Source organism: Methylophilus sp. DMC18, from assembly GCF_056314005.1.
This window is the reverse complement of record NZ_JBQUZE010000002.1, coordinates 518,133-627,805: the sequence shown is the minus strand read 5'-3', so window position 1 is coordinate 627,805 and position 109,673 is coordinate 518,133. Positions and strand designations below refer to the sequence as shown.

General features: G+C 50.4%; 91 protein-coding genes and 5 tRNA genes (1 of these 96 only partly in view). 30 read left to right on the top strand and 66 right to left on the bottom strand.

The window, feature by feature from the left end:
- The 14 genes from ACT53G_RS06880 to flhD all read right to left on the bottom strand — a co-directional run.
- Positions 1–1,646: MCP four helix bundle domain-containing protein (locus ACT53G_RS06880; RefSeq protein WP_476169008.1), on the bottom strand; the 1,646-nt coding region annotated here is incomplete at its 3' end.
- Between the two features lie 209 nt (positions 1,647–1,855).
- Positions 1,856–2,080: a hypothetical protein gene (locus ACT53G_RS06875; RefSeq protein ID WP_194747579.1), complete on the bottom strand. Its 225-nt coding sequence runs from the start codon at positions 2,078–2,080 to the stop codon at positions 1,856–1,858.
- A 118-nt stretch (positions 2,081–2,198) separates the two neighbouring features.
- A complete protein-coding gene (locus ACT53G_RS06870) occupies positions 2,199–4,844 on the bottom strand; it encodes a methyl-accepting chemotaxis protein (protein ID WP_476169007.1) in 2,646 nt (881 codons plus the stop codon).
- A gap of 216 nt (positions 4,845–5,060) precedes the next feature.
- Positions 5,061–7,565, bottom strand: coding sequence for a methyl-accepting chemotaxis protein (locus ACT53G_RS06865; protein WP_476169006.1), 2,505 nt, complete (start codon positions 7,563–7,565; stop codon positions 5,061–5,063).
- 174 nt (positions 7,566–7,739) lie between these two features.
- Positions 7,740–10,349, bottom strand: a complete 2,610-nt coding sequence (locus ACT53G_RS06860; protein WP_194747585.1) for a methyl-accepting chemotaxis protein — start codon at positions 10,347–10,349, stop codon at positions 7,740–7,742.
- 90 nt (positions 10,350–10,439) lie between these two features.
- Entirely contained in the window at positions 10,440–10,955 is a 516-nt protein-coding gene (locus ACT53G_RS06855; RefSeq protein WP_194747587.1) for a chemotaxis protein CheW, read from the bottom strand.
- Between the two features lie 12 nt (positions 10,956–10,967).
- Positions 10,968–13,382, bottom strand: coding sequence for a chemotaxis protein CheA (gene cheA, locus ACT53G_RS06850; RefSeq protein WP_476169005.1), 2,415 nt, complete (start codon positions 13,380–13,382; stop codon positions 10,968–10,970).
- Between the two features lie 30 nt (positions 13,383–13,412).
- Positions 13,413–13,781: a response regulator gene (locus tag ACT53G_RS06845; RefSeq protein WP_018985223.1), complete on the bottom strand. Its 369-nt coding sequence runs from the start codon at positions 13,779–13,781 to the stop codon at positions 13,413–13,415.
- A gap of 44 nt (positions 13,782–13,825) precedes the next feature.
- Entirely contained in the window at positions 13,826–14,368 is a 543-nt protein-coding gene (locus tag ACT53G_RS06840) for a chemotaxis protein (RefSeq protein WP_194747591.1), read from the bottom strand.
- A gap of 96 nt (positions 14,369–14,464) precedes the next feature.
- Complete coding sequence (gene motB / locus ACT53G_RS06835; protein ID WP_194747593.1) at positions 14,465–15,409, bottom strand: flagellar motor protein MotB; 945 nt, start codon at positions 15,407–15,409, stop codon at positions 14,465–14,467.
- A gap of 59 nt (positions 15,410–15,468) precedes the next feature.
- Positions 15,469–16,326, bottom strand: a complete 858-nt coding sequence (gene motA, locus ACT53G_RS06830; RefSeq protein ID WP_194747595.1) for a flagellar motor stator protein MotA — start codon at positions 16,324–16,326, stop codon at positions 15,469–15,471.
- Between the two features lie 182 nt (positions 16,327–16,508).
- Positions 16,509–17,357 carry a class I SAM-dependent methyltransferase gene (locus tag ACT53G_RS06825; RefSeq protein ID WP_275355219.1) on the bottom strand — a complete coding sequence of 283 codons (849 nt, stop codon included), beginning with the start codon at positions 17,355–17,357 and terminating at the stop codon, positions 16,509–16,511.
- A 46-nt stretch (positions 17,358–17,403) separates the two neighbouring features.
- Positions 17,404–17,970, bottom strand: coding sequence for a flagellar transcriptional regulator FlhC (gene flhC, locus ACT53G_RS06820; RefSeq protein WP_194747597.1), 567 nt, complete (start codon positions 17,968–17,970; stop codon positions 17,404–17,406).
- A gap of 49 nt (positions 17,971–18,019) precedes the next feature.
- Positions 18,020–18,340 (bottom strand): flagellar transcriptional regulator FlhD, encoded by a 321-nt coding sequence (gene flhD, locus ACT53G_RS06815; protein WP_194747599.1) that lies wholly within the window; start codon positions 18,338–18,340, stop codon positions 18,020–18,022.
- Positions 18,341–18,949: 609 nt separating this feature from the next.
- Here flhD and flhB point away from each other — a divergent pair.
- From flhB to ACT53G_RS06780, 7 genes are read left to right on the top strand one after another with little or no spacing between them, the layout of a single operon-like run.
- On the top strand, positions 18,950–20,122 hold the full coding sequence (gene flhB, locus ACT53G_RS06810) for a flagellar biosynthesis protein FlhB (RefSeq protein WP_313989305.1): 1,173 nt from the start codon (positions 18,950–18,952) through the stop codon (positions 20,120–20,122).
- Positions 20,123–20,143: 21 nt separating this feature from the next.
- Positions 20,144–22,231, top strand: coding sequence for a flagellar biosynthesis protein FlhA (gene flhA, locus ACT53G_RS06805; protein ID WP_476169004.1), 2,088 nt, complete (start codon positions 20,144–20,146; stop codon positions 22,229–22,231).
- 1 nt (position 22,232) lies between these two features.
- Complete coding sequence (gene flhF / locus ACT53G_RS06800) at positions 22,233–23,582, top strand: flagellar biosynthesis protein FlhF (RefSeq protein ID WP_476169003.1); 1,350 nt, start codon at positions 22,233–22,235, stop codon at positions 23,580–23,582.
- Positions 23,575–24,366, top strand: coding sequence for a MinD/ParA family ATP-binding protein (locus ACT53G_RS06795; protein ID WP_194747603.1), 792 nt, complete (start codon positions 23,575–23,577; stop codon positions 24,364–24,366). Before flhF ends, ACT53G_RS06795 begins: the two co-directional genes overlap by 8 nt.
- A gap of 17 nt (positions 24,367–24,383) precedes the next feature.
- Positions 24,384–25,118 (top strand): RNA polymerase sigma factor FliA, encoded by a 735-nt coding sequence (locus ACT53G_RS06790; protein ID WP_275355227.1) that lies wholly within the window; start codon positions 24,384–24,386, stop codon positions 25,116–25,118.
- Positions 25,118–25,870 carry a flagellar motor protein gene (locus ACT53G_RS06785; protein WP_194747605.1) on the top strand — a complete coding sequence of 251 codons (753 nt, stop codon included), beginning with the start codon at positions 25,118–25,120 and terminating at the stop codon, positions 25,868–25,870. The genes ACT53G_RS06790 and ACT53G_RS06785 overlap by 1 nt, the downstream gene beginning before the upstream one ends.
- Positions 25,870–26,805, top strand: coding sequence for a flagellar motor protein MotB (locus ACT53G_RS06780; protein WP_476169018.1), 936 nt, complete (start codon positions 25,870–25,872; stop codon positions 26,803–26,805). Before ACT53G_RS06785 ends, ACT53G_RS06780 begins: the two co-directional genes overlap by 1 nt.
- Positions 26,806–26,864: 59 nt before the next feature.
- Here ACT53G_RS06780 and ACT53G_RS06775 read toward each other — a convergent pair whose 3' ends face one another.
- From ACT53G_RS06775 to smc, 7 genes are all read right to left on the bottom strand, one after another.
- Entirely contained in the window at positions 26,865–29,126 is a 2,262-nt protein-coding gene (locus ACT53G_RS06775; protein WP_476169002.1) for a putative bifunctional diguanylate cyclase/phosphodiesterase, read from the bottom strand.
- A gap of 331 nt (positions 29,127–29,457) precedes the next feature.
- The gene (locus ACT53G_RS06770) at positions 29,458–30,072 is read right to left on the bottom strand and encodes a protein-methionine-sulfoxide reductase heme-binding subunit MsrQ (protein ID WP_476169001.1); all 615 of its coding nucleotides are present in this window, start codon (positions 30,070–30,072) and stop codon (positions 29,458–29,460) included.
- Position 30,073: 1 nt separating this feature from the next.
- Complete coding sequence (gene msrP, locus ACT53G_RS06765; protein WP_476169000.1) at positions 30,074–31,021, bottom strand: protein-methionine-sulfoxide reductase catalytic subunit MsrP; 948 nt, start codon at positions 31,019–31,021, stop codon at positions 30,074–30,076.
- A gap of 176 nt (positions 31,022–31,197) precedes the next feature.
- On the bottom strand, positions 31,198–32,019 hold the full coding sequence (locus ACT53G_RS06760; protein WP_338654122.1) for a tetratricopeptide repeat protein: 822 nt from the start codon (positions 32,017–32,019) through the stop codon (positions 31,198–31,200).
- Positions 32,020–32,078: 59 nt separating this feature from the next.
- The gene (ligA, locus tag ACT53G_RS06755; RefSeq protein WP_476169017.1) at positions 32,079–34,163 is read right to left on the bottom strand and encodes an NAD-dependent DNA ligase LigA; all 2,085 of its coding nucleotides are present in this window, start codon (positions 34,161–34,163) and stop codon (positions 32,079–32,081) included.
- Between the two features lie 2 nt (positions 34,164–34,165).
- A complete protein-coding gene (locus ACT53G_RS06750; RefSeq protein ID WP_476168999.1) occupies positions 34,166–35,599 on the bottom strand; it encodes a cell division protein ZipA C-terminal FtsZ-binding domain-containing protein in 1,434 nt (477 codons plus the stop codon).
- A gap of 52 nt (positions 35,600–35,651) precedes the next feature.
- The gene (gene smc / locus ACT53G_RS06745) at positions 35,652–39,161 is read right to left on the bottom strand and encodes a chromosome segregation protein SMC (RefSeq protein ID WP_476168998.1); all 3,510 of its coding nucleotides are present in this window, start codon (positions 39,159–39,161) and stop codon (positions 35,652–35,654) included.
- Between the two features lie 79 nt (positions 39,162–39,240).
- Here smc and queF point away from each other — a divergent pair, with 79 nt between their 5' ends.
- The gene (gene queF, locus ACT53G_RS06740) at positions 39,241–39,687 is read left to right on the top strand and encodes a preQ(1) synthase (protein ID WP_194747615.1); all 447 of its coding nucleotides are present in this window, start codon (positions 39,241–39,243) and stop codon (positions 39,685–39,687) included.
- A 174-nt stretch (positions 39,688–39,861) separates the two neighbouring features.
- On the opposite strand, the gene ACT53G_RS06735 is transcribed toward queF, so the two are convergent.
- The 3 genes from ACT53G_RS06735 to ACT53G_RS06725 all read right to left on the bottom strand — a co-directional run bounded on the left by ACT53G_RS06735 (position 39,862) and on the right by ACT53G_RS06725 (position 40,814).
- Positions 39,862–39,937 (bottom strand) — tRNA-Glu (locus ACT53G_RS06735).
- Positions 39,938–40,025: 88 nt separating this feature from the next.
- Positions 40,026–40,101: transfer RNA gene (locus ACT53G_RS06730), tRNA-Ala, on the bottom strand.
- Between the two features lie 182 nt (positions 40,102–40,283).
- On the bottom strand, positions 40,284–40,814 hold the full coding sequence (locus ACT53G_RS06725) for a glutathione peroxidase (protein WP_228518728.1): 531 nt from the start codon (positions 40,812–40,814) through the stop codon (positions 40,284–40,286).
- 221 nt (positions 40,815–41,035) lie between these two features.
- Here ACT53G_RS06725 and ACT53G_RS06720 point away from each other — a divergent pair, with 221 nt between their 5' ends.
- Positions 41,036–41,209, top strand: coding sequence for a hypothetical protein (locus ACT53G_RS06720; protein ID WP_194747616.1), 174 nt, complete (start codon positions 41,036–41,038; stop codon positions 41,207–41,209).
- Between the two features lie 70 nt (positions 41,210–41,279).
- Positions 41,280–41,726, top strand: a complete 447-nt coding sequence (gene queD / locus ACT53G_RS06715) for a 6-carboxytetrahydropterin synthase QueD (protein WP_194747617.1) — start codon at positions 41,280–41,282, stop codon at positions 41,724–41,726.
- A gap of 13 nt (positions 41,727–41,739) precedes the next feature.
- Here the strand turns inward: queD and rfbD are convergent, their stop codons facing one another.
- The 7 genes from rfbD to ACT53G_RS06680 form a co-directional block, all read right to left on the bottom strand.
- Positions 41,740–42,657 carry a dTDP-4-dehydrorhamnose reductase gene (gene rfbD / locus ACT53G_RS06710; RefSeq protein WP_476168997.1) on the bottom strand — a complete coding sequence of 306 codons (918 nt, stop codon included), beginning with the start codon at positions 42,655–42,657 and terminating at the stop codon, positions 41,740–41,742.
- 39 nt (positions 42,658–42,696) lie between these two features.
- The gene (gene rfbC, locus ACT53G_RS06705) at positions 42,697–43,242 is read right to left on the bottom strand and encodes a dTDP-4-dehydrorhamnose 3,5-epimerase (RefSeq protein ID WP_275355271.1); all 546 of its coding nucleotides are present in this window, start codon (positions 43,240–43,242) and stop codon (positions 42,697–42,699) included.
- A complete protein-coding gene (gene rfbA / locus ACT53G_RS06700) occupies positions 43,242–44,123 on the bottom strand; it encodes a glucose-1-phosphate thymidylyltransferase RfbA (protein WP_275355273.1) in 882 nt (293 codons plus the stop codon). Before rfbA ends, rfbC begins: the two co-directional genes overlap by 1 nt.
- The gene (gene rfbB, locus ACT53G_RS06695) at positions 44,123–45,208 is read right to left on the bottom strand and encodes a dTDP-glucose 4,6-dehydratase (RefSeq protein WP_313987573.1); all 1,086 of its coding nucleotides are present in this window, start codon (positions 45,206–45,208) and stop codon (positions 44,123–44,125) included. Before rfbB ends, rfbA begins: the two co-directional genes overlap by 1 nt.
- A gap of 122 nt (positions 45,209–45,330) precedes the next feature.
- Positions 45,331–46,011 (bottom strand): DNA polymerase III subunit epsilon, encoded by a 681-nt coding sequence (dnaQ, locus tag ACT53G_RS06690; RefSeq protein ID WP_476168996.1) that lies wholly within the window; start codon positions 46,009–46,011, stop codon positions 45,331–45,333.
- 13 nt (positions 46,012–46,024) lie between these two features.
- The gene (gene rnhA / locus ACT53G_RS06685; protein ID WP_409934496.1) at positions 46,025–46,450 is read right to left on the bottom strand and encodes a ribonuclease HI; all 426 of its coding nucleotides are present in this window, start codon (positions 46,448–46,450) and stop codon (positions 46,025–46,027) included.
- Positions 46,440–47,219 (bottom strand): class I SAM-dependent methyltransferase, encoded by a 780-nt coding sequence (locus ACT53G_RS06680; RefSeq protein ID WP_275355281.1) that lies wholly within the window; start codon positions 47,217–47,219, stop codon positions 46,440–46,442. The genes rnhA and ACT53G_RS06680 overlap by 11 nt, the downstream gene beginning before the upstream one ends.
- Positions 47,220–47,309: 90 nt before the next feature.
- Between ACT53G_RS06680 and gloB the strand changes: the two genes are divergently transcribed.
- The 9 genes from gloB (at position 47,310) to ACT53G_RS06635 (ending at position 56,586) form a co-directional block, all read left to right on the top strand.
- Positions 47,310–48,089: a hydroxyacylglutathione hydrolase gene (gloB, locus tag ACT53G_RS06675; protein WP_313987579.1), complete on the top strand. Its 780-nt coding sequence runs from the start codon at positions 47,310–47,312 to the stop codon at positions 48,087–48,089.
- A gap of 210 nt (positions 48,090–48,299) precedes the next feature.
- The gene (locus ACT53G_RS06670; RefSeq protein ID WP_476154576.1) at positions 48,300–49,868 is read left to right on the top strand and encodes a transglycosylase SLT domain-containing protein; all 1,569 of its coding nucleotides are present in this window, start codon (positions 48,300–48,302) and stop codon (positions 49,866–49,868) included.
- A gap of 125 nt (positions 49,869–49,993) precedes the next feature.
- Positions 49,994–51,601, top strand: coding sequence for a peptide-binding protein (locus tag ACT53G_RS06665; protein ID WP_476169016.1), 1,608 nt, complete (start codon positions 49,994–49,996; stop codon positions 51,599–51,601).
- 3 nt (positions 51,602–51,604) lie between these two features.
- Positions 51,605–52,630, top strand: coding sequence for an ABC transporter permease (locus ACT53G_RS06660; RefSeq protein WP_338654154.1), 1,026 nt, complete (start codon positions 51,605–51,607; stop codon positions 52,628–52,630).
- A gap of 11 nt (positions 52,631–52,641) precedes the next feature.
- Positions 52,642–53,466 (top strand): ABC transporter permease, encoded by an 825-nt coding sequence (locus tag ACT53G_RS06655; RefSeq protein ID WP_194747631.1) that lies wholly within the window; start codon positions 52,642–52,644, stop codon positions 53,464–53,466.
- A gap of 48 nt (positions 53,467–53,514) precedes the next feature.
- Entirely contained in the window at positions 53,515–54,300 is a 786-nt protein-coding gene (locus ACT53G_RS06650) for an enoyl-ACP reductase FabI (RefSeq protein ID WP_194747633.1), read from the top strand.
- A 299-nt stretch (positions 54,301–54,599) separates the two neighbouring features.
- Entirely contained in the window at positions 54,600–54,977 is a 378-nt protein-coding gene (locus tag ACT53G_RS06645) for a hypothetical protein (protein ID WP_476168995.1), read from the top strand.
- 262 nt (positions 54,978–55,239) lie between these two features.
- Positions 55,240–55,452: a hypothetical protein gene (locus ACT53G_RS06640; RefSeq protein ID WP_476168994.1), complete on the top strand. Its 213-nt coding sequence runs from the start codon at positions 55,240–55,242 to the stop codon at positions 55,450–55,452.
- A gap of 516 nt (positions 55,453–55,968) precedes the next feature.
- Entirely contained in the window at positions 55,969–56,586 is a 618-nt protein-coding gene (locus ACT53G_RS06635) for a DUF1294 domain-containing protein (RefSeq protein ID WP_476168993.1), read from the top strand.
- 78 nt (positions 56,587–56,664) lie between these two features.
- Here the strand turns inward: ACT53G_RS06635 and ACT53G_RS06630 are convergent, their stop codons facing one another.
- The 10 genes from ACT53G_RS06630 to ACT53G_RS06585 all read right to left on the bottom strand — a co-directional run bounded on the left by ACT53G_RS06630 (position 56,665) and on the right by ACT53G_RS06585 (position 66,466).
- Complete coding sequence (locus tag ACT53G_RS06630; RefSeq protein ID WP_476146509.1) at positions 56,665–58,563, bottom strand: SurA N-terminal domain-containing protein; 1,899 nt, start codon at positions 58,561–58,563, stop codon at positions 56,665–56,667.
- A gap of 332 nt (positions 58,564–58,895) precedes the next feature.
- Positions 58,896–58,972 (bottom strand) — tRNA-Asp (locus ACT53G_RS06625).
- A gap of 163 nt (positions 58,973–59,135) precedes the next feature.
- A tRNA-Val gene (locus ACT53G_RS06620) sits at positions 59,136–59,211 on the bottom strand.
- Positions 59,212–59,271: 60 nt separating this feature from the next.
- Entirely contained in the window at positions 59,272–59,544 is a 273-nt protein-coding gene (locus tag ACT53G_RS06615) for an HU family DNA-binding protein (RefSeq protein ID WP_018985281.1), read from the bottom strand.
- Positions 59,545–59,664: 120 nt separating this feature from the next.
- A complete protein-coding gene (lon, locus tag ACT53G_RS06610; RefSeq protein ID WP_194747641.1) occupies positions 59,665–62,097 on the bottom strand; it encodes an endopeptidase La in 2,433 nt (810 codons plus the stop codon).
- A gap of 136 nt (positions 62,098–62,233) precedes the next feature.
- Complete coding sequence (gene clpX, locus ACT53G_RS06605; protein WP_194747643.1) at positions 62,234–63,523, bottom strand: ATP-dependent Clp protease ATP-binding subunit ClpX; 1,290 nt, start codon at positions 63,521–63,523, stop codon at positions 62,234–62,236.
- A 27-nt stretch (positions 63,524–63,550) separates the two neighbouring features.
- Positions 63,551–64,198, bottom strand: a complete 648-nt coding sequence (gene clpP / locus ACT53G_RS06600; protein ID WP_275355305.1) for an ATP-dependent Clp endopeptidase proteolytic subunit ClpP — start codon at positions 64,196–64,198, stop codon at positions 63,551–63,553.
- 3 nt (positions 64,199–64,201) lie between these two features.
- On the bottom strand, positions 64,202–65,512 hold the full coding sequence (tig, locus tag ACT53G_RS06595) for a trigger factor (protein ID WP_194747645.1): 1,311 nt from the start codon (positions 65,510–65,512) through the stop codon (positions 64,202–64,204).
- A 335-nt stretch (positions 65,513–65,847) separates the two neighbouring features.
- Entirely contained in the window at positions 65,848–66,222 is a 375-nt protein-coding gene (locus ACT53G_RS06590) for a RidA family protein (RefSeq protein WP_338654183.1), read from the bottom strand.
- Positions 66,223–66,381: 159 nt separating this feature from the next.
- Positions 66,382–66,466: transfer RNA gene (locus ACT53G_RS06585), tRNA-Leu, on the bottom strand.
- Positions 66,467–66,611: 145 nt separating this feature from the next.
- On the opposite strand from ACT53G_RS06585, the gene ACT53G_RS06580 reads away from it, so the two are divergent.
- The 4 genes from ACT53G_RS06580 to ACT53G_RS06565 are packed head-to-tail and all read left to right on the top strand — an operon-like array spanning position 66,612 to position 72,538.
- Positions 66,612–66,848, top strand: a complete 237-nt coding sequence (locus ACT53G_RS06580; protein WP_194747649.1) for a hypothetical protein — start codon at positions 66,612–66,614, stop codon at positions 66,846–66,848.
- Between the two features lie 42 nt (positions 66,849–66,890).
- Positions 66,891–68,309, top strand: coding sequence for a TolC family protein (locus tag ACT53G_RS06575; RefSeq protein ID WP_476168992.1), 1,419 nt, complete (start codon positions 66,891–66,893; stop codon positions 68,307–68,309).
- On the top strand, positions 68,306–69,370 hold the full coding sequence (locus tag ACT53G_RS06570; protein WP_476168991.1) for an efflux RND transporter periplasmic adaptor subunit: 1,065 nt from the start codon (positions 68,306–68,308) through the stop codon (positions 69,368–69,370). Before ACT53G_RS06575 ends, ACT53G_RS06570 begins: the two co-directional genes overlap by 4 nt.
- Positions 69,371–69,406: 36 nt before the next feature.
- Complete coding sequence (locus ACT53G_RS06565) at positions 69,407–72,538, top strand: efflux RND transporter permease subunit (protein WP_476168990.1); 3,132 nt, start codon at positions 69,407–69,409, stop codon at positions 72,536–72,538.
- A 20-nt stretch (positions 72,539–72,558) separates the two neighbouring features.
- Here ACT53G_RS06565 and ACT53G_RS06560 read toward each other — a convergent pair whose 3' ends face one another.
- From ACT53G_RS06560 to ACT53G_RS06545, 4 genes are read right to left on the bottom strand one after another with little or no spacing between them, the layout of a single operon-like run.
- Entirely contained in the window at positions 72,559–73,224 is a 666-nt protein-coding gene (locus ACT53G_RS06560) for an amino acid kinase family protein (RefSeq protein ID WP_194747655.1), read from the bottom strand.
- A 16-nt stretch (positions 73,225–73,240) separates the two neighbouring features.
- Entirely contained in the window at positions 73,241–74,686 is a 1,446-nt protein-coding gene (pabB, locus tag ACT53G_RS06555; protein ID WP_476169015.1) for an aminodeoxychorismate synthase component I, read from the bottom strand.
- On the bottom strand, positions 74,683–75,735 hold the full coding sequence (locus tag ACT53G_RS06550; protein WP_476146497.1) for a hydantoinase/oxoprolinase family protein: 1,053 nt from the start codon (positions 75,733–75,735) through the stop codon (positions 74,683–74,685). The genes pabB and ACT53G_RS06550 overlap by 4 nt, the downstream gene beginning before the upstream one ends.
- Positions 75,722–76,798 (bottom strand): ATP-grasp domain-containing protein, encoded by a 1,077-nt coding sequence (locus tag ACT53G_RS06545; RefSeq protein ID WP_313987623.1) that lies wholly within the window; start codon positions 76,796–76,798, stop codon positions 75,722–75,724. Before ACT53G_RS06545 ends, ACT53G_RS06550 begins: the two co-directional genes overlap by 14 nt.
- Between ACT53G_RS06545 and ACT53G_RS06540 the strand changes: the two genes are divergently transcribed.
- Entirely contained in the window at positions 76,793–77,500 is a 708-nt protein-coding gene (locus ACT53G_RS06540; protein WP_275355324.1) for a HisA/HisF-related TIM barrel protein, read from the top strand. The genes ACT53G_RS06545 and ACT53G_RS06540 overlap by 6 nt on opposite strands.
- 46 nt (positions 77,501–77,546) lie before the next feature.
- On the opposite strand, the gene hxlB is transcribed toward ACT53G_RS06540, so the two are convergent.
- The 3 genes from hxlB to tal all read right to left on the bottom strand — a co-directional run bounded on the left by hxlB (position 77,547) and on the right by tal (position 79,947).
- Entirely contained in the window at positions 77,547–78,083 is a 537-nt protein-coding gene (hxlB, locus tag ACT53G_RS06535; RefSeq protein WP_091470596.1) for a 6-phospho-3-hexuloisomerase, read from the bottom strand.
- A gap of 105 nt (positions 78,084–78,188) precedes the next feature.
- Complete coding sequence (gene hxlA / locus ACT53G_RS06530; protein ID WP_194747659.1) at positions 78,189–78,821, bottom strand: 3-hexulose-6-phosphate synthase; 633 nt, start codon at positions 78,819–78,821, stop codon at positions 78,189–78,191.
- Between the two features lie 172 nt (positions 78,822–78,993).
- On the bottom strand, positions 78,994–79,947 hold the full coding sequence (tal, locus tag ACT53G_RS06525; protein WP_194747660.1) for a transaldolase: 954 nt from the start codon (positions 79,945–79,947) through the stop codon (positions 78,994–78,996).
- Positions 79,948–80,221: 274 nt separating this feature from the next.
- Here tal and ACT53G_RS06520 point away from each other — a divergent pair, with 274 nt between their 5' ends.
- Entirely contained in the window at positions 80,222–81,373 is a 1,152-nt protein-coding gene (locus ACT53G_RS06520) for an aromatic ring-hydroxylating oxygenase subunit alpha (protein ID WP_194747662.1), read from the top strand.
- Positions 81,374–81,462: 89 nt separating this feature from the next.
- Positions 81,463–82,299 carry a DMT family transporter gene (locus tag ACT53G_RS06515; RefSeq protein WP_476169014.1) on the top strand — a complete coding sequence of 279 codons (837 nt, stop codon included), beginning with the start codon at positions 81,463–81,465 and terminating at the stop codon, positions 82,297–82,299.
- Between the two features lie 106 nt (positions 82,300–82,405).
- Here the strand turns inward: ACT53G_RS06515 and ACT53G_RS06510 are convergent, their stop codons facing one another.
- The 5 genes from ACT53G_RS06510 to typA form a co-directional block, all read right to left on the bottom strand.
- Positions 82,406–83,026: a response regulator gene (locus ACT53G_RS06510; RefSeq protein ID WP_194748431.1), complete on the bottom strand. Its 621-nt coding sequence runs from the start codon at positions 83,024–83,026 to the stop codon at positions 82,406–82,408.
- A gap of 29 nt (positions 83,027–83,055) precedes the next feature.
- Positions 83,056–84,357 carry an ATP-binding protein gene (locus ACT53G_RS06505; RefSeq protein ID WP_194748432.1) on the bottom strand — a complete coding sequence of 434 codons (1,302 nt, stop codon included), beginning with the start codon at positions 84,355–84,357 and terminating at the stop codon, positions 83,056–83,058.
- Between the two features lie 127 nt (positions 84,358–84,484).
- Entirely contained in the window at positions 84,485–85,297 is an 813-nt protein-coding gene (locus ACT53G_RS06500; RefSeq protein ID WP_476168989.1) for a polyphosphate kinase 2 family protein, read from the bottom strand.
- Between the two features lie 174 nt (positions 85,298–85,471).
- A complete protein-coding gene (locus ACT53G_RS06495; protein WP_476168988.1) occupies positions 85,472–86,044 on the bottom strand; it encodes a hypothetical protein in 573 nt (190 codons plus the stop codon).
- 368 nt (positions 86,045–86,412) lie between these two features.
- Positions 86,413–88,221: a translational GTPase TypA gene (gene typA / locus ACT53G_RS06490; protein ID WP_194747666.1), complete on the bottom strand. Its 1,809-nt coding sequence runs from the start codon at positions 88,219–88,221 to the stop codon at positions 86,413–86,415.
- A 377-nt stretch (positions 88,222–88,598) separates the two neighbouring features.
- Between typA and ACT53G_RS06485 the strand changes: the two genes are divergently transcribed.
- The gene (locus tag ACT53G_RS06485; RefSeq protein ID WP_194747667.1) at positions 88,599–90,149 is read left to right on the top strand and encodes a DEAD/DEAH box helicase; all 1,551 of its coding nucleotides are present in this window, start codon (positions 88,599–88,601) and stop codon (positions 90,147–90,149) included.
- Between the two features lie 9 nt (positions 90,150–90,158).
- Positions 90,159–91,610, top strand: coding sequence for a DEAD/DEAH box helicase (locus tag ACT53G_RS06480; protein ID WP_476168987.1), 1,452 nt, complete (start codon positions 90,159–90,161; stop codon positions 91,608–91,610).
- 128 nt (positions 91,611–91,738) lie between these two features.
- Here the strand turns inward: ACT53G_RS06480 and ACT53G_RS06475 are convergent, their stop codons facing one another.
- The 7 genes from ACT53G_RS06475 to dnaE all read right to left on the bottom strand — a co-directional run bounded on the left by ACT53G_RS06475 (position 91,739) and on the right by dnaE (position 103,507).
- Positions 91,739–92,161 (bottom strand): group II truncated hemoglobin, encoded by a 423-nt coding sequence (locus tag ACT53G_RS06475; RefSeq protein ID WP_338654243.1) that lies wholly within the window; start codon positions 92,159–92,161, stop codon positions 91,739–91,741.
- Positions 92,162–92,172: 11 nt separating this feature from the next.
- Entirely contained in the window at positions 92,173–93,369 is a 1,197-nt protein-coding gene (gene purT, locus ACT53G_RS06470) for a formate-dependent phosphoribosylglycinamide formyltransferase (protein WP_313987652.1), read from the bottom strand.
- A 155-nt stretch (positions 93,370–93,524) separates the two neighbouring features.
- Positions 93,525–94,940, bottom strand: a complete 1,416-nt coding sequence (locus ACT53G_RS06465; protein WP_194747671.1) for a sigma-54-dependent transcriptional regulator — start codon at positions 94,938–94,940, stop codon at positions 93,525–93,527.
- Positions 94,941–94,957: 17 nt separating this feature from the next.
- Positions 94,958–97,318: a TonB-dependent receptor gene (locus ACT53G_RS06460; protein WP_476168986.1), complete on the bottom strand. Its 2,361-nt coding sequence runs from the start codon at positions 97,316–97,318 to the stop codon at positions 94,958–94,960.
- A 218-nt stretch (positions 97,319–97,536) separates the two neighbouring features.
- Complete coding sequence (gene tilS / locus ACT53G_RS06455) at positions 97,537–98,988, bottom strand: tRNA lysidine(34) synthetase TilS (protein WP_476168985.1); 1,452 nt, start codon at positions 98,986–98,988, stop codon at positions 97,537–97,539.
- A 10-nt stretch (positions 98,989–98,998) separates the two neighbouring features.
- Positions 98,999–99,994 carry an acetyl-CoA carboxylase carboxyltransferase subunit alpha gene (locus tag ACT53G_RS06450; RefSeq protein WP_194747675.1) on the bottom strand — a complete coding sequence of 332 codons (996 nt, stop codon included), beginning with the start codon at positions 99,992–99,994 and terminating at the stop codon, positions 98,999–99,001.
- Positions 99,995–100,027: 33 nt separating this feature from the next.
- Positions 100,028–103,507 carry a DNA polymerase III subunit alpha gene (gene dnaE, locus ACT53G_RS06445; RefSeq protein WP_379076128.1) on the bottom strand — a complete coding sequence of 1,160 codons (3,480 nt, stop codon included), beginning with the start codon at positions 103,505–103,507 and terminating at the stop codon, positions 100,028–100,030.
- 184 nt (positions 103,508–103,691) lie between these two features.
- Here dnaE and tpx (ACT53G_RS06440) point away from each other — a divergent pair, with 184 nt between their 5' ends.
- Both tpx (ACT53G_RS06440) and tpx (ACT53G_RS06435) read left to right on the top strand, forming a co-directional pair.
- The gene (tpx, locus tag ACT53G_RS06440; protein ID WP_194747677.1) at positions 103,692–104,198 is read left to right on the top strand and encodes a thiol peroxidase; all 507 of its coding nucleotides are present in this window, start codon (positions 103,692–103,694) and stop codon (positions 104,196–104,198) included.
- A gap of 88 nt (positions 104,199–104,286) precedes the next feature.
- Positions 104,287–104,790 carry a thiol peroxidase gene (gene tpx, locus ACT53G_RS06435; protein WP_194747678.1) on the top strand — a complete coding sequence of 168 codons (504 nt, stop codon included), beginning with the start codon at positions 104,287–104,289 and terminating at the stop codon, positions 104,788–104,790.
- Positions 104,791–104,879: 89 nt separating this feature from the next.
- On the opposite strand, the gene fabF is transcribed toward tpx (ACT53G_RS06435), so the two are convergent.
- The 6 genes from fabF to plsX form a co-directional block, all read right to left on the bottom strand.
- Positions 104,880–106,112, bottom strand: a complete 1,233-nt coding sequence (gene fabF / locus ACT53G_RS06430; protein WP_476168984.1) for a beta-ketoacyl-ACP synthase II — start codon at positions 106,110–106,112, stop codon at positions 104,880–104,882.
- A gap of 52 nt (positions 106,113–106,164) precedes the next feature.
- A complete protein-coding gene (gene acpP / locus ACT53G_RS06425; protein ID WP_018985321.1) occupies positions 106,165–106,401 on the bottom strand; it encodes an acyl carrier protein in 237 nt (78 codons plus the stop codon).
- A gap of 86 nt (positions 106,402–106,487) precedes the next feature.
- Complete coding sequence (gene fabG, locus ACT53G_RS06420) at positions 106,488–107,228, bottom strand: 3-oxoacyl-ACP reductase FabG (RefSeq protein WP_476168983.1); 741 nt, start codon at positions 107,226–107,228, stop codon at positions 106,488–106,490.
- Positions 107,229–107,238: 10 nt separating this feature from the next.
- Positions 107,239–108,162 (bottom strand): ACP S-malonyltransferase, encoded by a 924-nt coding sequence (gene fabD / locus ACT53G_RS06415; protein ID WP_476154538.1) that lies wholly within the window; start codon positions 108,160–108,162, stop codon positions 107,239–107,241.
- Between the two features lie 83 nt (positions 108,163–108,245).
- Complete coding sequence (locus ACT53G_RS06410; RefSeq protein WP_476168982.1) at positions 108,246–109,187, bottom strand: beta-ketoacyl-ACP synthase III; 942 nt, start codon at positions 109,185–109,187, stop codon at positions 108,246–108,248.
- Positions 109,188–109,235: 48 nt separating this feature from the next.
- Positions 109,236–109,673: the 3' end of a phosphate acyltransferase PlsX gene (plsX, locus tag ACT53G_RS06405; protein ID WP_194747684.1), read on the bottom strand. 615 nt of this gene lie beyond the right edge of the window; only the last 438 of its 1,053 coding nucleotides appear in the window; the start codon falls outside the window, past its right edge — the gene reads right to left on this strand; it ends in the stop codon at positions 109,236–109,238.

The following is a 109,673-nucleotide window of genomic DNA, read 5'->3' as shown; positions in this document are numbered from 1 at the left end:
ACGGTGATGCGTCCTTCTTTTGCGGCTTCGGCCAGTTGGTTGGCGTCGTTGACGAGCAGGTTGACCGCTTCAATACAGGTATTGAGGTTGTTCTTGAGCTCGTTAAAGTCGCCATTGTAATGGTCGGTAATACGCTCAGGGATATCGCCTTTGGAAATGCGGTCTACGTAGTTCGCAGCCACATTCAATGGTCCAATCACGGAATCCAGGGTGTTGTTGACGCCTTCGACGATCTTGCGGAAGTCTCCATTATGTTTGCTGGCATCGGCACGGGTGGTGAGTCTGCCATCGACCGCGGCTTGTGACAGCATGTCGGCATCGCTAATCAGCGCATTGACGGCGTCTATACACTGGTTGAGGTTGTCTTTAATGGTGTTGAAGTCACCATTGTAGTGGTCGGTAATCTTGGCCGGGATATTGCCCTTGGAGATATCGGACACATATTGGGCCGCCACGTTGAGGGGGTCAATCACCGCATCCAGCGTCTCGTTCACGCCCTGGACAATCTTGCGGAAGTCACCTTGATGCTTGCTGGCATCCGCACGGGTGGACAAGCGCCCTTCTACGGCAGCATGCACCAGCTCGTCAGTATCATTGACCAGACGCTTGATATTGGTACGCACTTGCTCAATGGCTTCGTTCACAAAGGCTTTCTTGCCTGGGAATTGCTCCAACGGCATATCCAGATTGCCATCGCCAAACGCTTTCACCACTTCAATCGCACTGCGGTTCATGGCAATATGCCCAGCCACCATTTTATTGATCCCGGCGGCCATTTCTGCGTAGCCGCCTTTAAAGCGGTTTTGATCAACAGTGCAATCAATATCGCCTTCATCATGCTGCTGGCTGACATAGTTCAATGACTGTACCAGGCCATCCAAGGTACGTTGCAGTACACGGATAGAATAAGCAACACTGGTTTTGTCATCTTCAGGCAACACAATCTTCTGGGTCAGATTGCCCTCTACAAAGTTGCGTGCAATGACAGTTAAATCGGCAGGCTCCATACCCAATTGCTTAAACAGGCTGCGTTTGATATAGAAACCAATCGAAACCACGACAGCCAAGGAGAGGCCGGCAATCGCAATCAGCATCAACAATGCATTTTGCTTAACCTTCACCGCTGCAGCAGCCCCTTGTTTAGCAATCTCATTGTTGTAGGCCCGATGTTCACGAATCGCTTTCTGAACATGCTCAATCACCGCCTGATTAGCCAGCAACACATCCCTGGCCTCTGTTTTCTTGTTAGAGAGCGAAAGCGTCAGCGCGCTGCTACCTAGCTCATCATAAGACTTGATCGCCTCATAGTCTTTTTGCAGTAACTGCTTGTCTTTATCATCGCTGATCAGACTGTCGTATTTTTTAAGTGCAGCCATCAGATCACCATGCACCTCAGCAACCTGCTTTTCAATCTGCTGCATTTTGACGTTGTCTGTATTCAGCATATGCTGCCAGATCAAGCTATTTAATAGCTCAAACTCAGCGAGCGTGTCATCCAATGCCTCAATGCTGGGTGCCGCATTTTCATTGGCAACGTTGGTGTATTTAAATACACGATCAGTCTGAAAGTAGCTGAGCGTCGCTAGCGTAAATAGCCCCAGCGCTGCAACTGCAATCAGAATATACATTCTCTTCGCAATGGTCATAATTAAAACTCCAAATCCAGATTTTTATTCGCCTTTATCAGACTCTCGTTTATTTTGTAATACTCCAAACATATTTCATGCGCTAATAAACAAGCTTTTTACAGGTCTTTTCCTACTCAAGTTTTCATGTATTTTGCCGGGGCTACAGCTTGGCGATACGCATAAAAAATCCCCCTTTGCAGAGGGGGATTTTCAAAGCAAGAAATGCATTACTTCTTGGTTTTTTCAGCTTCAGCAACATCTACCTTTTTCTTCGCTGCTGAAGATTCAGCCACTGCGTCACCTTTCATGTGCGCTGCAGTCAATTCTGGGCTGCCCTCTTCAAAACAGACACGGCCCATCATAGACACTTTGCACACTTCAGCCGCAAACAGCGGTGTTGCCAATGTTGATAATGCAATAATACTTAACGTTGTTTTCAAATGTTTTTTCATAAAGTCTCCATCAAATTATTAACCATGGTTTAGGTGGCTTTTCACTACCACTTATTGTTAATAACGACAGACCTTATGATTTCTTTAGTGTTGTTACAAAACAATTACAACTTTATTTTTAGCCATGCGTGCCGGTTCTGCGCATGACTTGATGCCCCGCTGTAGAACGGCCACTGTCCACTTTAAAATGGCTGATCGCTTGAGCCAAATGATTGGCTTGATCCACCAAGGATTCAGCCGCCGCCGCCGCTTGTTCTACAAGCGCTGCGTTTTGCTGTGTGGTTTCATCCATACTGGTCACCGCTTCGTTGACCTGATCAATCCCCGTGGTCTGCTCAATAGAAGCTGCGGAAATTTCACTGATAATATCGGCGACCCGCTGTACAGAACTGACGACCTCCTGCATGGTGGTCCCTGCATGCTCCACTTGACGAGTGCCTTCTGCCGTTTTATTAACAGAGTCCGTAATCAGCTCCTTGATTTCACGCGCCGCGGTCGAAGAGCGTTGTGCCAAATTGCGCACCTCACCGGCCACCACGGCAAACCCTCTGCCCTGCTCACCTGCGCGGGCGGCCTCAACCGCCGCATTTAACGCCAGGATGTTGGTCTGGAAAGCAATCCCATCAATGACTGAGATGATGTCCTCAATCTTCTTGGCGCTTTCATTAATCGCGCTCATGGTTGCGACGACTTCATCCACCACTTCGCCCCCTTTGGCTGCAACACTAGAGGCTGACAGCGCCATCTGATTGGCCTGTTTGGCATTCTCGGCATTTTGTTTAACCGTAGAAGCAAGTTCTTCCATACTGGCCGCAGTTTCTTCGAGGCTGGAGGCTTGCTGTTCGGTACGGGCAGAAAGATCAGAGTTACCGCTGGAGATTTCATTGGCTGCGGTCGTGATTGTTTCCACCGCCTCAGTCACCGCACTAATCGGCCCAACAATCAGATCCAGCGTATTGTTGATACCATCGATAATATTACGGTAATCGCCAGGGTGCCGCGCTGCATCCGCTCGGACACTGATGCGACCATCTCTGGCGGCCTCGGCTAACATGCTAGTATCCGCATTTAAGGCTTTCAAATTGGCACGCACCTGTTCGATGGTGTCATTGATAAAGGCTTTTTTGCCTGGGAATCTTTCCAGTGGAGTATCAAAGTTGCCTTCGCCCAGTCCCTGCATGCAGGCCATGGCTTTTTTCTTGACGGCAATGTGGCCGCCCACCATTTGGTTGATGCCACCAGCCATGGTGCGATAAGCGCCATCAAATTTAGTGACATCAATCTCAACATCAATGTCACCTGCGTCGTGCTCGGCACTCATGTGGTTCATTTCAGCGATCAGGGTATTCAAGGCATCGATACACTGGTTCAGGTTGTTTTTTAAGGTATTAAAGTCACCCTGATAAGTATCCGTAATTTTTGCCGGGATATGGCCTTTGGAAATGTCTTCAACATATTTGGCGGCGACATTGAGCGGATTAATCAAGGCATCCAGAATCTGGTTAATACCTTTACCGATTTCAAGCACAAAGCCTTCAGGCAGTTTTTCCAGATCTACACGTTGTCTCAGGTTGCCCGCAGAAGCTTCACGCACCAAGCGGAAGACTTCTTGCTGACCAATGTCTTCAGCCGTTTTATCATCCCACTGCGTCATACGGCCCAGATATTCGCCCTTGGCGGTATACACTGAAACAATGGTCGCTTGAATTTTTTTGCCATAAGCAGCAAATTCAATCACCCGAGGTATCTTGGAAACTTCGGCAAATGCCGCGCGGTAAGCCTCAGGTAAATAACTGGAAATCGCATTCCCAAACATCTTTTCCAAGGTAAATCCTGGCTGTTCTTTGGCAATCTCTTCTACCAGTTGTTGCCAAAGGCTACGGGCCGCAGCATTCATATATTGCAATTGATGTTGACTGTCGCTGTAGGAAAAGGCGGTGGCACTTTGATCCAGCGCGGTTTGCAGACGACCCGCCTCTTCAGCCATTTTCCTAGAATCGTTGACATCAAAGCCCACCTTGATTTGCATGGACTTCAGTGTCTTCATCAAACTGCCAAATTCGTCGTTGCCACGCGTATCAATCTTGAGATTCAACTCGCCACCAGCCAAGCCTTCAATCGCATGTGCCATCACAGCCATCGACTTTTTCAGTTTTAGCGAGAAAATGCCGCCAGCCACCAATGCAGCCGCGATCCCCATCCCCATACCTACCCATGCGCCAGGATCATGACGATAAAAGCCCACTGAAGAAACAACAGCCACCGGGGTCAGCATAGCTGCTGACAGCTTGTAGAAAATCGGCAGGTCATGTACTTTTGCGGCCAGTTTTTCACCCCAGCCAGGTTGCGGGAGGTTGCCGTCACGCATCTGTTGATACAGTTTTTCAGCCTGCTCAATCTGTGCGCGGCTCACTTTATTGCGAACAGACATATACCCTATCACCTTAGCGCCTTCACGGATGGGGGCCACATTTGCTTCTACCCAGTAGTGGTCACCATTTTTACAGCGATTTTTCACCATACCGTTCCAGGGCTTCCCTGCTTTCACCGTCCGCCACAAGTCCTCAAACGCCGCTGCTGGCATGTCCGGGTGACGGATAATATTGTGATTTTTACCTATCAGCTCCGCCTCACTGAAGCCGCTGATTTCAATAAACTCACGATTGATATAGGTGATGGCCCCTTTTAAATCCGTCTTGGACACAATAGAGGCATCCTCTTTGAGTTCAATCTCTTTTTGTGTCACGGGCAAGTTGATTTTCATAATCTGATCTCTTTCGATATTTTGTATTTTCACTAGGACGAAATTACAATTTTTACTTCTGCCTGTGAGTTTATTAGATTACAACTGCAACATAGATACCGAAAAAGCATGTGATCGCGTGTTAAATAGCAGATTTGAAAAAAGAAAAAGCCGACTTTGCAGTCGGCTTCAATCAGAGTTTGCTAGGTCCTAACAACACTTCCACCATTCAATGGATCAATTGTAAGTACCTGTTCGGGATAAAGGTGGTTTGGCTTTGTTTTGAGTTGCTTCATTCAGATTGAAATCAGCCACCAGATCAGACAATTGGCTGGCTTGTTCAACTAAAGACTCGGCTGCGGCAGCCGCCTCTTCAACTAACGCTGCATTTTGCTGCGTCACATCATCCATGCTGGTGATGGCTTGGTTGACACTATCAATCCCTGAGGTCTGTTCAATCGAAGCTTCAGAAATTTCACTGATAATATCGCTGACACGCTTGACTGACTGCACAATCTCCACCATGGTTTGACCGGCACCTTCGACCAGTTGTGTACCTTCCGTGGTTTTATTGACAGAGTCAGCAATCAGATCCTTGATTTCTCTGGCAGCACTTGCAGAGCGTTGTGCCAGATTACGCACCTCTCCAGCCACAACAGCAAACCCTTTACCTTGTTCGCCAGCACGCGCAGCCTCAACCGCCGCATTTAGTGCCAGAATATTTGTTTGGAAGGCAATCCCATCAATCACTGAAATGATATCTTCAATCTTACGCGCGCTTTGACTGATCGCAGTCATGGTATCCACGACCTGATTCACGACTTCCCCACCACGCTCAGCCACTTTGGAAGCCGCCTCTGCCATTCGGTTGGCCTGCAATGCATTCTCAGCATTTTGTTTCACCGTTGCAGCCAGTTGGCTCATACTGGAGGAGGTTTCCTGCAAGCTGTGCGCTTGTCTTTCTGTGCGCGTAGATAAATCAATATTGCCCGTTGAAATTTCATTGGCTGCGCTATTGATCGTGGTGGTGGCCTCTTTAACTTGCAACAGAATTTCAGACACACGGTCCATTAAGCGATTGATACCGTTGGACAAACTAAGTATCTGATCCGTTTTACCATGCAAGTCTATGCGTGCGGTCATGTCTCCGTGCTGAGCCGCTTCCAGTAATTGCTCAGTAGATAGCACGGCCTCCATCAAGCCTGTTTCAGCACGTTTCTGCTGAGTAATATCTGTTGCAAACTTCACAACCTTGATGGGTTTCCCATGCTCATCAAGCACAGGGTTATAACTCGCTTGGAGCCAAATTTCCTGGCCGTGTTTATCTATCCGTTTAAACACACCCTGCATGAATTCGCCGCGACCAAGGCGATGCCAAAAGTTTTTATACTCCATTGCATGACGCTCTTCCAATGGCATAAACATACTGTGATGTTTGCCAATCAGTTCAGCCGCTTGATAACCTACGACTTGCATGAAATTTGCGTTCACTTTAGTAATATGACCATCCAGCGAAAACTCTATCGTTCCTAATGAGCGTTGGATAGCGGTCATTTGCCCTTGGTTATCGATATCACGCAGGCGCTGCTCAGTCACATCAATCGCATACTTGACTATTTTGTAGGGCTTGCCATTCAAGTCTAAAATCGGATTGTAGCTGGCTTGCAACCATAGTGGGTTGCCATTCGCCGCGACACGTTGATAAACACCCGCTTGTGTGTTTCCTTGAGCCAGCTTTTGCCAAAATTGCGCATACTCAGTGGATTGTTGAACGTCGCTCGGAACAAACATTTTATGATGCTTGCCCACAACAGCGCTTTTCTGATAACCAACAGCATTTAAGAAGTTATGATTGGCATCCAGAATATTGCCTTGCAGGTCAAACTCAATCACAGCCATGATTTGCCGAATGGCGGACAACTGGCTGGCCAAGTCTAAGTCTCGCGCCTTTTGCTGTGTGATATCAGTAGCAAATTTAATGATCTTCAACGGCTTGCCGTCACTGTCTAAAATAGGATTATAGGTCGCCTGTAACCAGACCTCTTGTCCATTTTTCGCAATGCGTTTGTAGATCCCCGATTTAAACTCACCTCTGGCAAGATCTTGCCAAAATCTGATGTAGTCCGAGGAGCTGGCTTCTGAGTGTGGCATGAAAATGCGATGATGTTTACCAACCACTTCAGCAGCATCGTAACCGGTCACCCGCGCAAAGTTCTGATTCAATGCCAGAATCGTGCCATCCAGCGAAAATTCAATGACTCCAAGCACCCGGTTTAAGGCATCAATTTGGCCTTGGCTCTCAAGCTCACGTGCCTTAAGCGCGGTGATGAGACTAAAGTAGTTGACGATTTTCACCACTTGCCCGTCTTGGTTTTTTAACGGGATAAAGCTGCCTTCAATCCAATCTTCGCGGTTTCCTTTGCTTAAGCGTTTAAATTGGCCCGTCTGAGCCTCTCCATTGCAAAGCTTTTGCCAAAACTGCTTATGCTCTGGCGCATCAAGGTTTCCCAATGGCAGGAACATGCGATGATGCTGACCGAGCACTTCGTCACGCGTATAACCGGTTAAGTCTAAAAATGTTTGATTGGCATCAAGCACGTTCCCATCTAGGTCGTACTCAATCATCGCCACGACGCGATGGAGGGCCTCCATCCTGTTCAAGCGTTCTAGATCCACCTCACTGAGTTGAGAATGATGAGATCCAGTCATCCATTGCTTGAGTATGCCTAGCCAGGTTCTCATTGTATTTCCACCTTCAAAATGGCAAAGCCCTGCAACAGGACTTTGAAATCACAACTTTTTACCACAGAGGATAACCGCTCAATAAGGAGGCCCACAATTTCAGGCCTTCAATTATTTTTTCTATCATTGCAGGACATCTGATCATGTTGCACCTCCTTGTATTGAGCGCTCACATTAAAACTCTTCCCACTCCTGGTCATCCGTGCCGGTTTTTGCGGCTTTGACTGGCGCATGATTGACCGCAGCTACCGTCGGTTTGGCTTTGCTTACCGCAGGTGCGGCCGCCACTTTGCTTGTCATCGTCGGGCGGCTGACAGCACTGCTCTGGCTCACGCCACGTAATTTAAATCGATTCACGGTATCCATCAGCGTCGCAGCCTGCTCTACCAGCGATTCTGCTGCCGCAGCGGCTTCTTCAACCAAGGCAGCATTCTGCTGTGTGACTTCATCCATGTGATTGACCGCGTCATTCACCTGGTTAATGCCTGAGCTTTGCTCTGCAGACGCCGCGGTGATTTCACTCATGATGTCGGTCACACGTTGTACGGAAGTGACCACCTCATGCATGGTTACACCAGCACTTTCCACCAGTTTGGTGCCTTCAGTGGTTTTGCTGACGGAGTCAGTAATCAGCTCCTTGATCTCTTTGGCAGCACTGGCAGAGCGTTGAGCCAGGTTACGCACCTCACCAGCGACCACGGCAAAGCCTCTACCCTGCTCACCTGCACGGGCAGCCTCAACTGCGGCGTTCAATGCCAAAATGTTGGTCTGGAAGGCAATGCCATCAATGACAGAAATAATGTCCTCAATTTTGCGCGCACTTTCGTTGATCGCGCTCATGGTAGTCACTACATTGCCAACGACATCGCCACCACGAAGCGCCACTTGTGAAGCTGCTTCAGCCATTTGGTTGGCCTGGCGGGCATTTTCGGCGTTCTGTCTAACGGTTGATGCCAGTTCTTCCATGCTGGAAGCTGTCTCTTCCAGATTAGAGGCTTGCTGTTCAGTGCGGCTGGACAAATCATTATTGCCACTGGAAATTTCATGAGCTGCCGTATTAATCGTTTCGCCCGCTTCACGCACACGCAACAAAATATCGCTAAACGTGTCCAGGAGCTGGTTAATGGCTTCCATCGTTTTGACGGCAGAACCTTTTGCACGATTCGCATCCAGTCTTGTAGACAAATCACCATCCACGGCATTTTCAACCACAGATTTCATTTCGTTTTCAAGACGTTTTTCCTCGGTCAAATTGACCCACTCCACCACGCTGCCAATACGTTCGCCTTGCTCATCAATGAGAGGATTTGCAGTGAGTCTGAAAAACATCTCGCCAATCGGTAACTCAGCAACATGCTTGCCCTTCAGGCTTGCCAGTAAATTGCGTTGATGCGCAGGACTTTTGTGGAACAGATCAAAGTTCTGCCCAATCAACTTGTCTGGGTCAAAAGATGGGAAGATGGCTCTGAACGTATCAGCAGCCTCGCGCATTAAGCTCAAGGTTGTTGGATTCATATAGGTAATGACACCATCGTTATCCGCAACCATCAAGTTGTTAGAGGAAGACTCCAACGCTTGCTTGATCATCGAAGCTTCTCTGGACTTTTCTTTTTGCTGTTTGTCTGCCAGCACTGCTTTGGTGATGTCAGTAGCATATTTAACTACTTTCATCGGCTTACCATCTAACCCTAAAATGGGGTTATAAGATGCCTGCACCCATATATCCTTACCATTTTTAGTATAGCGATGATAAACCCCTTCATCGTACTGACCGCTACTTAACTTTTCCCAGAAAACTTTATACTCAGGGCTATTCTTGTAACGCTCACTAACAAAAATGCTATGGTTCTTACCAACCACCTCAGCCAGTGAGTACTCTGTAAGTTTTAGGAAGTTGTCATTGGCATGCAAAATATTGCCTTGGAGGTCAAATTCAATGACTCCCTGTACCTTGTTAATCGCAGCCACCTTACCCTGAAAGTCAATTTCTCGCTGCTTTTCTTCAGTAATACAGTACGAATAGACTTTGACCTTGGCTAATTGGCCGCTCGCATCTGGGATAGGCACATAGCTGGAACTAAACCAGTACTCTTTGCCAGACTTTGCCACTCGGCAGATTTCCAGTTTTGCATTCTGCCCCTTGTTCAATTTTTCCCACATTTGCTTGTACTGATCGCTTTGTGCGGTAGAAGCCTTGAGCAACATGGACACATGCTTGCCGATCACCTCTTCACGGCGAAACTCAAGCGGGGTCAGAAAAACATCATTACATTCGAGAATATGTCCTTGCAAGTCACATTCCATGACACCAAAACATTGGTTTAGTGCGTGCTCTTCCTCTTGCAGGATGATGTTGCGCAGCTTGTCTGCTGTAATGTCTGTCAGGTAAGCAACCACTTTGCGCAGCTGGTTGCCTTGCATCACTGGGGCGTAATACCCTTGAAACCAGACATCCTTGCCCTCTTTGTTGATCAGTTTAAAGCTACCCACTTGCGATTTGCCACTGCCTAAGGCACTCCAGAATTGTTCATATTCTGGTTTTTCTGTATCAACACCAGCCAACAGGGCGCGATGATGCTTGCCGACCAGCTCATTGGCTGCGTATTTTAAAGAGTGGCACAGATTCTCGTTCACATGGCTGATTTCACCCTTGTCATTTAACTCAACAATGGCACGTGCCTTGTTGATTTCTGACTTCAGGGCACTAAATTCAGCCACCTGATTCAACACATTCTGATAGCCCCTTGTGTTTGCTGCCAATTTGTTGATGATTGTAGAAAACATGGTTGTTACCCCTTGCAAAAGATCTCTATGAAACGAGTTGCAATTTTTATAATAATTATTGTGTCAATGCTTTAATTGCATTCTCTCTATTTAATGGACGGCGGCATCCATCAGTTGCATTTCGTCACTGGTCATGAGTTTCTCAATATCCACCAGGATCAGCATTTCCTGCTCAATGGTGGCCAGGCCCACAATGTATTTGGTGTCGATACGGGTGACCAGCGTGGGGACCTCGCGCAAATGTTCATCGCGCAATTCACGGACATCAGACACACCATCCACCACGATGCCAACGATGCGGCCATTCAGATTCAGAATGATGACGACAGTAAACTCGTCATACTCCACTTTGCCCAGATTGAACTTGATACGTAAATCGACAATCGGCACAATTTTGCCGCGCAGATTGATCACGCCCTTGATAAACGATGGCAGATTGGCAATTTGCGTCACGGCATCGTAGCCACGGATTTCTTGCACCTTGAGGATTTCAATCCCATATTGCTCGCTGCCAAGCACAAAGGTCAGGTACTCGCCGGCCGCCGTTTTCAGGCTGCCGCCAGTGTTATTGGCCGATGTATTTGCTAATTCTGTTGTTGTACTCATTGCATATACTCCTTATGCATTGATATGTGTTTGTGAAGTCGAATAGTTCTGGTTGGAAAATGCCAATCCACCAGTCACATAATTGGTTGTCTGACCCATCTGGATAATGGCTGGCACATCCAGAATCAATGCCACCGAGCCATCGCCCATAATGGTGGCGCCAGAAACACCGGGAATCCGCTTGAAGTTGGTTTCCAGGCTCTTGATCACCACTTGCTGCTGACCAACCAGACGGTCTACAAACAGGGCAGATTTCTTGCCATCGGCTTCCAGGATCAGCAAGACACCATCAGTCGGATTGGTGATCTGGGTAGGATGGTTAAACAAGGCATGCAAGGCGATAATCGGCAGATACTCTCCACGGACATGCACCATCAGCCCCTCGCCTGTGACCGTTTTCAGGTCTTCTGCACGAGGTTGCAAGGTTTCGACAATCAGGTTCAATGGCACCACATACACACTCTTGTCCAGCGACACCGACATGCCATCGAGGATGGCCAGCGTCAGTGGCAAGGAAATCGAGATGGTCGTGCCATAGCCCAGCGCAGAGCGGATTTCAATATTGCCGCCCATGGCGGTGATATTCCGTTTCACCACATCCATGCCGACCCCGCGGCCAGACACATCGGTCACCACCTCAGCGGTAGAAAAGCCCGGGGCAAAAATCAAACTATAAACGTCAGCGTCAGACATACTTTCACTGACTGGCAAGCCGTTAGACATGGCTTTAGCCAGAATCTTGTCGCGGTTGAGGCCGCCACCATCATCGGTGACTTCAATCACGATGCTGCCGCCCTTGTGTGCCGCAGACAGGGTCAACGTGCCATTCTCGGCTTTGCCTAGCTGTTTACGCACTTCCGGTTTTTCAATACCATGGTCTACACTGTTACGCACCAAATGGGTCAGTGGATCCACAATCCGCTCAATCAGGCTCTTGTCGAGCTCTGTCGTGGCACCGCTAGTGACAAAGTCCACTTTTTTGCCCAACTTGCCTGCCAGGTCACGCACCATACGAGGGAAGCGTGAGAATACAAAGTCCATCGGCATCATACGGATAGACATCACGGACTCTTGCAGGTCACGTGTGTTACGAGTCAGTTGGCTGACACTATTAATCAGTGCTTCGTTATCCACAGGGTCCAGTGCATTAACACGCTGTTCAATCATGGCCTGGGTAATCACCAGCTCGCCAACCAGATTAATTAACTGGTCAACTTTTTCAATCCCGACACGGATGGAGCTGCTTTCTGCATTTTGCGCTGCCGCCGGTTTATCGGACTCACGGCGTTGTTGTGACCTGCGGTCCTCTTTCACTTCTTTAGGCGCCGCTTCAGCCACTTGTGCAGGCGCCGGTGTTGCCGCAGCTTGCGCTGCGACGGCAGTATCGTCACCGATCAATTGTGCTTTGGGGGCATCTGGGTGTGGCTTGAATGGGGCAAAGAAGCCGTAACCATCCTCCTGACGCTCCTCATTATTAGTGCCAAACAGGCCATAGCCCATTTCTTCAGCCACCTGAACTTTGCCATTACCAGTCACTTCTGCAGCGACCGGCTGAACCGGGGCGGCCTCCGCTGTTGCTTCAGGCTTGATAATCGGATCATCATCGAAGAAGCCGTAGCCCAGATCTTCCTCAACGGGTGCGGCAACCGCGACGGCAGCGGCAGGCGCAGGCTCTGGTGCGGCGGCGGCTTCTGGCGCTTTGGCGGCCTCGCTCGCTACCTGAATCACCAGTGCGTCAGGGTCTACAATAAAGGAGCAAATCGAAACAATGTCGTCTGCGCTAGAATCGGTTTTAACCAGCAGTGCATGTGAGCCTGGCGCACGCTGATACACGGCCACCTCACCTAACAAGGCTAACTCGTCTTTCAAGTTTGCCAAGTCGCGCTCGGTGACTACCGGCAAGCCGACGTCATATAAGGTGATGCCTTTGGCTTTTTCATCTTCACTGACAGACAAGGCTGGCTTTTCAGCACCGACGACCAACACTTCCGGCTCCGGTGTCGCAGCAGCAATGACAGGGTCTTCGGGAATGGCGCTTTTGCCTTCAGACAAGGACTTCAGCATCATGGAGACATCGCCGACTTGCTCAGCATCTACTGCTGAACCATGTCTATGCCCATCCAGTTGCATCTTGATCACGTCTTTGGCGGCCAAAAAGGCGTCCACATGCTCTGTGGTCAATGCCATTTCCTGCTTGCGAATCTTATCAAGCAGGTTTTCCAGAACATGGGTAATCTCTGCCATGTCCATAAAGCCAAACGTTGCCGCGCCCCCTTTGATTGAGTGCGCAGCACGGAAAATCGCGTTTAACTGCTCGATATCAGGTGACTCTACGTCAATATCAAGCAACAGGCGCTCTGCTTCGGCCAATAACTCTTCAGCCTCGTCAAAGAACACCTCATAAAACTGGCTCATATCCACTGTCATTGTTTACTCCAGTCCCTTAACCTTGTGCCCTTAGGCACCAATTACTTTTTGTACAACTTCAATCAGACGTTTTGGATCAAATGGTTTGACCAACCAGCCATTTGCACCAGCCGCTTTGCCTTTTGCCTTCATTTCGTCTGATGACTCAGTGGTCAGCATCAAAATAGGCACCTTCTGGTAAGAAGCCAATGTACGCAGGTTGGTGATCAGCGTCAGCCCATCCATCACGGGCATGTTCTGATCCGTCAAAACCAGGTCAACGGTTTTCTCTTTTGCTTTGTTCAAGCCATCCTGACCATCGACCGCCTGTACCACATCATAGCCAGCCGCTTTCAGGCTAAAAGCCACCATTTGACGCAATGATCCGGAGTCGTCTACTGTTAAAATTGTTTTCGCCATGTTTGATTCGCCTTTTTCACTAATTTTGTAAAACGCCGCTGTGACTAAAATAAATCGATATCACCGGTTGCCAAGTCCTGCTGGTTCACTGACTTGCGTAAATTGCCGGTCAAATGCTGGCTACCCTGATCAAAATTCTGGTTCAATTGCTGAATGAAGCTTCTGATTTCCTCATGCTCGTCATCCGCTGCCATCGGAAACTGATGGCTGGATAACTCATGTAACAGCACTTTTAAGCCGTTCACCCGATTAATCGTCCGTTGCAGCAATTGATTGGTCATGTCCTGAAACTGCATGCCAGTCACCACTTTATTCACTTCCTGACCAATATTGTCCTGAAACACCTGCAACTGCTGCATTTCTTCAGGCTGCAACTTGCCGGCCTCTACCAATAACTGGAGGGCAGACTGTTGCTCCATTAACTGGGCATACACATTCATAAAGCTGGCACTGAGCTTTTCAATCGCCTCATTGAGCAAAAAGCTGGTTTGCTGTAAATCGGTTTCGATTTCGAGCAAATGCCAATCACCATGGTGCGAAACTGCAGCCAGTAACTCTCTTAGTTCTTCTATGGGCAATGTTTTCATAGTGGTCCTATCTTGCCTGATTCCCCTGATTTTCAATCAAGAAATAAGCATCATAAAAATGACTTATTTCTTGCGCTTTTACCGTTCCCTGTTTTTTTACTCCGCAGGTGTATCGGCGGTTTTCTGCAATGCATCGACTTGCGAATGGTCTTTCTCACTGACAGAAATTTTTTCGTTATCCTTGAGTAAATCCTCTTCTGCTTCTTTGTTCATCACGATCAGACTGATCCGGCGGTTAATAGGATTGAACGGATTTTCCTTGTCCATCATGATGGCTGAGCCCATGCCAACCACACGCAATAACTTGGTCTCATCCATGCCGCCGGCAATCAGTTCTCGCCTTGAAGCATTGGCACGGTCGGCTGAGAGCTCCCAGTTACTGTAGCCCTGATCACCGCTGGCATAAGGCGTGGCATCGGTATGCCCAGACAGGCTGATTTTGTTATCCACGCCATTGAGTGTTTTACCAATCTCTCGCAAAATTTTCTTGGCGTAAGGTTGCAAGTCAGCGCGTGCGTTTTCAAACATCGGGCGATTCTGTTCGTCGATAATTTGTACGCGCAGGCCTTCCGCTGTCATATCCAGTTTTAATTGGGATTTGAATTGCTTGAGCTCAGGGTTTTCATCAATCGCCTGTTCAATCTTGGCCTTGATTTCTTCCAGCTTGGCTTTTTCTGCCTTCTTGAGGACTTCTTTTAACTCTTCTTCCTTAATCGTTTTGTTACGACCAGGGTCGCCATCGACCGGCTTCACCTGACCTTGCTTAAGTGTCACATCCTTGCCGCCGGTATTTTTCAAGGCGGAATCACTGGCACCCACGCCCGGGCCCATGAGCACGACTTTGAGCGGGGTTTTAAAGTATTCAGAAATGCCTTCACGTTGTGCTTTAGAGGTGGAGCCGAGCAGCCACATCAGCAAAAAGAACGCCATCATCGCCGTCACAAAGTCGGCGTAAGCGATTTTCCAGGCACCCCCGTGATGACCGCCGCCGCCTTTCTTGATTTTTTTAACGATAATGGGGGCAATATGTTCTTCTGCCATTTTCGTGGTCCTCTAGGGTTGGTCCTGTGCTTTATTTGGATTGATCTTGTTTGCCAGGCTTATTTTTTAGCTTGCTTGACGTAATCTTCAAGCTCAGAGAAACTTGGACGCTCAGTGGAGTACAAGACTTTGCGGCCGAACTCAACAGCAATTGCAGGTGCATACCCATTCAGGCTGGCAAGAAGCGTCACCTTGATGGTTTGAAAGACCTTGGAGCTTTCTTCCAGCTTGGCTTCCAGCACCCCAGCCAGCGGGCCAACAAAGCCATACGCCAGCAAAATACCGAGGAAGGTACCCACCAGGGCGTGGCCAATCAGCACACCCAGTTCGGTGGGCGGCAAATGCAAACTTTCCATGGTGTGTACCACCCCCATCACCGCAGCTACAATACCAAAAGCTGGCAAGGCGTCACCGAGTTTTGCAATACAATGCGCTGCCACATGGCCCTCCTGATGGTGGGTTTCAATTTCGTTATCCATCAGGTTTTCAACCTGGAAGGCATCCATGTTGCCGGACACCATCAAACGCAAGTAATCACAAATAAACTCGACCACATGATGGTCATGCTGAATTTTGGGATATTTGCCAAACAAGGCACTGGATTCAGGATCTTCAACATCCTTCTCGATCGACATCAGCCCTTCTTTACGAATTTTGGTCAGAATCTCGAACAGCAAAGCCAGCAAATCCATATACATGGCTTTGTTGACATGGGAGCCTTTGAAGGCATTTGGTAAGTCTTTAAGTGTGGCTTTCAATGACTTGGCATCATTGCCGACAACAAATGCACCTACAGCCCCACCGAAAATCATCACGACTTCCAATGGCTGCCATAGGCCACCCAAGTGCCCCCCGGCCGCTGCGTACCCGCCAAAAATCGCCCCTAAAATAACGACATACCCGACAATGACTAACATGCCTACACTCCACAATGGTTTTACCAATGTTAAAAGCATAGCAACAGGCCAAGGAATTCAATTATCCAAATAAAAGGGCTTTAGCCCCTTATTAAATATGGTTAATTCTGGTTAGATTTCATGCCAGCAACGACAGGCTTAAGCGCCTGCGATGGCGGATACAAGAAAGGAATAAAGGCTGTCTACAGGCTGTAGACGTACAAGGCAGGCGCGTTTTTTTGCGGATAGATGATTCGTTGCGCCGTCATGTCTGGCACTGGAAACTCGGAGCTGACAAACAGCGTGCCAGCCGGCATCTCTGCCCTCACCTTTTGCCAGACATCGGGCATCACAGCAGGCGACAAATAAGCAAAGATGACATCAAATTTTGCAAAGTCCAGTTCGCGGTAGTCACCGAGCGTAAATCTGGCACTGGTGCCAGAAAACAAGGCTCTGACCGCACTGACCGCCCATGGCAGCGGCGCAATTTCGATACCTGAAACCTCGTCATGCACACGCTGGCTCGCCAAAAACAGGGCGAGATCCCCAATCCCGCTGCCAATATCCAGCACTTTGAGCGGAGCATCATCGCCATGCTGCTCCAGCACGTGATGCAGCGCGCGCCAGGTGGCAGGGAAAGAAGGATAAAATGGGACCCGGGTGTTGTGTACAGACCAGTACAGGGTCAAGGTAATGATAAATCCAGCCAGGTAAACCGTGGCAGGCAAGTTAATATGCTGCATGCCAAGGACAGCGACTGGAAAAATCGCATGAATCCAGCGCCACCAGACTGGCATCTGCGCGGCTTTGGCCAGCAGGCTGACCAAACAAATATGCAGGAGCAGCCAAATCCAGACATGCTCTAGCGAAATGCCAAGATGGCTTAATTCAAATGCGAATACACTGTTGATCACGCCTGGCGCGAGGCCCGCGATCAACAGTATACTCAGTGTCTGGATCAGTAATGCCTGGCACCACAACCGTTTTGGTAGCAGGCGCTGTAGCCAGGGTTTGGGCAACAGCGTCTCTACCGAAAGTTTGGCCGATGGCATGCTGAATCCTTTCACTCACAGAGTGTCGTGACACTGATCTGGCTGATCAGGCAGTCATGGAAACCAGTTTGTAGCTCAACTCTTTTGCCTTTTTGGTTTTGCCGGCACGTGAAGGCACATGGCACAAGTTGCAGACATAGTTCTGGTTCAAATCATAGCTATTGACGATGTATTGACCACCACAGCAATGACAGACTTTAGTTGTCAGCATCTTGCTTTCAATAAAACGTACCAGTGTCCAGGCACGTGTCAGTGACAACACAGGCTCTTCTTTGGCGTCGGCATCAGGATGCTGTACTTGTTGCATATACAAGGTATAGGCTTTGATGATGGCTTGGATGCCGTCTACCCCTGCGTAATCAACCATAAAGCGATAAATGTTGTAGAAAATCGAGGAGTGAATGTTTGGTTGCCAGGTCAAGAACCAATCGGTAGAGAATGGCAACATGCCTTTTGGAGGAGAAACGCCTTTCATCTCTTTGTACAGCTTGATCAAACGCTCACGTGACAATGTGGTTTGTGATTCGAGCAACTGCAGGCGGGCGCCCAGTTCGATCATTTGCATGGCCAGTTGAATTTGTTCTGCTTCGTTTACTACACTCTTCTTTTGCATGATATCCTCTTTTCTCTTTCTAATCGCCGTGTGGTGACAACTACGCTGCTTATACTGTGGAATCTGCGGCCTGGGCTGACATTAATACCGCAGTATGCAGATGGGCTTGGGCAGGGTCTTTGGCATAGCTGGTCAACATTCCCAGGATTTCGCTATCATCAAAGCGGAAGCGGGTCAGCAGCATGTTGGTGTTACAGAGTTTGAGTAACTGCAGATTGGTCAAGTTTTCGAGCAGATCTGCAATTTCCTTGTTAATGCCAAGGCGGAAGATGGCAGTGGCTTTGTCAGCACGGATCAGTTGTTGCGCCAACATCAGGTAGTTCAGGTTGGCATCCTTGATTTCAGCGAGTAAATCGTTTTGCATGTTCATGATCTTTTCTCCGTTTTTTTGCGTAAATTTAAGTCCGCCTGAGCGTTAGGCGTACTTTGCGCGCAATCATGAACTGCAACAATCAGGGTTTGTCGGTTTATTTTGTAAGACAGACGAAAACAGCCGTGTAGGAGTTTGTCTTACAAACCCCTACACGGCATTATTCACCAACAATAATATCAATCACTTATCGCTCAAACCTAAAGTTGAGCTACAAGTTTGTTATGTGCAGTGTGTCAGCATTTTTTGATTTCCAATTCAAAAATTAATTCAAGTTTTCTTGTTGTATTCCGTAAACAATGACTTTTATTCGTTTTTAAGCAGCCTTCATGGTGGCCAGATACTTTTTCAGATATTCCGGTTAACGTCCCTACTTGATAAAACTTTAGGGTGCACAATCAAAAAAAATCCAAAAATTTGATAAGTCACTGTTTATTAATCAAAAATATTTTTAGCTTTTACACCCCTTAACAACAGGCAGGCAGCAACTGTGAGAAAGCGGTCAATTCGCCCTTTTATTCCCAACTTAGAAATACATTTATCTAGCCAATAATCACTCACAAGACACACGACATGGCGTGGTGTGCAAACCCGGAACGAGTGAAAGACATGGCAGCTGAAGACAGCGATATGGAAAAGACCGAAGACGCGTCCCCCAAGCGATTGGAGAAGGCACGCGAAGACGGCGATGTTCCCAGGTCGCGCGAATTGGCCTCTTGTGCGGTTTTGTTTACCAGCGGCATTGCCATCATGATGATGAGCAAGCCTATGGGTGAGGCCATGAAGGATGTATTGCGTCAGGGCCTGAGTCTGGACAGGGCCATGGCGTTTGAGCCGCAGCTGTTGATTGTGCATATGATAAAAGTGGTGGAACAGGCGATGTGGGCCTTTTTGCCACTGGCAGTCATTGTGGTTGCCGTAGCGATTGCTTCACCGATCTTGGTCGGTGGCTGGGTGATGTCGCAGAAATCGCTGGTGCCCAACTTTGGCAAACTCAACCCGATGAAAGGCTTGTCCAATCTGTTCTCCAAGAACTCGCTGGTGGAGTTGGTGAAGTCGATTGCAAAAACCATCCTGGTTGGTTCTGTCGGCTACACGCTGGTGAAAAAGGATTTGCAACCGATGTTGGGCTTGTCCAACATGCCGCTGGAATCCGGGATTAGCACTGTCAGCGAATTTATGGTGACCGGCTTTTTAACATTGGCTTCTGCGCTGGTCCTGATCGCCGTGATTGATGTGCCCTACCAGCTGTATCAATACGCGCAAAAACACAAAATGACCAAACAGGAACTCAAGGACGAATCCAAGGAGTCCGAAGGCAGCCCTGAAATTAAAGGCCGTATCCGTCAGCAGCAGCGTGAAATGGCGCGCAGAAGAATGATGAGTAATGTGCCCAAGGCAGACGTGGTGATTACTAACCCGACCCACTATGCCGTGGCGATCAGCTATAAAGAAGGTGAAAATGCAGCGCCTGTCGTCGTTGCCAAAGGCGTCGATGTACTTGCGCAAAAAATCAAGGAAATTGCTGCAGAACACAATGTGATGACGCTGGAATCCCCCAAACTGGCACGGGCCTTGTATGCCCATGCCGAGCTGGAGCGCGAGATTCCACAAACCTTGTATGCCGCGGTAGCGCAAATTTTGGCTTATGTGTTTCAACTGCGCGTGTTCAAGCAGCATGGCGGCGTCCGTCCGGTCATCCCTACTGATGTACCGGTCCCGGACGCACTGGATCCACATGCACTGGTCGCAGCGCCTGCCACGGCAACAGATATTGAATAAGCAAGACTGAGGAGTATTTAGATGAATAACTGGCAACAAATAATGGGGAAAATGGACGGCCGCAGCATCGCCGCCCCGCTCATTATTGTTTTGCTGCTGGCCATGATGATCTTGCCGTTACCGGCCATCATGCTCGATGTGTTTTTCACTTTTAATATTGCCTTGTCCATCCTGGTATTGATGATCGGTCTGCAAACCACCAAGCCGCTGGACTTTATCGCCTTCCCGACCGTACTGCTGATGACCACCATGTTGCGCTTGTCGCTCAACGTGGCTTCGACCCGTATCGTGCTGACCGAGGGCCATGCCGGCCCTGATGCCGCCGGTAAAGTGATCGAGGCCTTTGGTCACTTTCTGATTGGCGGGAACTATGCGGTCGGTATCGTGGTGTTCGTCATCCTCACCATTATTAACTTTACCGTGATCACCAAAGGTGCGGGCCGGATTGCAGAAGTGGGTGCACGGTTTACCCTGGATGCGATGCCAGGCAAGCAGATGGCGATTGACGCGGACCTGAACGCGGGCCTGATTGGCGAAGATGAAGCCCGCCGCCGCCGTAAAGAAGTCGGCCAGGAATCAGAATTCTATGGCGCGATGGATGGTGCCAGTAAGTATGTGCGCGGGGATGCGATCGCCGGGATCCTGATCATTATTATCAACATTGTCGGCGGGTTGATTGTCGGCATGGTGCAACATGACCTGAGCTTTGGCGATGCAGTGAAAAACTACACCTTGCTCGCCATTGGTGATGGCCTGGTGGCACAAATCCCTTCGCTGGTGATTTCCATTGCGGCCGGTGTGGTGGTTTCACGTGTGGCCAACAATGAAGATATCGGCGGCCAGCTGATTAGCCAACTGTTTGAAAATCCACGTGTGCTGACCATCACCGCCGGCATTATTGGCGGTATCGGCCTGATTCCAGGCATGCCTCACCTGGCCTTTATCGGGTTGGGGGGCTTGTTGGGTGGGATGGCCTATTCAGTCAAACAAAAACAGGAAAAAGCCAAACAGCAAACGGTGATTGAACCACAACCAGATGATAAATTGGCCCCGGCCAGCGAGGCGGAAGAAGCCACCTGGAACGATGTGCTGCCAGTAGATACCATCGGCCTCGAAGTTGGCTACCGTTTGATCCCGCTGGTGGATAAAGGTCAAGGCGGTGAATTGCTCAAGCGTATCAAGGGCATTCGCAAGAAATTTGCCCAGGAGATTGGTTTCCTGGCACCGACGGTCCATATCCGCGACAACCTGACGCTTAAACCGAATGCCTACCGCATCACCATGAAAGGCGTGGAAATGGCGACCGGGGAATCTAACTATCATCAAATGCTGGCGATTGATCCTGGTGCGGTGACCGGTGAGCTTGAAGGCACCCGCACTACAGATCCAGCCTTTGGCTTGCCCGCAGTGTGGATTGATCCCGAGCAGAAAGAATTCGCACAAAGTCTGGGCTATACCGTGGTAGATCCAGGCACCGTGATTGCCACTCATTTAAACCACATCATTTCACTCAATGCCGGTGAGCTGTTGGGCCGCCAGGAAGTCCAACAGTTGCTGGATCACATGAGCAAAGAATCCAGCAAGCTGATTGAGGAAATTGTGCCCAAGATCATCAGCTTGTCCACCTTGCAAAAGGTCTTGCAAAACCTGCTCAATGAGGGCGTGCATATCCGTGACATGCGCACAATTCTGGAAACGCTGGCAGACCATGCCCAGTATTCGCAAGATGCCAATGACTTGACCGCCATGGTCCGTATCAAGCTGGGGCGTGCAATTGTGCAGGACCTGTTCCCCTACAGCAACGAAATCACCGCCATGACCTTAGATGGCCAATTGGAAAAACTGTTGTTGCAAGCATTACAAAACAACCAGTCCAGCCAGGGCGTGATCGAGCCTGGCATTGCCGAAAGACTGTCACAAGAGACCGAAATGGCCGCCAGACAGCAAGAGCAGATGGGCTTGACACCAGTCCTGCTGGTGGCTGGCCCCCTCCGCCAGGCTTTATCCAGATTTTTAAGAAGGACCGTCCCGCACCTCAGAGTGTTATCCCACGATGAGTTGCCAGACAACAAATCGATTCGTGTCACCAGTTTAATCGGAGCGCAGTAATATGAACATCAGAAGATTTTTTGGCAAAAACGCACGTGAAGCCCTGGCTCAGGTCAAGCAGGCCCTGGGGGAAGATGCCATTATTGTTGCGAATCGCAGTGTCAACGGTGGGACCGAGATCATGGCCATGCTGGAGTCGGATGTCGATGCCAGTGCGAGCCAGGCAAATGCTGAGCAAGGCAGCGAGCAAACCCGCAGCCTGCTTGATTTTGTGCATGCAAAAGAGCAACCCCGGCAAGCAACCCCAGTACCGGCACCGCGCGCCGTTCAGCCGCCGACAGCCACGGTCTCTGAAGAGGCCAATGTCAACGAGTCGGCCATCATGGACATGCTCAAGCAGCACAGTGAACAACAAGAGCATGCGTATCAGCTGGCAACACAAACGCTGGAAGAAAAAATGCAAGGCATGATGGTGGAAATGCGCCAGATGCGCAGCCACTTTGAAACCCAGATGAGTGCCATGACCTGGCAGCATCATTTACAACATAGCCCGGCCAAATCAAAAGTGCTGGGCACCCTGCTCGCTGCCAACTTCAGTGCGTCGCTTTCACGCCAGATTGCCGAAAAAATGCCGCAACACATTGATGTGAACAAGGCGCCAATGTGGGCCAAAGAAGTGATCAGCCGCAATTTGCACACGCTGGACGACGAAGATGCTTTGTTGGACCGTGGCGGTATCTATGCCTTGGTCGGCCCGACCGGGGTAGGCAAAACCACCACCACAGCCAAACTGGCGGCCCGCTATGTAATGAAACATGGCACCCAGAACCTGGGCTTGATCACCACGGACAGCTACCGGATTGGCGGCTACGAGCAATTACGCATTTACGGCAAGATTCTGGGCGTGATGGTACATGCGGTCAAAGATGAAGAAGACTTAAAAATAGCCTTAAACGAACTCAAGAACAAACATATGATTCTGGTGGATACCGTAGGCGTCAGCCAGCGTGACCAGGCGGTGACTGAGCAACTTTCCATGCTGAGCCGTGCCGACAGCCCGATACAGAAACTGTTGTGCCTGAATGCGACCTCAACCGGCGATACCTTGACTGATGTGATGCGTAGCTACAAAAAGCATGATATCGCGGGCTGTATCGTCACCAAACTCGACGAAGCGGCTGCGATTGGCAATGTACTGGACGTGTTGATTCGCGAACGCATGCGCCTGTTTTACACCACCAGCGGTCAGCGTGTGCCAGAGGATATCGAGGTTGCAGACAAGCAAGCCCTGGTCGAGCGCGTGTTGACACCACACCAGGCCAGCCTGCCCTACCAGTATCTGGATGAAGAGTTACCGCTGGTGATCTCCAGCATGATGCAAACCGCCAGCCAGGAGCAGCCACATGTTTAATTACCGTGACCAGGCGGACGGCTTGCGCCGTATCATGGCCAAAACCTCTGCCCGCATTATCAGTGTGATTGGGGCCAATGGCCAGCCAGCCAGCCAGTGGATGCGTCAACTGGCGACCAGCATGCTGACGCCAGAACAGCGTTTGTTGCTGGTGCACGCGCACCGCCAACCCGCGATGACACATTCCCTGCAAGGCATCGCCGTGCAACGTCAGGCCATCCAGCGGGGCATTTTCAAACACCCGCAAGGCTATGACCTGACCTGTTTGGGCGAAAATGACCTGTTAACCTCGCCTTTATCTCACGATTTAAAAACGCAACTCAACGGTATAGTGGAGCAACTTGCGTACGATTACGACACTGTGATGATTGAAGCACAACTGGATAGCCAAGACTACAGCCTGCTGCTGCCGGTAATTGCCGCGCATGAGCTGGTGATCCAAATGGATAGAAGCGAAGCCGCCATTAAGTCGGCATATGCGACCATCAAGCACATCAGCCAGCAGCATGGGCAGATTCCGTTGGGTGTCGTCGTGACAGACGCTAACCATGATCAAGGCAATCAGTACTTTATGCGCCTGAACCAGGTGTGCAAACAATTTTTGGGCATCACGCTGGAGTTCATCGGGGCCATGCCTGCTGAAACCGCCAAGGCAGTCACTGCCAACCCTGGGCGCGCGACTGCAGAAGTGAGCAAACAGCTTTCCAGCACACTGGCGTTTAAAACCGTCGCCCATCGTCTAGAACAACAACGGATTTCCATGCCATCCATGGCTGTTGCCTAAAGTCAAAAAGGAAAAACATGTATACCGCTAAAGGCACGACTCAAAATACCGATCAGATGCTCAAAATGCATAGCGGCCTGGTCAAGAAAATGGCGTATCAAATGAAGGCCAAGCTGCCCTCCTGCGTCGAGCTGGATGACCTGGTGCAAGCGGGCATGATCGGCCTGATGGACGCGATACAGCGTTACGAAGATACGCATGGGGCACAATTTGAAACTTACGCCTCTCAGCGCGTACGCGGCGCCATGCTGGATGAATTGCGCGGTGCCGACTGGCTGCCGCGCGGTATCCGCAAAAACATGCGCGATATCGAGTTGGCTGTGCAGCAACTGGAACAAAAACTGGGTCGCCCGCCTACCGAATCCGAAATCGCCAAGCACATGAATTTTAGCCTGGAAGATTACTACGAGGTCTTGAGCGACTGCCAGGGTCACCAGCTGATTTATTACGAAGATTTTCAGGACGATGACGGTGGCGAGCACTTTCTGGATCGTTATGTGGACGATGATAGCAGCGACCCGGTGAAAGCCCTGCTCGAAAGCGACTTCCGTGAAGCCTTGATAGCCTCTATCGACAACTTGCCTGAGCGCGAAAAGATATTGATGGGCTTGTATTACGAGCAAGAGCTTAACCTCAAGGAGATTGGCGCCATCATGAATGTGTCCGAATCACGCGTTTGCCAGCTGCATAGCCAGGCGGTCGCCCGCTTGCGTGCCGCCATGCGTGAAAAAGCCTGGACCGGAGTCGCCTGATGGATTGGGGTAGCCTGGCCGGACTGCTGATTGCACTCGGCGGCCTGGTTCTGGGCCAAGTCATAGAAGGGGGCCACCTCAACTCCCTGATGCAACCTGCTGCCTTTGCCGTGGTTATTCTCGGCACGACTGGCGCCGTCTTGCTGCAAACCGAACTCAAAGTGTTTATCAAAGGCCTGCGCATGTTGAAGCTGGCCTTTGTCCACCCACAAGATGACCGCAAAAAACTCGCCGTCAAAATCAATCAATGGAGCCAGCAGGCGCGCAAAGAAAGCGTTCTGTCGCTGGAAAGTTACATCAAGCGTGAGCAGGATCCTTTCGTACGCAAGGGCTTGCAATTGCTGGTGGACGGCACCCCGCCTGATCGCATCCGCGAAGTCTGTGCCATTGATATGTATTACTACGAAATGCAACAGCGCGACGCTGTCAAAATCTGGTCAGCGGCAGGCGGCTATGCGCCCACCGTAGGCATTCTGGGTGCGGTGCTCGGCCTGATTCATGTCATGGAGAATCTGTCTGACCCAAGCAAGATCGGTAGCGGCATCGCAGTGGCCTTTGTTGCCACCATTTATGGTGTAGCGCTCGCCAACCTGGTGTTTTTACCCATCTCCAATAAACTCAAAGGCCATGTCCAGCATGAAATGTCCAGGCGCGAAATGCTGCTCAATGCCTGGGTCTCCATCGCACGGGGCGACAATCCAAAACTGGTCAGTGAGCGGCTGGAATCTTATCTGCATTTGAGACAATCGTGATGTACAGACGCCACAAGCTCGAAGATGAAGAGGAAAGCCACGAACGGTGGCTCATTTCTTATGCAGACTTCATTACCCTGCTGTTTGCTTTTTTCGTCGTCATGTATGCCACCTCCAACATTAACCTGAATAAATACCGCGCCCTCTCCAGCTCGGTCGTCAATGCGTTTCAGGGGCAACCGGGGGCTGTCGGCCAGCCGCAGAATATGCCACAGGGCTTACAAACGCCTGGTTTGCCAGTTCCTGGCGCACAGAATCAAAATGGGCAAGTTCCAAGTGCGGTGATGAAGCCTTTGCCGCTCAGCTATCTATATCAGGAAAAAAAACTGCGTGATCAGGAGAAAATTCGTGCCATGGCTCAGCAACTGGCCAACACTCTGGGGCAATGGATAGAGCAAAAACAGATCACGGTTTACCAGTCAGACTTGGGGGTGGAAATGGATATTTCCACCCATCTGCTGTTCCAGAACAACCAGGCGGCATATACACCCCAGGCCAGCCAGATACTGCACATCATCAGCGCACAACTAAAAAATGAATACCGCACCCTCCAGGTTGAAGGGCATAGTGACAAGCACACCTTCAGTGGCATGGTTGACGCAGAAAGCAAGCGTTGGACATTGACGGCGACGCAGGCAGCACGCGTCGCGGCAACACTGGCCGCCGATGGCATCGCAGCCAAACGGCTTTCAGCCCTTGGCCTGGCAGAAACAAGGCCGGTCTCCAGCAGTGACAACAATCTGGCGCAATCGCTCAACAGCCGTATCACCCTGCGCATCCTCACCGCAGAGGCAGGTGAGCAACTCACCACCAATCTGGCGAACCGCCAGGAAGTCTCGCCAGCCGAGCCAGAAGCAACCGCAGAGATTCCAACGATGGCAACGCCAGCTACCTTGCCATCAGCAATGACAAACAAGCGCAACAGTCAGCCTTGACCTTGGCTGTGCGGCCGTAAAAGTTATTTTTTAAACCATCCCCTTTTAGGGCATCATTTCTAAACCAGCGCTTGTTGCAACCAATCATTAAATGCGTCTATTGGCATGGGTTTACCAAACAGGTAACCCTGGTAGCGGCGGCAACCATTGTTTAGCAACAGCTCCAGTTGTTCTGGGGTTTCAACCCCTTCGGCAATCACGCCGAGGTACATGCTCTGCGCCATGGCAATAATGGTACGCACAATGGTGCGGTCATGACTATCGGTCACAATATCATTTACAAATGAGCGGTCTATCTTGAGTTGATACAGTGGCAATTTTTTCAGATATTGCAACGAAGAATAGCCGGTGCCAAAGTCGTCTAGGGAGAACTGGATGCCTGACTGGCTGAGCTCTGTCATGATGCGTACCGCATCGTCCACATTTTCCAAAAGCAGGCTTTCGGTTAACTCCAGACGCAAGGCATTAGGGTTGATTTGATGCCGCTGTAAACAGGCTTTGACCATGGCGGTGAAATTGGCCTGACGGAACTGGCGCGCGCTGATATTCACCGACAAACTGAGTTCACGTGTTTTTTGTGCCCGTTGCCAAACGGCAATTTGTGCACATGCCTGGTCGAGCACCCACATGCCGATTTCAACAATCAGGCCACTGCTCTCGGCCACCGCGATAAATTGCAGCGGTGAAATGAGGCCTTGGGTGGGGTGTTGCCAACGCAGCAAGACTTCTGCACCAAACGGCCGGCCGGTGTGATCCACTTGCACCTGATAATAAACCCGCAACTGTTGCTGGACGATGGCTTCGCGCAGCTCGGCTTCGAGGCGCGCTTGCGTCGCAATCTCGGTCTGCATGCCAGGCTCATACAGACAGGCATGGTTGCGGCCAGTCTGCTTCGCTTTGTGCAAGGCGATGTCCGCGGCTTTCACATAGTCCGTTTCATCCATGTCTGTCCCGCTAAAGCTGCACAAACCCATGCTGGCGGTCACCGGTAGCTTGAGTCCTGCCACGTTAAAGGGCCGTTGCAGGGTTTTGTGCAATTTGCGCTGCAAGGCCCAGACCTGTTGTACCGCCTTGTCTTTTTGGGTGGACAGCCCGGAAAGCAGAATCAGAAACTCATCGCCGCCCATACAGGCAATAAAATGCGGTTGTGCCGCCTTTTGCAGGCGCTGCGCCACTTGCTGCAACAGCGTATTGCCTGCATTGTGGCCATGGGCTTCATTCACCCATTTGAAATGGTCGAGGTCGATATAAATGAGACCGCCATGTTGCTCTGCGGCGGATTGATGACGCAAGGCATGCAATACTTCATACATTTTTTTGCGGTTAGGCAAACCGCTCACCGGCTCAAGATAGGCCAGGGTTTGCATCGACTGCTGTGACAAATGGCGATCCACGACGATACTGACCAGTCTGGCCGCCTGCCCGATCAGGGATTGCTCAGCGGCTGTAGGTAGTTGTACCTGGCGCGAATACAAGGCAAACGCCCCGAGCACTTCCCCCGCAGCATTGAGAATAGGCTCTGCCCATCCGCCCTGCACTCCCGAAGCCTGTGCTGCCGTTCGGTGGTACTGCCAGTAAGGATGGGTCATGACATTTTCAACCATCACGCGCTGGCGCGTGGCAATCGCTGTGGCAAGAGAGCCATTACCGGCCTCCAGCTTGAGCTGTTGCAAGGTTTGCAGTAGCGGAGATGGCAAACTGGGCGCGATCACGGTTTGTACACGTTGCCCCAGATCCTGCGTCAGTACGATGGCACAAAAGGTCTCGGGATGCAGCGCTTCGATCTCGCCAGCGATCCAGGCCAGGATGTGTTCGGTATCCTGTTCTTTAAGAATCAGCTCCAGCATAGAAAACTTGAAGCGATCATAGTCTCGCACTCGTTGTTTTTCTTGCTGGTAAAGCAAGGCAGCTTGATGCGTCTGACTCACATCCCGCACCAGCAGCAAACAACGTGGCTCGTTTTGCCCATGCAAAAAATAATGCACTCGACACTCTAGCCACAGCACTCCCTGCTGGTCGCAGGCAATCTGTATGCATTGTTGGGTGGTCTGATCAGTGGCGGGCGTTAACAGGGCTTTTATCAACGCATGACTTTCGGCGGGTAAGGCTTGCCAAAGGCCGTTGCTATTCAAGACTTGATGCGCTGGTGTAGTCGCAGCTGGCCCTTGCGCTAACACAGACAAACAATCACCGGCGGCATTGGTCTCAACCGCCAGGTAATACTGGGCCGGATCAAGCAAATCAGACCACTGTTCAAGAAGCACACACAGTGCAGGATTGGCCAATATTGAAGCACTTGGCTCAGAGATTACTGAAGACATCGCAAACTTTCACAACTGCAGTGCACAATCTCTGTCCCTCCAACGCAGGTAAATACGCTGGTCATGAGATGGCACACCCCCGAAGAATATTTTTAGAATAGCACTACCAATGGATGGCTGCGCATTATATTTACAATAATGTGTCCAAAAAGCAGTGCGATGTCAAGCACAGATACCTTAACACTTGTCTGGCTGCAAGCAAGTTCGCGGGTAGAAACAGTGCGCGACCATCCCCCTCCCCGGCCTCACTTTGGGGTAAATCCGGCGATTGGAGTTCGTCCCACGTAAGATGGCTTTGCATCATAAAAAATCAAAGAAAAATCGCCCAAATCTACTTTCTACTAAAGACAGGCAAACGCAAGAGCATGATCAAGCCAAACACACCGCTGTAAATGATCGGTTCGGTCAGGTCTTTTTTGACCAGCCACCAGAAATGCAGCAAGGCCAAGACCGCAATCACATACACCAGTTGATGCAATGTTTTCCAGCGCTGTTTAAGGGCATGCATGGCTGCCTGGTTAGAACTAGCCGCCAACGGCACAGTCAATAATAAAGCCAATGCCCCAACCAGCACATAGGGATGCTTGACGATATCTTTGACCATGTCCGACCAGTCGAACTGATAATCCAGCCAGACATAACTGGTCACATGCAAACTGGCATAGGCAAACATCCATAACCCTAACAGGCGCCGCACGGCGATCAACCAGCCTAGACGGGTGAGAGATTTAAGCGGTGTCACACTCAGTGACAGTAACAAAAATACCAGTGCCCACGTGCCGGTCGAACGCTCAATAAATTCAACCGGATTCGCCCCCAGGTCATTGGTAACCCCCAGATAGACCAGGCGCAGTATCGGCAGTAATGCGCCTAGCCAAACCAGCATCTTCACCGCCTTGATGCGGTCTTTCACTGAAAGAGAAGGCCATGTGAATAAAGGACTCATATTAGAAATTTTTCTTCAAGTCCATGCCTGCATACAAGCTGGCGACTTCTTCATAACCATTAAACAGCTTGGTTTTCACGCGCCCGGCAAACAGTCCTGCGCCGATACGCTTCTCTGAGGACTGCGTCCAGCGTGGATGATCGACTTGCGGGTTTACGTTGGCGTAAAACCCGTATTCACGCGGACTCGCCCGCATCCAGGTTGTCGTTGGCATCTGCTCTACAAAGCGAATGGTAGAAATGGCTTTGGCCCCTTTAAACCCATACTTCCATGGCACCACCAGACGCACTGGTGCACCGTTCTGATTTGGCAAGACCTTGCCATACAGTCCCACCGCCAGAATCGTCAGTGGTTGCATGGCCTCATCCATACGCAACCCCTCCACATAGGGCCAGTCCAGTATCGGCATGCGCGCGCCAGGCATATGCCGGGGGTCGTTATACGACACAAATTCAATATACTTTGCATTGCCGGTCGGTTGCGCCCAGTCAATCAGCGCCTTGAGTGGCAACCCTATCCATGGGATGACCATAGACCAGCCCTCGACACAGCGCATACGATAAATCCGCTCTTCAAGCGGTGCCAGCTTCATCAGTTGCTCAATGCCTATGGTTTTCGCTTGCTTGACCGCACCTTCTATCTTGATGGTCCATGGCGTCGGCTTGAACAGCACCGCCTCGCGCGCCGGGTCTTCTTTGCCGGTGCCAAACTCATAATAATTATTGTAATTGGTCACGTCCTGCAAAGCGGTGAGCGTCTCCTCCTTGCCATAGGCGGTTTTTTGAAACTCCAGCGTTTGCGCTGCCTGTGCCGTGGTCGGCAACCATAAACTGGCAGCGGCGACACCAGCAGCCTTGATCAAAGTCCGGCGTTGTTCAAACAGCGCTTGCGGCGTGATTTCTGAGGGTAAGATTCCGCTGGGGTTACTGCGGTGAGGGTCAAATTGCATGATGTTTCCTGTGTGGTGACAATTGTATGTTTGTCGCGTATGACAGGAAAACCTTACAGGGGATTCCAAATAAAAATAAATCTTTAACTGCCAGGGACGTTTGACAGGGCTAAATGCGTCACTTGAGGCTATACATAGGCCTCAAGCGCAAATCATCCAGTTTGATTGGGAATGCTTTACTTTGCCTGTGTCAACAAGGCGTCCAGTTCAGCATCTTTTAATTTGGCGGCAATGGTACGGGCTTGCTGCAGTAACTGTTGCGCAGCCGCATGATCCCCTTGTGCCTTTTTTGAAGCGGCCCATTGAATGGCGGTCTTGGCTTCATAAAATTCGCCGCCATTGTCATGCGCATAGTCCATCAAGCGCTGGTAGGTTTTGTCTGCCCCGACAAAGTCTTTTTTATCGGTAAACAATTGCCCCAAAGTCAGGCTGGCTTCAGCATATTGGTCAGGGGTGCCTGATTTGCGCAGCATCAGGACACCTTTGAGCTGATATTCAATCGCTTTTTCAGCCTGTTTTAACTGCTGATAGGTCATGGCTTCGTGGATATAGCTATCCGCGCGCTCGTCGTCGTTCAAGGAGAGCTTTTCGCCGGCTTCAAATGATTTGAGCGCGTCAGCATACTGCTCCATTTCAAAATAGGCTTCGCCGATGAGGTTGTGGGCAACGCGGGCATAGCGGCGCATGTTTTGCTGCTCGCTAAATTTCAATGCTTGCTGATAACTCTCCAGCGCTGCGGCATGCACTTTGGCTTCCAGCTGCGCATTGCCCAACAACATATGCGCCGCAATCAGATCCAGCCCTTCCGGCTTGAGGCTGAGTGCCTGTTTAAAGCTCTGCTGGGCGGCGGTGTTATCCCCTAAACCCGATTGCGCGCGGCCTTTGCAAAGCCAAAATTCAGCCTGTTTTGCATGCTGCTCCGCAAGTTTGACGGCTTCAGCGTATTGATGTTTTTGGACGGCAGTATCGCAGGCATCTAATGCAGCATCCTTAGCCATTGATTCATTGATAATCAATAGATTAACAGCCAAAATTAAAGTTAATTTTAAGTTCATATTCAGAATAAACTCGATTGTTTTGAGAGAGGTTCGATTGAATCAGAGGGCGTTTCCGTTGTCGTGTCATCTTCAGAAGCGGCCTGTAACATGACGAGCAATGCAGCTTCATCCAGAATGGCGATATTCAGTTGCTGCGCTTTTTCAAGTTTGCTGCCCGCCTCTTCTCCGGCCACCACATAACTGGTTTTGGCCGAGACACTGCCGCTGACCTTACCGCCCGCGGCTTCAATCATCGCTTGGGCTTGGTCACGCTTGAGCGTAGGCAATGTGCCAGTCAGCACAAAGGTTTTGCCAGCAAACGGGGTCAAAGCGGCCTTTTTTTCAATGTCGGCCCAATGCACACCTAAATCGCGCATGGCGGCGATCACTTCGCGGTTATGCGGTTCCTGAAAGAACTGATATGCAGCTTCCGCCACAATCGGCCCGACATCCTTGACTTGCGTGAGTGCGGCTACATCGGCCTGCATCAAGGCATCAAGATTGCCAAAATGTTGTGCCAGGTCTTTTGCAGTGGCCTCACCCACATTGCGAATCCCTAATGCATAAATAAATCTGGGCAAGGTCGTTTGCTTGCTTTTTTCAATGGCTACCAGCACATTTTGTGCAGATTTTTCTGCCATCCGTTCAAGGTCGCTGAGCATGGGCAGGGTCAAACGGTAAATATCATCCAGATGATGGACGAGTTCGCGTGCAACCAGCTGGTCTACCAGTTTCTCACCCAGGCCCTCAATATCCATGGCACGGCGTGAAGCAAAGTGTGTAATGGCCTGTTTACGCTGTGCCGGGCAGATCAATCCGCCAGTGCAGCGTGCCACGGCTTCATCCTGCGGACGGACCACATGCGAGCCACATTCCGGGCAGACGGCAGGCATGACAAAGCGGCGCGCATCTGCCGGGCGTAATTCTGTTTTAACCGAAACAACCTCTGGGATCACATCCCCTGCCCGCCTGACAATCACGGTGTCGCCGATCTGGATATCCTTGCGCCTTAATTCATCCTCGTTATGCAAGGTGGCATTCGTGACCGTCACGCCGCCTACAAATACGGGTTTCAATCTGGCAACAGGGGTAATCGCGCCAGTACGGCCCACCTGCACAGAAATATCTTCAACAATGGTCGTTGCCTCTTCGGCCGGAAACTTGTGTGCCACCGCCCAGCGCGGCGCACGCGAAACAAAGCCTAGGCTGGCCTGCAAGGCAAAGTCATTCACTTTGTAGACCACGCCATCGATGTCAAATGGTAACTGGTGCCGTTTTTCGCCAATCTCGGCATAGTATTCACGCAACCCCTGAGCGCCTATTTTCACCGCGCGCAAATCACTGACAGGAAAACGCAAGTCAGCCAGGTATTGCATGGCTTCAGAATGGGTATGTAATTCCGGCACGCCTATGCTGGCGCCCAGACCATAGGCAAAGAAATGTAGAGGGCGTTTGGCGGTAATGTGAGGATCCAGCTGGCGCAAGCTACCTGCTGCAGCATTGCGCGGGTTGGCAAACAGTTTGCCATTTACCGCCGCCTGCTGCTGATTGAGCTTCTCGAAGTCTCTTTTCAACATCAAGACCTCGCCGCGCACCTCAAGTAAGGCTGGTGGCTGCGCAATATTCAAGCGGCTGGGAATGGCGCGTATAGTTTTGAGGTTATGGGTGACGTTCTCCCCCGTATACCCATCGCCACGGGTCGCGCCCTGCACAAATAGCCCGTGCTCATAGGTCAGGGTAATCGCCAGGCCATCAAATTTTGGCTCGACGGCATACGCCACCACGGCCTCCCCGGTACCTTCACGCACTCGGCGGTCAAATGCATCTAGCTCGTCGTCTGTAAAGGCATTATTCAGGGAAAGCATGGCTTGCCGGTGTTGCACGCTTTCAAAAGCAGCCAATGCCTGACCACCCACCCGCTGACTGGGGGAATCCGCAGTAATCAGCGCTGGATATTGCTGCTCAATCTCGACCAGCTGGCGGTAGAGGCCATCATAGTCACTATCGCTGACTAAGGGCGCGTCCAGCACATAATAGTGATAGTCATACTCTGCAACACGTTGCTTGAGCTGCTGCAACGCCAGCGCAGCCTCTTGCATGGACATCATCAGGAGAACAGGCGCTTGGCATGGCTACTACCGGGGATAATCCCCTGCGTCGCCATTGCATTAGAGATATTTTTGAGTTGCTGGCGGATTTTATCCAGCTGTGGATCACCAATCGCTTTGCGGTTGACGTCAATCAGGGCGGCATTGAGGCTAGTCGCCAGATGACGTGCAATTTCGACCATCTGGTCAAACACCTGCAAACTGTCAGGCGTAGTAGGAATATCCAGCTGGAAAGTCACCCCAGTCATCACTGCGGATTTCAACATATCAGCAGAAAATGGCTTGCCCTCGTAATTACGTACTGAAAACACTAATTGACCGTCAGCATTCAATAACTCGAAGCGGCCTTCGGCACTCAGCTGCATGCCGCAAGCTTCAGCCAAGCCACGCAGCTTGGTCGCATGAAACATGCCCTGGTTGGCTAACACATGAAATTCAACGGCTTTATCAACGTCGATACAGAAAGCATCTATCGCTTGTGCTTGTAATGCAGGCTCATATTCGCCCTGCCATACCACAGTCAGGCCCAAGGCTCTGGCCAATGTTTCCATGGACTTCTGAAAGCGCTTGAGCGTTTCCTGATCAACCGGACCACCACGGTCTGCCAATTGCAAACTGCAAGCGACCTGACTGGCGGGCGTTTGTGTTTGCATGGCGGCAGCATCCAGAGCCAATACATCCTGCCACTCGCCCGTTGTCGCGCTCTGCGCCCAGAGGGTGGCATGTTGTGGGAACGTACGTACCTCAGCTTGCATATCTTCCAGCTCAACCAACATGACGCCTAACGGCGCATCAATCAAGCCGATCCAATCCATAGAGGGGTGCACTTCAGCAGGCAAGTCCGGCAGTGTCGGGGACAAGGAAGCCGATTCTGCCGATGGCATCTCTTCCAAGGCCTGGACTGGCGGTGCTTCAAAAGTAAAAGTCGGTTGTTCTGCTACCACAGCCGGCTCTGGCACTGCGACTGGCGGTTGATAAGCCGACACCTGTGGGGTGAGCGGTTCTGGCTTGGTCACATTGATCACTGGCTCATGAATCGGTTGAACAGGCGCTGTTTTGACCGGAGAAGTGGCAGGCGCTGGTTTTGGTTTAAGCTTGGCAGGCTCTGCGGCTTTTTCCGGGGGCGGATTGGAAAATTCAGGCTCAACTTTAACAGAAGGTTGAGCTGAAGGCCGCACGCCAGTTTGGCGGACACGGGGCTCAGACATCCAGCCCTCTACCTCCTCGGACACAGGCGCGGTATCCACGGCAGCTTTCTTGGCAGCCTCTTTGACCTTGGCGGCAGGCTCGCCATCCAGTAAATCACTACGGGTATGACTAAAACGGTATTCAACGTCTCTACGATATTTTTTTTCCTGCCACCAGTTAAATACAACCACTGCCAGAACGATGCTGACCCCGAGCAACACCAATATCATCCACAAATCAGACATGTGACTTAACAATCCTTTATAACGCTTGCATTATGATACAACAAAACTGGCGCTAAGCCGCATGCATGCGGATGGCCTCTTCGATATCCACATCGACAATCCGTGACACGCCCGACTCTTGCATGGTGACCCCAATTAGCTGTTCAGACATCTCCATCGTGATTTTGTTGTGAGAAACAAACAAGAATTGGGTTTTTTCTGACATCACGCGCACCAGTTGGCAGAAACGCTCGGTGTTGCTGTCATCTAATGGTGCATCCACCTCATCCATCAGGCAAAACGGAGCCGGATTTAACCTGAACAGCGCAAACACCAGCGCCATGGCCGTCAGCGCTTTTTCGCCCCCGGATAATAACTGGATGGTCGTGTTTTTTTTGCCTGGCGGTTGCGCAAAGACTTGTACGCCGGTATCCAGAATTTCATCACCCAACAGCACCAGCTTGGCATTGCCGCCATTAAACAAGGTATTAAATAATTCGCCAAAGTGACGGTTGGCTTCATCAAAGGTTGCGCGCAGTTTTCCGCGGGTTTCGCGGTCTATTTTCTGGATCGCCTCTTCCAGCGTTTCGCTGGCGGTGAGCAGGTCTTGCAGTTGACTGTCCAGATACCCTTTACGCGCCTGCTCGCTGGCTAATTCTTCAATCGCAGCCAGGTTGACTGCGCCGAGTTGCTGGATCTGCTGTTGTAACCTTTGGGTCGTTTGTGCCAGTGTTTCGGCTTTGCTGTCATGATTTAGCCCTTGCTGAAGCAAGGCTTCATCCAGCCCCGTTTCAGACAAAGACTGCTGGCATTGCTCGACTTGCAGCTGACAGGCCTGCTGTTTAAGTCTTTGTTGCTCAACGGTGTCGCGCAAGGGATGCAATTGCTGCTCGATTTGCATGCGCTGACGCTCTTCTGACTGCAAAACGGCTTCTTTCTGCGCCAGATCGTTACGCACATGCGCCAGCGCATGCTCACAAGTGTGCTGCTTGTCCAAGGCCTGTGCCAAATGTGCCTTCAAGGTTTCCATGGCACTGACGGCCAGCGTTTGCTCGGTTTCTTGCAGGCGTAATTGCAAATGCTCACGCTCTTGGCTGAGCTGACTCAAGCGGTGCTGCAAATCATTGACAGCATTTTGCAACAGGGTTTGCTCGAATACTTGTGACTGATGCGCTTTTTCAGCCTGCTGTACGCTGTCACGCGCATCAAAATAGGCTTGCTCTACATGATGCTTGAGGGCCTGCGCTTCGCGCGCCGCCTGTTCCAGGCTGGCAAACTGCGCCTGATACTGCGCGATCCTGGCTTGCGCTTGCAAAATCTCGTCATTGAGACTCTGCTGCCGTACTTGCAGCGCAGACAGGTCTTGTTGCAAAGCGGTTTGCCTGCGCGACGCGTTGTCATAGGCCTGCTGCAAGCTTGACTGTTGCATCTGCGCCTCATGCATGGCTGCGGTATATTGTTTGATCCGTGGATGTGCCTGCTGCTGTTGCAAGCGCAACTGTTGCAGCGCCTGTTCAATCAGTTGCACCTGCTGCTGAGTGTGATTAACCGCAGCTTGCGCGGCTTCCAAACCGGCCTGTAACTTGACCAGTTGCTGCTGCCGTTCCAACACGCCTTGCATGGCATTCTGGCGGCCATGATAAACCACGCTATAGCGTTGATAGAGATCCCCTTGCTTGCTAAGCAGACTCACGCCTGCCGGGAGTTGCGATTGAAAGTGGCCAGCTTGGGCAATATCCTCAATCACATAAATGCCCATGAGCCAGTGTTGCAAGGCACCGGCAATTTCCGGCTGCTTGAGCGTAAGCAAACTATATAGGCTAGGCAATCCTTGCCAACGCTCTGGTAAACTATCGCGCGCCGTTCCAGCCATGGCTATGGCTAAAGCGGCTTGCGGATGCGGTAATGTAGCCAACATCGGCAAAGATTCAGTGAGCAAGGCATTCAGTTTATAGCCCAGGACCGCTTCGAGTGCGGGTTGCCATGCGGCATCCACCTCTACCGCCTGCCACAAACGCGCCGCTGATTGCAAACCGCTTTGTTGCAACCAGGGCCCTAGTTGCTGGTCTTGCTTGAGGCTTTGCAGCAACTTTTGCAAAGACTGGATTTCGGCTTCAAGCTGGTTCAGCTGGCGTTGAGCCTGCTGCCAGTCTTGCCTGGCTTGCAGCAACCATTGCTGTTGCTGCTGCTCATCTACCCGCCATTGTTGTAGCTGCTGTTCTTCTTGCTGCAACTGGGCTTGCTGTTGCGCCTGCTGCTGCTTATACCCCTCCAAGGCCTGCATATCTGGCAAGGCCCAGGCTGATAGCTCACCTTGTAACTGTTGCAAGCGCTGGTTGGATTCCGAAAGATTGCGTTGCAAAAACTGTACGTTATTCTGCTCCAGGTGCATCTGCTGGCGGCATTGCTGCACGGCTTGCTGTGCTTCACTGGCGGCTTGCTGTATACCTTGCAACTGTAATGACTGTGCAGGCAAAGCCTGTTGCAAGGCTTGCAACTGCTGCGCTTGTTCGGTCAGCGTTTGTTGTGCGGAGGCAAGTGCCGTGGTTTTTTCGTCCAGTTGCTGTTGTAACTGCGCTTGCTGCTGGCTACCACGTTCAATCTGCCCCTGCAGCTGTTGCTGCTGTTGCAGCAGTCTTAAGCGGGCCTCTTCCGATTGCTTGACTTGTAAATCCAGATTGGAAACTTGCGCGTTGGCCTCGTAAAAGGCGGCCTGTGCCGTATGCAATTCGCCTGATGCGGCCTGATGCTGCTGTCGAGCCTGCTCCAAAACCAGCTCGCAACGTCTTAACGCCGCAACTTTCTCCTCCAACGCATTCACTGCGTGCGCTACCGCTTGTGAAGCGGCCTCGTAAGCCAGCACAGCATCTCGCTTGCGCAACCACCACCATTGCGCCTCAGCCAGTTGGTACGCCGCTTGCAGTGACTGATATTTCTGCGTCACAACGGCTTGCGCCTCCAGCTTGAGAATCTGCTTGTTCATCTCGCGTGAAATATCTTCCACGCGCGCAAGATTCTCACGTGTATCACGCAGGCGTAGCTCTGTTTCACGCCTGCGCTCTTTATATTTGCTGATCCCTGCGGCTTCTTCGAGAAATACGCGCAGCTCTTCTGGCCGGGCTTCAACAATACGTGAAATCGTGTTTTGACCGATGATGGCGTAAGCACGCCCCCCAAGGCCGGTGCCCAAAAACAAATCTGCCACATCCCGACGGCGTACCGCAGTGTTATTAATATAGTAGCTTGAGCCCTTATCGCGCTCGATTACGCGCTTGACCGAGATTTCGGCATACTGATTCCACTCGCCACTGGCACCACCCAAGCTGTTATCAAAAATGAGCTCGACACTGGCCCGCGAAATAGGTTTGCGATGCGAAGATCCGTTAAAAATCACTGCATCCATGGCATCGGCGCGCATTTCCTTGGCGGAGGATTCGCCCAGCACCCAGCGGACCGACTCCATAACGTTAGACTTGCCACAGCCATTTGGCCCTACCACGCCCACACGCTGCCCATGCAGGTGGATGGTCGTTGGATCAACAAAAGACTTGAACCCCGCAAGTTTTAAATGTGTCAGACGCAAAGTAAGTAAACTGCTTATAAGAATTTGAGTGGTCGCTTAAGCGTTATAATACCCATTTTTAAGACGAAACATGCGCACAATGAACGAACATTTACTTGGTGGGAAACCCACTGCACAACCGACTAAAACACTGGAAACCTTTGAAAATCCCAATTCGCAGAGAGACTTCCATATCCATATGGAAATTCCAGAGTTTACCTGCCTGTGTCCAAAAACCGGTCAACCTGACTTTGCGGTCATATATCTGGACTATATTCCCAACAAATTATGTGTTGAGCTCAAGAGTCTTAAACTTTACATGTGGTCATTCCGTGATGAGGGCTGCTTCCATGAAGCGGTCACCAATCAGATTCTGGATGATCTAGTCTCTGCCATAGACCCGAAATTTATGCGCGTAACCGCCAAGTTTTATGTCCGTGGTGGCATTTTCACCAATGTGGTGGCCGAACATCGTGCCCCAGGCTGGCAGCCACAACCCTTTGTCGAGCTCTCTCAGTTTTCTGCGCAAAGTAATATACGCGGATAAGCCATCTGACCATGCAGAAAAACAAAAGCCCGGCAATGCCGGGTTTTTTACTGCGTAACCTGTACGCAGCTTGACACCATAGCCTTAAAGAAACTTAAGCTTTAGTAAGCACTTTAATAAGCAGGTGATATAAATAAATATGAAATTTAAAGCTAGAAATCACTGAGTGATTTTTGGCGTCCCCACGGGGATTCGAACCCCGGTCGCCTCCGTGAAAGGGAGGTGTCCTAGGCCTCTAGACGATGGGGACCTAAGAAATTTAACAACCCGTGCATTATACCAGTTTTTCAAATAATTAAAATATTTATTTTTTAAAAAATTCAATATTTTCAATCACTTGGTGGAGATAAGCGGGATCGAACCGCTGACCTCTTGCATGCCATGCAAGCGCTCTCCCAGCTGAGCTATACCCCCAAATCTCTGGTATTGCAGTTCTTTGTTTTGCAGTGCAATTCAAAGAAGGCGCCATATTAATGATGCCCAGATATCTTGTCAACGACTTTGATAAGAAAACATGAAAAAAACTTTATATCGTTTTGTTTTATGAGGCCCTGCCTTGTGTTGCACAGAGCCTGCCGTGAAAAAGCTTGAGAAACTTACTTGAGATGGGGTTTGATCTTGCCGAGAATTTCTTCACTTTCCGGACGTGTCATACTGTTAAAAGAATAAACCTTCTGCCCGCCTGGCAAAATCAGATATTTGTAAAAATTCCATTGTGGTGCCTGCCCTGTTTGTTTGATCAGTTGCTGATAAAGCGGATTGGCGCCACTTCCAGTCACGCTGGACTTTTCAACCATAGGAAACTTGACCGAATAAGTCAGCTTGCAAAAGTCGCCAATCTGCTTGTTGTTGCCAGGCTCCTGACGGAAATCATTGGAGGGGAAGCCAATCACCACCAGCCCTTTATCTTTATATTGCTCATACATGGCCTCCAACGCTTCAAACTGTGGCGTGAATCCGCATTTGCTGGCAGTGTTCACAATGAGCACTGGCTTGTCCTGAAATTGACAAAAATCGACAGTTTGACCTTGCAGTGTCTTAAACTGGTGCTGGTATAACGGTAGACATTCTGCCTCAGCCATGGATACCCCCCCCAGGGTTAAAAACATCAATATAAAACTGCGCATTGCATCTCTCCAAATAGTTATGATTGTGTTATGCCTTTGTAGACAATGTGTTAGCTTGATTGTTCTCAATTAAGTTTTCATATTTTACTTTTTTTAATAGGTGCCGTTAACCTTCTTGTAAGGAACCTTTGCCATGCTTGGCACAGTCTATGCTAAAGATGTTCTAAAGCAATTTGATACTGACAGGTTTTGTTAACAGAATAACGTCATGGGAGATCATCATGTTACAAAAAGCAGCACCTAACGATAAATTCAAGAAAATCGATCAAATGCTCGAAGACTTTGCCGGCGATGAAGTCGATGATTATGACAGTGGCTATGGTAGCTATGAAAAAAGTCATAAGCACTACTCTGCCGATGAAGATGCATTGATGAATATTGATGATTTGTATTGATGCATGCACTTGCATTTGCAATCCGTGATCGCGCATCAGCGTGAGCCGTGGTTGCTGATATAATGGCGTGATGGAAATTACTACACGCTTGGAATTCGATGCGGGCCATCGCATTCCTGATCACAAGAGTCAATGCCGTAATCTGCACGGTCATCGCTACGCAATTGAAATTACACTGTCTGGAGAGGTGATTCAGGCAGAGCATGCCTCTGAAAATGGCATGGTAATGGATTTTGCCGATGTAAAAAGAATTGCCCGTGAAACCATTGTCGATCGCTGGGACCATGCTTTTCTGGTCTACCATGGCGATACGGCGGTGCTGGATTTTCTAAACAGCTTGCCCAATCACAAGACTGTGGTGTTCCCAACCATCCCGACGGCAGAAAACATGGCTGCGGAAGCCTTTAAGCTGCTCAAGGCCCAATATCGTGATACCTTCGGCAATCAGCTCAAGCTTGTGAGAGTTCGCCTTTACGAAACGCCCAATAGCTGGACGGACGCATTCGATCAGAAATAGTCGGCGATCAGAATTAATTTTCCAGCGCACTCAACGCTGGCATGACTTGCGCTAGTGATGTGTCCCATTCAGGCAAGCGCACACCAAACACCTGTTCCAGCTTATCGCTGACCAGCCTTGAGTTTTGGGGGCGTCTGGCAGGCGTTGGGTATTCTGCGGATGATATGGCTTGCAGCTCTTTAAGTAGCAAGGCGGGCCAGCCTTGTTGTAGCGCCAGCGCTTGATACTGCGTCACAATCTCGCTGGCAAAACCATACCAGGTGGTTTCACCTCGATTCACCAAATGATAAATCCCGGTCTGTTCAGCGTTGTGCGGATGCCAGCGTTCAATTAATTGCGCGACTGCTTCAGCAATCGCGATATCGGCCGTGGGGGCGCCATGCTGGTCTGCCACAATGCGTAGTTGTTCCCTACTCTGTGCTAACCGAATGATGGTTTTGAGGAAGTTTTTGCCGTAGCTGCCATAGACCCAGCTAGTACGCAGGATGAGATGCGGGAGGCCAACCGCAGCAATTGCCTGCTCGCCTGCAAGTTTGCTGGCGCCATAAACACTGACTGGATTAACTGCGTCAGTTTCAAGGTAAGCAGTGGCTTTGCTGCCGTCATATACATAGTCAGTCGAGAAATGGATCAGCACTGCATTCAGTCGTGCGGCTTCTTCTGCAATGATTTGTGGGGCCGTGGCGTTGATGGCAAAGGCCAGTTCACGCTCGGTTTCTGCCTGGTCTACCGCGGTATAGGCAGCAGGATTAATAATCAGGTCTGGTTTGACCTGGCGGATGACTTGCCGGATGTGCGCTGGCTGACTGAGGTCCAGTTGTTGGCGAGTACAGCTGATTAGCTGTACTTGAGCAATGGGCTGTTGTTGCAGCTGTGCGGCAAGTGCATGCCCCACTTGACCATTGACGCCTGTTAACAGGATTTTTTTCATATGCGTAAGCAAGGTCCGAATCAAAGAATATGCTAATAATTAGTCAAATTTGGGCGCCTGTGCCCAGGGGAGCCCTTGCTGATCTTTGGCAGACAGGCTGGGGGGCATGTCCAGCGGCCAGTCTATGCCAATCGTTGGGTCATCCCATTTAAGGCAGGCCTCATGTTGTGGCGCATAGTAATCCGTTGTTTTATACAGAAAGTCAGCCGTGTCAGAGAGCACGACAAAGCCATGCGCGAAGCCAGGCGGAATCCATAACTGACGGTGATTGTCAGCGCTTAAATGCACGCCTTCCCATAATCCAAAGGTCGCAGAACTCTGACGCAGATCGACCGCGACATCAAACACTTCTCCGGCAACCACTCTCACCAGCTTGCCCTGCGCTTGCTGGACTTGATAATGCAGGCCGCGTAATACGCCCTTGGCCGAACGGGAATGGTTATCTTGCACGAATGTCACATCCAGCCCTGTGGCTTGTTTAAAGGCTTGCGCATTGAAGCTCTCTATAAAGAAGCCTCGTGCATCGCCGAATACCTTGGGTTCTAGAATCAACACCTCTGGAATTTTGGTCGCAGTCACCAGCATTAAAACACCCGCTCTTTTAAAATCATCTTCAAATACTGTCCGTACCCATTCTTGGCATATTTGTCCGCCAGTTTGTCCAGTTGCTCTGCATTGATAAAACCCTGGCGATAGGCGATTTCTTCCAGACAGGCAATTTTAAGGCCCTGGCGCTTTTCAATCGTTTGAATAAAGCCACTGGCTTCCAGCAGTGATTCGTGGGTACCGGTATCCAGCCAGGCCATGCCACGCCCCATGACTTCGACATTGAGGTCCCCAGAGGCCAAATAATGCTTGTTGACGTCAGTGATCTCGAGTTCGCCACGGGCCGAGGGCTTGAGGTTCTTGGCAATCTCAACCACGCGCTGATCGTAAAAATACAGCCCCGTTACCGCATAGCGCGACTTGGGTTGTGTAGGCTTTTCTTCCAGGCTGATGGCCGTGCCGTGCGCATCAAACTCGACCACGCCATAGCGCTCGGGGTCGTTGACCGGGTAGGCAAACACGGTGGCGCCCTGCTCGCGTTTACCGGCAGTCATGGCCATGTCACCGAGCTCATGCCCGTAAAAAATATTGTCACCGAGCACCAGGGCGCTGCTGTCGTTACCAATGAACGACTCGCCGAGGATAAAGGCTTGTGCCAGCCCATCGGGTGAGGGTTGTACCTGATACTCAATGCGCATGCCCCACTGGCTGCCATCGCCCAGCAGTTCTTTAAAGCGTGGCGTGTCCATCGGGGTAGAAATAATCAACACTTCCCGGATGCCTGCCAGCATGAGTGCGGACAGGGGGTAGTAGATCATGGGTTTGTCATACACCGGCAACAGTTGTTTGGAGACGACTTGCGTCACTGGATATAAGCGGGTGCCGGAGCCACCGGCCAATACGATGCCTTTTCTTGCCATTATGCCAACTCCTCGCCACGTTCATGGTAGTTTGTACTGAGCCAGTGCTGGTATTCACCGCTGGTGACGCGTGCCACCCATTGGGTATGCTCCAGATACCAGCGCACCGTTTTACGGATCCCGGTTTCAAAGGTTTCCTGAGGTTTCCAGCCTAAGGTCTGCTCGATCTTGCTGGCGTCAATGGCGTAACGCAGGTCATGACCGGGACGGTCTTTGACAAACGTAATCTGGTCGCGGTAACTGCCTTGCGCTTTGGGCTGCTCCTGATCGAGGATGTCGCACAGCGTATGTACAACGTCCAGATTGGTTTTCTCATTCCAGCCACCAATATTGTATGTCTCGCCAGGCAGGCCCTTGGCCAGCACTTCACGGATGGCATTGCAGTGGTCTTCGACATACAGCCAGTCACGGATATTGCTGCCGTTACCATAGATCGGTAAGGGTTTGCCAGACAAGGCGTTATGAATCACTAACGGAATCAGTTTTTCCGGGAAGTGGTAAGGGCCATAATTGTTGGAGCAATTGGTGGTGAGCGTCGGCAGGCCATAGGTGTGATGATAGGCACGCACCAGATGATCTGAGGCCGCTTTTGAGGCTGAATATGGACTGTTGGGCTGATAAGGGTTGGTTTCCTTGAATGCAGGATCATTGGGTTCCAGTGAGCCATAGACTTCATCGGTAGACACATGCAGGAAACGGAATGACTGCTGCGACTCTACCGGTAGCGCTTGCCAGTAGGCCCTGACCTCTTCGAGCAGGTTAAACGTACCGACCACATTGGTCTGGATAAACGCATCCGGCCCGTGGATAGAGCGGTCTACATGACTTTCTGCAGCAAAATTAAGCACCGCCCTGGGTTTATGGGTTTCTAACAGTGACTTCACCGCAACGCGGTCACCGATATCCGCATGAATGAAGACATGGTCCGGGTCATGGCTAATCTCCGCCAGATTCTCCATGTTGCCGGCATAAGTGAGCTTGTCCAGATTGACCAGTTTACCCAGCTTCAGCTTTACCCAGGCATTGACGAAATTGCTGCCGATAAAACCGGCACCCCCGGTCACTACAATGGTGTCTGTGTGCATAAAATCTCTGCTTAATAGTGATTACAACTTGGAAATATCTTTTGATACTACCGCAAGCACCCGGCATGTAAAGAGTGAATAAGCGCAGCAGAGCCGCATCAAATCACAACAAAAGACGGTCGTCACCAGGGTGAAGCGCCAGACTTGCTGAGACTTTCTATATATTGCTGATGGCTGGCCAACTCCTCTTGGCTAGGCGGCAATCGCTTCATTGCAGAAAAGTCGACCTCAATATGGCTTTGCATGGTTTGTTGCTCGGAGGTTGAGAGTTCCATCAACAGGCTCTCTTGTCCGCGCGTCATGGCAATGTAGACATCGGCGAGCAATTCCGCATCGAGCAAGGCGCCGTGCAAGGTCCGCTGTGAGTTATCGATACCGTAGTGGCGGCACAAGGCATCCAGATTGTTACGCTGGCCGGGACGCATTTCCTTGGCCATTTTCAAGGTATCAACGATACCACTGACGAATGACGGCAGCGGGTCCATGCTAAGCCTGGACAACTCCATATTGAGGAAGCCGACATCAAACGGAGCGTTATGAATAATGAGCTCTGCACCACGAATAAACGCAATGAAATCCTGTGCAATTTGCGCAAAAAGCGGCTTATCCTGCAAGAACTCCAGCGAAATTCCATGTACTTCCTGCGCACCGGCATCAATCTCACGCTCGGGATTGATATACAAGTGAAAGTGACGCTGGGTTGGTCGGCGGTTCAACATCTCGACCGCAGCAATTTCAATAATTCGATGTCCCTGATCGGGATAGAGGCCAGTGGTCTCGGTATCGAGGAAAATCTGTCTCATTTAAGCTACGCTCCTATCCTATCGCCACGGTTAGTACACCTTGATTTGCCAAGGCATCTGCACGCTCGTTGCCCTCGTTGCCGGCATGCCCTTTCACCCAAATCCATTCAATCTGGTGAGGCTTGGCGATGTCATCCAACTGTTGCCATAAGTCCGCATTTTTAACCGGTTTTTTATCCGCCGTACGCCATTGCTTGAGCTTCCAGCCTGCCAACCACTCGGTCATGCCTTTTTGCACATAGCTGGAATCGGTATACACTCTGACATGCGAGGGTTTCTTGAGCGCCTGCAAGCCTTGAATCACCGCCGTCAGCTCCATACGATTATTGGTGGTCAGCGCTTCGCCACCATAGAGGGATTTTTCGTGCGAGCCCGCTTTAAGCCATACGCCCCAGCCACCGACGCCAGGGTTGCCCTTGCAAGCACCATCAGCGTACATTTCTATCCATTGTTGATTCGACATCCGCGCATTCTAACTGCTTTTGGCCGTTTTTTTGTATGCTGGAACGGCCTTTTCTGACCTGCAACGCCGGATTCAGCGGCAACATTTTCCAGTCTGGTTTTAATAAGCGGATGTTGAGCACTCTTTTTTTGGCGATCAGGAAATAAATGCCACCACTCATGCCACACAAGCGTGGCCCCCACCGTTCCAGGCAAGACTGGCGCGCCAGCCAGTCAGGATCATTGAATGGAAAAGCGTGCATCAAATAACCACTACGCACGACCTCAAATCCCAATACACTCAACCAGTCACGAATGCGCCAGGCTGTAAACAATCTGCTGAAACCGCCTGCCTGCCTGAATTGCCCGACTCTGGCGCGCATGCCCAAACAACTGGCAGGGCTAATCCCGGTCAGCACCAAACTACCTTCAGGCACCAGTACCCGAAACACTTCGCGTAACGTCTGCTGTGGATCCGCACACTGCTCCAGCACATGGGGCATGCAGACCAAGTCAACTGAATTTTCGGCAAATGGCAAAAACTCGCTTTCGCATAATAACGATGCATTGGCCGAGGCGGTTAGCTGTAGGGAGTGTTTGTAAGGAATCCGACACTGCTCGAGCAGGTCATGCGCAGACCATCCGATCTGCAGAGCATGAAAGCCGAACACATCAGCCACGGCTTGCGCGTACAAAGGCGTTTCACGCGCGACAATATATTGACCCAGAGGCATTTGTTCAAAGAACACTGACTGGCTTGATTGCAAGATAGATTCCCTCACGCACTTAAAGCACCGCTTGAATACCGTCCAGGGCATCTCCCTTGACAAGCATCATGATTTTTTCAATGATGCGTGATGGACAAAAGTTCTGCAAGTATAGAAATCATCCCCCTGCCCGCTTTTAGCGACAATTATCTGTGGTTAATTCAGTCTGGCTCGCTGGCCTGGGTGGTTGATCCGGGCGATGCCGACGTGGTTGAAGAGGCTTTGAGCAAGAGAGAACTGAGCTTAAAAGGGATTTTACTCACACATCATCATGCAGACCATGTGGGCGGCGCTGCCAGCTTGCAAAAGCATTGGCGCTGTCTTGTCTATGCCCCGGACAGTTCACAGCCGTCTTATCAGGCCATGCAGACCATCCCCGTCCACGCCGGGGACACTATCAGTCTGCTGCCAGAAGACATAATAAGCTGCGAAGTGCTTTCGCTGCCGGGCCATACACTTGATCATGTGGCTTATTATGTCAATCAGCAGCATTTGTTTAGCGGCGACGTACTGTTTGGTGCAGGGTGTGGCCGCCTGTTTGAAGGCACGCCTGTGCAAATGTATGCCTCACTACAACAGATTGCCGCGCTTCCCCCAGAAACACTCGTTTATCCTGCGCATGAATATACCGCGCACAATCTTGCTTTTGCGCAGACCATAGAGCCGGATAACCGCGCATTACTCCAACGTATCGCAACCACCCGCGAGTTACGCCATCAGCAACGCCCCAGTCTGCCAACGTCCTTGGCACAAGAATTGGCGACCAATCCGTTTTTGCGCTGTGAACAGTTGCGTCTGCGCCCTGAATTTCAATCGCGCTCGGCGCTGGAAGTGTTTACCGAGATCCGCACCCGCCGCAATGACTTTTGATCGCGCAACCTTCAAGCACAGTCTGGGCTTGCTGGCAAGGGCTTGTCTCCCCCCGAATTTAACGTAGAATGATGTCCTCCTTAAAGCGCTTGTGTGCGTTAGGCCTATCTCAAACAGATCGGCGCGGCCGCTACGGCCATCCGGATTTAGCAATCCATGTGTATCCGCCCTGCCGGATGCGCAACACTCTCAGGATAAAGTATTACCGTCATGCGTTTTAAAAGATTCATCGTCTGCATTGCACTGTCAGCCTCGCCATGGTGTGGATCGGCTGAATACGTGGAACCAGCCACTTTGTCCGATGACAATGGCAGTTATGACGAAAGCTATGGAGAGACTGGCGTAGAAGGCTACACCTCCAGTTATCAGTTTGAAGATAGTCTGACCTTGCAAAACAGCTTGTGGGACCGCGTGCGCGATGGCTTTAACATGCCTGACATCGACTCAAGCTACACCAACAAACACGAACAATGGTACGCCTCTCGCCCAGACTACGTTTCACGCATGCTGGAGCGGAGTAAAAAGTATCTTTACCACATCGTTGTTGAGGTTGAAAAAAGAGGCATGCCCACCGAGATTGCGCTACTGCCCATGATAGAAAGCGGCTTTAACCCTAAAGCGCTGTCTACCAGCAAGGCGTCAGGCATCTGGCAATTCATCCCCTCTACCGGCAAAGACTTTGGCCTCAAGCAGAACTACTGGAAAGACTCACGCAAAGACGTGACTGCCGCCACCCAGGCTGCGCTCAATTATCTGCAAAAGCTTTATACCATGTTTGGCGCCTGGGACTTGGCACTGGCCGCTTACAACGCGGGCGAAGGCACGGTTGCACGCGCCATTGAGCGCAATGAGCGCCTGGGCTTGCCGACCGATTACCAGCACTTGTCCTTACCGGATGAAACTCGCAATTACGTGCCCAAGCTGCAGGCCATCAAAAACATTATTTTCCGGCCTGAACAATATGGATTGACGCTCAACGAAATTCCAAACCGGCCTTACTTTACCACCGTCCAGGCCCCCAACAAGATTGATGCAAAACTGGCTGCAGAGTTGGCAGGGATTACGCTGGAGGAGTTTAGCGCACTCAACCCAAGTTTTACGCGGCCGGTCCTCATCACGGAAAACAGTTATCAAAAACTTCTGTTACCAACCTGGGCGGCCAGCAACTTTACACAAAATCTGAATGCATATAACCGTCCCCTCTCCAACTGGCACAGCTACCAGCCCAAGCGTGGTGAGCGCCTGGGTGTGATTGCCAGCAAGTTTGATATCAGTATTTACGAATTGAGCGCAACCAATAACCTGAAGCCGAATCGCAATCTGATTGTCCGTCGACCATTGTTAGTGCCCGCCAGCGTGGAGTCAGCCGGTCTGACCAAACCGATTGATGTTGCAGCCATGGCTAAACTTTCCGTAGAAGTGCCGGTTGAAAAAGAGTCATCCAGCGAACCAACGACTATTTCCCATAAAGTGAAAGCTGGCGAGACCTTGTCCACTCTGGCCAAGCGCTATGGCATCAGCAGCCAGCAAATCATGCAACAAAACCATCTCAAGTCTAAAAAACTGGCGGCTGGCCAGGTATTGCAACTGCAAAAACAAGAAAGCCACGCCAGCAAATCAAGTAAAGGGAACTCTGGAAAATCGCATGACTCGAAAACAAGCGTAAAATCTGGTGCTAAGAAAGCAGGCAGCCACAGTAAACATAGTGCCTCTTCATCAGATTCAGCTAAAAAGAGCACAACATCGCATCATAAGAAAAGTCAGTCCAGCAAACATTAAATCGGCCCATCATGCGCACTGCACACTCACCGCTCAATTTGCACGTTGTGTCTCATCCGCAGAATGCGCAAGGCAAGCGCCGAGGATATGTGAGCCATGCCATGATGACCATGGCTCTGGCGGCCATGCTGTCAGCCTGTAGTCCAGAGCAGGCCAACCAGGAGACACTGGCGTTTGATCAGGCCTACCCACCACAGGCCGGGGGCACCCTGATGAGCGCCATGCCCTCAGATCCGAGCAGCATGATCGGTATGGTGGCTGGCGAATCCGCCTCGCTGGCAATTGGCAGTTACCTGTTTAATTCACTGCTCAAATACGACCAGAATCTGGATTTGGCCGGCGAATTAGCCGCTTCCTGGCAAGTTGCAGACGACAAGAAGACCATCACTTTCAAGCTCAAACCCAATCTGCAATGGGCCGATGGCAAGCCGCTTACCAGTGCGGATGTGCTTTTCACCTGGCAGCTGATCACAGACGAAAAAACGCATAGCCCTTATGCCTCTGATTATCAACTCGTTACCCAGGCAGAAGCGCCAGATCCACAAACGTTTATCGTGCACTATTCGCAGCCCTTTGCACCCGCGCTCGAAAGCTGGGCCAGTTTGCAAGTGCTGCCCAAACACAAACTGGCAGGACAGGATATACATACCACCAGTTTTGCGCAAAAACCGTTAGGCAGTCATTATTACCAGCTTCAGGAATGGCGACACGGCGAATACATCAAATTAAGTCGCAACCCCAAGTCTGTCATGGGAGCCGCCAATATCGAAACGCTGGTCGAACGCGTGATCCCTGATCCAGCCGCCCAATTTCTCGAGCTCATGGCGGACCATATTGATAGCATGAACATGGATCCGATTACCTATGCACGCATTATTCCTTCGCGTCCGGCACTCGCAGCCAGGCTCAACCAATACAAAGAGCTAGGCAACAGCTATACCTACCTGGGCTTTAACCTCAAACGCAAACCATTTGATGATGTGCGTGTGCGTAAAGCGATCAACTATGCCATTGATAAACAGGAAATTATTGATGGCGTCTATCTTGGCCTCGGCATTGCGATTGCCTCCCCGTACAAGCCGGGCACGCGCTGGAGCAATCCTGATCTTCACCCCTATGCCTTCGATCCGGCCAAAGCCAGACAATTGCTAGCCGAGGCAGGTTACACAGACAGCGATGGCGACGGTTATCTAGACAAAAATGGTCAAAAATTGTCATTTGAAATCCTGACCAACCTCGGTAACAAGCAGCGCGAGAAAACCTCGGTCATTATTCAGCGCAGACTCAAGGAAGTCGGGATTGATACCCGCTTGCGTACGCTGGAATGGGCCAGTTTACTGACCAATTTTATCAAACCGGGTAATTTTGATGCCGTGGTAATGGGCTGGGGACTGGGTCTGGACCCTGACCAGTACAATATCTGGCATTCCAGTCAGCAGAATCCCGGACAATTCAACTTTATCGGCTACCACAATCCTCAAGTAGACCATCTGCTGGAGCAAGGGCGACTTGAGTTTGACCCGGAAAAACGCATGCAGATTTATCATGCATTCGCCAAGGCCCTCTATGACGATAGTCCTCTGGTTTACCTGTCTGCCGGCTACGGGCTGACCGCCATCCACAAACGTGTGCAAGGGATTATGAATCCTATACCTCCGGCGGGTGTCGGCTACGACTCACAAAAATGGTATATTCCGGCGCCGCTGCGCCGCGCGCAAATACAGGCTGAATAAAACATGCTACGTTATTTAATCAGACGTGTGTTATGGATGATCCCGATGTTGATCGGCATCAGTCTGATTTCGTTTTTTATCATGCATCTGGCGCCTGGCGATATCACCAGTACGGAATCTGCGTTCGACCCCAAATCCTCAGAAGAGTCACGGCAAAAACTGCGTGAGCTTTATCATCTGGATAAACCCATCATCGTGCAGTATGGCTTATGGCTGGAGCGCATGGTGCACCTTGATTTCGGCCATTCGTTTGCCAGCCATCAAAAACCGGTGTTTTGGTCAGAAACCGACAAAGACGGCAATACCACCAAGGGCATGATTGAAGAAGCCTTGCCAGTGACCTTGCTCATGAATTTAGTTGGTTTGTTGTTGACGCTGAGCCTTGCGATTCCGCTGGGCGTCATGGCGGCCAAAAAACATGGTCATTGGCAAGATCGCAGCATTACCTTATTTAATTTTATTGGTTTTTCTATCCCCGGCTTCTGGTTATCCCTGTTGCTGATGTACTGGCTGGGCGTAATTCACCCCTGGTTTCCGATTTCTGGCCTGCATAGCCTCAACTACGACCAACTCAACGCCTGGCAGCAAGCACAGGATCTGTTCATGCATTTGTGTTTGCCTGTGATCATTCCAGCATTGACGGGCCTCGCAGGTGTCACCATGTTTGTGAAAAACGGCATGCTGGACGTATTGAGCCAAGACTTTGTGATCACCGCCCGCGCCAAGGGCTTGAGTGACCGGGTCGTGACTTATAGACATGCTCTGCGCAATGCCCTGCTACCACTGATTACTTTGGTCGGCCTGTCACTGCCCGGCTTGATTGGCGGCTCGGTGATTGCTGAAACCATTTTTGCCATTCCAGGCATGGGTAAACTGTTTTATGAAGCGGTGATGATGCGTGATTTTCCGGTCGTCATGGGCATACTCACCATAGGCTCAGCCTTGACACTGGTGGGCAACTTATTGGCTGATCTTGCCTACGCGTGGGCGGATCCGCGTTTACGCAAAGGGGTCATGCCACAACGCTAGGCTATCCAGACATGAAAAAAGTCCTGCAAAATCCCTTAGCCCTAACCGGGTTGATCATTATCAGCATCATCTTGCTGCTGGCGCTACTTGCACCCTGGATTGCCCCTTATGACCCGGATGCGATCCAGGTCAAGCAGATTCTGGTGGGGCCTTCGGGCCAGCACTGGATGGGCACCGATGGTCTGGGGCGGGATGTCTGGAGCCGGATGCTGTTTGGCGGCCGCGTCTCGCTATTGGTAGGCCTGGTCGCGGTGGGGATTTCGACTGCCATCGGAGTCGTGCTCGGTGCTTTAGCTGGCTACTATCGTGGTTGGGTAGATACGCTGATCATGCGACTGGTTGATTTGATGTTGTCTATTCCCAGTTTTTTCTTGATTTTAGCCGTGATTGCTTTTTTAAGTCCTTCGATCACCAACGTCATGGTGGTCATCGGACTCACCTCCTGGATGGGCGTCACGCGGCTGGTGCGCGCTGAATTCCTGAGTCTGACACAACGTGAATTTGTCACCGCTTCCACGGCACTCGGTGCTCTGGACAGTCGCATTATTTTCAAGCATTGCCTGCCTAACAGCCTCACCCCTATTCTGGTCAGTGTCGTGCTGGGCATCGCCAGCGCCGTGCTCCTTGAGTCTGGCCTCAGCTTTTTAGGCCTGGGCGTGCAACCGCCGCAAGCCTCCTGGGGCAACATCCTCACCGATGGTAAAGAGTATATCCAGTTTGCCTGGTGGTTATCCGTGTTTCCCGGACTTGCCATTTTAATCACGGTGTTAGGGTATAATCTGCTCGGCGAAGGCCTGCGGGATGTGTTCGACCCACGTTCCAACACAGTACGCTAACCCTTCAATCAACTGACCAAACGAACTAACAACCACACAGGAACAAGCATGGCATTTCTTGCTGGAAAAAAAATCCTGATTGCCGGTTTGCTGAGCAACCGTTCAATCGCTTATGGCATCGCAGCCGCAATGAAACGTGAAGGTGCCGAACTGGCATTTACCTATCAAGTCGACAAGCACGAAAAGCGTGTACGTGACCTGGCCGCAGACTTTGAATCCGAGATCGTTCTCCCCTGTGACGTTGCTGAAGATGCACAAATCGACAACCTGTTTGTAGAGCTGGCTAAAGTCTGGGATGGCCTGGATAGCCTGGTGCACTCGATTGCTTTCGTCCCTAAAGTCGCCCTTGATGGTGACTACCTCGAAAGAATCGACCGCGAATATTTCCGCATTGCACACGATATCAGCTCCTATAGCTTCTCTGCGATGGCCAAAGCAGCCTACCCGATGATGCAAGGCCGCAACGGCAGCCTGTTGACCATCAGCTATTTGGGCGCAGAACGCACCATGCCTAACTACAACGTCATGGGGGTCGCCAAAGCCAGCCTCGAAGCCAACGTGCGTTACCTGGCACAAAGCCTTGGCCCACGCGGCATCCGCGTTAACGCAGTCTCTGCTGGCCCAATCAAAACGCTGGCTGCCTCAGGCATCGCTGACTTTGACAAAATGATCGGCTTTAACGAAAAACACGCCGCCTTGCGCCGTAACGTGACTATTGACGAAGTTGGCAATGTCGCCGCCTTCCTGACCAGCGACCTCGCCTCAGGAGTGACTGGTGAAATCACTTATGTTGATGGTGGCATGAACATCACTGCTGCTGGTCAAATCGACTAAGGCTGACCACTCGTCAAGCAAAACGCCTGCGCTGATAAAAGCCAGGCGTTTTTTATGGCCAAATGCCGAATACTTGCACTGCTTAATAACAATGCACTAAATTACACAGTATCTTCAAAACAATCTAAAAAATAAAAAAATTTAAGGTGCACTAAAAATTTATTCACCCATTTAATTATGGTGTACTAAAAATTTATAAGATATTGCATTTTAGCTAAAAATTTATTTTTTAATATTTATATCTCCCATCCTATATAAAGCTTAGGTTCGTTTTTGGGGTCTAATTAACGTTAGCGCTTATGAAATACACCTCCGCCATTTTTCTTTTTCTCTGTATTCTTATTCCCGCTCTTTCTAGGGCGGCAATTGATGACACGGCACTACTCTTCAAGGGAAAAGGGAGCGATTTAACAAATTCCGAAAAACAACAAATTTTCCAACGTCTCGGTTTCAAGGTGGCTCCAGATAAAAAGAGACTGGTTGACTCAACCTGTGAAGAAGAAGCTCAATTCGATATTGATATTACTGATCTAAATAAAGACAAAACCTTTGAAGTGGTTATCTTGGGTGGTAACACGTGTAGTTCAGGAGCTACTGGCAGCTCAATTTGGCTATTCATCAAAGATGTTAAAGGTGTCTATCAGCCCAATCTTGGCTTTCCTGCTGCAGGCTATTAGGTTATGAAACATAGTTCAAAAGGCTTTCCAGATATGCTTATTGGTGGCATGGGTTTCTGTTCTGCTATATGGCGCTGGAACGGTATTAAATACCAACATTTTCAAAATGTACCTACAGCTAAAAGAGGGTGTGATGGTCGTTAAATCAAGCGCTAACCCATCAAGAGGAACTGGCGAAAGCAATCTTCGATGATGGAATTTTCATTAACGAGGGTGGAGCCACCAATGTCGCCAGCTCCTTATGTCAAACGTTAGCAGTCTCATGGAAGCCATCGACCAACTTCAGCGCCACTACATGATGCTTACGCTTGGTGTAGGTGAGATACAACCGTGCATCGACTGGGCAATTGAACGATTGGAGCTCAATCAAGAAGGCGATGATCTAGACGTTATCTTGCTTGCAGCAGCAACAGTACTAGAAGAAGCTTCTCCCTCCGTTGGCTCATACGATTTTGGAGCGCTACAAAGGCCCTGAGGCATTGGACAAGCAACTTGCTGCAGGAAAGTACGTGGCGAGTTTACGGCCTTTGTATTTGTCTGGCGCCGAGTCTATTGAGTCGCTCAATGGCAAGTTCACCATACTCTTTGTCAGTCTTGGGTATCCAAATTGGCTAGTTATGCTCAGCAGAAACTGTGAATACGCTACCGACGTCGATGCATTCCGCGAGCCCTTCGAACAAGAGTTCGAGTACATCGCAGATCTTTGGGGCAAGGCCAGAACACTCACTGAGTTTAAAGCTGCATACAGTCGAGAGGTATCGAACACTCATGACGCGAAATACTGCTAACAAGTCCGTCAACCGGATGCCAAAATGCTGCGCTCCGGCGCCGATTAGGTCAAACGTTAGCGGGTTTATGAGAACGCTCGCAAAAGCTGCTGCCATTCTCGTCTCCTTATCTTTGGTAGCTTATCAAAGAGTTGCAGAGTTCATGCGCTATGAAGGCGAAACCTAGCGAGTCAGATCAAACGGATATCTAACAGAAATGAATTATGAAATGCACTCGTTATCAAGGCAGAGTTACCACCTGGAAAGACGAACAAGGGTTTGGCTTTATCACGCCCAATAGTAGCGGAAAGCAAGTGTTTGTACATATCACTGCATTTTCAAACCATCATCGACGCCCGATTGGCAACGAGATTGTGAGTTATGAAGTCAGTAAAGATGCGAGTGGGAAATTAAAAGCCGAGCGTGTTCAATACATTGATGCGCCATCGCGATCAAAGGATGGGCAGTTTCTATTGCTATTTGCCATCATTTTTCTTGTTTGCATTGCAATATCCGTTTTCGCCGGAAAACTGCCATTATGGGTGTTAGGGATCTATTTGCTGATGAGCAGTTGCACACTCATTGCTTACAAGCTGGATAAAAGTGCTGCAAGGCAGAACAATAGACGTACCCCTGAAAAAACCTTGCATCTATTAGCCTTGATCGGTGGCTGGCCTGGGGCCATCATTGGCCAGAAACTGTTTCGACACAAATCAAAGAAGCTTTCTTTTCAAGTGATTTTTTGGGCAACTATTATTCTGAACTGCGCGACATTAGCGTGGCTGCTTTCCATAGATGGATTTGCTTTTACAGAGCGCGTGATTGGCACATTTTTAAATTAGCCAGGTGTATTAATTAACATAGTGACATGAAATAAAAAAGGAGGGCTATGCCCTCCTTTTTTCACTTCAGTTCGCTAATTATTCGTTACCTTTGGATAACAACACTTTGGCATTGAACTGAATATCTTTCTTGGCTTTGAGTGAAGCCACATAAGCATGTGACATCTCTGCCCCCAGTGCCATCTGATACACCTTAAAGGCTCTGTCAGCCACATCTGGCTGGTCTTTGAGCTTCTGGTTCACCGCAATCACTTTAATCACGGTATAGCCTTTGTTGGCCTCGTTAAAGCCATAGTATGCTGGCAGTGCATGTGTGTTGACCTTGAACACATTTCTCATCACACCATCGCTCAAGCCTTGCGCATTTCTGCGATCAACCGTCACGGGCGTAATCCAGTCTGCATTGCTTGCTTTACCGGCCTTTAGCTCAGCCAACAAGGCCTCGCCTTTTTGCTGCACCAATTTATCTGCGGCTTCAGCTTTGAGCAAGCCTTCAATACCGGCTTTAACTTCATCAAAGCTACGAGGCGCTTCTGGGCTGTACTCAACCACGCGTGCAGACACCAGGTTATTCGGTGATACCTCAACGGCTTCGGTATTGCGTTTATCTTTGAGCACGTCATCGGAGAACACCAACGAAGCAAAACGATCGCTTTTGAAGAACTTGGCGACTTCATCTTTGCTCATGGCTGGAGAAGACTGCAATTGCAGGTTAAATTTCTTGACCGCTGGCTCCAGGCTGCCAGATTGCTCATACACAGTATTGCCAAAATCATCGGCCAACTCAGCATATTTAGCTTGTGCTTTCTGGAACAACAATTCAGCTTTAATTTTGAGCTTCATCGAATCAAAATCAGAAGACTCGCCTGTAATGCCTGTCAGCTTGATGATATGGTAGCCGAACTCAGATTCCACCAAATCGCTGATATCGCCAACTTTCATCGAGAAAGCTGCATCCTCAAAAGGCTTGACCATCGCACCACGGCCAAAACTGCCTAAATCGCCGCCCTTGCCTGCTGAGCCTGTGTCTTGTGAAAACTCAATTGCCAGCTTTTCAAAACTCTTAGGATTGGCCTTGACTTGCTTGAGAATGGACTCTGCCTTTTCTTTGGCAGCGGCTTTTTCAGCAGGCGTGGCAGTGCTATTAAAACCGATCAAAATATGGCTGGCCTGACGTTGTTCATTGCCCTGAAATTTAGCCGCATTTTCATCATAATATTGCTTAACTTCTTGGTCAGTCACGCTGACTTGGCCCATCAGGCCTGCAGCAGAGAGCAAAGCAAACTGTAACTTCACCTTGGCAGGTGCAATGAATTTAGTTTTATGCTGGTTGTAATACGCTTGTACCTGCTCAGGCGTCACCGTCACCTGATTCATAAAGTCAGCTACTTTAATATCGGTCACGCTGACTTCACGCTGTTCAAACTCGGACATCAGCGATTGCTCAGCGACTTTTTTCGGCATAAAGACCAGATTGCTCAGGCCTTCTCTTACCTGCTGGACCGCGAGGTCTTTGCGTATGCTCTGCTCAAATTTGGCTGGTGTCAGCTTGTTTTGTGTCAGCAACTGGTTGTAGGTTTCCTCAGAAAACTTACCGTTGCTTTGAAACTCCGGCATGCCAAGAATATGCTGGCTGAGTTGCTCATCACTGATTTTAAAGCGGTAATCATGAATCGCGCCTTCAATCAGCCGACGTGTAATGATGCCTTCCAGCACAGATTGCTTGAAAGCTGGACTTTCGAGCAAAGCCGTATCGACTTTTTGTCCCTGGGACTGCATATAGTTACGCGCATTTTCCACGGCGTTAGAATATTCCTGCAGGGATATCTTCTGGCCATCAACTTTGGCCACTGCAACCTGCCCACCCGCCTGATTCAAATAGGAGTCGATGCCAAACAATGCAAACGGCACCACAATCAGTGCCAGAATGATTTTTGCCATCCATCCTTGTGTATGTTTTCTAAGTGCTTCCAACATTTTATCGTTTCCATTACCTGATTTTTTGCAACAGCAAACTATACCATAAAGCGATTAAAACCGCCTGAGTGCAACGCCTTTAAGACATAACCGCGGCCAATTTGTGCAGGAAAAATAAACAGTAATAATCACACCAGTAACCCGCACTCAATCAAAGTGCTGCAAGCCAGATATGATAACGAGCGGTAAAGGTGTGACACTCAGCGCAGAGCCTGTACAAACTCAGCAGAGATAAAATTACTTGTACCAATGCTGGAATTTTTTAGTGAGTAGATGAGGATTGTTTTAGGTGCTGAAAAAGAAAAAAGCCCTGAATAATCAGGGCTTTTATTTGGCGGAGCGGACGGGGCTCGAACCCGCGACCCCCGGCGTGACAGGCCGGTATTCTAACCAACTGAACTACCGCTCCCGGTAATCGTTAAGCTGAAATTATAACATTGTTTTTTATAAAATCAACTAATTTTTTTAATTACTTATTCGGTACTTAGCATTGCTAATTAAAGTAACTTCTTAAGTACCGTGTCACTCAAAAAATTAAGAGCGCAAACTTCGCACTCTTAATTTAAATTGTTTGGTGGGTGCTAACGGGGTCGAACCGCTGACATTCGCCTTGTAAGGGCGACGCTCTACCAACTGAGCTAAGCACCCGTAACAACCACTGGTGTTGCTACTGCAGTTAAGCAACAAACGCTGCTCAACCAAAGAATGCTAGTTTACAGCATCTTTAAGGCCTTTACCAGCCCTAAATTTAGGAGATTTAGCAGCTTTGATGTTAATTGTTGCGCCGGTACGAGGATTACGGCCAGAACGGGCAGAACGCTCACCTACATAGAATGTACCAAAACCAATCAAGGTCACCATATCACCTTTTTTCAATGCACCGGAAATAGCCTCAGTTGTTGCATCCAGAGCACGAGCCGCAGCGGCTTTAGAAATACCAGCAGCACTTGCAATATGATCTATCAATTCTGATTTATTCACGTGTTTCCCCTAATAACTAGTTAAAAAGACAGGTACATCCTGTACCGTCTTTATATCAAGCCGCAAAACGAGCTGTCAAGCGGTATTCCGGCCTTTTGACAATAATTCGCATCAATTTTACTAATGCGTGACAGCTTGCTCGGCATTCCCCTCGCCAGCGGCAACAATCTCGACTGCAGGCGCTTCCACAGCCAACGGCTGCGGTGCTCTTTCCAGCGCAAGATCCAGGACCTGATCTATCCATTTCACGCAATGAATGTCGAGATCCTTTTTGATGTTGGCAGGGATTTCAACCAGGTCCTTTTCATTAGCTGAAGGAATCAATACCGTTTTAATCCCCCCACGGTGAGCGGCAAGCAATTTCTCTTTTAAGCCGCCAATCGCCAGCACCTCCCCACGCAAGGTTATCTCACCTGTCATCGCCACGTCTGCACGGGCTGGAATGCCCGTCAGCACAGACACAAAGGCGGTGGTTAAGGCAATACCGGCACTTGGACCATCTTTAGGCGTCGCACCTTCTGGCAAGTGGATATGAATATCCTTCTTCTCATAAAAGTCGGTCGGAATACCCAATCCTTCTGAACGGCTACGTACCACACTCATGGCCGCAGTGACAGACTCTTGCATCACATCGCCCAGCTTACCTGTGGTGATCGTTTTACCCTTACCAGGCAAAGTCACCGCCTCAATGGTCAGCAACTCCCCGCCGACCGAGGTCCATGCCAAGCCTGTCACCTGCCCTACCTGGTTATCTTTAGCGGCAACACCAAAGTCATAGCGCTTGACGCCCAGGTATTGCTCAATATTCTTGCTGGTGATGTTAATCTTTTTAACGGTTTTGGTTTTGCCTTTTGCCAGCAATTGCTCTTTGACTGCTTTACGGCAGACCTTGGCAATTTCCTGCTCCAGGCGGCGCACCCCCGCTTCACGGGTGTAGTAACGCACGATATCGCGCAGCACACTTTCCGCCACCGAGATATCGGTAGACTTCAAGCCATGGGCTTTAAGCTGCTTGGGTAACAAGTAGCGTTGCGCAATATTGATCTTCTCATCTTCGGTATACCCTGACAGACGAATAATCTCCATCCGGTCCAGTAATGGCTCGGGGATATTCATACTGTTAGCCGTCGCGACAAACATGACGTCGCTCAGGTCATAATCAACCTCGACATAGTGGTCAGCAAAGGTATGGTTTTGTTCTGGATCCAACACCTCCAGCAAAGCTGAAGACGGATCACCGCGCATGTCCTGGCCCATTTTGTCGACTTCATCAAGCAGGAACAACGGGTTTTTCACCCCAACTTTAGTCATGCTTTGCAGCACTTTGCCTGGCATGGAGCCAATATAAGTACGGCGATGGCCGCGAATCTCCGCCTCATCACGCACACCGCCTAAAGCCATGCGCACAAACTTACGGTTGACCGCTTTGGCGATACTCTGGCCCAGCGAGGTTTTACCCACCCCTGGAGGGCCCACCAGGCACAAAATTGGGGCTTTGAGCTTGCCAACACGCTGCTGTACTGCCAGATATTCCACAATACGCTCTTTGACTTTATCAAGACCATAGTGATCCGCATCCAGAATCGCTTCTGCTGCCTGCAAGTCTTTACTGATTTTGGTTTTCTTTTTCCATGGCAGATTTAACAGAGTATCAATGTAGTTACGTACCACAGAAGCTTCAGCTGACATCGGTGACATCAGTTTAAGCTTCTTGAACTCGGCGGTGACTTTGGCTAGTGCCTCTTTTGGCATGGCTGCGTTTTTAATGCGCTGGTCCAGCTCTTCCATCTCGGCATTTTCATCCTGCTCACCGAGCTCTTTCTGGATAGCTTTCACCTGCTCATTGAGGTAGTACTCGCGCTGACTTTTTTCCATCTGCCGTTTAACACGGCCACGGATGCGCTTTTCAACCTGCAGGATGTCGATTTCAGACTCCATCAGGTAGAGCAAATGCTCCAGACGCTCAATCACGCTGAGCATCTCAAGCACTTTCTGCTTTTCTTCCAACTTGAGCGTCAAGTGAGCTGAAATGGTGTCAGCCAGACGACCAGGCTCGTTAATTGTTGCCAGTGAAGTCAGAATTTCGGGGGGGATTTTTTTATTCAGTTTAACGTATTGATCAAACTGGGTCATGACCGTACGCATCAAGGCTTCGGCCTCTTTGTCATCCTGGTCTGTTTGCTCAACTTCTTCACCCAAGGCCATAAAGCACTCGTCAGTCTCCACAAAATCGGAAACGCGTACGCGATGCAAGCCTTCTACCAGGACTTTCACTGTACCATCCGGGAGCTTGAGCATTTGCAGCACGGTCGCCAGGGTACCGATTTCATACAAATCTTCAGCCACAGGATCGTCTTTGTTGGCTGACTTTTGTGCAACCAGCAAAATCTTTTTGTCACCCTCTGAAGCGCGCTCCAACGCTTTGACCGATTTAGTCCGGCCAACAAACAATGGAATCACCAGGTGGGGATAGACGACGACATCGCGCAAAGGCAATAAAGGAATTAAAGCGTTTTCCGGTGTCTCGGAGTCAAGCAAAGTGTGTTCTGTCATAGCGTCTTTCAATAAGTGTCAAAGGAACAAGTCCTTTGCATATAGATGGGAACATTCTTTGAGAATTCAAGAGAGCAAGCATCTCATGCTATTAGATGCTATCTTGCAATAGCCGGACGGCTATTGCAAGCGGGATTTAATGTGCGTTTTCAACGCGTTTTTGTGCATCCTGATAAATCAGAATTGGTTCGGAGGTGTGTTCAATCACGCCAGCATCCACAATCACTTTGGACAAGTTTTTGAGAGATGGCAGCTCATACATCAGGTCTAGCAAAGCGTGCTCGAGAATCGAACGCAGGCCACGTGCACCGGTTTTACGTTCCAGCGCTTTTTTAGCAATCAGACGCAAGGCAGACTCTTCAAACTCCAGCTCAACGCCTTCCATTTTGAACAGCTTCATGTATTGCTTGGTCAGCGCGTTTTTGGGTTCTACCAGAATCGTCATCAGTGCAGCCTCATCAAGAGACTCAAGTGTCGCCACGACTGGCAGACGACCAATGAACTCAGGAATCAAACCAAACTTGATCAGATCTTCCGGCTCCACTTCACGCAAAACTTCGCCAACCGCGCGCACATCTTCTTTGCTCTTGACTTCGGCACCAAAACCAATACCGCCTTTTTCTGAACGGTGACGAATGACTTTTTCCAGCCCGTCAAAAGCGCCACCGCAGATAAACAGAATGTTAGTGGTATCCAACTGCACAAACTCCTGGTTAGGATGCTTGCGTCCACCTTGTGGCGGCACCGAGGCAATCGTGCCTTCGATCAGTTTCAACAAGGCCTGTTGCACGCCTTCACCAGACACATCACGGGTGATTGACGGGTTATCAGACTTACGGGAAATCTTGTCGACTTCATCAATATAAACAATGCCGCGCTGTGCTTTTTCTACATCGTAATCACACTTTTGCAGCAGTTTCTGCATGATGTTTTCAACATCCTCACCCACATAACCGGCTTCGGTCAGTGTGGTCGCATCCGCCATCACAAAAGGCACATCCAGCAAACGTGCCAAGGTCTGCGCCAGCAATGTTTTGCCAGAGCCGGTTGGTCCAATCAGCAAAATGTTGCTTTTTTGTACCTCAACATCATCTTTGCCAGACTGGTTGCCGTCAGACAAAGGGTTATACCCCAGACGTTTGTAGTGGTTATACACCGCAACAGACAGATTTTTTTTCGCCTGTATCTGGCCAATCACATACTGATCCAAAATAGAGCAGATTTCTTGTGGCGTCGGCAATTTTTTGTCTGCGGACTTGATTTCGTTAAGGCTCTGAATTTCTTCACGAATAATGTCATTGCATAAATCAACGCATTCATCACAAATAAACACAGAGGGGCCTGCAATCAGTTTTTTCACTTCATGCTGACTTTTGCCACAAAACGAGCAATATAACAGCTTCTCGCTGTCAGATTTGTTTGCCATGCTATTCCCCTGCTAGTTACGCGCTGATTAAGCAGCGCTACGTGCGGCAATCACCTGATCTACCAAACCATAAGCTTTGGCAGCGTCAGCACTCATAAAATTGTCACGATCGGTATCGTTGGCAATGGTTTCAATACTTTGGCCAGTGTGATGGGCCATAATGCCATTGAGTTTGTCCTTCAGGTACAAAATCTCTTTGGCATGAATCTCGATATCAGACGCCTGCCCCTGGAAGCCACCCAGCGGCTGGTGAATCATCACGCGTGAATTAGGCAGGCAGAAACGCTTGCCTTTCGCACCAGCGGTCAGCAGGAACGCGCCCATGCTGGCAGCTTGACCGATACACAGCGTGCTGACATCGGGCTTGATGAACTGCATGGTGTCATAGATAGACATCCCCGCAGTGACCGAGCCACCGGGAGAGTTAATGTAGAGAGAAATGTCCTTGTCAGGATTCTCGGCCTCGAGGAACAGCAACTGCGCCACCACCAGATTGGCGGTCATGTCATTGACCGGCCCCACCAGAAAAATGACGCGTTCTTTGAGCAGCCTGGAATAGATGTCATATGAACGCTCTCCTCGGCCACTCTGCTCAATAACCATAGGGATATATCCCAGGCCTTGTGGCTCCATACGTTGTTGCATCATGCCTTCGTTCGCGTTCATATAGTTCATGGTTTAAGCACCTGCCATCATCAATTCATCAAATTTAATTTTTTTGTTTGTTACTTTGGCTTTTTCCAACACCCAGGCAACAACATTTTCTTCGGTTGCCAAGGCCGCTGGCTCATCCAGACGTTTCACATCTGCATAATACCAGTTGACCAGCTCTTCAGGCTTCTCAAAGCTTTGCGCGAAAGTATCTACCATCGCACGTACCTGATCGGCATTGGCCTGCAAGTTGTTGGTGTTGACCAACTCAGTTAAAACCAAACGCAACTTGGCATTGCGCTGTGCCTGCGTTTCAAACACAGAAGGCTCCATTGGCACTTGTGCCGGATCCACACCGCGCTGACGCAGGTTTTGTGCAGCAACCTGCATCAAACGATTAGTCTCGGCCGCAATCACGGCTTTAGGCAATTCAAAGCTGCTCTCATCGACCAAGGCCTGGAAGACAGACTCTTTAACTCGTGCCTTGATACGTTTATCTACTTCTTGCTCAAGGCTTTGCTTGATTTCAGCTTTCATGGTGTCGATGTTGCCATCTTCCACCCCGAGGCTTTTCGCAAACTCAGCATCCACTTCAGGGTAGACTGGCTGCGACACAGAAACAAACTTCACCGCATAAGACACAGTTTTACCTGCCAACTGCGCCGGATTGTGATCTTCCGGATAAGTGATCTCGAATGTTTTTTCGGTACCAGCTTTGCCACCGATCAACGCATCGTCAAATTCTTTCACACGGCCTGGTTCACCGATCACAAGATCAATACCACGGTCACCAGTACTTTCAACCTGCTCACCATCAATAGAAGCGGTCAAAGTAATGTTAATGCGGTCACCCTTTTTCGACATGCGTTTGACCGGCTCATAGCTCACGCGCTGCTTCACCAACACATCCAATGTTTTTTCCACGTCGGCATCTGTCAACTCCAACGCTGGACGCTCAATTTTGACTTTGCTCAGATCGCCCAGTTTCACTTCCGGGAAAATTTCGAAAGTAGCAATGTATTCAAATTCCTCTGCAGCATCCTTAAAGGGGATATGTTCGATATTCGGGAAGCCTGCCACACGCAGCTGATTCTGCTCTACCGCTTCACCAAAGCTGGTTTCTACCGCTTTGGAGTAAACTTCATCGCGTACCTGATTGCCATAGTGCTGGTTGACCAAACCCATGGGCGCTTTGCCCGGACGGAAACCAGCAAACTTGGCGGTACGTGAAATTTGCTGTAAACGTTGTCTGATTTGCCCTTCCAGCGGTGCCAAAGGGACTTTGATTGTCATGCGACGTTCCAAGTTGCTGACTGTTTCAACAGATACTGCTGCCATGCTGAACTTCCTGTAAAAATCGTTATTTAACGATGGGTTATGTAAGTGAGCGCCATTGAATGCGCATTTAATAATGTTTTCACACAACCTGACCACACTCTAAAGGCAGAGGCCGGCGATCAAATGATGAAAAAAGAGCGTAAAAATATAACACAAGTCTGAATTGAAATAAACTTAAAGCCAGTTTAGCGCAACTGCGCACAACACATGGCTAAAGACACTGTACTTTTAAACGACAACCCCATCAAAACGCGAAATACTCACTACATGAATCGAAGATGGGGCTAAGCACTTTAATTGCAAGCCGCCAAGCTTAGCAATGTTTACTCGCCATCTTAAGCAAGCGCAACAATCGTCTCAATCTCAACCAGCACATCGCGCGGCAATTTGGCTACTTGTACCGTGGAGCGTGCCGGGGTATGCGTGCCGAACACTTCGGCATACACCTGATTCATCGCCACAAAATCATCCAGATTCTTGAGAAACACGGTTGTTTTCACAACTTGCTGCAAACTGCCCCCTGCAGCCTCGATAATAGCCTGCAAATTGGATAGTACTTGACGCGTCTGGGTCTCAATATCGCCATCATTGAGCGTGCCATCCGGGCGCAAGGCGATTTGGCCTGAGGTATAAAGCATATTCCCGACGACAACACCTTGTGCGTAAGGCCCGATCGCGGCTGGTGCATTCGCTGTTTGTACAATATTCATTTTTCGTTCCTTTCAGAGCGTCATTCAAAGATGACTCGCTCAAATCACTCCAGATCATTTGCTTAGGCCGCTCTATCATAACCATTGAACGGCCGCCAAAAACAACAAAGGCCTCCGCAAAGGAAGCCTTTAATTTGTATCCTCCCCCATCGGGTGAGGTGGTGCGAAAGGAGAGACTCGAACTCTCACGCCGCGAGGCGCTGGAACCTAAATCCAGTGCGTCTACCAATTTCGCCACTTTCGCATACTGCCATCGTTCGCTGACAATTCGATAGTATACCCTAATTGCATCAGCTTTCACAAACTTGCCGAGTTCAGATTGACAAGCCAGCCGTTCAACTGCAAGATGCCAGATTAATCATCATAAAAACGTTGTTATAGGACAGGATATGCATTCAGCCGAAGAAAACATGCTTAGAGCGGAACTTGAGCTCTTGATGCGAGAGCGTGAAATTTTGCTCAAAATCACCGGGGTGGCTGCCGGACTCATTGCAGAACTCAACACACCGGATTTGCCAATTCGCACGGTGGAAGCCGCTGATTTATTGGCCACGACCATTAATCAGCTGCCAGAAGACCTGTTACAAGACGCGCTGGACGCTGTTCACGCGACCATCGTCAACTAAGTTCTGGTGAAGTGCATGTCTGACATGCGGGCTTGAGATGTGATGCGTCTGCTAGCTTTTGCTTTTCCATGGTTACTGACTGCTTGCGGCACTGCTTTTCAGCCACACCCGATTCCCCAACAAGAAAACATTACCACCATCCATGAAGCGGCACCGGATGAAGATGGCTTCAAGACGTTTGTTCTAAGCAATTCACCCCAGACCGCCTGGCCTATCCAGACCTGGGATTTGGATAGCCTGACCTTATCTGCGCTTTATTTTCATCCAGCCCTTAAAGTTGCAAAATCCGATTACGCGGTTGCGCTCGCCAGCATCACCAGTGCCGGACTCCGGCCGCAAGTCGGCTTGAACAGCCAGTTAGCGCATAGCAACCAGGCCAATGGTGACATCAGCCCCTGGGCTTACAGCCTGCAAGTGAGTATCCCGCTGATTACTGCTAACAAGCGACAAATCAGCATTGAAATCGCGCAATATCAGGCAGACATCGCCAAAATACAGATCGCGGAAACGGCGTGGATGCTCAGGCAGCAATTGAGCGTAGACTTGATTTTGCTGGCAGAGCAGCAAGCCATGCAGGCAAACTTGAGCAAATTGCAAACAGCACAGGATCAATTGCTGGATGCTTACCAGAAACGGCTGGATGTGGGAGTCGCAGGGCAATCTGACGTGCTGCCGATTCGTTTGCAGCGTGACCAGTCAGCCTGGCAGTTGCAGCAAACCAGTGTTCAAATCAAACAGACCGAGCAGAAAATCTTGCATGATGCCGGACTGACCACACAAAACAACCCGCTGTTTAAACTGGCGCCAGTCCAGCTTTCCCAAATTCTCAAGGAGCGCTTTGCGCATGCAGCGGTATATGCCGATGCGACCACCATACAACATTATGCGCTGACCAACCGCATGGACATTCAACGCGGCTTAGCACAATATGCCAAGGCTGAGTCGCAACTGAAACTGGAGATGGCCAAGCGCTACCCCAACCTCTCGCTCAGCCCCGGCATCATGTATGAATATGGCGATAAAATCTGGTCATTGGGATTGAGCACCATGCTGAACCTGCTCAACCGCAATTCGGATTTGTGGGCACAAGCCGAGCAAGTGAGACTGAATGAAGCTGCGCGATTTTATGCCTTACAGCATCAGGTGATTCAATCTTCAGAGCAGGTGCATGTCAAATACCGCGATAGCGCGCATTTGCTGGTCACATTGACACAAACCTATGAACAGCAAATGCAGAGAAAAGCCCAGCTTGCAAAACAGTGGCGGCAAGGGCTGATCGACAAAGTGGAATACTTGCAAGCCGAAATTCAATTTTACAATGCGCAGCAACGGCTCATTTTGCAGCAAGCCAATGTCATGCGGGCATTGCAAGAGATTGAGAACGTAATGCAAACACCCATCGCGCTGTCACAGCGCCCGGTGGTCACCCTAAAACAACAGCAAAAGGCAACAGCCAAATGAATAAAAAAGCGCTGTGGATTATTGTAGTTCAGGTTTTACTGATTGTGGTTCTGATATGGTGCGTTGCCATTGTCGGTCGCGACGAGTATGAATCCGTCCAGAATGACGGAGATGAAACCATTGAAGGCCCCTCAAGAGTAAGCGAGCAAAATGGGTTGCAAGTGGTCAAATTGAATGCAGCCACGCAAAAAAACAGTGGCATCCAGGTGCAGCCTCTGCAAGCCTATCAATATCATGGCAATATCAAGGTGCTGGGTTCGGTGATCTCGATCCAGACACTGGTGGACTACAACAGCCAGTATCAGCTACTCAAGTCACAATTGGCACTGGCTGAAAACATGTTGCCTAACCATCAACTGCAATACCAGCGTTTCAAGCAACTGAACGAAGATGACAAAAACATCTCTGACAAGGCACTTCAAGAGGCGCAGTCAGTGATGATTAGCGACCAGACGCATATCAAAACGACACAAGAGCAACTCCGGGCGCTCACAGACACCATCGTGGCACAATGGGGCAAACCGCTGGCTACCCTCATCACCCAGCAACCTTCGCAAGGCCCGCTCAATGACTTGATCAAGCAAAAAAAAGTACTGGTACAAGTCAGTTTTCCGTTGAATTATGAGGCACCAGCCACCGACTCCGTTGTTTATCTGACCCCAATTCAAGATGAAGTCACCCCCATCCGTGCAGAGTTTGTTTCGCAATCGATCCAAACCGATATCAGCAATATCGGAAAAACCTATTTTTACAGTGCGCCCGCCGATTATTTGCGGGTAGGCATGCGGGTCAATGTGGTTCCGGCCGAGGCCTCGTCAAAATCACTCAAGGGCGTACTGGTGCCTAACCAGGCGATTGCCTGGCACGGGGGCATCGCCTGGATTTACATCAAGACCCAGCCAGATACCTTTTTGCGCAAACCGGTGGCTTCTGACATTGAACTTGAGCACGGCTGGTTCGATACCCATTTAACGCCAGGCACAGAAGTCGTCACCCATGGTGCACAGTTGCTGCTGTCGGAAGAGTTCAAATTTCAGATCAAGAATGAAAATGAAGATTAATCTGCAACTGTTTGAAAAAAATAGAGATTTCAAACCATGATGGCAGCCCTGGTCAGATTTTCCATCCGCTTTTACGGTGTCATCATCGGCCTGGCCCTGCTGGTAGTACTGTATGGTGTTTATAGCCTGCAGCAGAGCGACCTGAATGTTTTTCCAGAGTTTGCGCCAACACAGGTGGTGATTCAAACCGAATCGCCGGGCTTGTCCGCCAGCCTGGTAGAAAAAATGGTGACACAACCGATTGAAAACGTGCTCTCCGGATCGATAGGCATCAAAAGCTTACGTTCGCAGTCGATTCCAGGCTTGTCCATCGTCACCGTCGTTTTCCAGGACAAGTCAGACATATACCGCAATCGGCAAATGGTTGCGGAGCACCTGAACATGCTGGGCAATCTGCTACCTGCAGGCATTATTCCCAAAATGACTCCGCTGACCTCGTCCGCCAGTACCGTTCTCGGGCTGGGTATTACCTCGGAGACGCTGTCGCTGATGGCGCTACGGACCCTGGTCGATTGGCAACTGACTCCGCATTTGATGAGCATACCTGGCGTGGCTGATGTCAATGTCTATGGCGGACAAGTGCGTCAGTTTCAAATCAAGATTGATCCGCGCAAATTGATGCTATACCAGCTGAATGTGCAAGATGTCGTCAATGCAGCCTCCCGCGCAACTGGAGTCAGAGGGGCCGGGTTTATCCAAAATGACAATCAGCGCCTCATTCTGAATACGCAAGGGCAAACCACGACACCACAGCAACTCGCACACATCACCCTGCTCCGCAAACTTGGCCGGACCATTCGCATCAGCGATGTGGCCGAAGTCGCAGAAGGTGCGGCCCCCTCCATTAGCAGTGCGGCGATCAATGGCAAGGTGGGCGTCTATCTGTCGGTGCAAGGGCAATTGGGGGCCAACGTATACGCCCTCACCAAACAGCTGGAGCAAAAACTGGCAGAGATACAGCCCAGCTTGCAACGCGCACAAGCAACCTTGCACACCGGCCTGTTCCGCCCGGCCAACTTTATTGAAACGGCGATTCACAGCCTGCGCTCCGATATCTTGATTGGTTCCATACTGGTCATCGCCGTCTTGTTTGTATTTTTGTTCAACGTGCGTACGGCCGTCATTTCTGCCACCGCCATTCCCTTGTCACTGCTAACCGCCATTGTGGTGCTCTACCAGTGTGGTGCAGGTCTGAATATCATGGTGCTGGGGGGGCTGGCGATTGCACTGGGCGAAGTGGTGGATGACGCCATTATTGATACGGAAAATATTTTCCGCCGCCTGCGCGAAAACCGCCAGCTTGCACAGCCACAACCGCTGTCAACCGTGGTTTTTCAAGCTTCGATGGAGGTGCGCAGTTCGGTGGTCTACGCCACCATGATTGTCGCGCTGGTATTTTTACCGTTGCTGACCTTGACAGGGGTGGCAGGAAAATTGTTCGCGCCATTGGGCTACGCTTATATTTCTGCCATCTTAGCCTCATTATTCGTCGCGCTCACCCTTACCCCAGCACTCTGTTATCTGTTGCTGGCGAAAGCGCCTTTAGATGCGCAAGAATCACCTTTATTACACTGGCTCAAGCACCGTTATGTCGCCCTGCTCCACCGCATTGAACAGCATTATCAGCTCATTCTGCTGAGCAGCTTTGTGTGTATTGCACTCGGCCTGGCCCTGCTGCCTTTATTCAGGAGCCAATTTATTCCCTCCCTGCATGAAGGGCACTACGTACTGCACATGACTACTGTGCCGGGGACTTCAGAGCTGCAGTCACTCAAGCTGGGCAATCAGGTTACTAAAACCCTGCTGGAAATCCCCGGAGTGAAAACGGTCGCCCAATGGGTAGGCCGGGCCCCGAATGCAGCAGATACGTTTGGCACGCACTACAGCGAGTTTGAGGTCGAAACTGGCACCTTGCCCGGCGCTGAGCAGGAGCGTATTTTTCATGCCATCCGAGAGGAGCTGGCTGGCGAATCCACGGACGAAGAGGATGACGGTAAAGTGGAGGTTGGATTTGTCGGCGCCAATTTTGCCATGAATACTTTTTTAACCGAGCGGATTGAAGAAACCATCTCGGGTTACGCCGCTGGCCTGGTGATTAATATTTACGGCCAGGACCTGGATGCCCTGGACAGGGATGCACAAAAAGTCGCCAGTGTATTGGCCGGGATACGCGGCATTCGTGATGTTATGGTGCAATCCCCGCCTGAAACGCCAGAGATTGTGATTCGGCTCAAACAGGAAAAACTGGCATTGTGGGGGTTGCAGCCTATGGACGTCCTGGAGACGGTTAAAGCCTGCTATGAAGGGGTGCCGGTCAACCAGGTTTACATTGGCAATCGAGCGGTCGGTGTCAGCGTGCTGCTCAATGATGCTGCACGCGACGATATTGCCGATATGCGCAACCTGCCCATTTTCAACCCCGAAGGCCAGATGCTCAAGCTGTCTGATGTCGCTTATGTTGCGCAGGAAGGTGGACGGTCAAAAATCCTGCATTCAGGTGCCAAACGCATCCAAACTGTCACCGCCAATATGGCCGGGCGTGACCAGGCATTATTGCTTAAACAGATACAAAGCGCTTTACATGAAAAGATGACACTCAATCCCGGCAACTATCTTGAATTTTCGGGTGAGGCTGAAGCTAACGCGCAATCGCGTCAGGACCTAATTGTTCATTCGCTGGTCGCTGGCATCGCCATTTTTCTCATGCTATACATGGCGTTTGGCCGGCTGCGTAACCTGCTGCTAGCCTTTGCCAATCTTCCTTTTGCCTTGATTGGCGGCGTAGTGGTGACCTTTTTTAGTGGCGGCTGGATCTCGGTAGGCACATTGGTGGGGTTCGTCACCTTGTTTGGCATCACGTTGCGCAACTCCATCATGATGGTATCGCACTTCCAGCATCTGGTGGATCATGAAGGCTGTGAATGGAATCTGGAAACCTGCATTCGTGGCGCCTCAGAACGGCTGCCTTCGGTGCTGATGACCGCATTGGTAACGGCGTTAGGCTTACTCCCGCTCGCCATTGGCAGCGGCGAACCCGGGCGGGAGATTGAAGGCCCGATGGCGACCATTATTGTCGGCGGGCTGGTGTCTTCAACAATTCTTAATTTGCTGATTCTGCCCACGATCATGCTGCATTTTGGCAAGTTTGAGCAGACAGCCCCTCAATAATGCGCCTGGCTAAACCTGCATTACGCAGTTGAAATACTCGTCACGCCACAACGATCAAAATGGCTGGCATCAAAGCCGTGCTCGCACAGCATGTATTGACTCTGATGCACCACCCGGGTTTTAAACCGCGCCAGCTTGAGGAGCGCAGTAACTCCAGTGTCTATCATGCCCATCTCCTGCAATTGCGGCAATGTCAGCGCCTGGTCTAGGCTCAGCAAGCGTTCATCAGACTTCACCAGCAACAACTGGCAAGCATCCAGTTGCAAAGCCAACCACGCGGCCAGGCTATCCGAGGTCACGTCCCAGCTGTGCGGCAGCGGATATTCCGTGGCAAATGCCTGGTTTAATGCCATTTCACTCGGCAACCAGACCAGGCCACGGTGTTGCCAGCCACGCTCGGCAATTTCAAAGGGATTACGCACCAGGGTTAGCGCGGGCATCATTGCTACCAGGCTACGTGCCATTTGATCCATGGCGTAAATTGCCAGCGCATGCGCCTGACTGTCATCGATATGTCCCTCAGGCATCGTCGCCCGCAAACGCTGGAACTCACGTACCGCATCAGCATACACACCGCCCCCGGGGACGATGATCACCTTACCATCCCCCCAGCGCACCACCAGCTTTAGCCATTGCATCAGGCTATCATAGTGGGTCACGCTACCCCCTAGCTTGATCACCCACATCGCATCTTCCTGAACATTAGTTTTTTGCTGACCATTCGTTTTTTGTTTTAAATGCCGCAACCAGCTTGAAGAACTGCGACGCCTTGTCAAAGGTTTCCTGATACTCTTTGGCGCAATCCGAATCAGCGACAATGCCACCGCCGGCAAAAAACGTCATGCGGTCTTGGGCAATGACCGCCGTTCTAATCGCAATATTCGTATCCATACAACCATCAAAGCCAATGTAGCCGATACTGCCGCAATAAATCCCACGCCGATGCGGCTCCAACTCCTCAATAATTTCCATCGCACGCAACTTGGGCGCACCAGTAATAGAGCCGCCAGGGAAGCAACCGCGCAGCAAATCCAGCGCATGAAACCCATTGGCCAGCTGACCACGAACGATGCTGACCAGATGATGCACATTGGTAAATCGCTGCAATTTGAATAACGCTTCGACTTTCACCGACCCAACGGCACACACCTTGCCGATATCGTTGCGCAACAGATCAACAATCATGAGGTTCTCGGCGCGGTCCTTGATACAGCCGGATAACTCCTGGGCAATCGCTGCATCTTGCTCAGCATCGAGGTGACGCGGACGAGTGCCTTTGATCGGACGCGTTTCCACCTGTTGATCCACCACCTGCAAAAAACGCTCAGGCGACATGGAAAGGACCGAAACAGGCAACCCCTCCCCGTCCTCCACTTGCATCAACGCCATAAAAGGCGCACGGCTCAATTGCCGGAAATGATCATACGCCTGACAGGCGTCACCGCGCACCTCCACGGCAAAACGCTGCGCAAGGTTAATCTGATAGCAATCCCCGGCACGGATGTAATCTTTGACGCGTGTAAAGGCCTGAGCATAAGCGGCTTGATCCAGATTGGCCTCTACGTTGCCGACGACTTCAAATGGTACGCTATTGCATTCTGGCGCCACGGATAGCAACCTGGCATGCAGTTGCTCAAGGCCTGCTTGATCCAGATAGCGTAAATGCGAAACCAGCTTGCACTGCCGTGCATGGTGATCCACGATGATCGCCCAGTCATAAATGCCCACCATCATCTCTGGCAACGGCACGTCCTGTTGTGCCATCACTGGAATATTTTCAATACTGCGACCCAAGTCATAGGCAAAATAGCCGAGGGCGCCCCCTGCAAACGGAACCTCAGGGGTACGTTCAACAGGATGGGAGAGCAACCATTGCTGAATGGCTTTGAAAGGATCTTCTTCCGTGCGGGTGCGCTGCTCATCAACCAGCACGTCTGTGTGCGGATGCCGATGAATTATTCTCGCCACAGGGGCAGCCACCACAATATCAAAGCGCGCCCCCAGGCTGATCTCTTCATCCACGGTCGCGACTGCATCTGTTTTCTCAATCTGCCCACTTTCAAGCAACATGGGCCAAGTGAGGTCTCTCACCTGCTTGAACCAATGCATGCCTTCAGCATACGGGAGCGTCAGCGTATTCAATGTCATTGCTGCCATAACCTCGCCACTGCATAGGCCGGAAAACATACCTCTGCATCCTTTTTTAAACTTGCCTCAGCGGCCTCTACCACAGTAGAAGCAGCGTAGTACTTCATCCCCAATTCGTCAGCCAATTGGCTGACCAGAAAACTGCCCGCACCAAGACCCACCAAGGTCTGCGGTCGGTCTTGTCCCTGCGCGATCACTGCCTGAATACTGTGCTTGATTAAGGTGAGCTGCGCTGCTTTAAACGCCTGCGCCAGAGACTGCCAGAGGTTGTCCTCGGCTGATTCGACATCATGCCCAACCATACGAGCGATGCGCCGCATGCTTTCTAACAGCGATTTGCCTTGACCATCCGCCGTGTCTGCCAGGTCATCGCTGGCCGGCAGCTCGCCCAAAATACGGTAGACATCCGCCGTGGTGGCAAAATACTCGGCAGCGATATGGCGCTGTGCACCTTGCCATTCAATAAATGGCCCAAGCGCCATCAGCGGTGTGCGGACGACACCGGTATAACAGAGTCCAGATTGCCGCATACGTTCGGCATCTGTCCAGCCTGAGGGCAAGACCTGTTGCTGCTGACATCGTGTCAGATCGCAAGTCGTACTGCCGATATCAACCACAACCATCGCGGTATCAGGCAAGGCCATGGCAAGACATTGTGCTGAGGCATGCCAATTCATGGAGGCAATCGTTTCCGCTTGGCCTGTCACATTGTCGGTAAAGGTCATGCCTGAACCCTTTGTGGCCTGATAAAATCTGGCGGCTGGCAAATAGCGATGGACCGTTTCCGCAATTGCTTGTACGCCTTGTGCCCGATTTTCAAATAAATCCACCAACTCGCCGGTCATGGTAATGACATGATCGCATTCGTCCGCCGACAATTGCCAGTCATGCAACAGATGCTTAATGGCCTCTTCCAATCGCGGCAGGCCTTTCCATAAAGCGCATGCCTGCTGTGAAACGTTGAGTACCTGCGATTGTGTATCCAGCATCACCGCTTTGACATGCGCACCGCCAATATCCCATCCAATGACAGGTTTAGACCTGGTCATATCCCCCCTCTTGCAATGTGTTCAGCGTGAGTCTTAGCGAGCTGCTAGCCACGTCTGCTTGTAACTGATTGTTTAATACTGCCTGCAGAATGACTCCTGCCGGATTGCTGTTCATTATCCTCGACAATCCAATATACGGAGTGGTTAATCGTGGATTGATTTCAACCAGAACCAAGGCGCCCGCAGCATTCAAAATCATATCCGCCCCCCAATAACCGATCAGGCCCGGGATCGCACGATGCACTTGCTCGGCCAGTCGCTGCATGGCGAGGATCTGATCCGTCGCTTCGTTGACACCAGCCCCGTTAAAAGTAAATTCACCATTGACGATTTCCACCTGCTGGCGATGCGCAGCGATCACTTTTACCTGGTTAGCGGTAGCCACCACTGACATGCTCAAGGCAATGCCTGGCACATAGGGCTGTAGCAAAAACCGCGTCTGACTCAGCAAGGAATTATTGATTAAATTATTTTTAAATTCAATCAGTTCAGAATCTTTTTTAAAGTAATATGTTGCAGTGCAACCCGCGCCATCATCAGGTTTCACTACCCAGCCATGCAACTGCCCCTGAGCATACCAGGACAGCGATTCAAATGTGGTCAGTTCAGCCAACATCACGTGTGGCACCACTGGCACACCGGCCTGGTGACAAAGCTCAGCCATGCATGCCTTGCTGGTGGTGTCGGCAATAGCCTGTGCCGTGCATCCGACCCATGGAATACCCATGTCTTGCACCAGATGACACAACGCTTGCAGAATCCCCTGCGTTTCGGGTGCGATCACCCAACAGGCATCAATGTCCTGCTCAGCGAGTTGCTGTTGCCATACCGAATGCGCATTTTCATGCGCCTGTATGGCAACACTCTGCGCCATTGCAGGCGGCATCACGCGGTAGTCATGGCTAGTGATACAATCCATGCCCAGCGCAGCCAGGTCTGCCAATAGGGCGTCTCGCATCAACAGCCCTTCCTGCAGCAAACTGGCAGGCAAGGCTTCTGCAACCAAGCCGCCGGCGCTGATGTATTCACAAACCCAGATTTTGAAACGAGTGGTATTTTGCATATTATTCCCGTCATCGATTTGATGCATGGCCAGGTGGTCCAGGCCATACAAGGCCAGCGCCAGCACTACCGTCCTATTCAATCGCAACTGACGGAGAGCCATGCCCTGATCGATATCGTGGCAGCTATTTTACAAGTTTATCCGTTTGACTGCCTGTATATTGCAGATTTAAATGCCATCACTGGCCAAGGCACGTTGCCGAACCACCTGTCCTTGATCCAGCAGGCGATGGTCGAGTTCCCGCAATTAGCCTGGTGGATAGACGCAGGTTTTCAAACCGCCGACCAGCTGATTCCTTGGCAATCTGCCCGCATCACCCCTATTCTGGCCAGTGAGTCTATGCAAGATGATCAAACCTATGCACAAATGCGGCAAACGTGCCCAAACAGCCTACTCTCGCTGGACTTTTTCCAAGATGGCTTTCATGGGCCCACCCAACTGCTCTCAGCGCCACAGCAATGGACACACCCCACCATCGTCATGAGCTTGCCCAAGGTCGGGGCAAATCGCGGCCCAGACCATACACAACTGGCCACGCTCAAAGCGCAGCATCCGCAACAAGCTTTATATGCCGCTGGTGGCGTACGTGATGCGCAAGATATTGAAACCTTATCGCAGGCAGGCGCCAGCGGCGTATTGATCGCCAGTGCGCTGCATCAAAAGCAACTCACAGCACATGATTTATCCAAATGGGGCGCATAAAAAAACCGGTCATACGACCGGTTTTTTATAGGCCAAGCCTAAACACTTACTCAAGGTTTGCATGCAATGCGCGCATGCCTTCTTCTGTCAGGCCTTTAGCATGAATCAATTCAGAAATCGCGCCTTCAAGGAATACCAAGGTCGACAGCTCGAACTGACCACCCATAGGCATGCCTTTGACCAGTGGGAAGCTGTCATCCTGACCAATTTGAATCACCAGGTCAGCCACATCTGCCATGGCAGAAGTTTTCTTCATGGAGATAACCACCAGTTTTGCGCCCACTTCTTTGGCTTTTTTCACAAATGGCAGCAACGTCGCTGTACCACCGGAACCAGAAACCAATACCAGCAAGTCACCTTTTTTGATGGCTGGAGTCACCACTTCACCGATCATGTAAACGCTGTAACCGGAGTGTACCAGGCGCATGGCAAAGAAACGTGAGACCAGCAGTGAGCGACCTGCGCCACCAATGAACGTAGAACCTGCCTCATCAACCAACTTGAGCAGCTCAGCTGCTTTTGATTTGTCGGTCACGTCAAGAATGCGTTTCAGGTTGTCCAGAATAAATTGTTGATGATCCATTTTTAAATCCTGTGTAAACATAAAATTGAATAAAAAACCCGACACATTACTGGGTCGGGTTTTTATGATCGCTAATCAATAATTGCTTATTGATGCTTAAATGAATTAAGCGTGAGCGATAGCAGTGATTTCTGCAGCAGCAGCAGCTGGGTCAGCAGCGCCGTAGATAGCAGCACCAGCAACGATGATAGTCGCGCCAGCGTCACGTACTTGAGCAGCTGTAGCAGCTTTAACGCCACCAGCAACAGAGATGTCAACACCCAGGTTCAAACCGGCAACAGCAGCCAGGTCAGCAAATGGAGTTTGACCAGCAGCTTGTTGGTCCAAACCAGTGTGGATACCGATGATGTGTGCACCAGCAGCAGCAACTTCTTTAGTTTTAGCAACTTTGTCTTCAACGCTGATCAGGTCAACTTGAGCTTTTTTGCCGTATTTGTTAGCAGCTTTGATTACGCCTTTGATTGTACCGATGTCGGATACGCCCAAAACTACGCAGATGTCAGCACCAGCTTTGTAGAATGGCTCAGACTCGTACTCACCAGCGTCCATAGTTTTCAGGTCAACCAGGATCTTGTTGTTTGGGAACTTAGCGCGCAGAGTTTCCAGCAATTTGATACCGTTGTGCTTGATGCATGGTGTACCGATTTCCAGAATGTCAACGTGTGGAGCAACTTTTTCTGCCAAAGCGATAGTTGCGTCGAAATCCAATGAGTCTAATGCCATTTGTGTTAATGCCATGTTTTTCTCCAAAAGTTAAAATTTAAATGCTATTGCTAGCGTACTACCAATTCAAGCTGGTCGCCCATAGTAAGCTCGCAGCCAAAATAAGTCAATGTTGCAGGCCAATTTATGCCTGACTTAAAAGCCACACGGGCAGATCACTGCCCGTGTGCATTATCGCATGGCGATATTACAGTTTTGCGGCTAATGCAGCTTCCAGTTTGTTCTGGTCAGCCACGAAACCACGGATACCTTCAGCCAATTTTTCTGTCGCCATTGGATCCTGATTCAATTCAAAGCGGAACTGCTCTTCTGTCAATTTGGCAGGCACTTCTTTGGTTTTTCCGCCATCTTTCAACACTTGAGTCAATGTACCTTCAGTTGCAGCCAACTCTTGCAGCAGGTTTGGAGACACGGTCAAACGGTCACAACCAGCCAAGGCAATCAGCTCGCCAGTGTTACGGAAAGAAGCACCCATTACCACGGTTTTGTAACCGTGCTCTTTATAGTACTGGTAGATTGCGCGCACAGAAACTACACCTGGGTCAGTTTCTTGTGTGTACTCAGTGCCTGGGTTTTTCGCTTTGTACCAGTCGAGGATACGGCCAACGAATGGGGAGATCAGGAATACGCCAGCTTCAGCACACGCACGGGCTTGACCAAAACCGAACAGCAAAGTCAGGTTACACTGGATGCCTTCTTTTTCAAGAATCTCACCGGCCTTGATACCTTCCCAGGTAGAAGCCAGTTTGATCAATACGCGGTCTTTGCTTATGCCAGACTCTTGGTACAGGCTGATCAATTTGCGACCTTTAGCAACCATGGCGTCGATATTGAAAGACAGACGTGCATCCACTTCTGTAGAAATACGGCCTGGAACCACTTTAGTGATTTCAGCGCCAATCAACACAGCCAATTTATCCGCTGCGTTTTCAATTTGTTGCTCTTTAGAGCCGCCTTGTGCTTTAGCATAAGCAATGGCAGTGTCAATCAATGGTGCGTATTCAGGGATTTGGCTAGCCTTCAACACCAGAGATGGGTTTGTGGTTGCATCCACAGGTTTAACACTTTTGATTGCTTCAACATCACCAGTGTCAGCCACGATGGTTGTCATTGCTTTCAACTGATCTAATAAATTTGCCATTCGATTGCTCCTAAAAATTGCAATTATCGTTTACGTATTGTTATACACAAAAACCTCGAACATTATAACTGAATTTATTTGAGTTGGTTAAGCCTCGTTTTGGCCTTGGATAAGCCCCGGGGCCAGGTCTACCTCACACACAACGCGTATTTTTTTGATTAAAATCAAATGATTGAGCCGGATTTTTACAGTGAATAAAGGCGCTTTGACTTTTCATTTACCCCCTTTTCGGGCACAATTCACCTTTTTTGCAAGTAATCTATCCGTTGGGCATATGGGCTCTGTCACCTCTTTAAATAAAGAACACCATCAGACTCGCTTCGCACAATTACCCGTAGACTGGTACCTCAACCCGGAAATCTATGCGCTGGAGCAGGCGCATTTGTTTTCCTTGCTGCCACAATACATGGGGCATACGCGCATGGTGCCTAACGCCGGAGACTACCGGGCGCTGGATTGGATGCACGACGCCGTGGCCTTGGTCAACCAGCAAGGCACGCCTCAACTGATCAGCAATATTTGCCGTCACCGGCAAGCAGTCATGCTCAATGGACAAGGCAATACGCAACATATCGTCTGTCCGCTTCATCGCTGGACATACGACCTGAGCGGACAATTGCTCGGCGCCCCGCATTTTGAGCAAACCCCTTGCCTGCACCTTGAAAAACAATCCCTGACAGAATGGCAAGGCCTGCTTTTTAAAGCGAACGAGACCACTGGCAAACAAAAAGGTCTGGAGATTAGCCAGGTGTTAAAAACGCTTGGTTGCAAGCAGGACTTTGACTTCACCGGCTATTATTTTGATTCGGCGATTGTGGATCACTATGATTTCAACTGGAAGACTTTTATCGAAGTCTACCTGGAAGACTACCATGTAGGCCCTTTCCACCCTGGCCTGAACCAGTTTGTTGATTGTGGTGAACTGCACTGGGAATTTGGCGAACACTACAGCGTACAAACCGTGGGCTACAAACCGCTGCCAGATTACAGCCTGTCGCCAGTCTACAAGCAGTGGCAACAAACGGTCACCGATTACCAACAAGGCACCGCGCCCAAATACGGCGCCATCTGGTTCGTCATGTATCCTTTCCTGATGATCGAGTGGTACCCCAATGTGTTGGTCGTCTCCCACATCATCCCGACCGGCGTCGAGTCGTGCAAAAACGTGGTCGAATTTTACTATCCAGAAGATATTGCGCTGTTTGAGCGTGAATACATCAAAGCGCAGCAAGCGGCTTATTTTGAGACCGCAGTAGAAGACAAGGAAATCTGCCAGCGTATGCAGGATGGCCGCAAAGGCTTGTATCTGCTAGGTAAAGATGAGCGTGGCCCCTATCAGCACCCGATGGAAACAGGACTGGAGCACTTCCATCAATGGTATCGCCGCCAGATGGAACCGCATCTACCTGCCCACTTGCCACGCTAACCGAACATCCATCTTACTGTTTCCGTTTGAAAAAACCACCTTCCCCACGCTCCTGGCACCCCCAACATTGGCAGCTGGGTAGCTACTGGATGTTGCTGGCAGGCTTGGGGTTTGCCATCATGGGCGCATTTGTCAAAGCAGGCGCAGCACGCTTCACCACCAGTGAACTGGTGTTTTACCGCTCTGCCTTTGGCTTTGTGATGATTGCCGCCATCGTTTACGGTCAAGGCAAGCAGATAAAAACACCGCTATTCAATATGCAGCTGCGCAGAGCCGGCGTGGGATTCACGGCCTTGCTGCTATTTTTCTATGCCATCGCGCATTTACCGCTGGCCACTGCCATCACACTCAACTACACCTCGCCCATGTTCCTCGCCCTGCTCTCCCCCTGGCTGCTCACAGGTGACCAGCCACTGACGCGCCAACAGCGATTGAGGCTTAATCTATGCGTGGTGGGAGGCTTTATTGGCATTTGCCTGCTCTTACAACCCACGTTCCATCGCGAGCAATGGCTGGCCGGGGGCGTGGGTCTGCTCTCAGGCATTGGGGCAGCGCTCGCCTATGTCCACGTCAAACAACTGGGGATACAAGGCGAACCCGACTGGCGTACCGTCTTTTACTTCACACTGGTGTGCACGCTTGCCAGTGGCGGCTGGATGTTGATCGACCATGTCACGCCCCTACGCTGGCAAGACCTGCCATTATTGTGCGGTCTCGGCCTCTCAGCCACCCTGAGTCAACTGGCGCTCACCCGCGCTTACCGCACAGGCAACACCTTGACGGTGGCAAGCCTGGCTTATAGCACCATCGTCTTTGCCACCCTGCTTGGGATGCTCTTCTGGGCAGAAGCCCTGAGTCTGCTTGAAACAGCAGGCATGCTGTTGATTATCTCCTTTGGTGTTTTAAGTACCCGCAGCCGCGCTTAAAGTAACCCCAAGGCCTTACCCTCCCCCAAAAGTGCAATAAAAAAAGTCATTCTTATTGCTAAGAATGACTTTTTATTAAAGACCTAAGCTGGTTTTAATTGAACGCTTATGGCTCTAGCAAGCCACAACGCATCGCAATCAGCGCAATCTCGGCAGAGTTTTGTGCGTTGAGTTTTTGTTTGATGTTATATAGGTGCGTGCCCACGGTACGCGGACTCAAAAACAAGGTTTCAGCAATCTCGTTGGTGGATTTGCCTCGCGCCAGCGACATAAACACTTCAAACTCACGTTCGCTGAGCACATCGACTGGATTTTGCTCACCTGATAATTGCTGAATCGCCATTTGCTGGGCCACGCTGGCTTCAAGATACTTTTTGCCTTGTGCCACACTGCGGATGGCTTTGATCAACTCTTCCGCCGCACTGCGTTTGGTGACATAGCCCATCGCACCGGCATTTAGCACGCGCTTGGGATGCACGGAGTCTTCATGTGCAGACAGTACAAGGATACGCGCGTGGCTGTCTTTGGCGAGAATCCGCTCAATCGCCTCCATGCCGCCGATACCAGGCATGGTGATATCCATCACCACCACTTGCGGATGATGCTCCTGATAGGCCTTGATGGCTGCCTCGCCACTTTCAGCTTCAGCAATCACCTTGATATCCTGGTCGGACTCCAGCAACATTTTAAAACCCATCCTGACCACGGCATGGTCATCCACCAGCATTACACTAATCACGCTTGTCTCCCCTTTATTTATGCTGATTGTATAGGCAACCGAACTTCCAGGGTGGTTCCACGGCCAGCATCTGGCTGCGAAACTACTTTAAATTGCCCATGCAATGCTTGTACACGTTCACGCATGCCCAGCAAGCCAAAATGCTTGGTCTGGTCCACGTTGTCGATATGCATCCCCACGCCATCATCGCAGATCATCAGGCGTAAGCCATCCTTATCCAGCAGTAAATGCACATTGATACATTGTGCATGCGCGTGCTTGATGGCGTTATTCACCGCCTCTTGCACAATGCGGTAAAGATTGATGTTCACATTCTCGCCCATGGGCTGAAACTCGCCAGAGACATGCAGCTGTATGCTTAATTCTGGATGCTGCGCCTGGTAACCGGATATCATATCTCGCAAGGTTTCCACCAGGCCCATATTATCCATGGCGGCCGGACGTAACTGGCGGATGATATTGTGCATGCCGTCGTAAATATGGTTGGCCGCCGCCACGATGGTCTGCGCATTGGCGGAGATATCAGGCGTGGTCGCCTTGGTTTTGTTCACAATAGCCACGGCAAAGGTTTTGATCGCGGTCACATACTGGCCGAGCTCATCATGCAGCTCACGCGCCAGGCTGCGCCGCTCGTCTTCAATATGCTGCTGTATCAGTTGCGTAAGCTGGCGGTTTTGCTCCAACTGGCGCTCGGCATCCAGCGAGACAGCCATCTGGTTCAAGCTTTGGCCAATACGGTCAAACTCGGGCAAAGAGAAGCGCTCCAGGCGCGTTGTCAAATCACCCTGCTCTATGCGGTTAATCGCATGCAAAATATGCCTGACCGGACGCAACGCATGACTCAGCAAGCCATACACTAGCAAGTTGAGCAGCACAAAAAAACCAATGCCCATAATCATCAATTGCCTAAAGCCGGACCAAGCCTCCCGAATCGAGCCTTCTGCACTGGAGTGAACAATCAGCACCCCATACCGCACCCGGCGCGTCACGGTTTCGACCTTGGGGGCCACCAGACGTACAAACCATTGTGGCGGGATGACTTCAGATTTAAAAGTGGAGCCAGGAGAAAGATACAACGGGTTATTGGCGTAGTCATACAGCTCAATCCGGCTGCTGCGCACATAGCCCAAAGAGCGTAAAAAATCCTGCAACACATAATGCGTCGGCCCCAGGCTGGGATTCATGGCAGAACTGACAATCACCGTATCCAGCAATTGCACCGTCACCCGCGTAGCCGCCTCCACCCGCTCACGAATACTGTCTTTGGTGTCGCGCACCAACACCACGCCTGCCGCGACCAAAAAAGCCAGCGACAGCATGGTGACTAAAAGATTTAACCTGAAACGTAAACTCATGGAGAGTGATGATAATCGCAATTGCCCTATTAGACTTTAACTACCGCGCATTCTCACAGCGTAAAATCATTAAATTCAACCAATCCGGCGCTTAGTCTTTAATCTTCAAAGCATCCCATTCCTTGGGTTTAGGCGGGTAAGCCAATGGCAGTTGATTCAGCGTCTCCAGCAACAAACGTGAAATCAGCAGATTGCGGTTGGTTTTAGAATTGGCCGGGATCACGTACCAAGGCGCATGTTCGGTAGAAGTGGCTTGCAAGGCAGACTCATACGCTTGCATATAATCCTCCCAAAGCGCGCGCTCCTCCAGGTCTTTTGGATTAAATTTCCAATGCTTAGTCGGTTCATCCAGACGCTCTTGCAGGCGCTCCTTTTGCTCTTCTTTCGAGATATGTAAAAAACACTTGATCAGTGTCGTGCCCGTCTCGGTCAACATACGCTCAAAATCGTTGATTTGCTGATAACGGCGCTTGCATTCCACCTCATCAATCCAGCCATGCACCTTCACAATCAGCACATCTTCATAATGACTACGGTTAAAAATCACCAACTCACCGTTTGCCGGCACCTGCGCATGCACCCGCCATAAATAATCATGCGCCAGCTCATCAGCGCTAGGCGCTTTAAAACTCGCCAGACGAATGCCTAACGGGTCACAAGCACTGAACACATGCTTCACTGTGCCATCCTTGCCGCTGGTATCCATGCCCTGCAACAGCAAAATCACCTTATGCTTGCCCTCAGCATGCAAAATATCCTGCCGCGCATTAATTGCCTCAGTCAGTTTTGCCAACTCGGCCAAATCCTGCGCTTTATCTTCACTCCGCGCTGAGCGGTCATCGGGAGAATATTGCTTGAGGGAGAATTTTTTAGGGTTGACGCGGTATTTTTCCAGCTTTTCCATGAGGCCTGCCAAGATGACAAAATCACAAGCAGTGTATCTCAAGCTGAGAGCGTTGCAAAAGGTGGGGTTAATTTAGGATCACAATGCGTGGGCAACAAGTTGCCCACCCTACTCGACTACAGGAGCCTAACGAATTAAGGTGAACACCTTAGCGTGTCTCGCCTGAATAATTGGTTATGCATACGATGTGAACAAACCTTGCGCAACAAACAGCCCCCATGTAAAAAAAGCATAGGAGACTAGGCCGAGAATAATACACAGGATATTAAAAACAAAAACTGCCTTACGAGCGGATGCATTGGTGCTGTCATATAGCCACTGGCTTAAATAAGTAAAGCCAGAGGTAACAGAAATTGCTAAAACACCTAAAGTAAAAGGCAACAAACAATGCCCAAAAGCAGCAACTTTAGTTGGTTGAAACTGAGCCAAGTGACCTATAAATGCAAGTAAAGCAATAGAAGCCCCACCGTTCAAAAGAAAAGATGATTTCATTGCATTTTGACCTGATGAGATAACTGAACGAAACATCTCTAGGTCACTTTCATGGTTCAGTTTGTTCGACTCAATCCAGTTTTGTAAGTCAGCCTTATATCTTTCAATTTCTACAGCTGTTGGTTCAATCTCAGGTGAATTTTGAACCTCTGTTAGATAGGCAATCAGGTTGTCACAATATATTGCCGCTGTACCCTTGGACTTTATGTCCTCAATCATCGACTTCATTTGTGCAGCAAACTGTTTAGTGCTCATAAAAAGCCTTTATGCATAACGTTAATTAGCCAAAAAAAGAACCTAAATTTTTATTTAGTACGGAAATATAAAATTAATAAAATAATTTATCATAATAAAATCAATGATTAGTTATTTTTTAATACACCATCATTTAAAGGATGGCGATATGAAAAACACACCTGAACTAAAACCGACAACTAAGGTGTTTCCGTTAACCTTAGAGCGATCGAAGCTTTAAGAAAACGCGATGAAGAAATCTATATACAAGAGATTTAAATCTTTTTTTTGAACCATTGCAAGCGCACTTCTTAATGTTTAATCATCCAGCATTCTTGCAATAAAAAACGCCAGCTTTCGCTGGCGTTTTTTATCAACATATCACTTATTTAGTCTTTAGAAGCACGTTTACGCTCGTGCTCCAGCAGGTAACGTTTGCGCAGACGAATGGTTTTTGGGGTGATTTCGACCAATTCGTCATCGTCAATAAACTCTACAGCACTTTCCAGGCTCAGCGAGACTGGCGGGATCAAACGCACCGCTTCGTCTGTACCAGAAGCACGCACGTTTGTGAGTTGTTTGCCCTTGATCGGGTTAACGACCAGGTCATTGTCGCGGCTATGAATGCCGATGATCATGCCTTCATACAGTCGGTCGCCTGGGCTAGAGAACATTTTGCCGCGATCTTGCAGCTTCCATAAGGCATAGGCAACGGCCTCGCCTTGTTCCGCTGAAATAAGTACACCATTACGACGGCCTGGCATGTCTGCTTTTACCGGGGCGTATTCGTCAAAAATATGCGCCATCAAGCCTGTACCACGGGTTAAGGTTAAAAACTCACCCTGGAATCCAATCAGGCCACGTGCTGGGATGCGGTATTCCAAACGTGTGCGACCGTTACCATCAGATTCCATGTTAGTCATTTCACCGCGACGACGGCCTAACTCCTCCATGACCGCGCCCTGATTTTCATCTTCAACGTCTACAGTCAGGATTTCATAAGGCTCACATTTTTCGCCATTGATTTCTCTGAACACAACGCGTGGTTTACCTACAGCAATTTCAAAGCCTTCACGACGCATGTTTTCCAGCAAAATGGTCAGGTGCAATTCACCACGACCAGACACACGGAAAACATCGGTGTCTTCAGTATCTTCAACGCGCAAAGCCACGTTAACCAACAACTCTTTGGTTAAACGATCACGAATTTGACGTGAGGTGATGAACTTACCTTCAGTCCCTGCTAATGGTGAGGTATTGACCATAAAGTCCATGGTCAAAGTCGGCTCATCTACGCCCAGATGTGGCAAACCAACAGGTTTGTCGCGATCACAGATGGTGAAACCAATACCGATTTCTTCGATCCCTGAAATGATCACAATGTCGCCTGCTTCGGCTTCTTCAACCGGCACACGCTCCAAACCTCTAAAACCGAGCACTTGGTTAATACGGCCTTGTGCGACCTGTTCATCTTCGCGCATCACTGCTACGACTTGGCCTGGCTTGATACGACCATTAGTGATACGACCAACGCCCAAACGACCTGTATATGTCGAATAGTCCAAGGCTGAAATTTGCAATTGCAATGGAGCATCGCTGTTGCCTTTTGGCGGCTCAACGTGACTCAAAATCGTTTCAAACAAGGCACGCATATTGTCTGAAGGATTTTTCAGGTCCAGCGTTGCAAAACCATTCAAGGCAGAGGCATAGACCACAGGGAAGTCTAATTGCTCATCCGTTGCACCCAAATTGGCAAACAAATCAAAAGTGTGGTTGATCACCCAATCCGGACGGGCACTTGGACGGTCTACCTTGTTAATCACGACAATAGGCTTCAAACCTAGTGCCAGTGCTTTCTTCGTCACGAAACGGGTTTGTGGCATGGGGCCGTCAACGGCATCCACCAACAGCAATACGCCATCCACCATACCCAATACACGCTCTACCTCACCACCAAAGTCGGCGTGGCCCGGGGTATCAACGATATTGATATGCGTGCCTTCATACGTTAAGGCGGTGTTTTTGGCCAAAATGGTAATGCCACGCTCTTTTTCGAGATCATTGCTATCCATCACACGCTCAGTCACCGCTTGGTGTGAGGCAAAAGTACCTGACTGTTGAAGTAGCTTATCGACCATGGTGGTTTTACCGTGGTCAACGTGGGCGATAATTGCGATATTTCTTAAATTGCGTGCCATGTGAACTGCCATCTGTTTGGAAAGGGCGCGATTTTATCACAAATCAACTAAATAATTGACTTTTAAAATAAAATGGATATACTGCGAGCAACTTTAAAGCGTTGCTGGTGCTCTACTAGCCCAATACGTTTTAAATTCATTGCCCTGACCTGTCGATAACTCGCGAATTTTTGAGGTTATCATCTTTAGATGAAGTCTTGATGACACCATCTTCTTTTATCGGTTAGTGGCCATGCCCAAGCGCCGGTAAAAGCAATCCATTCCTGATGTTGCTTTCGCTCAGCAAGTACTACATGCGCACTTTGTGCAATGTAATTGACTGGCTTTGCATTTGCTTTACTAGCGCCCTTTTTAATTGTTGATGAAAGGGACATTCCTTGTCTTTTGCAGATTTAAATCTCGACCCCTCCATTTTGCGCGCATTGACCGACGCAGGCTATGAAAACCCAACACCGATTCAGGCACAATCTATTCCTGAAGCATTGCAAGGCCGTGACATTATGGCTTCTGCACAAACCGGCACCGGCAAGACCGCTGCATTTACCCTGCCCGCTTTAAACTTGCTGGCAACACCACACCCGGTGCGCAGCCGTGGCCCACGTATCCTGGTACTTACACCAACCCGTGAACTGGCTGCACAAGTGAATGAAGCCGCACGTAAATACGGTAAATTCTTGCGTGCACGCTGCATCAGCATTGTGGGTGGCATGCCTTACCCATTGCAAAACAAGCTGCTGTCGCAACCACTGGATATTCTGGTAGCAACGCCAGGCCGTTTTATTGATCACCTTGAGCGTGGCCGCATTGACCTGAGCCGCCTGCAGATGCTGGTGCTGGATGAAGCTGACCGCATGCTGGATATGGGCTTTATGCCGGATGTAGAGCGTATTTGCGAAGCCTTGCCTGCTGAGCGCCAAACTTTACTGTTCTCTGCCACTCTTGACGGGATTATGGATATCGGCAAACGTTTCCTCAATAATCCACTCACTATTCAGGTGGCTGGTCAAAAAGAAAAACATGCCAACATTGAACAACGTTTGCACTTTGTGGATGACATGAACCACAAGAACAAACTGCTGGAGCACTTGCTGATTGCACCAGATGTCAATCAAACCATTATTTTCACCAGCACCAAGCGCCATGCCGATTTGTTGGCTGAAGACTTGTATGCTGCCGGCCATAGCACTGCCGCATTGCACGGCGACATGACTCAAGGTGCGCGTAACCGCACGCTGACAAAATTGCGCCACGGCGATGTAAAAGTGCTGGTAGCGACGGATGTTGCAGCGCGCGGCATTGATGTACAAGGTATTTCACACGTCATTAACTACGACCTGCCTAAATTTGCTGAAGACTATGTACACCGCATTGGCCGTACTGGCCGCGCCAACAATACCGGCGTTGCGATTTCGTTTGCTTCAAACGCCGATCGTCATTTGCTGCGCAAAATCGAGCAATATACTGGCCAGAAATTACAGGCTGAAGTGATTGCCGGTTTTGAGCCAAAACGTGCGGTACGCATGGATGATGGCGATAGCCGTCGTGGCAAGCGCCCTGGCAAACCACAAGGTAAAGGTGGCTTCCGTCGCGACGAGCGTTCAGCACAGCCAAAATCATTTGGTGAACGTGTTGCACGTGAAGGCCAGCGCGATGCGCAAAACAATAAGCCACGTGCACCGCGTACCCCAGAAGCTGGACAAAGCAAAGAAGTCAACGGTAACAGCAAGAGCTACAACAAGGATACCGACTTCCAGTTTGCCCGCGCATTGGCGGACGAGTTTGGCCAGCGCCGCCCACGTCCAACCAATAGCCAGGAACGCTTCGGCAACCCTAACGCCAGCCGCAGCAATCAAAAACCACGTCCAGCGGGAAAATCCTTTGGTGACAATGGTGGTGGCGCCGCCAAACGTCCTCGTTCATTTGCCTAAGCCTAGCCTATGACTGAGCAAACCATTGTAGATTTTCGTGCGCTCGGCCTGGCCGAGCCGCTGTTAAAAGCGATTGAGGAATCCGGGTATACCACGCCGACGCCGATTCAGGCGCAGGCGATTCCTCTTGCCTTGCAGCACATGGATTTGATGGCCGGTGCGCAAACCGGGACGGGCAAAACGGCGGCGTTTTCGCTGCCAATTTTGCATACCCTGCTACCATTGGCCAGCACCAGCACCTCGCCAGCCAAGCATCCCATCCGGGCCTTGGTACTGGCGCCGACTCGTGAGCTGGCGATTCAGGTATACGACAACATCAAAACCTATGCCAAACACACGGCTTTGCGTAGTACCGTGGTGTATGGCGGTGTAGATATCAAGACGCAAACGCCTATCCTCAAGACGGGCGTTGAAATTCTGGTCGCGACACCTGGGCGACTGCTGGACCATGTCGAACAAAAAACCTTGTCGTTAAACCAGGTACAGTTTCTGGTGTTGGATGAAGCCGACCGCATGCTGGATATGGGCTTTATGCCTGACTTGAAGCGCATTCTGGCCTTGTTGCCAAAACAGCGGCAAAATCTGATGTTCTCGGCGACATTTTCTGATGAAATCAAAAAACTGGCAGATGCGTTTTTAAATAATCCGACATTGATTGAAGTGGCACGCAGCAACGCCACCAACGACAATGTGGAACAAAAAGCGTTTTTGGTGAACACTGACCAGAAACAACGTTTTTTGGTACAACTGCTCAAGCAATACCCCAATCAGCAAGTGATTGTTTTTACCAAAACCAAGCTTTCGGCCAGCAAGCTGGCTAGAGCCCTGGAACGTGATCAGGTGCCTTGTAGCGCGATTCATGGTGACAAATCGCAAAAAGAACGGATCGAAGCGCTTGATGCGTTTAAGGCGGGCAGTATTCACGCATTGGTTGCGACCGATGTTGCCGCACGCGGTCTGGATATCACGGACTTGCCGTTGGTGGTTAACTACGAAATCTCTACTGCGCCAGAAGATTACGTGCACCGTATTGGCCGTACAGGCCGTGCAGGCGCTAAAGGCATTGCCATTTCGCTGATCGACGAGGATGAAACCAAGTATTTTGACGAGATTGAAAAGCTCATCAAAAAACAGATTCCAAAAGAAAAAGCGAATGTCAGCAGCAGTACGACCCCTACGCGTTCACGCCCCTCTAAAGCCTCCAGCGGCAAGGATGCCTGGTTTGAGCAGCCTTACCAGCCAGCCGCCGCCACGGCCGCGCCCAAAGCAGTCACGGCAAAATCTGCAGCAAACGTAAAACGCAAAGTGGTTGCCGCGCTGCTGGGTGGATTTGGCTTTAAAGCGACGCCGCAAAACCGCACGCAAGCCAAGCGCACGACAGGCAGGTCTAAGCAGAAATCAGATCTCCCTGCTCAGCAACCTGCTGAAAATGCAGCGGAGACCGCGAATATTGAGTCTTAAGCCTGCAATCCCAGAGACGACACTGAAGTCCTGGAACTGGGATCGCGATGATGACAAAGCCCCGAGAGTCGGGGCTTTTTCTTTCTGCGGATGAGAGGTTGAGCTTGCGAATATTAATATTAAGGGGATTAACCCTCGCGATTGCGCATAAAATCCGCCACGCCATACAATTGATTGGCAATATGCTTCATCAGCGACTCGTCAAACTGTAAGGCATGCATGGCTTTAATCATGCAATACATCCATTGATCGCGCTCGGACTCACCAATGGAAAACGGCAAATGCCGTGCCCGTAATCTGGGATGACCATAGCGTTCGATATACAACTGCGGCCCACCCGTCCAGCCAGTTAAAAACATAAACAGCTTTTCGCGTGCCTCGGTGAGATCTGGCTGGTGAATGGCGCGTAACCCCGCCGCTTTTGGGTCGCTATCCATGATGTCATAAAAGGTTTCCACCAGCTGTCGGATGGTCTCAGTCCCTTTTTCTGTGCCGCCCAGCCAGTCAAACAACGATTGTTTGGAAGCATTTGGCTCTTGAATTTCAGTCATTGCCACACCAGTTATCCTGCGACTTTAGGCGTGACCAGACCCGCAGCCTCTTTGGCACGCGCACGCGCGAGGTCAGTATTGTCAGCGGTCGCCAAGGCGACGCCCATGCGACGCCGCACAAAAGACTCCGGCTTGCCAAACAAGCGAATCTCGCTGTTAGGTACTGACATGGCCGCTTCCAGACCGTGATAGGCCAGTGTTTTGGTATCTGCACCGCCATAAATGACGGCGCTTGCGCCAGTCTCACGCTGAGTCACATCCACAGGCAAGCCTAAAATCGCACGCGCATGCAGTTCAAACTCATTCAGGCGCTGCGTGCACATGGTGACCATCCCAGTGTCGTGCGGACGAGGGCTAACCTCAGAGAACCAAACCTGCTCACCTTTGACAAACAGCTCAACGCCAAACAAGCCCTGACCACCCAAGGCATCCGTCACTTTTTTGGCAATGTCCTGAGCATTTTTCAAGGCTAGCGCATCCATTGCTTGTGGCTGCCAGCTCTCAACGTAATCGCCCTGCTTTTGCACATGGCCAATCGGCGCGCAAAAATGCGTTTCAATCTCGCCAGCGGCATTTTTGGCACGCACGGTTAACAAGGTGATTTCATAATCAAAATCAATCTGACCTTCGACAATCACCACCCCTTGATTGACACGCCCCGCACTGGCGGCATACTCCCAGGCGGCCTTCACTTCTGAGGCTTGTGTAATGCGGGATTGACCTTTACCAGACGAAGACATGGTGGGCTTGATAAAGCATGGATAACCAATACCACCGTCAATCGCTGCTTGCAATTCAGCTTCAGAACGGGCAAACGCATACGGTGACGTCGGCAGGTTTAATTCTTCCGCGGCCAGCCGGCGTATCCCTTCACGGTTCATGGTGAGTTGCACGGCACGTACAGTAGGCACCACCGTGACGCCTGTGGCTTCAATCTCGGCCAGCGCCTGCGTATTCAACGCCTCGATTTCCGGGACGATATAATGTGGTTTGACCTGACTCACCAAGGTTTTAAGCGCATCCGCGTCAGTCATATCAATCGCATAGGCATGATGGGCAACTTGGTGACCAGGCGCATGCTCATAACGGTCAACCGCAATGACTTCCACCCCCAAACGCTGCAAGGCAATAATCACCTCTTTGCCAAGTTCGCCACTGCCCAACAACATGACTTTGGTCGCATTTGCGCTTAACGGGGTACCAATCATTTTTAGCTCCACTGTAAAAGCGTAATGATACCATGCGCGATTTATGTGCAAGAGGCCGTACGCTTGATTTACATCATGCAACAACCACGCACGGGCATAACAAAACGCCCCGCAGTTGCGAGGCGTTTTATTCAGGATGCCAGAGATTCAGCGCGTTATACAGAGATACCATGTTTATCCATACGATAGCGCATGGTCATTCTCGTGATGCCCAGCAATCTTGCGGCCTTAGAGACATTGTTACGCGATTGCTCCAAGGCATTTAGCAGCATGGCTTTTTCTGCATCATCCAGCGTCACCTGGCTGTCGCCTTGCAAGACACTCGCCACCTGGTTCATGCCAACCTGAGGCAAGCCCAAGTCAAGCTCGGAAATCATAGACTGTGTGCACATCAAAACCGCACGGCTGATTTGATGACGCAACTCACGGACATTGCCCGGCCAGTGATAGGTTTGCATTGCCATTAATGCCGCGGCGCTAAACTCATGATGCGGCAAGGCGTAGCGCTTCTCAGTCAGTTGCCGGAAATAATTGGCCAGCAACAAGACATCTGCCCCACGATCACGCAAGGGAGGCATTTTCATGGTGATCACGTTCAGGCGGTAATACAGATCCGAACGGAAGCGCCCCTCATTCGACATCTGGTATAAATCACGATTGGTGGCGGCAATAATACGCGCGTTCACGGGACGTTCCTTGGTAGAGCCCAAGCGACGCACCATTCTGCGCTCAAGTACATTGAGTAATTTTGCCTGTAAACCCAACGGCAACTCGCCGATTTCATCGAGGAACAAGGTACCATCTTCTGCAGATTCGATCAGGCCTGGCCGCGAGGAAACTGCATTGGTAAATGCGCCTTTCTCATGCCCAAACAGCTCACTCTCAATCAGCTCAGCCGGTAAAGAGGCACAATCCACATGCACAAAAGGTTTGTCATGATTGGCACAACTGCCATGCAAAAAACGTGCAACAACGTCTTTGCCCGTGCCGGTTTCTCCTGTAATCAACACCGTCGGTTGCACGGCATCACTGAGCGCACTTAACTGGGCAATACGCGTGATCTGTTGGCGCACACTTTGCATAGGCGTACTTTCGCCTATCAGTTGAACGGAGTCATTAGCAACGGCATTGCGCTGGCGCGAGTAATCCAGGCTGGTTTGCAGTTCTGTCGTCTTCTCGTTTTTCTGAATAATGAGCAATAACTCTTCAAGATCAATGGGCTTTTTTAAGTAATCAATGGCCCCCAGCTTGATGGCATTGACCGCATCACTCACGTCACCAAACGCAGTCATGACAATCGTATTGATATTTCTGGCAATAAACTCTGATAACAGGTCTAGACCATTGCCATCGGGCAGGCGCATATCCAACAGCGCCATATCCGGTTCAAACTGCTTGATTAGCAGTCTTGCATCGCTTAAAGATTCTGCGTGCTCGCACTCAAATCCTGCTTTTTGCAAACGCTTAACCACCGCGCGCGCAAAAAGCGCCTCATCCTCTACCAGCAAGATTTTTTTCTTGAGAGGCATTAAGCTGGATTTATCCACTGATGATGAAAGTTGTGAAAGCACGCATCCTCCTCGTTTATTTAGTCTTTATCGTAAGAAGCGACGGACTTTTTGACGCCAAAATCGTAACGCGCACCGATCCAGCCTGCTCTTGGCGCACCAGGCGCATAAAACGTATCGTTGGTTTCATTGCCACTAAACTGGCCGGTAGTCGGGTCAATCGGATTCTGACCCAGCATGCCCAAGCTGTAATACTCGCGGTCAAACACATTATTCACACGGGCGAAGATGTTCCAGCCATTGTCAAACCGGTAGTTTGTGAACAGATTCACTACCGTATAACCACGGACTTTTGCGCCAGAACTTGTATCCTTGTTGTTTTCGTTGCCACGTGAATACTGGCTGGAGAAGGCCACAATATTGCTGCCCACATTCCAGGCAGAAGTCACGTCATAGCCCAAGCCCAGTTTAAACTGATGTTTTGGGATACCTGCCAGGTAATCTCCCTTGTTCACCTGAATAAAGCTGTTGCCTGACGCAGGATCTACAGTAGCGCTGGTATTCACCTGATTCGCAATCTGGAAGGAAGACTCGTAGGTAGCCTGCACAAAGCTATAGCCCAGATTCCATGAAAATGCATCCATACGCCCTGCAAGACTCGCATCAAGCCCCTGACGCTTGGTTTTACTGATATTAGAGAAAAAACCAGCGCCGTTATTGAGGGCGGTCGCAGAGGTCAGAAACTGAATGTCATTGGTGTTGATCGTATGATAGGCACCCAGACTCCAGGTGATTGTCGGTGTCAGGAAGCCACGCAGCCCGGCATCATAGGTTTTGCTAACCACTTGTTTGAGTGGTGGGTCACCGGCCATTGCGTTAGGCAATTTACAAGGATTGTTTTCATCCGCACATCCCAGCTCGATAGAGGTAGGTGCGCGGCTGCTTTCACTATAAGACGCATATGCCGTCAATTGATTGCTGGGCGTAAAATTAATCCCTAATGATGGGTTCAGACGGTTAAAAGTGTGTGTGCCAGTCAGCGAGCCAGAACCACTGGGCGTGATCTTGTCATCATTATCAATTTTGGTGGTGTTGTAACGGGCAGAGGCTGTCACATGCCAGTAGGGATTCAAAGACAAGGTATCCGTCGCAAAGACGCTCCATGTGCGGTTCACACCGCTCAAATTCACCTGGTCGGTCAAGGCATTAAACTCGCCATTACCATCCACGCCACGATAGCTGTTTAACAAGCCAAACTCGGTATTCTGCGAGAACTTGGTCTTACCGCGGTTGTAGCCCAAGCCGCTGATAAACTGGTTTTTCAGGCCAAGCAAATCTTGAGAAAAGGTTAACTGTGAGGTAAAGCCATAACTCTTCTGCGTTAATCTGCTGCGGTTAATCGCACCTGAGCAGTTCTCGTCGGCATCTGGACCACTACAATTAGCATTGTTGTCGTCTAAACCAGCAGCAGATAACTCAAAACCATCATTTAAGTCACCATTGAAGGTTTTGGTACGCACATCACGGTAATAAACATTCCCACTTAACTGAATGTCGTCAGCAAAGTAATGGCTCAAATTAAGGTTTACAAAAGCCATGTTATTCTTGGTTTGGTCAGGCACGGTAAAATTGCTTTTGTAGCCCAAAGAATCCAGCAAACTGCCTGCTTGCAAACCATTGCCACGCATTTTGTTATCTGCGAGCGACAAGCTGACATTGACAGCCGTTTTATCATTCTGCCAACCGGCCTTGGTAAACAGCTGCTTGACGCGGGAGGCTGAAAAACTACGCCAGCCATCCTCTTCAAAACTATTGCCAGAGATAAAGAAATCTTTAGAACCGTCTTCGGACACGCCACCATATTCTGCATTCAACACATGACGGCCCCAGGAACCAGTGTAGGCCTCAACAGCGCCGCCCTGGTTGGTACGGCCACTCTTGGTCTGCACTGAAATCGCCCCGCCTAAAGTGTTCAAACCAAACAATGGGTTAGAGCCTGGAATCAAAGTCATCTGATTAATGGCGTTCATCGGAATCAGGTCCCAGTTCACCACGTCACCAAAGGCTTCGTTCACACGTACGCCATCGACATACACGGACAATCCTTGTGGCGTGCCAAGCAAAGGGGAAGCGGTAAAACCGTGATAGTTCACATCGGGCTGGAATGGGTTGTTCTGTGTTTCATTCACATTCACCCCAAGCATATTCTGGTTCATGTAGTCGCCTAATGTCAGGCTCTTTTGCTTGACCAGCTCTTTTTGTTTCACTTGCTGCACGCCAGCAGGAATGTGCTCAAGAGGCACACCAACCCCATTCAGCGGCGTGGTGCTGATGACCTCGACTTTATCCAATTGCACCTCTTCAGCTTGCACAGCAACCGCATGCGCCGCATAAGCAGAGAGAATGGCCATCAACAATGGTTTGACTGCTTGTTTATTCATAACGAATGATCCTTTTCCCGAGAATACTTAAATGAATGTCTTTTGGCTGCAAAAAACATTCAAGGTATTGAGCAAAAATCATTCCATTGTGAGGCTAAAAAAATATCTTTTTTTAATCAATGAGATAAAAATAAATCTGGTTTATTACAACCAGATTTTATCTTAAAATTGGTTTATTACAACCAATTTAACAACCACCATTGGATATATACAACCAATTACAGAAGAGAGGGAGACGGCGTCAGGCTGATTTCCAGACCGTAAGCATTGCGGCCAGGCTGCCAGGCGGCATCCACCGCCAGCCCTGCCAGTGAGACCAGCGTTTCAGAAGCGCCTGGATGGGTGGTGGTCACTTGGACCAAAGGATAAAAAGCACGTTGCCATGGCGGAATGCCAAGCATTTGAAAAAGGATCTTCAATTCACGTCGTGGGCGCTTGGCATCAGGCTGCAAACTCTCACCCCCTGCCCTAGGCATCAACTTGAGCGAAGTGCCTTCAGCAAGCACCAAAGGCTGCCCATACCTCCGGTTAAGGGTAATCGCTGCCGGGGAAACCCCCAGTCTGGCCAAAGCAATCCCGCGCGCTTTCACGACTTTAAACTGCACTTGCCATTCACCCCATTGCTGCGAGGCTTGCCCTTGCCACACCAGCGGTGTTTGCGGCAATGCGCTTGGTTTGGTAACGCAATACAGGCGTTGCTGGTAATGGTGCAAATAAGCTGACTGATGCGAGGCTTGGCCTTGTAACGGCAAATGCAGATAACGGTTAGGTTTGACCGATGAAAGCTGCTGCCAATATTCTTGCAATTGATCCTGATTGGGCATCCGTAACTGCAACTGTTGAAACCAATGGCGGAGCAAGTTTTTGGCGCGGACATCACCCAATGCATACAGCTTTGACATCGCAATCGATTGCCCCAGCCATTCGGCTTGCAAATCACATTGCGCCAAGTCCTGGCTGGCCAGTACATCCAGCAAACTCTGCGCGTCTGCCATGTGCCCCGCCGTTCTCAACAATGACTGATCCACTTGCGGATAACGTTCGCGCAACACTGGCATCACTGCATGACGCATAAAATTGCGGTCGTAAACCGTATCTGCGTTGCTTTCGTCTTCTACCCATTGCAAGTGGTGTGCGGTAGCAAACTGTAAAAGTGCAGCTTTTGGCACGCTTAACAGCGGCCGATACAAGCGGCGTGCGCCATCCCACGCGGCCATGGCACTCAAGCCCTTGACGCCAGCGCCTCGTACCAGTTGCAGCATCAACGTCTCTGACTGGTCTTGCAGATGATGAGCCGTCACAATCGTATCTGCACCGATCTGCTGACGCTGTTGCTCCAGGGCATGATAGCGTGCTTCTCGGGCGGTGGCCTCCAGGCCTTGTCCGCTTTGCAAATCTACGCGCACCTTGTCAGCAAAAAAAGGGACATTGTAGGTCTGGCAACGGTGTTCGCATTGTTGCAACCACGCATCGGCATTAGGACTCAAGCCATGATGCACATGCATGGCTGACAGCCGAAATGGCAATCGCTGGCAGAGCTCTGCGAGCAGATGTAACAACACCATAGAATCTACGCCACCGCTCAGTGCGAGTAGCAGATGTGGTGTGTTGGCATCCGGATTTGACAGCCCAGCCAGAAAACCAGATAACTGGCTTTCCAGGCTGGTCATAAGAGAAGCATTACTTTTCACTGGCCGCTTTAAATTTACCGTAACTCATCAGACGCTGGTAACGTGTCTCCAGCAACTGCGGTATTTTTTTGGCTTGCAATGCTTTCAACTGTTGGCCGATCGCTTGCGAGACCTTCTCCATCACATCTTCATAATTACGATGTGCGCCACCCAGCGGCTCGTTGATAATGGTATCAATCAAGCCCAAAGACTTGAGCCTGTCTGCGGTAATGCCCAAGGTTTCGGCGGCTTCCGGGGCCTTGCTGGCGCTCTTCCACAAAATGGACGCACAGCCTTCAGGCGAAATCACCGAGTAAGTGGAATATTGCAGCATATTCAAATGATCCACCACGCCCAAGGCCAGCGCACCACCAGAACCGCCCTCACCGATCACCACGCCAATAATCGGCGTTTTCAGTTCGGCCATGACATACAAATTGCGTGCAATCGCTTCTGACTGGCCGCGCTCTTCAGCCCCAATGCCGGGATAGGCGCCTGGCGTATCAATAAAGGTGATAATCGGCATCTTGAACTTTTCGGCCAGACGGAACAGGCGCAGCGCCTTGCGGTAGCCTTCAGGACGCGGCATACCGAAATTGCGGTATTGGCGTTCTTTGATATCGCGGCCTTTTTGATGGCCCATGACCATGACCGGAATGCCTTTAAAGCGCGCAATGCCGCCGACAATGGCCGGGTCATCTGCATAGGCACGGTCGCCATGCAACTCCTGGAAATCAGTAAACAAGGCATTGATATAGTCTGCAGTATAGGGGCGCTGCGGATGGCGGGCCACCTGGGAAATCTGCCAGGCAGTCAAGGCCTGGAAGGTATCCTGCAATAGCTTGGTATTCTTCTTTTGTAACAAATCCAGCTCTTTGGAAATATCCAGAGAGTCATGCTCGTCATGCGAAACTTGCAGCGCGTCAATCCGCTTTTCCAGTTCGGCAATCGGTTGTTCAAAATCAAGATAAGTCAGTTTACTAGGCGTTAAACGTTTTACACTCATTGGAATTCCAATATGAATTCTTTAGAAAAAAGTTCAGGCATTATAAAGGATTTTGACGTTTTCTTTAGACAACCAGCCCTGTAAATTGTGTAGCAGGTCGTCATGCAGCACGACTTGCCAGTCATCCCCTAGCATCAAACTCACCTGAGCAGACTGGTTATGGTAGTCGACTTTGATCGGACAACGCTTCTGTTCCTCACCGGCGTAGCGATAAGGCGTCAATACTGTCATGAGACGCTGCACATCCGAAGTGCCATTGCAGCTCAAGGTCAGCATTTGCGCAAAACGGTTACGCACGGCGGCCAGATCATAGAGTTTACGGGCGCTGACGCGGATGCCACCGGAGAACTCATCATTACTGATTCGCCCTTCTACCACCAGCAGCTGGTCTTCCTTGATCCACTGTGCGTGCTGATTCAACAGTTCGCTACCGACGACCACATCCACGCGTCCGACGGCATCATCCAGCGTCACAATCGCCATTTTTCCGCGCTGCGTCATGCGGACACGTACGCCCATGACCACCCCGGCCAGCAGTTTCGGCTGCTCTTGTGGCGCCAGTTCACCCAGATTGCCTTTAATAAAGGGGCCAAGCTGCGCTTTGTAGCTTAAATAAGGGTGGCCACTCAAGTAAAAACCCAGCGCCGTTTTTTCTTCTTGCAAGGCCTGCTCAGGGCTCCAGGCGGCAATATCCGGTAAAGCATGCTGCGTTTCGATCACCCCGCCAAACAGGCAATCTTGCCCGGCGTGTGCCGCGCCCTGCTCTGCGACACTGATCGCCCTATCCAGGCCCGCCAGCAACGCAGCCCGGTTAGGTTCCAGCTTGTCAAAAGCGCCGGCGCGGATCAGGGATTCAATCACCCGACGGTTGACCTTGCGCAAATCCAGGCGCTGACAAAAATCGAATAAGTCTTTGAAAGGGCCTTGAGACTGACGGGACGCCATAATCAACTCAATCGCCGCCAGGCCGGTGCCTTTGATGGCGCCCAGGCCGTAAAGCACCTGCTGCGCATTGAGCGGCTTGAACTGATAGACACTGGCATTGATGTCTGGCGGCAATACTTCGATATGATTGGCGCCGCAGTCATCAAAAAACGTATGCACGTTATCGGTGTTGTTCATATCGGCAGACATGGTCGCCGCCAGAAAAGCCGCCGGGTAATGCGCTTTGAGGTAAGCGGTATGATAAGCCACCAAGGCATACGCTGCCGCATGCGACTTGTTAAAGCCGTAACCCGCGAACTTTTCCAGCAAGTCAAACAAATCGTTGGACTGCTGCAAAGTCAGGCCATTTTTGAGCGCACCTTCATTAAAGATTTCGCGCTGTTTAACCATCTCTTCCGGTTTTTTCTTACCCATGGCGCGGCGCAGCAAGTCTGCACCACCGAGACTATACCCGGCGACCACCTGGGCGATCTGCATCACCTGTTCCTGATACACGGCAATACCGTAGGTTTCCTTGAGAATAGATTCGGTCGACGGGTGCGGGTATTCCACGCGCTGCGTGCCATGTTTACGGCGGCAGAAGTCTGGAATCAGATCCATTGGGCCAGGACGGTACAAGGCAACCAGCGCAATAATGTCTTCAAACAAGTCTGGCTTGGCTTGCTTAAGCATATCTTTCATGCCGCGCGATTCCAGCTGGAACACCGCTGTCGTATTGGCTGTTTTCAGCAGATGGTAGCTACGCTTGTCATCGAGCGGAATCGTCTCAAAACTCAGTGGTGGCAACGTTTCTTGCGCGCGCTGCGCATTGGCGTTTTCAAGCGCCATATTGAGGATAGTCAGCGTGCGCAGGCCCAAAAAGTCGAACTTAACCAGGCCGACCGCCTCCACATCATCCTTATCATATTGACTGACCAGACTGTCGCCATTGGGCTGGCAATAGACGGGCGAGAAATCTGAAATCTTGCCAGGCGCAATCAACACCCCCCCGGCGTGCATACCGATGTTACGGACCAGGCCTTCCAGCCGCAATGCCAAAGACAGTAATTCTGCGACCTCTTCTTCTTTTTCGCGGCGCTCTTGCAGTTGCGGCTCTTTTTCCAGTGCGGATTCAAGCGTGATGCCCAGCTCCATTGGAATGAGCTTAGCGATGCCATCGACAAAGTTGAACGGCAAATCCAGCACGCGGCCCACATCGCGGATCACCGCTTTGGCCGCCATGGTCCCGAAGGTGGCGATCTGAGACACCGAAGCCAAGCCATATTTGTGCTTGACGTAATCGATGACGCGATCTCGCCCTTCCTGACAGAAGTCAATATCAAAGTCGGGCATGGAGACCCGCTCCGGGTTTAAGAAACGCTCGAACAGCAGGTTGTATTTGAGCGGGTCGAGGTCGGTAATCCCCAAACTGTAAGCGACCAAAGACCCCGCACCGGAGCCCCGGCCTGGTCCGACTGGCACGCCGTTGTTTTTTGCCCAGTTAATAAAATCGGCCACGATCAAAAAGTAGCCAGGAAACCCCATCTGAATGATGATGCCGCACTCAAACTGCAAGCGCGCTTCGTATTCAGCTCGTTTGGCTTCCCGCAGCTGTTCATCCGGGTACAAATAGGCCAGGCGGTGCTCCAAGCCTGCTTTAGACTGGTCCACCAGATATTGATCCAGACTCTCACCATTAGGCGTCGGAAAATCGGGCAGGTAATTTTTCCCCAAAGTCAGCGTCAGGTTGCAGCGCTTGGCAATCTCCACCGAGTTTTGCAAGGCGATGGGCATATCGGCGAACAAAGCCTGCATTTCTGCCTGGGTTTTCACATACTGGGTGGCGACAAAACGCTTGGGTCTACGGGTATCGGCCAGCACATAGCCTTCCGCGATACAGGTGCGCGCCTCGTGCGCCATAAAGTCATCCGGCGTCTGGAACTGGATCGGATGCGTTGCCACCACAGGTAAATCGAGCTGCTGTGCAATGGCGATGGTTTGTCTGATCAATTGCTCTTGGGCATAGGCTTCGGTATTGCCGGGCACATGTACGCGCTGAACTTCCAGGTAGTAGCGGCCTTCAAATACCCCGGCCCAGTGTGCTGCCGCTTGCAAGGCTTGAGCCTGGTTGCCAGCCTGCAGTGCCTGTCCAATGTCACCGGCAGTAAAGCCCGACAGCAGCAATAGACCTGCGTTTTTTTGCTGTAACCACTCGGGTTTGATTTCTGCCCGTTCACGGTACTGGTTCTCCAGATAGGCGCGACTGAGTAATTCACACAGATTGCGATAGCCCTGCTGCGTTTGTACCAGTAACAGCAAGCGGTGAGGCTGGTCGCGCTGGAGCGGATTCTCGATCCAGACATCACAGCCCAGAATCGGTTTGAGCCCCTTGCCACGGGCAGCCTTGTAAAACTTGATCGCCCCAAACAGGTTAGCCAGATCGGTCAGCGCAATCGCTGGCATGGCATCACTTTTTGCAGCCTTGACGTAATCATCAATGCGCACCGTGCCATCCACAATGGAATACTCACTGTGGCAACGCAGGTGAATAAATGCAGGTTGGAGAGAGGGTGTTTCAGGCGCTTCCATCACTTTATTTTAACCGCCAACCTGCTTTTTTGTACCCATGCCGACGACAAATAATGTCATTGACAGCCTCAAAAAAGCCATGCAAACCTCGTAAAAAATGGATTGTTGATAGTTGTAAAAAATTGAAACGAACCGGGATTATGTTCTATGATGGCAGGCGTTTTTGTCATAAGCGATAGATCACATGCCCAATGCCACTGCCCTGCTCGATGACCCGATACTGGTGGAGGACGAGCTGCCTGCCGTGGGGCAGCCCCTGCCGTATTTCCAGCTAGTTAACCGCGAGCTTGAGGACGTTGCGCTGGATGCCTTTGCAGGTCAGCGCAAGATACTGCATTTCTTCCCGGGCATTGATACGCCCACCAGTGCTAACAGCGTGCGTATTCTTGAGCGCATGGCGCTAGATCTGACTAACACCGCCATCCTGCATATTTCACCGGATTTACCATTCACCATGGCCCGCTTCTGCGCCATGGAAAGCCTGCCGCAATGCATGACTTTATCCACCTTGCGTGGCCGCGACATGCTCAAGAATTATGGCGTGCTCATGATGACCAGCAAACTGGCAGGCCTACCTGCACGCGCCATCATCGTCGCGGACGAAAATGACCGCGTCCTCCACGTTGAATTGGTCAAGGACCTGGTCATGGAACCAGACTACGAAGCCGTGCTTGCGGTGCTGCCCGCCTGATTCCCTTACTTTTTATGTGGTTGATTGCGTTGCGCTGACACGTTAAAGTGCTTGTTTAAGTTTTATTCATCACATTTTGGAGAACACTATGTCTAGCGTTACGCTCAAAGGAAATCCGGTCGCGGTTGGCGGTAAATTTTTAACCAAAGGCGACAAGGCTCCTGATTTTCAATTGGCAGATGCCAAACGCAACCTGCTTGGTCTGGATGCGTTTTCAGGCAAGCGTAAAGTCTTGAACATTTTCCCTAGCATTGATACGCCCACCTGCGCCACCTCAGTGCGCACCTTCAACAAGGAAGCCAGTAGCGTCAGCAACACCGTCGTGCTGTGCGTGTCTGCAGACCTGCCTTTCGCACAAAGCCGTTTCTGCGGTGCAGAAGGTCTGGAGAATGTTGTAACCCTGTCTACCTTCCGCGATACAGCCAAATTTGGCAATGATTATGGCGTCCTGATCACCGATAGCAGCCTGGCAGGCCTGACTGCACGTGCAGTGGTTGTACTGGATGAGAACAATCAGGTATTGCATAGCGAACTGGTTGGCGAAATTGCTGACGAACCAAACTATGCTGCTGCCTTGGCAGTCCTCAAATAAGTCAGCAGATTTGAGTAATAAAAAAGCCAGCATTAAGCTGGCTTTTTTATTACTGCTTTTATATTGCTAAAGACCCGTCTTAAATACTTTTAAACGCGCTTGAACAACAAGCTGCCGTTAGTCCCACCAAAACCAAAATTGTTTTTGAGGGCATATTCAATCTGCAAGTCACGTGCCGTGTTGGCACAGTAATCCAGATCGCAATCCGGATCAGGATTCAACAGGTTGATGGTCGGTGGTGAAATCTGATGGTAAATCGATAACACCGTAAAGACCGACTCCAGACCGCCTGCGCCACCGAGCAAGTGACCAGTCATCGATTTGGTCGAATTGACTACCAGCTTGTAGGCATGATCGCCAAACGTTGCCTTGATGGCATTGGTTTCATTGGTATCGCCCAGGGGCGTCGAGGTCCCGTGCGCATTCATGAACTGGACTTGGTCCGGGTTCACCCCTGCATTTTTGAGCGCGTTAACCATGGAGCGGCGTGGACCATCCATATTCGGTGCGGTCATATGATAGGCATCGGCACTCAAGCCGTAACCTGCCACCTCGGCATAAATTTTGGCACCGCGTGCTTTGGCATGCTCATACTCTTCGAGCACCATCACCCCTGCACCTTCACCGATGACAAACCCATCACGGTCTTTATCCCAGGGACGGCTGGCCGTCGCGGGATCGTCATTGCGTGTAGACAAGGCTCGCGCAGAGGCAAAGCCACCGACACTGAGCTCGGTAATGGCCGCTTCGGCCCCACCTGCCACCATGACATCGGCGTCACCATACTCAATCATACGTGCGGCTTCACCAATGCTATGGGTGCCTGTGGTACAGGCAGTCACCACCGCAATATTCGGCCCTTTGAGACCCAACATGATGGACAAATTGCCCGAGATCATGTTGATGATGGTACCAGGAATAAAGAATGGCGAGATCTTGCGTGGGCCACCTTCGTCATAACTGTCGTTGGTGGACTCAATCAAGCCCAAACCACCAATCCCGGAACCAATGGTCACGCCAATGCGTTCTGCATTTGCGTCGGTCACTTCCAGGCCAGAATCACGGAAAGCCTCCAAGCCAGCAGCCAGACCGTACTGGATAAAAGTATCCATGCGGCGTGCATCCTTGGCTGGAATAAAGTCTTCAGCGTTGAATCCCTTAACCTCACCTGCGATTTGCGAGGCAAATGGGGTAGGATCAAATTTAGTGATACGGGTAATGCCTGATTGACCAGCGACCAGATTGTTCCAAGCGGTTTGGGTACCAATCCCTACTGGAGACACCACGCCCAAGCCAGTTACTACTACTCTGCGTTTCGTCATAATAGAAAATCAGCCCTCTTGCGAGGGCTGATTGAAGAATGAAGTCAATGAATTACTTGAGGTTTGCGTTGACGTAGTCAATCGCTTGCTGCACTGTAGTGATTTTTTCAGCTTCTTCGTCAGGGATTTCGCAATCGAACTCTTCTTCCAAAGCCATTACTAATTCTACGGTGTCCAGAGAATCTGCACCCAGATCATCTACGAAAGATGATGTGTTTTTTACGTCAGCTTCGTTTGCACCTAATTGTTCACAAACGATTTTCTTTACGCGTTGTTCGATGTCGGACATCTAAAATACCCCTTTGTTGATAAGTGTCGTGTACAGTAAACCAGTATTCTAGCAAAACTTGCCCAGAATACCAAAGAAACTAAATATTAAGCGCAGTACATGCCGCCATTGACATGGATGGTTTCGCCCGTGATATAAGCGGCCGCTGGCGAAGCCAGGAAAGCCACTGTCGCCGCGATTTCATCCACAGCCCCCAAACGCCCAAGCGCAATACGCTCCAGCATTTTGGTCTTGATATCGTCAGGTAGTTCAGCGGTCATATCCGTGGCGATAAAGCCAGGCGCCACACAGTTCACAGTAATACCGCGACTGCCGACTTCTTGCGCCATAGACTTGGTAAAGCCAGTCATCCCAGCCTTGGCCGCTGCGTAGTTGGTCTGCCCGGCATTGCCCATATGACCCACCACGCTGGAAATGTTGATAATACGTCCCTGACGCGCTTTCATCATTGGACGCAATACCGCCTGACTCATGCGGAATACGGACTTCAGGTTGGTCGTCAAGACCGCATCCCAGTCTTCGTCTTTCATGCGCATGAGCAAGGTATCTTTGGTGATGCCGGCATTATTCACCAGGATGCTGACATCCCCATACTGCTCGGCAATCTGCTTTAATACCGCCTCAATTTGTTCAGGCTGTGTCACATCCAGCGACATCCCGACGCCGTTGACCCCAGCTGCTTTCAAATGGGCGGTGATTGCTTCTGCGCCACTGACAGAGGTCGCCGTACCAATCACGGTGGCTCCCTGCTTGCCCAGGGCTTGTGCAATCGCTGCGCCTATGCCGCGGCTGGCGCCCGTCACTAATGCGATTTGTTGGTCAGACATGGTCTCTCCCTTATTGCGTAATCAATGTTTGCATGGCTTCGTCATTGACGAGCGCAACACAGCTCACCTCGGCCACAATGCGCTTGGCTAAACCAGCCAGCACCTTGCCGGGGCCACATTCAGCGGCACTCAGCACCTCTTGTGCAGCCAGCTGTTGCACGGTCTCCACCCAGCGGACCGGGCTATAGAGCTGGCGAACCAGCGCGTCTTTAATCTGCACGACATCCGCGTAGGCTGCGACATCGGCGTTATGCAAGACAGGCACAACCGGCGCCTGTACATTCACGCCATTGAGATATTCGCGCAGCTTTTCAGCCGCCGGCTGCATGAGGTCGCAGTGCGAAGGCACGCTGACAGGCAATGCTAGCGCACGCTTGGCCCCTTTCGCCTTGGCTAACTCCATGCCACGCTCAACCGCCGCTTTGTCACCGGCAATGACAACCTGGCCTGGTGAGTTGAAGTTAACGGGCTGCAAGACTTGACCTTGTGCCGCCTCGGTACAAACAGCACGCACGGTATCATCATCCAGCCCCAAGATCGCTGCCATGGCCCCCTGGCCTTCCGGCACGGCTTGCTGCATTACCTGGGCGCGAAATTTTACCAGTGGCAAGGCATCCGCAAACGAAATGGCATTGGCTGCAACCAGTGCAGTGTACTCACCGAGACTATGCCCCGCCATCGCGGTTGGCAACTGGCCACCCAGCGCCTGATAAACACGCCAGGTAGCAATACCCGCGGTCAGCATGATGGGTTGTGTGTGTTCCGTCAGATTAATTTCTTCATTTGGCTCGGTGGCCATTTTCCAGAAATCTACCCCCAACACAGCCGAGGCTTCGTCAAAGGTTTGTTTAACGATGGCATGGGCTGCAAGTCCTTGCATCATGCCCACAGACTGTGAACCTTGACCAGGAAAGAAAAAAGCAAATTTAGACATATTGATTCAGTTATTTATTCAATTAAAACGGTCATGCAAGCACGGCATGCTTCATTGTTGAACCTTGGTACTGTTAGCACTGGTTAGTACTTTACCAGGACTGAGCCCCAGGTAAATCCACCACCAAAGGCCTCCATGAGCAAGGTATGTCCACGCTGGATGCGCCCGTCACGTACAGCCACATCCAGTGCGAGCGGAATTGAGGCTGCGGAGGTATTGCCATGGCGATCCACCGTCACGACGACTTTATCCATCGGCATTTCCAGTTTTTTGGCCGTTGCCTGCAAAATACGGATATTAGCCTGATGCGGCACCAGCCAGTCAATATCTGACTTTTGCATCTGGTTCGCTTCCAGCGTCTCATCGACGATCTGATCCAGTGTATTGACCGCCATTTTGAACACCGGATTCCCTTCCATCACCACCGTGTCAGGCCCATCAGGATTGCGCGGCACATGTAAATAGGTTTCGTAGTTGCCATCGGCGTGGATGTGGGTAGAAAGAATACCGGGTTGCTCACTGGCTTGCAGGATCACCGCACCGGCACCGTCGCCCCATAAAATGCAGTTGCTGCGGTCGCTGTAATCAGTAATACGGGTGAATGTATCCGCCCCAATCACCAGGACATTGCGGGACTGGCCAGACTTGATGAACTGGTTGGCGGTGGTCAGCGCATAGACAAAGCCACTGCATACCGCCTGTACATCAAAAGCGGGACAGCCGCTGATGCCCAATTTGCGTTGCACCATGGTCGCCACACTTGGAAAAATCTTGTCAGGCGTGGTTGTTGCCACAATAATCAGGTCGATCTGTTCAGCCGCGATGCCGGCCGCGTCAATCGCTTGACGCGCCGCGTTAGTCGCCAGATCGCTGGTACGTTCATCCGTGACGCGGTGGCGTTGTTTGATGCCAGTTCGGGCGTAAATCCACTCATCGGTGGTATCCACCATTTTTTCCAGATCGGCATTGGTCAAAATATGGGGTGGCAGGTAGCTTCCAGTACCTGCAATGCGAGCGTAAATCATTCGTGCGATTATGCCTTAATTGGTTTGAAACACCTAACAAAAAGGGGTTCAGGGTTGCTCGGAGGTCGTCAGATGCTCAATCTCCAACTGCGACTGAATACGCTTGAGGACACCACTCTGCGCCTCTTCCATCGCGACATGAATCGCATGGTAAAAACCGACGCTGTCTGCGCCACCATGACTCTTGACCACAATGCCACGCAAGCCCAAAAAGCTTGCCCCATTATAAAGTCTTGGATCTACCCGCTTTTTAAAGGCCTTTAGCACCGGGAAAGCGCCCAGCGCCATCAATTTGGTCAACCAGTTACGTTTAAATTCCTGGGTGAGGAATTTACCCATCATATGCGCAAGGCCTTCGGTAGTTTTTAACGATACGTTGCCAACGAAACCGTCACAAACGACCACGTCTGTCGTGCCCTTGAAGATATCGTCGCCTTCTACATTGCCGTAAAAATTCAAATGACTGCCGCGTAACAACTCCGCCGC

Bases quoted from the DNA above. Each gene is read 5' to 3' on its own strand.
- tpx (WP_194747677.1), top strand. From the start codon at position 103,692: ATGCCCAATGCCACTGCCCTGCTCGATGACCCGATACTGGTGGAGGAC.
- rnhA (WP_409934496.1), bottom strand. From the start codon at position 46,450: ATGTACGCTGATGGTGCTTGCAAGGGCAACCCTGGCGTCGGTGGCTGG.
- ACT53G_RS06795 (WP_194747603.1), top strand. From the start codon at position 23,575: ATGTTTAATTACCGTGACCAGGCGGACGGCTTGCGCCGTATCATGGCC.
- ACT53G_RS06725 (WP_228518728.1), bottom strand. From the start codon at position 40,814: ATGCGCAGTTTTATATTGATGTTTTTAACCCTGGGGGGGGTATCCATG.
- ACT53G_RS06785 (WP_194747605.1), top strand. From the start codon at position 25,118: ATGGATTGGGGTAGCCTGGCCGGACTGCTGATTGCACTCGGCGGCCTG.
- ACT53G_RS06760 (WP_338654122.1), bottom strand. From the start codon at position 32,019: ATGGCTAAGGATGCTGCATTAGATGCCTGCGATACTGCCGTCCAAAAA.
- tpx (WP_194747678.1), top strand. From the start codon at position 104,287: ATGTCTAGCGTTACGCTCAAAGGAAATCCGGTCGCGGTTGGCGGTAAA.
- ACT53G_RS06570 (WP_476168991.1), top strand. From the start codon at position 68,306: ATGAATAAAAAAGCGCTGTGGATTATTGTAGTTCAGGTTTTACTGATT.
- ACT53G_RS06560 (WP_194747655.1), bottom strand. From the start codon at position 73,224: ATGTGGGTGATCAAGCTAGGGGGTAGCGTGACCCACTATGATAGCCTG.
- flhF (WP_476169003.1), top strand. From the start codon at position 22,233: ATGAACATCAGAAGATTTTTTGGCAAAAACGCACGTGAAGCCCTGGCT.
- flhD (WP_194747599.1), bottom strand. From the start codon at position 18,340: ATGAACATGCAAAACGATTTACTCGCTGAAATCAAGGATGCCAACCTG.
- ACT53G_RS06720 (WP_194747616.1), top strand. From the start codon at position 41,036: ATGTTACAAAAAGCAGCACCTAACGATAAATTCAAGAAAATCGATCAA.
- gloB (WP_313987579.1), top strand. From the start codon at position 47,310: ATGGACAAAAGTTCTGCAAGTATAGAAATCATCCCCCTGCCCGCTTTT.
- ACT53G_RS06450 (WP_194747675.1), bottom strand. From the start codon at position 99,994: ATGAGTGTAAAACGTTTAACGCCTAGTAAACTGACTTATCTTGATTTT.
- rfbA (WP_275355273.1), bottom strand. From the start codon at position 44,123: ATGGCAAGAAAAGGCATCGTATTGGCCGGTGGCTCCGGCACCCGCTTA.
- queD (WP_194747617.1), top strand. From the start codon at position 41,280: ATGGAAATTACTACACGCTTGGAATTCGATGCGGGCCATCGCATTCCT.
- rfbB (WP_313987573.1), bottom strand. From the start codon at position 45,208: ATGCACACAGACACCATTGTAGTGACCGGGGGTGCCGGTTTTATCGGC.
- ACT53G_RS06590 (WP_338654183.1), bottom strand. From the start codon at position 66,222: ATGAATATTGTACAAACAGCGAATGCACCAGCCGCGATCGGGCCTTAC.
- ACT53G_RS06630 (WP_476146509.1), bottom strand. From the start codon at position 58,563: ATGTTGGAAGCACTTAGAAAACATACACAAGGATGGATGGCAAAAATC.
- fabG (WP_476168983.1), bottom strand. From the start codon at position 107,228: ATGTCTGACCAACAAATCGCATTAGTGACGGGCGCCAGCCGCGGCATA.
- ACT53G_RS06480 (WP_476168987.1), top strand. From the start codon at position 90,159: ATGACTGAGCAAACCATTGTAGATTTTCGTGCGCTCGGCCTGGCCGAG.
- tig (WP_194747645.1), bottom strand. From the start codon at position 65,512: ATGGCAGCAGTATCTGTTGAAACAGTCAGCAACTTGGAACGTCGCATG.
- fabD (WP_476154538.1), bottom strand. From the start codon at position 108,162: ATGTCTAAATTTGCTTTTTTCTTTCCTGGTCAAGGTTCACAGTCTGTG.
- ACT53G_RS06825 (WP_275355219.1), bottom strand. From the start codon at position 17,357: ATGCCATCGGCCAAACTTTCGGTAGAGACGCTGTTGCCCAAACCCTGG.
- clpX (WP_194747643.1), bottom strand. From the start codon at position 63,523: ATGGCAAACAAATCTGACAGCGAGAAGCTGTTATATTGCTCGTTTTGT.
- ACT53G_RS06650 (WP_194747633.1), top strand. From the start codon at position 53,515: ATGGCATTTCTTGCTGGAAAAAAAATCCTGATTGCCGGTTTGCTGAGC.
- ACT53G_RS06550 (WP_476146497.1), bottom strand. From the start codon at position 75,735: ATGACCAGGTCTAAACCTGTCATTGGATGGGATATTGGCGGTGCGCAT.
- ACT53G_RS06520 (WP_194747662.1), top strand. From the start codon at position 80,222: ATGGGCTCTGTCACCTCTTTAAATAAAGAACACCATCAGACTCGCTTC.
- dnaQ (WP_476168996.1), bottom strand. From the start codon at position 46,011: ATGAGACAGATTTTCCTCGATACCGAGACCACTGGCCTCTATCCCGAT.
- rfbC (WP_275355271.1), bottom strand. From the start codon at position 43,242: ATGCTGGTGACTGCGACCAAAATTCCAGAGGTGTTGATTCTAGAACCC.
- ACT53G_RS06545 (WP_313987623.1), bottom strand. From the start codon at position 76,798: ATGCAAAATACCACTCGTTTCAAAATCTGGGTTTGTGAATACATCAGC.
- ACT53G_RS06865 (WP_476169006.1), bottom strand. From the start codon at position 7,565: ATGAGAACCTGGCTAGGCATACTCAAGCAATGGATGACTGGATCTCAT.
- queF (WP_194747615.1), top strand. From the start codon at position 39,241: ATGAACGAACATTTACTTGGTGGGAAACCCACTGCACAACCGACTAAA.
- ACT53G_RS06855 (WP_194747587.1), bottom strand. From the start codon at position 10,955: ATGAGTACAACAACAGAATTAGCAAATACATCGGCCAATAACACTGGC.
- lon (WP_194747641.1), bottom strand. From the start codon at position 62,097: ATGACAGAACACACTTTGCTTGACTCCGAGACACCGGAAAACGCTTTA.
- ACT53G_RS06640 (WP_476168994.1), top strand. From the start codon at position 55,240: ATGGAAGCCATCGACCAACTTCAGCGCCACTACATGATGCTTACGCTT.
- rfbD (WP_476168997.1), bottom strand. From the start codon at position 42,657: ATGAAAAAAATCCTGTTAACAGGCGTCAATGGTCAAGTGGGGCATGCA.
- ACT53G_RS06750 (WP_476168999.1), bottom strand. From the start codon at position 35,599: ATGTCTGATTTGTGGATGATATTGGTGTTGCTCGGGGTCAGCATCGTT.
- ACT53G_RS06860 (WP_194747585.1), bottom strand. From the start codon at position 10,349: ATGTTTTCTACAATCATCAACAAATTGGCAGCAAACACAAGGGGCTAT.
- hxlA (WP_194747659.1), bottom strand. From the start codon at position 78,821: ATGGCATTAACACAAATGGCATTAGACTCATTGGATTTCGACGCAACT.
- ACT53G_RS06845 (WP_018985223.1), bottom strand. From the start codon at position 13,781: ATGGCGAAAACAATTTTAACAGTAGACGACTCCGGATCATTGCGTCAA.
- ACT53G_RS06475 (WP_338654243.1), bottom strand. From the start codon at position 92,161: ATGACTGAAATTCAAGAGCCAAATGCTTCCAAACAATCGTTGTTTGAC.
- flhB (WP_313989305.1), top strand. From the start codon at position 18,950: ATGGCAGCTGAAGACAGCGATATGGAAAAGACCGAAGACGCGTCCCCC.
- ACT53G_RS06635 (WP_476168993.1), top strand. From the start codon at position 55,969: ATGAAATGCACTCGTTATCAAGGCAGAGTTACCACCTGGAAAGACGAA.
- ACT53G_RS06775 (WP_476169002.1), bottom strand. From the start codon at position 29,126: ATGTCTTCAGTAATCTCTGAGCCAAGTGCTTCAATATTGGCCAATCCT.
- ACT53G_RS06870 (WP_476169007.1), bottom strand. From the start codon at position 4,844: ATGAAAATCAACTTGCCCGTGACACAAAAAGAGATTGAACTCAAAGAG.
- flhA (WP_476169004.1), top strand. From the start codon at position 20,144: ATGAATAACTGGCAACAAATAATGGGGAAAATGGACGGCCGCAGCATC.
- cheA (WP_476169005.1), bottom strand. From the start codon at position 13,382: ATGACAGTGGATATGAGCCAGTTTTATGAGGTGTTCTTTGACGAGGCT.
- tilS (WP_476168985.1), bottom strand. From the start codon at position 98,988: ATGACCAGCCTGGAAAGCCAGTTATCTGGTTTTCTGGCTGGGCTGTCA.
- acpP (WP_018985321.1), bottom strand. From the start codon at position 106,401: ATGTCCGACATCGAACAACGCGTAAAGAAAATCGTTTGTGAACAATTA.
- msrP (WP_476169000.1), bottom strand. From the start codon at position 31,021: ATGCAATTTGACCCTCACCGCAGTAACCCCAGCGGAATCTTACCCTCA.
- ligA (WP_476169017.1), bottom strand. From the start codon at position 34,163: ATGTCCATGCAAGAGGCTGCGCTGGCGTTGCAGCAGCTCAAGCAACGT.
- ACT53G_RS06505 (WP_194748432.1), bottom strand. From the start codon at position 84,357: ATGCTGTCGCTGGCTTTTTTGGTCGCGGCAGGCGTGGTGTTGGTGCGC.
- ACT53G_RS06875 (WP_194747579.1), bottom strand. From the start codon at position 2,080: ATGAAAAAACATTTGAAAACAACGTTAAGTATTATTGCATTATCAACA.
- ACT53G_RS06645 (WP_476168995.1), top strand. From the start codon at position 54,600: ATGAAATACACCTCCGCCATTTTTCTTTTTCTCTGTATTCTTATTCCC.
- ACT53G_RS06575 (WP_476168992.1), top strand. From the start codon at position 66,891: ATGCGTCTGCTAGCTTTTGCTTTTCCATGGTTACTGACTGCTTGCGGC.
- ACT53G_RS06670 (WP_476154576.1), top strand. From the start codon at position 48,300: ATGCGTTTTAAAAGATTCATCGTCTGCATTGCACTGTCAGCCTCGCCA.
- ACT53G_RS06580 (WP_194747649.1), top strand. From the start codon at position 66,612: ATGCATTCAGCCGAAGAAAACATGCTTAGAGCGGAACTTGAGCTCTTG.
- clpP (WP_275355305.1), bottom strand. From the start codon at position 64,198: ATGAACTATATGAACGCGAACGAAGGCATGATGCAACAACGTATGGAG.
- ACT53G_RS06780 (WP_476169018.1), top strand. From the start codon at position 25,870: ATGTACAGACGCCACAAGCTCGAAGATGAAGAGGAAAGCCACGAACGG.
- dnaE (WP_379076128.1), bottom strand. From the start codon at position 103,507: ATGGAAGCGCCTGAAACACCCTCTCTCCAACCTGCATTTATTCACCTG.
- ACT53G_RS06655 (WP_194747631.1), top strand. From the start codon at position 52,642: ATGAAAAAAGTCCTGCAAAATCCCTTAGCCCTAACCGGGTTGATCATT.
- fabF (WP_476168984.1), bottom strand. From the start codon at position 106,112: ATGACGAAACGCAGAGTAGTAGTAACTGGCTTGGGCGTGGTGTCTCCA.
- ACT53G_RS06565 (WP_476168990.1), top strand. From the start codon at position 69,407: ATGATGGCAGCCCTGGTCAGATTTTCCATCCGCTTTTACGGTGTCATC.
- ACT53G_RS06495 (WP_476168988.1), bottom strand. From the start codon at position 86,044: ATGAGCACTAAACAGTTTGCTGCACAAATGAAGTCGATGATTGAGGAC.
- tal (WP_194747660.1), bottom strand. From the start codon at position 79,947: ATGGCAAATTTATTAGATCAGTTGAAAGCAATGACAACCATCGTGGCT.
- typA (WP_194747666.1), bottom strand. From the start codon at position 88,221: ATGGCACGCAATTTAAGAAATATCGCAATTATCGCCCACGTTGACCAC.
- ACT53G_RS06840 (WP_194747591.1), bottom strand. From the start codon at position 14,368: ATGAAAACATTGCCCATAGAAGAACTAAGAGAGTTACTGGCTGCAGTT.
- flhC (WP_194747597.1), bottom strand. From the start codon at position 17,970: ATGCAAAAGAAGAGTGTAGTAAACGAAGCAGAACAAATTCAACTGGCC.
- hxlB (WP_091470596.1), bottom strand. From the start codon at position 78,083: ATGGATCATCAACAATTTATTCTGGACAACCTGAAACGCATTCTTGAC.
- ACT53G_RS06770 (WP_476169001.1), bottom strand. From the start codon at position 30,072: ATGAGTCCTTTATTCACATGGCCTTCTCTTTCAGTGAAAGACCGCATC.
- ACT53G_RS06460 (WP_476168986.1), bottom strand. From the start codon at position 97,318: ATGAATAAACAAGCAGTCAAACCATTGTTGATGGCCATTCTCTCTGCT.
- motB (WP_194747593.1), bottom strand. From the start codon at position 15,409: ATGGCAGAAGAACATATTGCCCCCATTATCGTTAAAAAAATCAAGAAA.
- purT (WP_313987652.1), bottom strand. From the start codon at position 93,369: ATGATTGGTACCCCGTTAAGCGCAAATGCGACCAAAGTCATGTTGTTG.
- ACT53G_RS06410 (WP_476168982.1), bottom strand. From the start codon at position 109,187: ATGATTTACGCTCGCATTGCAGGTACTGGAAGCTACCTGCCACCCCAT.
- ACT53G_RS06515 (WP_476169014.1), top strand. From the start codon at position 81,463: ATGTTGCTGGCAGGCTTGGGGTTTGCCATCATGGGCGCATTTGTCAAA.
- ACT53G_RS06510 (WP_194748431.1), bottom strand. From the start codon at position 83,026: ATGCTGGTGGATGACCATGCCGTGGTCAGGATGGGTTTTAAAATGTTG.
- motA (WP_194747595.1), bottom strand. From the start codon at position 16,326: ATGTTAGTCATTGTCGGGTATGTCGTTATTTTAGGGGCGATTTTTGGC.
- ACT53G_RS06500 (WP_476168989.1), bottom strand. From the start codon at position 85,297: ATGGAAAAGCTGGAAAAATACCGCGTCAACCCTAAAAAATTCTCCCTC.
- pabB (WP_476169015.1), bottom strand. From the start codon at position 74,686: ATGACATTGAATACGCTGACGCTCCCGTATGCTGAAGGCATGCATTGG.
- ACT53G_RS06660 (WP_338654154.1), top strand. From the start codon at position 51,605: ATGCTACGTTATTTAATCAGACGTGTGTTATGGATGATCCCGATGTTG.
- ACT53G_RS06790 (WP_275355227.1), top strand. From the start codon at position 24,384: ATGTATACCGCTAAAGGCACGACTCAAAATACCGATCAGATGCTCAAA.
- ACT53G_RS06665 (WP_476169016.1), top strand. From the start codon at position 49,994: ATGCTGTCAGCCTGTAGTCCAGAGCAGGCCAACCAGGAGACACTGGCG.